Source organism: Enterococcus sp. AAFC-DPL-6103 (genome assembly GCF_058216595.1).
Map to the genome: position 1 here is coordinate 1,983,258 of NZ_CM177102.1, position 115,343 is coordinate 2,098,600.

Here is a 115,343-nt window from a genome sequence, read left to right on the forward strand (position 1 = left end):
TAAAAAATCGATCAAAACCGATTAACATAAAAAATCCAATAACTACTGGCGCAAGCATCCCAAATTGAAACGGACGTATCAGTCGCCAGAAACGTTTATTTTTCCATAACGAAAAAACAAACAAGCTACTTGGTATCAACGTGACTAGTAACACAGCATAATCAATGAAAAAAAGAGCACGTACTTCACGAAAATGATGTGCGCCACTGGCCGAAACAGGAAAATCTGGCAAACTCAGTACAGATTGAAATGGATTATTCAAATATTTCATCAATTCATCGAAATTTTGAAGTAACGTTTGCTGATCAAGAGACGTGTACCGCAAAATATGCAAATAATCGATATCAAATACATAGAGCGGTCGAAAGTTGATAGTCAAGGCAATCGCTAAACTGATCAAGGTCAAAAATAAGCTAGTCAACCCTAAAAATTCAAGCCATTGTCCTTTACGCTTGCCCATTTAGAACTGCCACTCATCTAAAGAATTTTTGATAAACGTAGGTGGAGCTGGTAAATGAGGTACATCTTCAGCTTTGGTAAACCCTGATAGAACTAACAATGTATCAATACCATTTTGGATACCTGCTTGGATATCTGTTTCATAGTTATCACCAACCATGATTACTTCCTCTTTTTGGAGTCCCAAGATTTTTACTGCTTTATCCATGATGATTGCTTCTGGCTTACCAATATAAATTGGCGTTGTTTGCGTAGCTGTTTCGACGAAGGAGACCACTGAACCTGCCCCTGGCAGCAATCCACGTTCTGTAGGAATATTTTTGTCTGGGTTTGTTCCAATAAAAGTTGCCCCTTTTTGAATTGCAAGGGTTGCTGTCACCACTTTTTCGTAAGTCAAATAATTATCTAACCCCACAACAACATAATCTGGGGTTTCTTCTTCCCATTCAAATCCAGCTTCCAATATCAAGTCAATCAATCCTGATTCTCCGATAACGAAAACCTTCTTACCCTTTCCATCGGTTAACATAAAATCAATCGTCGCTAAGCTTGCTGTATATACAGTTTCAGCTGCGACATGAATATCGAATTCATCTGCTAGCCGTTTGGCAACTGTAGCAGGGGTTTTCGTTGTATTATTCGTAACGAATAAAAAGGGTAACTCACGTTGCTGTAATTCCTCGACAAAACGTTTTCCTGCCGGAATTGGTTCTGTTCCGCGATAAATCGTTCCGTCTAAATCAATCAAATATCCTTTATAACTCATACTCACGACTCTTTTCTTTTTCTTATCGTAAAGTTCGCTTTTTCATTTGCTGGTTGCTGGACTGATTCTTTCGCAGCAGTCGCTTTTTTTGGTGCTTCTTTACGTTTTTTAATGACAGGTTTCTTATGACTAGAAGATACTGGACCTTTCTTTTCATCAATATACGCTGTCTGATTGTAATTTTTTTTCTTTTTACGACGTTGTGTTGGCTTTTCCTTTTTGTCTCCCCCACCTATGCGTTCGATAACAAAATAGGCACAACCAAAATTGCAGTATTCATAAAGATAATCCTCTAATGAATCAATCCGTTGATCCGGATGGGCACGTCGATTGTCTGCACGGAAAAATCCTTTCAGGCGAAGCTGTTCATAGCCCCAGTCCCCAACGATATAATCATAACGAGATAACACATCACTGTATCGCTCGCCAAGTTTTTGTGCGTCAAATCCTTCACGGTGATTGGCTACTAGACGAAATTGTCGATCACCAACTAAAAAATTACTATCATCTAAAGGTGTCACAAGCTCCCCTTTGATTTTTTCTGCTTTAGGCTTTTCTTCAACGATTTCTTCTAAAGCATTCGTTAGTTCATCTGTGACAAGATTTGTTGCTTCACTTTCAGCTGTTGCTACAGGTGTTTCTTTCATTTCTTTACTTGCAACTGGCTGCTGTTTCTTTTCTTTTGATTTTGCAGACATACTTTCACCACCTATTCCTAGTCATTATACCTTGTTTTTATTTGATTGGGTAGTGAGCTTTCAAGTAATCACTCACGACACTACGAATAAATTCTGGAAACAGAAATTCATTTTCGCCGGCAATTTCAATCGTTGGGAAAAACGGCACAAACATGAAATGGTCAACGGTTGTAAACGTATAGCGCTCTTTTTCATTGATTGGTTGATTTTGAAACAGCACCTGGTGATTTACTTCATCGTAGGTAATGCCATTATAAACGATTTGTCCAAATATTTTGCCTCGAAAACCCATCCCATTCATAGGAAAGTTACGTAAAAAATTGCGATTTTTTTCCATTTCCAAAATTAATCGAATCAAATCTGATCCTTTAACTGTTACATTTAATAAGTGCATTGGATGTGGCAACGCAGTGTGCAGCTCATCTTGGTCGACAATTCCAGCTGGTATATCCGTTAAAAACAAGCCACTATTCAAAATTGCCGCCTTCGTCTTTCCACGTTCTTTGATTGCTTCTAATGCTAATTGAATAAAGGGTTCTTCACCAAAAACTTCCATCGTTAGGGGAAATGGTAGATCAGCGACTTTTTTAGCTTTCAAAAGAGCATGCCCTTCTGCCAAATAACTAGCAATTTCTTGCGCATCTTCAGGAAAAACTGTCAACGACTCAGTTGGAATTGCTTGTGCAGAATGCTTCACAATTTTTTTATTCTCATCTAACGTCAATTGGACTTCTCCTACATACTGACCATAACGACCAGCCGCGGCTAATTGAACGCCGTTGACCACTTTCCCATTAGGAAAGAGATGATGTGTATGGGAACCTAAGATAACATCTATTGCTGGTAACTCTCTTGCAATTTGGCTATCATCTTGAATACCCAGATGACTCATCAACACTAAAACATCGACTTTTGGTCGTAATTCTTCCACCATTTCAGGTAAAATATCATAGGGGTTTCGGATATCCCAGCCGTTTGGACTATATGTTAAAGGAAAAGGTGCTGTGAATGCCATCAGACCGATTTTTGTCTGTTGCTTCGTTTCAATAATCTTGTATGGCTTCGCCCATGCTGGCGGTTGCAATGTTTGTTTGTCAAATAAATTTGCTAATAAAACATCAAAATTAGCTTCATCATATAGATGATTCAACTCCTGTTTTGAATGACCAACACCTTCATTATTGCCAATCGTTGCGGCATCGTAACCAATTTCATTCATCAGCAAAACATTGGCTTGACCGTTCGTTGCTTCCGATAACGGATGCCACCGATCAACAAAATCTCCTAAATCCACGGTAATAGTCGTTGTCTGTACTTTCTTTTCACTTTCTCGTTTCCGTTGCTCTAAAAAGCGTCTGATTCTGGGCCAGTTTTCCAGATGTGAATGGAGATCATTCGTGTGTAATAACATTATTTTTTCCATCTTCTCGCCTCTCTTCCCGATCATCATACCACAGAGCTATTTTTTTCTTCCAATAAGTACTATTTACTTCAGAAAAATGGAATAAAAAAGCGTTTATGGTTTCTTTAAGCTAACCTAGTTATTATTAAGTCATTCCCAAAACATTCATTTTTTCATTCTTTACCTCCAACCTTGCCAGCCTCATTCTTTCTATTGAGGCTGGTCTTTTTTGATAAAAAAATAAAAAAGCGTGCCTTTGACTTCAAAAGAAGCAGTTGGCACACGTTTATCTCTATCATTTAGTTGGTCCACTTATTTTTTGGACAAAAAAAAACAGGCATCGCATCCCTGTTCATCAATCAGCTATTTTTATTCAGACACATGGTGGAGCCTACTTAGTGCTGCTTCCTTCCGGATCTGACACGCTTCATAAGCCCACCATTGTCCTAGCCTTTCGGCAAGAAATAGTATACCGCATTTTTTTCATTCTGACTAGCTTTTTTTCAATTTCTTTTTTTTCTCACGCAACTGACGGAAGAATGTTGACAAAACTTCTCCACATTCCTCTTCCATAATACCGCCTTCTACTACTGCTTGATGATTGAAGCGTTCATCCGTCAATAAATTCATCAACGTTCCGGCCGTTCCACCCTTTGGATCATAAGCCCCAAAATAAACTTCCTTGACACGTGATAAGATCATTGCACCACTACACATTGGACAAGGCTCCAGTGTTACAAATAGCTGTGCTTTTTCCAAACGCCAACTACCCACAGTTGCGCACGCTTCTTTGATTGCAAGCATCTCTGCATGAGTTGTGGCGTCTTGCGTTGTTTCTCGTAAATTATGCCCGCGACCAATTACTTGATTATCTAAAACCACCACTGCACCGATTGGAACCTCCGCTAACTGTTCCGCTTTCTTGGCTTCTTCAAGGGCGAGGCGCATCCATTTTTCTTTTTCTTGTTGTGATAGCTGTTCTTCGTTCAACGAATTCCCTCACTTTTTCTTTCATTATTTTCTTCAGCATAACTTTACCATATTAAAAAAAACTTGTAACTAGTTGCTCCCTTTCGTCAACGTTTTTTATGGTAAAATAGCGATGAGGTGAAGTAAATGAACCAAGCACAATTATTAGAGTTATATCCAACTGCCCAACTAAAAGAATTTCCTTCCGCATCACCAAGCATTCTTTCTTTGGCTACTGGAGATGCCTTTCTTTGGTTTGAAAAAAAATCGTTATCTCCATCTGAAATCAGTCTTTTGAAAGCGTTATTCCCGATGGCAACTAATCCAAAAAATCATCCTTGGTACCATTATTTATTTGAACAACAAGTGCTCACACTGGATCGTTCCTATCGAATCATCCAATTACATGTTTCAGCAAATGATGATTTTTTGCAACAAGAATGGCAAGAAACACTATTAGCCATGTTTTATGAACCTGCAGATTTCTTTTTTTATAGCGAGCAAGACGCACTACTGATTGAGCCTAAAGGAAAAAATTTTCTCCCTGCCTCTGAGCTCAATGGTATTTTTCAAACATTAGATATTGACTTTGAGATTACAACAAATGTTTTTGTCGGCGCTTTTCATGAGCCTTCACAAGATTTTAGAACATTATTTGCCGAAGAAAGGAAAATTTTTCTTACAGAAAAACGTTCCCCACAAAATAGCCAAGCGGTGTTTTCCTTACAAGATGTTGCTCTTCATTACTTTACAACAGAAGGAATCAAAGATCACTTACTTGTCCAAACTTATCAGCGTTTGCTTGAGGAAATGGATATGGAAGAAATTATCCTCGCATTGTGGAACCATTTAGGAAATATTAGTTCTGCTGCTAAAAATCTTTTTCTTCACCGCAATACGTTGAAATATCGGATAGAAAAATTTCAAGAAGCAACTGGCTTCAATTTAAAGCAAGCAAATGATCTCCTTTTTTGTTATCTTCTAATCATTCAAAAACGTCCTATACAGAAAAAAAATTAAAAAAAGTGAGCATTGTAACTGACCAAATCAGCCCAATGCTCACTTTTTTATTATACTTTTTTAACGCAAAAAATTACATAATCTTGTCAACTAAAGTCATCAAACGTTCGCGTAGATCATCTGTTGAATCTTTCAGTGTATCGCCATAAACAGAGATTTTTTTACGACCTTTTTTGATTTTTTCTAAAACACCCATCAAAGAGTCCAAATCACTATCAGATAAGTCGTCAACTAAACCTAACAGTTTTTCGTTTCCGTCAAACTTATCATTAACAAATTTTTTGACTTTGCAACGATTAGACATATGACGAATTTTTTCCACCACTTTACCTGACACAACTGCTGTAGTTGCTACGCCGGCAGCTGCCATAATACCTAAACCAATTGTTACTTTTGTTGATGTTTTCATAAGTCTTCAGCTCCTTTTTATCTACTTCTATCATAGCATAGACAAAAAAATAAACGAACTATTACACTCGACTCATGAATCACCATTACTTAGCTGCAACTAAACGAATATCCGTTAAAACTTCTGGTAAATCATCATCTAGTTCGGCTAACTTACTCCAGATGGTTGTCATTGTTTCATAAAACTCACGAGAATTTTCGTCAGAATTTAAACTTCCTAAAATATTCAACCATAAAAGCTCAACTAAATAAACCTCATTAACCCTAGTATGCTCCTTGAGATGGTTTTTAAAACTTGTTTTGAATAAAGCAGCTAAGTCTAAATCAGATTGGAAAACGATTCCACGAACACTTTCGTTCACTGCAAAAAATTCTTTCAACAAGTGAACAATACTAAAAAAATCAGTCATCTGATAAGTGTCTAAATATTTTTCAAAGCTTTTCTTGATCTCGTCGATAATCGTTTCTTTTAATACGCCAATAGAATCAAAATGTGCATAAATCGGATATGTTGAACAGCCACAATACGCAGCTAATTTTCTAGCAGTAATCGAATGCAAACCAAATTCTTCTGCATAGACCATACTTTTAAATAGCAAATATTCTTTACTAAAATTGGTTACTCTACCCATTTCTTTCACCCTTTTCATTTGATTTTATTCTTCACAGTAATATTTTCTCTAACGATTCTTTGTCAATATCCTGCGTAACTTTATGTAGGGGGAAAGCGTATAGAAAAAGTCGCTATCTTTTATGATAAATATAACATCAATCATCCAATAAAATAGTAGCTGTCATCTCACGTAATAGACCTGTGACTAGGATGATTCGGTAGAACATAGCCAATAAACCATTCATATCAAGCTTGACTATAGTGTTATATTTCATACGTCTAAAAGAAATTTCATTACTTTTTTCTAACTTGACAAAACGCGCTTGGACATAAACAATAGAATAAACAACTAAACAATAACCTTAAAATAACAAGTTATATTATCACGGTCTAATACCCTGTGAGAATAACATAGTATAAAAACACTTACCACTCACACTTTATGGCCTATCCTGTACATATTTAGGAGAAAGGAGTTTCTAATGTTAGTTGATGCAAAAAAAAAGGAGCTACTCGTTCTTTATGAAATTATCCAAAGTGATACATGTTCCTTACAAGATCTTTCAAATAAACTCGTGATCCCCAAACGCACAGTGAAAGATTTGATACGAAAACTTAACCAAGCAATTAGTCAGTTATTTGAATTTCATACGTTTATTTACTCGAATCATAAAGGAGAGATTCAAATCAGTGAAGACTACGAAGAAACAAAAATGGAAGTATTTTATCGCTTGAAATTAGTCTTTTTACGTGAATCACAACGATTTAATTACTTATTACTTTTGATGGACAGCCCTGATGTTTCCGTCGCCAAGGAAGAGTTGAGCCAAAAATTATATATTTCTTCTTCTTACTTAGAAAAATTAACTACTCGAATCAATAAGGACTTAAAAAAATTTCACCTACAAATTATTTCCTCAAATAATTGTTACACTTTATCTGGGGATGAACAATTGATCCGAATCTACCTATACATATTTCTATCTGATGCTTTTCAAGGAACTGAATGGCCGTTTACGACGATTGATTTAGCCGCTATGAAGCAGGAAATCACTTTGTCAGATGCGTTCCAGCTTTCCACTCATTCTGAAACGGAGCAAAAAAATATTTATTTGCTCTATGCGGTGTTCAAACTTAGAATCAAGCAAGCTTCTTTCTTAGAAGCCCCCACAAGCGATATTCAAAAGTTACTGAGGCTACTCTTTCACACATATGATTTTTCTGGTTCGTTTAAAAACATGACAATGGAACAATCTGAAAAACATGCTGAGAACGAATTACTCGTGTTCAATTTCATGGTTCTTTGTTTCTTCCCCAGCTGGATACCTGTGCAACAAAAACTACTCATCGGTAAATATTTCAGACAAGTGGACCATCCTTTTTGTCAATTCGCACAAAAATTAACTATTCGATTAACTAAGTATTTCCCGACAATTGAGACGACTGAAAAACTCGCCTTCTATCACTATTTCATCACCCTTGCGCTTACACTTGTTTCATTATTAGGAGAATCAATCATTGAATTTCACACACTTTATTTCCCTGTTGTGACAGAACCGATATCAGAAGATGATGTCCAATTCCAATCGATTCTCAAAGAAATCAGCGCTCTTTGTCCAACGAGGTTGCGTTCAGCTCACGTTATTCATTACTTGAGTTCGCTGATTTATCAATTGGTTTGCTCTGAGACAGATACACAACTTTTGATCTATTTAAAAATGACGAAGACTCTAACTGGCAACTATCATCTAAAAAATCGTTTGGAAAAATTGTTCAATCATGAAACAATTCTTCTCACCTTTTCGCCAGAAAACGCGGACTTGATCGTTACTGATTGGTTTGAAGCAGCACAGCAAACCACGCCTTCTTTTTACTGGGATCTAACAAATGAAGAAATCAGCTGGCAAAAACTTGTCCTATTTATCCAGACACTCTATGACAAAAAAACACAACGCAATTCAAAGCAAACATTGCTACCTGTGGCACATAAGCAAAAAGAAGCACCGGCTTTTATCCATTGACAAAAGCGGTGCTTCTTTTTTATTTTTATCTATTGCTTTGCTAGTTAGCCTTTAGTCTCGACGGTTATTTCCGCCAAACAACAGAATCAAGCGGAGTAATTGTAAGAAGGTTGCCAGCGCTGCAGCGACATAAGTCAATGCTGCCGCAAACAAAACGTGACGCGCCATTGGCACTTCGTCTTCAGTCAATAAGCCACCCTCACTTAATATCTGTAACGCACGTCTTGACGCATTGAATTCAACTGGCAAGGTCACTAATTGGAATAACAACGCCAATGAAAAAGCGAAAATCCCGATATTGATTAACGTATAATTCCAACTAAACAAAACGCCAACCATAATCAATGGCAACGAAATTGCAGAGCCAAAATTAGCTACTGGAACCAATGCTGCACGAATTTTTAACGGTGCATACCCAACAGCATCTTGGACTGCGTGACCGCATTCATGGGCAGCTACACCAATTGCAGCAACTGAAGTCGATTGCGCTGTTGCTTGTGATAAGCTTAGCATTTTATTCCCTGAATTATAATTATCTGTTAAATTCCCAGCGATTGGTTGAACGCCAACGTTTTGGATGTTTTGACTGCTCAAAATGTATTGTGCAGCTTGTGTTCCTGTTACATTATTTTTGCTACGGATTTTATCATATTTCTTGAATGTGCTGTTGACATATGCCGAAGCGATTCCTGAAATGGCTAACCCGATGATGACTAAGATAAACGTTGGATCAAAAAAATTGTAGAACCCATACATTTAAGCTCACTCCTTTTCATTTTCTTTATTCTACCATGAGAAGAGAGAAAAAAATGTGAAGAGACTTTGAAGCTTTTAGTTTTTCTTAACGAACTCAGACTTTAACTTCATTGGACCAAAGCCATCAACTTTGCAATCAATATTATGGTCGCCTTCAACTAAACGAATATTTTTGACTTTTGTTCCTTGCTTAATTGCGCCAGAAGCACCTTTGACTTTTAAATCTTTGATGACTGTGACACTGTCACCTTCTGTCAAAGGATTTCCGTTTGCGTCAAGCACAACAAGTCCTTCTTCCACGTTTTCTATTTGTTCGGCGCTCCATTCATGGCCACATTCTGGACAAATAAATAATCCTCTGTCTTCATAAGTATACTCAGACCCACAAGTTGGGCAATTTGGTAATGTCATCTTCTTTCTCCTTTAAAATCTATTATTGAGCATCATTGTAACGAAAAAAAGAGCCTTTGAAAAGAGTGCTTGTGAATTTTGTACAAAAAAAGAGTAAAGAAAGTGACTGATGTGCTGTTCTTCTTCCAAAAGTCGCTTTTCTTTACTCCCTTAATGTCTTTTTCGATTATTTTTGTTGGTACTCTCGACACAAAGATTGGATTTCTTGATAGATTTCTTCTACCTCACGTAGATCTTTTGCATTTGCACCACTTGCTAATGGATGTCCGCCCCCGTGATGACGCTTTGCTAGCTCATTGATTACTGGCCCTTTTGAACGCAAACGAACACGGTAATGTCCTTCCGGTTGTTGAACAAAGATTCCCCAAGCCAATACTTCATCGACAACACCGGGCAAAGCAACGATTGCTGCAGTTTCAGAATCATCGATTCCATAGTCAGTCAACAATTCCTTCGACAAAAGTACTCGACCAGCACCGTTATGATCGACCTCAAGATGTTGGTATAAATACCCTGAAAGTTTAGCAACTTTCATTGGCATTTGTTCTAATTCACGATTTAATTGCCCTGCATCAAATGGATAGCTCATTAAGACAGCTGCAATTTCTAATGTTCGTGGCGTTGTTGCTGGGTATAAAAATCTTCCGGTGTCACCTACAATCCCTCCATAGAGTAAACGGGCTGCAGTTGCATTGATCGTTAGTTCATCTGGAAACATCAAAGCAAATGAAGCAATCATTTCACTACAACTGCTTGCCGTCGTATCTACCCAAACGAGATCTCCGTAAGGCTCATCATTGGGATGGTGGTCGATCTTGATCAACTGATCACCTAGTGGATAACGGTCATCACTGATTCGTGGTGAATTCGCTGTGTCCGTCACGATAACTAATGCGCCTTGATACAATGCATCATCAATTGTTTGCATCTCTGCTAAAAAACGAAGTCCCTCAACAGTTTCGCCTACTTGATAAATTTCTTTTGTTGGAAAGCTTTCCCGTAAAATTTCTGCTAAACCAACCTGCGAACCGATTGCATCTGGGTCAGGACGTTGGTGACGATGAATGATGATTCGTTCTGCTGCCTGAATCGCTGTTAAAATTTCTTGTTGAATCGTTGGTTCTGCTGTGTTTCTCATGTCTTCCCTGCTTTCTAAGAACGTTCCATTACTTGGCAAACAACAATTGCTTTTGCCACAATAATATTTTCAATATACACTTCAATATCTAGTTTTGCTGAACGGCGCCCAATTTCTAGCACACGTGGTTGGATATCTAATTCACTCTCTAATTGAATTAAACGTAAATAATGGAGGTTCATTTGTTCAATCAAGATATTCCGTCGTTGGTTCAGTAACATCGTTTTTTGAGCAACATCTGAAATAATCTCACTCAATACCCCAAATGAAATCGTTCCTACGCCGTTAACCATTTGTGGTGTTACCGTAAATTTGAATTTAGGATTTTCTAGACGATTTCCTTCACGATCTGTTTCAATCGTTTGGATATCACCTGAAATTTGATCAGAAATCGTATCGGCAATTTGTGGTTGTCGCTGAACAAGCTGCATAGCTTTCATCACATCTTGACGCGTAATTACGCCTTCCAACGTCAAATCATCCGAGACCACAGGCATCACTTCAAGTCCATCCCAAATCATTTGATGACTTACTGAAGCAACACTCATCGTTTTCTTGACACTAATTGGTTCTTTCGTCATTACCCGTTCAATGAGTTGACTTTCAGATTTTCCCAAAATGTCCTTGGCTGTCACGATGCCCATCAACCGTTGGTGGCGATTGACAACTGGGAAACGTGAATGTTGCGTTTCTTCTGACAATCGTTGAAAATCAGCGACGGTTTCCGTCGGCAAAAGATGGTACGTTTTTTCTGCCGGCATATAAATATCACTAACTAACATAATATCTTTTTTGATCAATTGATCGCTCAATGCACGATTGATCATGGTCGCAACCGTAAATGTATCATAAGTTGTTCGTAAAATGGGCATTGCTAATTCATCTGCCAATTGAGAGATTTCTGGCGTTGTTTCAAATCCCCCAGTAATCAAGACAGCTGCACCATCTTCTAATGCGAGCTTTTGGACATCCGTTCGATTCCCCACAATCATTAGCGAACCGGGAGTGATATAGCGTTCCATCGCATGCTTCGTCATTGCACCAATCACAAACTTATTGAGATCTTTGTCTAGACCTGCTGCGCCTCCTAATACATCCCCTTCAATGATTCGGACAACTTCACCAAAGGTCAAACGTTCAATATGTTTCTTTAATTTCCGCTCGATCCGAATCGTTCCGACACGTTGGATAGTTGATACTAAACCAATGTTTTCGGCATCTTTGATTGCTCGGTAAGCTGTCCCCTCACTGACATTCAGTTCTTTTGCAATGCTCCGAACAGAAATTCGATTGCCTACTGGTAAACTTTCGATATATTCTAAAATCAAATCATGTTTTGTCGCCATTTTTCCCCTACACTTCCAGCGTATCTGATACGCTCATTATTTTTCCGACATTTGCTGGTAATAAGTCAAGAAACGCTTGTGGATCTTGCTCGATTACCGGAAAAGTATTGTAATGGATCGGTACAACTTGCTTTGCACCAATTCGTTTGGCTGCGCGCGCTGCATCTTCTGGTCCCATCGTGTAGTTATCGCCAATCGGTAAGAAAGCAACATCAATCGCAAATTGTTCTGCCAGTAAAGCTAAGTCACTAAAATCTGCTGTATCTCCCGCATGGTAAATCGTTTTTCCTTCTGCTTGAAGAATGATCCCACTGGCTTCTCCCATATATTGAACGATTCCATTGACCTCATAACTTGAACTATGCAGTGCGGGAACAAGTTTTACTTCACCAAATGGAAACGCATGTTTACCGCCAAGATTCATCCCAAATGCGTTCACACCTCTTGTTTGGGCATAGTCGGCAATTTCAACGATACTAATAATTGTTGCTTGGTTCTTTTGTGCAATTGGAATCATATCTCCAATATGGTCGCTATGACCGTGAGTTACTAAAATCCAATCTGTTTGGACTTCATCGACTGTTAAATCCGTTAATTTGTTTCCAGTAATAAAAGGATCAATCAACAAGCGTTGCTTGTTTTTCATCTCAATTGAAAGACAAGAATGACCATGATAAGTAATTTTCATTTCTTCACTCCTCACAGATTTTTGGTTTGTGTACCTAAAATAAATAAAACGATTTCAATCTCATTGTTTCAATGAAACAAACCGCTTCCTCCACTTGTTTTTTTTTGAAATTTTAGTACAGTATGTTCCTTTTTATTGTAACAGATAACACAGAATTCACCAAGCAGACCTCTTCTTATTTTTTCAGATAAAAATAGAATTTATCGAATCAAATCTTAAGAATCCCTCCTGCTTTTTCTCACATAAATAGCGTTTCATTCCGATAAACACTCATAGTGAAAAAGAAGGAGGAATGACAAATAGCTTGTCATTCCTCCTGTTTCCGTATAGCCAATATTTTCCAAGCAGCGCCTTCGATAATAAAATTTTTTTCATAAAACGATGATTAACTATTTTTGTGCATTCTTGAAGTTTACGAGTCTTTGATCAGATCGGCGTAGATTGGTTGGACAATTGCCTCTAAGTCTGTTCGTGATAATAAGATACCGCGTCCTAATTCTCCACTAGAAATCAAAAGTTTTGATTGTTTTTTTAGAGAATGATCAAATACAAAAAGATCTTCAGGGTGCTGGCGTTTGATTCCCACTGGGGTATTTGCACCGTGTACATACCCTGTGTGCGCAAAAACAACATCCATATCAGGTAGTCCAACTTTATGATTTTTTGTTACTTCTCGCGTTTTTTTATAATCAAGACGTGCAGTCAGTGGTATTAAGGCAATAATAAAACCTGTTTTATCTCCTTTTAATACTAGATTTTTACAAACAAGATCAGCAGATAAGCCTTTTGCTGCTAACGCAGATAAAAAGTCTACTTCCTCGACACCTACTAGGTCAATAATTTCAAAAGAAATTGCTTTTTCTTCTAAATATTGTTCTACTTTAGTTTTAGTCATCCATCATCAATCCCTTCCTTGATTCTCTATGCGTACAGATTCATTCTCCTACATAATAAAAAAGTAGAAGACCACCAAACAGGGGAAATCTTCTACCTTTTTTGATTTTTTAGAACAAAAATCTCTAGTAATTACTTTTTGCCACGTCGTTGTGTTGCTTCCATAATGACTGGTAAAATCACTGGACGACGTTTTGTTTGTTCAAATAAGTAACGACCCAATTGATCGCGGATATCTTGTTTTAATTTACTCCACTCAAAGTCATCACTTTCTAAATGTTTATTGACGATCTCTTCAATCATTCCTGTGCATTCTTTCATCAAATCACGACTGGCTTTGACATAAACAAATCCACGTGAAGTGATTTGTGGTTTTGAAACGATTTTCTTTTCTCGACGACTGATTGTAACGACTGCCACAAAAATCCCATCTTCCGATAAAATTTTGCGGTCGCGTAACACGATATTCCCAATGTCACCAACACCAAGTCCATCGATCATCACGTTTTCGGCACTAGTTGTACCAGCAACGCTCATTCGTTTATTCTTATATTCTAAAATATCTCCACGACCGGTGATGTAGATATTTTTGTATGGCATTCCAACGGCATGTGCCAAATCCGCATGTGCTGCTAATTCACGATATTCTCCTTGAACAGGAATAAAGTAAGTTGGACGCATGAAGTTTAACATTAGTTGCAAGTCGTTCGGATTTGCATGACCCGAAACACGCATGTTTTCTGAAATCAATTTCACTGTTCCGCCCGCACGATAAATCATATCTTCCGTTTTAGCAACCATTGTCTCCATTGCTGTGCTTGGCGTAGTTGTGATATAGACTAAGTCACCGTCTTCGATTTTCAGATTGCGGTGTGTGCCATTTGCCATTTTTTGTAATGACTTAATTGGTTCACCCATTCGACCTGTCTCAAGAATAATTAATTCTTCTGGTTCATAATTTTTCATTTCTTTTAAGGTAACCAATAAGTCTTCACTTGGTAATTGAACCTTTTCTAAACGCATTGCCGTCCGAATAATTCGTTCAAAATCTTGTCCTGTTAAGACCACTTTACGGTTAGCTTTTGCTGCAGCATCTAGCACTTGCTGTACTCGTTGTAAATTACTTGCCACGCAAGCAACAATGATACGACCTTCCCAATATTCGATTGTATCAAAAACTTCATCAGCAATTTGCAATTCAGAAGCAACGGGTGCTGGATTCTCAGCGTTCGCAGACTCACTGAGAAGTGCTAGTACGCCTTCTTTACCAATTTCTGTCAAACGTGCATAATCTGTTTGATACATTGGAATCGCTGTTTGATCAAATTTAAAATCGCCTGTATAAACAATATTTCCTTCTGGTGTTTTTAAATTGATTCCCACAGAATCTGGAATCGAATGTGTTGTGCGGAAGAAACTGACGATTGTTTCACCAAAATCAATCTCAGTATGTTCATCCACAACATGGAAATCTTTGAATCCTTTTGAATCTTCATTGCGACTAACACTTATTTTAGCTAATTCGATCGTTAACTCCGTTCCAAAAACTGGAACAGCTAATTTAGATAAGAAATAAGGCAAAGCGCCAATTGCATCTGCATGTCCGTGTGTTAAAAACACGCCAGCCACTCGATCTATATTTTCTTCTAAATATGTGAAGTCAGGAATGACAACATCGATTCCCAAAAGTTCATTTTCTGGATATTTCAATCCACAGTCTAATACAAAAATATCTTCTCCAACTTCTGCGACATACATATTTTTTCCATTTTCGCGGACACCGCCTAATGGAATGATTTTAATGGTACTCACAAATTTCACCTCTTCTATGGCATCACTTTCAAATGATGTCCATTCTCTACTTATATTGATTACTAATCTATTTAACTACTAATTGATTAACGAATTACTTTATTGCCAACTACTCCATTGTAGTAAATAACTAAAAAATTGTTTTTTGGTTGCTTATACAAAAGTCAACGAGACTCTAAAGGCAATCCTTACATAGAACTGGTGCTTTCCTATCTATTCTTTTGCCATTGTTCATCTTGTCGTTTTTGGATAAGTGTTTCTCGCTCTACAATGAATCTTCTTTACGCAATAACTGATTGCATCCAAGCCAAATAATTTAGCTGTCGCTATCATTATACAACAAAATCAGCAAATCGCTAGCATCTACAATCGTTTCCTACGGCCTTCTTAAAAAAGTACCAGACCTTTTCTTTTCATTGCACATAACCAAAGACAGGAAAGACTTCACTAGACCTATAACCACATTTTTCTTACACTTCTTGCTTTTACTGATTTTTTGCCACTTGCTCGAAACATACTTGTTACATTCTAGCACATTTCGAACGATAACTATAGCTTGTTTTTATTCCTATTCGTTGATTTCCTTTGGTGCTCTTCATCATTAAGGTTCATTTAAGTTAGACCTTTTACAATTTGGCAATGCAACACTATAGGAGGGATTGAAAACAATGAACTTTATCAAACGCGCACTAAAAAGTACCAAAGTGAAATGGGGCCGCTCGCTCCTCTTATTCGCTGTTTTTACAGCGATTTTAGTCTTTGTTCTCGCGGGTCTAACTATTCGTAGTGCAGCCGAGCAAGCTGCCAGCGAAGCACAAAAAGAAGTTGGCGCAACCGTTACGTTAAGCGCTAATCGCGAGGCAAGTTTCCAAAAACCAGATGAAACAGCAACTAGCGGAACAGATTCAGATGACACAACCCAAGAAAGAATTGACCCGGGAAGCTTTTCATTAACACCAGTTTCATTAGAAGATGCACAAAAGATTGCTGATTTAGCAGATGTTAAGAGCTACTCTTTTGAAAGTTCCGCTTCTGCATTAGCAAGCGATGGAATCACAGCTATTTCAAGTTCTGATTCAACAGATAGTTCTACTGAAACAACCGATGCAAATCAGCCAATGGGAGGCGGAATGCCTGGTGGTGGTCAAATGACACAAGCCGACTTTCAAGTTACTGGTGTGTTAGCCTCCGCGCAAAATAGTACTTTTTCAAGTGGAACAGCAACAATTACTGATGGTGAAGGAATTGATGAAAGCGACAAAGATACGAACCATGTTCTTATTGAAGAAACATTAGCAACTGCCAATGATTTAGCAGTTGGAGATACATTTACGATTACTAGTTCTGAGGACGAAGAAACAACTTATGAACTGACTGTGAAAGGCATTTATAAATCTAGCGAAAGTAGTAATAGTATGGGAATGCAATTCAGTATGATGAACCCTTCCAATACTTTGTACACTTCCTACACATTAGCCAATGAATTAAATGGAACAGCCGAGGACAATACCGTTGATTCTGCCATCTATACACTCGCAGACCCAGAAAACATGGATGAATTTGTAGCAGAAGCTGAGAAACTTATTGACACAGATACTTTCAGCTTACAATCAAATGATGCAGCTTATCAATCAATGCTCGAACCTTTGAACAATGTAGCCAGTTTTTCCAAAAATGTCGTCTTGTTAGTTGCCGTTGCTGGCATTATTATCTTGACATTGATCATCATGATCACTATTCGTGAACGTCGCCATGAACTTGGTGTCTTACTTTCATTAGGCGAATCTCGAATCAAAATTATTTTACAATTATTTACTGAAGTAGCTTTATGTATGATTTTAGCACTAGGCGTGGCAGCAGTTAGCGGAAACGTAGTGGCAAATGTGGTGGGACAACAGCTGATAGAGCAACAAACAAGCACTGATCAAAACACACAAACAAACGATGAAGGAACCCAACGACCAAACGGAGAAAATCCTGGTGGACGTGGTCAAATGGGCACACCGGGTGGCAACAATAATCCGTTCACCGTTTCTAATGAAGTCAGCGAACTTTCAATCAATGTAACACCAACGCAAATCGGTTTTCTTGCCTTGGTTGCTTTAGGAATCAGTTTGCTTTCTGTTTGCTTAGCTTCCATTGGCATCTTGCGTTTGAATCCACGAAAAATTTTATTAAATTAAAGGAGGTACACATATGTTACGAACAGAAAACTTAGGATTTTGGTATCAAAATCCAGAAGATGCACTTTACCAAGAAGTCTCTTTAACTTTTGAAACAGGCAAAATATACGCGATTTTAGGTGCCAGTGGTTCTGGTAAAACGACCTTTCTCTCACTGATCTCTGGTTTGGATAATCCTAGAGAAGGAACCGTGTATTATGAAGATCGTCCCTTAGCAAAAATCGGTCTGAGAAATTATCGTAAGAATAGCGTTTCGATTATTTTCCAAGCATATAACTTACTTCCTTATCTTTCTGCAGTTGACAATGTCGTTGCAGCCATGGAAATTTCTCAAACCAAACAAAAAAATCGACGTCAAATCGCACTTGAACACTTAGCACGGGTCGGCATTGATGAACAAATGGCCCAAAAGAAAGTAACATTACTTTCCGGTGGTCAACAACAACGAGTAGCTATCGTTCGTGCAATCTGTTGTGATCACCAATTGATTGTCGCGGATGAGCCAACTGGAAATCTGGATGAAACAACGTCTCAAGAAATTGTTCAGTTATTCCAAGAAATCGCACATGAACAAGATCGTTGTATCATCCTTGTTACTCATGAACTAGACGTTGCCAAAAAATGTGATGAAGTTTATGAGTTAAAAAACAAAGAATTCACTCGTAAAATGCTCGCTTTACCCAACGATGACTAAAAGAAAGAAGGCTGTGACAAAAGTATTGTCGCGGCCTTCTTTGCTGAATAAATGGTCTACACTATTTTGCGTTATAACCATAGCCACGGTGCTCACCAAGCTGCTTCGCAAAATAATTTACAACTGTCGAAAAATATGAAAAGCTATTTTCAGAAAAAAACTCCTTATTACTTGAAGCTAAGGACTTGGAGTCACAACCTTTTTTTAAATTTCCCTAAATCCGCCTCTAGTCCCAAGTTTTCTCAAGTACCTTGTAGTAAACTAAGTAAAATCATTGAATTAATTATTCAAATAATTTTCTACAACTTTTGGAGGTCAACATGAAAAAAAATCAACCAAAAACATGGACACTACTTGCTACGACTTTAATCGCAAGCCAAGTTCTATTAAGTACACCCTTAGCATTTGCTCAAGATTCAGCAACAAGTGAAACCGTTGCGACCACTTCAACAACGAACCAAGAAACAAGTCAGTCTACAAACCAAGCAGAAAAAATTCAAGTTAATGCTGTTGCACTCGGTAACGCACTAACTAAAGAACAACAAGACTATACGTTAAACAAATTAGGAATCAAAGGCGAAACACCGATTTATACAACAAATGGAACAGACCTAATGAACTATATTCCTGATGGTGGCTTCAACCAAGAATGGGCAGTCTACAGTTCCGTCCGTATGCAAACTTTGGCAGAAGGAAAAGGAATCAACGTTGATATCGCTACACCCGAAAATATTACGAAAATTACCGCAGCGCAATATCAAAACGCTGCTTTGACTGCTGGGATCACGGATGCCCAATTAACGATTGCTTCTGCCGTTCCAATTGATGGCTCTGGTGCACTAGCAGGTGTTTACAAAATCGTTGAAGAATCTGGCGGAATCATCAATAAAGACCGCGTAGAAGTCGCGCAAGATGAGATGAACGTCCTTTCTTCAATCACAGAAGAAAACAAAGACAAAGAAGGTTACTCTGATGAGGCTTTGAATGCCGCACAAGAGCAAGCAAAAGCTGAACTAGCAACCAAAACGAAAGACGGTCAGAAATTAACTAAAGAAGAAATCCAACAAACTGTCGAAACAGCTTTAAAAGATCACGGACTTGCTGATATCATGACGACGGATCAAGTCAGTGAACTAACTTCACTCATGAGCGATATGAAAGATAAAAATATCTTTGAAGACTTCGTGAATGAACTAGACTTAACAGAAACTAAAAAACAAATTGAAGAAAAATCTAAAGGACTATGGGCGCAAATCAAAAACTTTTTCAGTGGTCTTTGGGATTCAATTACAAGTATGTTTGAATGATCAACAGCAAAAAGGGTGGAACAAAACGTCATTTCGTTTTGTTCCACCCTTTATTTTTTAGTCCAGGTAAGTAAAAATTATTTATCTTTTTTTGAAAATTTATCTTTGATATCTTCAAAGCCTTCTTTGATGTCATCACCAAGATCACGCGCTTTTTCTTTGATGTCTGCGCCTAAAGATTGTGCTTTTCCTTCAACCTCTTTTGATTTATCATCAGTTGCTTTACCATAAGCTTCTTTACCTTCACCGACTACTTTGTCCTTCAAGTCTTCTGAACGTCCTTTTAAATCTGCCATGATTCTTCCTCCTTGATAAATAATGATTATTTTTAATCTACTTATAGAGTAACATCAACCAATTATTCAGACAAATAGAACACCTCAGACGCTTATTTTTTCATTAACGCAATTGTTCAAATGTCCCCCAAACCTTGACTTCTTTTCCTTGAACCATCACTTTCCCTTTGGCAATCACTGTATCAATTGCCAGTGTATCTGCATCCAATAAACACAAATCAGCATCATTTCCGACTTTTATTTGGCCCTTTTTAGCTAGTTTCAATACACGTGCTGGATTAGATGTGATTGCTCTTAGTGCGATTTCCAATGGAATATTTTCTCTTTCAACAGCTTCTTTGATTCCAACTAATAATGCTTTAGCACTTCCGATACCCATTCCTAAGAAATGATTATTTTCATCAAAATAAGGTAAACTCCCCTGCCCATCAGAAGTCATTGTAAAGTTGTCTAGAGAAACGCCTTCTTCAATCACTCGTTTTAGCGCTTGGCTGAAACGAATTTCACCATCAGTTTTTTCCCAAAAATCGGGATCTTCACTTGCGGTAAAATCAATGGTTCCCCCTTCTTTAGCAAAGGCTAAACAAGATTCAAATAAATCGGCTGTTCGATTCGCATGGGTTGGCCAAAATTGGGTAATGGGAATTTCAGTTTCTTCCACAACACGTGTTAACAATTCTAATTTTCTTGCCCCACCACCTAAATGAACATTCGTGATTCCTGCCTTGCCAGATAACATACCGCCAACTCGAGCGTCTGCAACTGCTCGAGAAAATTCTTCAAATGTTGGTTGGGAAGAACGATGATCAGAAACCGCAATTTCTCCAATCCCAATTACTTTATCAATCACTAAGAAATCTTTGATCAATGAATCTGTCACTGTTTTGACTGGTAAACGATAGGAACCTTCATACACGTAAGTCGTGATTCCCTCTGCTTCTAGTCCACGTGCTTTACTAATGAGTGCAGTCATATCTCGCCCTTGTCCATCTGTTCCTAAACACCCAACGACTGTCGTCACACCCGCACTGGTCAACTGACTAAGCGTCACTTCCGGAGTTCGGTTTTGGAAGCCACCCTCACCTCCACCACCTAAAATATGAAAGTGACCATCAATAAAACCTGGAGTCAAGATTTTCCCTCGTCCATCGATTTCTTCCAATGTCACTTCCGCAAAATCACTAGTCAATTGTTCTTCCATGGCAATGATTTCGTTTCCTGAAAGTAAAACATCCATCACACCTAAATAATCTGGTGCATAAACTTGTGCTTGTCGAATGATCTTCATGAATTTCCCTCATTTCTTTTCAAAAAAGGATGAACGAAGATCAGTTCACTGACCTGTCCATCCTCCGCTTTATTTTCTATTGTAACCCAATTGCAATCGCAATCATAATAAAAATCGTTCCCAAAATAAATAAGAATCCTTGCATCTTGATTTGGAATTTCGCCCATTTTGCCCATTCGATCCGAGCAACACCTAGTACACCAATCAAACTAGCCGAAACTGGCGTGAAAGCATCCATAAATCCAGAACCAAGCTGATAAGCCAAGACAGCAACTTGTCTTGAAACACCTACCAAGTCAGCAAGTGGTGCCATGATTGGCATCGTTAATGCTGCTTGACCGGAGTTCGATGTGACCACTAAATTGAACAAACTTTGGAACAAGTACATTGCCCATGCACCAATCACAGCCGGTACACCTGTTAAGACTGTTCCAATACTGTGTAATATCGTATTCAGCGCGGAAGGAACGGAAGCATCTGAACCACCCAATACAAGTAAGATCCCTTTTGCCATACCAACAACAATCGCTGTTCCAGCTAAATCAGCTGCACCTGATTGGAAAGAAGAAGCAACATCATTGATCTTCATATCATTTAGATTAAAGATTACTGCAATGATCCCTGCAGCTAATCCCATGACAAAGAATTGCGAAGCAATTTCTGGAATATAATATCCTTTTTGTGTGACTCCCCAAATAATCCAGACTAAAACAATCAACATTTCGGCTAGAATCAATTTATGTCCAAGTGTGAAAGCTTTTTTCTCGTCTGTTGTTTTTTCAAGATGATCACGGAAGTAAGCATCTGACTTGTAGGTCACAGAACTTGCTGGATTTTTACGAATTCGTTCTGCATAAATCATTAAGTAAATCGCTGATAAACCAGTCACAATCACCCACATGATCAAACGGAAAGTTGCCCCAGACAACACTGGGATTCCAGCAATTCCCTGCGCGACAGCAACACTAAACGGACTCATCCAAGATGTCGCATTCCCAATCTGCGAAGCAACATAAGTGACCGTCACTGCGACAATCGAGTCATACCCTAGCGCAATAACGAAAGGTACCATCACCATTGAGAATGGAATAACTTCTTCAGCCATTCCAAACGTCGCACCTCCAAAAGAAAAAGCAAAAAATAATAGCGGCAAGGCTAAACGTTCAAGTCCTTTTGTTCTACTAATAATCGCATAGATTCCTGCATCAATTGCGCCCGTACGCATAATAATCCCAAAAGCACCACCGACAACCAAAATCAGTGCCGCAATCCCAACTGCAGAACCATATTTGTCACCAGAAACTAACCCTTCAAACACGAAGTTCAGGAAGCCAAATCCACCAAAATCGTCTGTTCCCCAAACTTTTGCTGTTTTGTGTAGTTTTTTCGACGTGTCATAGATATTATCTCCATACTCGTCATAAAGTACATCATCTGTTAAAGCAATCTCATCTAGTTTTTCTTGTGTTAACTGTTTTTCACCAGCGGCAAGCACGTCTTCTAGCCCGGCTTCTGGAACATCCAATTTCTCACGTTCCGCTGGATTATCTTGTAATTTCTCTAATTGATCAAAAACATACCCTTTATCAAGTGCATAGGCATAACGGAAAGAGTCTTGGCGAAGTACTGTTCGTGTACTTGTTTCTCCGTTTGCGTCTTGATATTCGATTTCCTGTGTACTAAAGCGACCAGCTGGTACCAAAAACGTTAAGATCCAAGCAAAGATTACTACACCAAAAATAATCACGTACGTGTGTGGCGTCGTTAGCTTGGTGAGGTCTCGCTTGTTTTTTTCCGAAGAAGGATTTTTCTTCAAGTAATTTCTTCCTTTCTGTTCACAATGATATTGTGATGAATAAAAAATGGATAATCAAAAAGATTATACAGGAAAACCCCTTCACTCACATGAATAATTTATTAGAAAACAATAAGTGAATCTTACAACATAAATCGTTGATTTTATTACATTAATCTAATGATTCATTAGAAAATATTTTATGACCAAGTAGATTTAAGTCAAAATTCCCACACATTTCTCATACCGTTTCATTAAAAATAAACGAATATTCTTAACATTTCTTTTTTATAACCAATAAAAATAACGATCATTATCTATAAAGCCTTGAGCTATAAACTTTTTCATTACAAAAGGTAAACTTCGTTGCATAATTGATAACAAATGTATTATAATCATGGTGTAAAGAGTTTTGGGGAAGACTCTTTCATCAACGTGTATAAAGAGAGAAGAAAGAATTGTTAACAATTCTTTCTTCTCTCTTTTCCTTTTATTTTTCGCTAAAACAAGATTGTTTCGATTGTTTCAATATACTTTGCACCTAATGGATGCGCGTACAGTGTCACACCCTCTTTGACTGAAAGATCCAACTCACTTAAGCGATGCATCATTTCCTGAACTTCTTCTGCTGTCAATGAATTGGACGCAATTACAGGATTGACTCTTTGATTTTTCCCTTCACTATCTGAAAAGATCAACTGTAGTTTTTTCATTTTCTCTTCTCCTTTAACTCTTTCGATAACTCGTTGCTTCCGTTTTCAAAACAGACGCAACTTGTACTTCTTTTGGTGCCAATAATTGAAAAACGTCACCTAATGCCAATACTTTTTCATCTTCTGGATTAGGAATAATCGATCCAATCGTTTGTCGATATTCTTCTTCTGTTTCCAAATTGGCAAAATAAATCGTTAATTTTGTACTTTCTAATTTTTTCTCCATAAGTTTCTCCCTTCTTGATTTATAAGTAAATGAAACCACGCCTGCACCGGTTCATTCGTCATTCACTTACTCACACTACTAGTAACGTGTTCAGAACACTCAATGTCAAAATTTTAATTGATTTTTTCATCCTGCCATCGTTTTTTTAGTTTCTTTCGCCAATTCGCTATTGTTTGTCTACTTGCTGGTGCTAGGTAATCACTACTTCGAGCTTTTTCCAAACGATACGCTAAAAAACATTGTTCCTTCGCCGATAATTTGTGCCAAAGAAAGCAGAGCATCAGTCTCTGATCAGCGTATTCATGCGAAACATCAGACGATCCAGTAATAAGACTACTCATTGATTGTCGTTCTTGTTCCTCATTTACCGCTACTAAAATGTCTCGTTGACGCCAGATTTTTCGTTGGTATGTTTTTATTTTCCAGACAATTTTTTGAAATAAATAGCCTATAGGATAAGCTTCTTCAAATTTTTTTGACGTTGCAAAATCCCTTGCCACTTCAAAGAAAGCAATCCGCGCTAATTGAACATATTCCTCGTATTCCTGATTGTTTTGATAAACTCCACATTTCTTTACCACTTTGTGATACAGCTTTTCATATTTCTGACATAAATCTTCTAATTCTTTTTGTTCCATCCTTTTCTGCCTTTTTCTTTTTTCCGGCCGGTACTTGTAGCTTAAGGAAAAATATAGCCACTGTAAAAAAGAAAAAGAGTTTTTTTGGGTCAAAAAAAGTTCCATGCCCATATGCTAAACTTTAGCTACACGAGGAATTATGACATTATTCTTGGAGGTAGTTTATGATTGAAACCAGCAAAAATCGTTTTACCATCAATGATTTAACGACTATTTATTGTGAATCGTCATTTGTTTCTTCTATAAAAAAAGAATCCCTTTTTAAATCTGAACAGCTTTATTTTTTATACCAAATTCCTTTAGATATCGAAATTTATGCACTGCTTCCAGACACAACCACAGAATTCACTCGTTGTTGGATCGTTTTTCAGCATGAGTGTATGTTGGTCGCAAGCTCGGCGCAAGAGATCATTACTTATCTACTAGACAGCCATCACCAGTTAAAATTAAGCTGGTATCTCAAAACAATGCGTACACTTCTTCCTGTCAACCACTACAAATTACCAGCAGCGATTCGAACACAGAGTTTACTACCGCTGGAATCTGCAAAAAAGGTAACTACCATTTGGTTCAATCCATTACAGGTGCAGTTGGTTGAAGAACACTCCTTTCAAACAACGATCCAGTTAACAAATCAGCTTCGTTTTCTTTCTCCAATCAAGAAACGAAATTTAACAAAAAGAATTCGCCTCGCGTTTTCTTGTCATTTAATGATCCACACAGATTTTTCACCACTTTATAGTCCAATCTTTTTTCCATTCTTTCCACAAGCAAAATGGTTGGCTCGTCCTTTTCAACAAGTTTTGGCACATCAGCAGCATTATCACCGTGGCACTTTTTTTCGTCAGTATCAACAAATTATTTTTCAGGAAGGGCAACAAGATTTTGAACAGGGGCCATGTTAAATCATTTACGAATTTTGTTATAAATTTATTTAAGAAATTGCCAGTAACTCGTAACTTCTATGTCAACATGCTATACTATTGCTAAGAACTTGAAGGAGTGAGAGTTATGTTATTACTATTACTAATTACTGTTTTATTGATTATTGTAAGTTCTTATATTCTAAGTTCTGAAGCATTTATTGATGCCAAAACGATCGTACGAGATCCACGGAAAATCATGTCTTTTACAAAAGCATTTTTCTTGGCTGCTTTTGCTTTATTTTTTGGTCTAATCTAACAGTAAATAAAATTTTAGGATTCGGTAAAAGAAGACAGTCTTTCAACCAATCCTTATTTTTTTCTTTATCAGCGTATCAGTGTATCGCTAAAAAAACTCAGAGCAACCATTTGCACGGTTGCTCTGAGTTTTTTGTTAGGTATTTTTTCTTTGCACTATTTTAATTGTTCTTTTAGTTCTTTTTGGATTCGAGCGAGTTCGTCACTACTTGCTCGTTGATAAGAAATGCCATTTTCTCCAGTTGTACCGTCACCAGTAAATGAATCTCCTGCTAGTTGTTCTGAACGAATCGTTGAAAAGGCATCACGGTAATTAGTTGCTAAAACTTTGATTGTATCCCATGAAACATCCGTTGCTGCATTGTTGCCCAAAGCGTCCAATAAATTTGTATAGTTCGTCAATGTATCCACTGACTTTGTTTTGTTGATAATTCCAGAAATCACCTGACGTTGACGATCTTGACGTCCATAATCTCCTTTTGGATCATCGTATCGCATCCGTGCATATTTCACGGCCTCTGAACCATTTAACGTTTGTTTGCCGATTGGGAAATCAGTTCCATCGTAGCTAAATGTCAATTTATTATTTACATCAACACCACCAACTGCGTCAACCAACTCTTGCATTCCTTTCATATTGATTTCCGCGTAGTGGTCAATGGGAATATCTAACATGTTTTCAACTGTCGCAATAGACATTGCCACACCTCCAAACGCATAGGCGTGATTGATCTTATCACTCGTTCCATGCCCAACAATCTCTGTGTAGGTATCACGAGGAATACTTACTAAAGTCGTTTTCTTCTTTTGTGGATTAACCGTTGCAACCATAATTGAATCTGAGCGACCTTGATCTGTGCGACCAAAATCTCCTGTATCCACACCTAGTAGTAAAATTGACAATGGATCGCCAGCATCATAATTGATTGCTTTGTCCCGTTTTGATTCAGTGATCCGATCGACCGTTGCATAAGTCTTGTCTGCTGTGGACTTCACATCAAAATAAATTTTTCCTGCATAAACAGCAATCCCCGCAATAATAATCAACAAAATACTTAAAATCCATAAAAAAACTTTTCGTCCCGTGCTCATTCGTTTTTTCTCAGCTCTTCTCATCTTTTTTTCCCACTTATCCTTTAATTTTTCTCAACAGTTATTAAGATAACAAGTTGATCTCGTTTATCTTTCTTAGATAACGATACCAAAATGATTCTAACTTTTCAATGAGATTTCAAACAATTAAAGGTTTGCTTTAAAGTCTGTAAAAATGAGTTAATTTTTTATTGATATTTCTTTCACCTAATCATTTCTCTCCATCAATAATTGGGGCGACTGTTATCCACATTTCTCTGTGAAACACCTATATAAATAACTAACAAAATAGAAACAAATATTATTATGAAAAACTATTAAATCATAAAAAATAACTATCAAACCATTCTTCATCAATAATTATCGACTAAGAAAATCGTTTTCTTTTCATAAAACTGTTTCTGTAGCTGTGGAACACAAGCTTTTTTTCTTTTATACAGTTGATTACTGTGGAAAACTCTCTGAATAGTGGGCTTTAATCAGAAGACACTTCTTTTTTAAGTAAAAACTGAGCAATAAAATAGAGCATTTGCTGAAGTAAAAACATGGTAGAAACAGAGGCTGTTCCACAAATTGATGGATCCAATTCAGGTATAGTCAATACCGCGTCATGCAATTTTGCATGATTATCTAAAACCAAATCTGCAATTTCAAATAACCGTAAGCCACTACTATGCTGCGATTTTATACTTCTAGATAAATCAAAACCCGTCACGATGATTACTGGATACTCATGCTCTTTGATCCACTGCGCGAGTTCAATAATAGCCGGGTTACGTCCTTCATTTGATAACAGTAAAAAAATATCTTGAGGGTTTGTCTCTATCTGTTCAATAATTGCTTGACCGGTTCCCTCTAATCTCTCATAAATACCATCAGCTGGATTTTTGATCAATTTCCCAGGGACGATATCTGGAAGCTGTTCCCAAAATTCAAAAGCCACACCGCTTAACGTTCGGCTAGCGAAAATCTGTAACCGACCTCCGGCAGCTATTCGTTGAGCAATCCAAGTTCCTGCTTGAATCATTAATGGTTCTTCTACACGTAGTTTTTCTTCCAGCTGTTGATAATAATCAAAATAACGTAAACTCATAAGTCTCCCCCACGAATCAAAATCAATAGAAACAGCTGCCTAATAAAGCGAAAACAACAAAACGGCAGTTGCCAACTTACTTTGTACTCGTCGTTATTTTTCCCCAACAAAAAGAGGTATTGAGCGTCTAGCCCAATACCTTAACATAGCAAATAAACAAGCGGGCAACCTTCATAAAAATCTACATAGGGGTAGAAATTTCACCTTAGATTAGGTACAATAAAAAGGTCGATGCACTGCATTGACTATGGCAAAATGATTGGTCAGCGCGTACTGACAAGTCATTCCCTGTTTCTTAGCGCCAACTAAGAAACAGGGAGCCTTTTTTTATTCAGCTGTTTCTATCTGTTCTCATTGTAAGGAAACTATTTGCTGAGTGCAAGAGGTGAATCATCAAAAAACAAGAGTACGACATCTTTTCATAATTATAATCTTGTTATTATATTCTAACTTTCCCCACTTCTTAGCTATTCTAAACAACTTATCATAACGTTTTTTCAAATAACAAGCAGTCAAAATTTAATTAAATAAATTTTGTACACATATATTCTCAAATAAAATTCTAAGAAAAAGGCTGGATAGCTGTAGTCAACCAAAAATCCTGATTTTTGGTTGACTACAGCTATCCAGCCTCTTTTTTATTCTTTTACTGAACGATACGGAGCCGCATGCTTTCCTTTTTTGATCAAGTGCATTCGATGACCCAAATAGCGAATATAAATCACCACATACAACCCTATCAATACAGCTGCAAAAATTAATGCGGTTTGTGCATCAACTGCAATTTGTAACATCAAACTGCCAATCGCAATCGTTGCTAAATACCAAATTAAAATCAATCCTTTTTCTTTGCGCTTTACCATCTGATACATGACATAAAAACTGACACAAATGAAAGGTAATAAGATTAACCAATTGCTTCCTTCCAGTAACCACTTCAATCCATCAAGCAATGATTGAGCAATTGCTATTAGTTTTTCCATGAAATCCACACCTTCTATTTAAATTCCGTTTGACAAAAACTCTTCATCATTTTACTACTAATTCAAAAAAAATGTTGATTTTTCTTCTTTTATCTTATGCTATTTTTGTACACTTAAGTAAAAATTAAAGCTTCTTTTAGGTATACAATCGGTGCAAGACTTAAACGAATCGATTCTTTTTTTCTAATATTAGCTGCTTTTGGACGCGAGAGAAATCAGTAATAGTATCTAGCACTTCATAAAAACCTAAAATTTCATCGATTTCTTGTTCACTCAAACCATCCACAGCTTTATGCCCAGCTTGAACCAATGCCCTTTGTTCTCGCCAAAAATCGCTGATAGTCTGTACCGAGTCTTCTATGAGATCATATATACGCCATTGGTCAGCCAAAGTCTGAATCAATAGCTGTTTCTTTTTCACGATGGCTGAACTCCTTAATTTATCATATCCATATTCCTCTTTCCACAAAATATAACTTTGTTTCGTTGGAAATAATATCTCTTGTACTTCTTTATTGTTAAAACCCAAAAAATGAAGTAATAAAAAATAGCGAGGATTGATTACCGTCTCTTTTTTTGTACTATGTTTTGGTATTTTCTGCTTATCTACTAAAAGTGTGGCTAACTGTTTCACTCTTTGAGGTGTTTCTTTTTGAGAATGATACCAGTCAGGATTTTCATTCAAGAGTTCAAGCAACTGTATTCTAGCAGCTTTTTTTAAATCTTTATCTTGTTTAGTCATCTCAATCGGCCATTGAAATTCTAAGCCGCTGACACTTCCCTCCACTTGTTTTTAGCAACAAAATTATGCACTCTATTTATTTTATAGTAAACCACGCAAGTGTCAAATAGAAAGAGGATGTCAACGACATGTTGACATCCAATAAATAAGGATAAATTATCAGAAAGCACTTAAGCAATTCATCTAAACACAAAAAAGTAGAGCCCAAAATGACTTAGTCTCTACTTCAAATCATTACAAGATCAATTAATTTAATTTTTTTCCTAGTTCAATCAGATATTCTCTTAATGTTTCACCAATTTCTGGATGTTGCAATCCATACTCGATACTCGTCTTCATGTAACCAAACTTATCGCCAACATCATAGCGTGTTCCTTTAAATTCATGTGCAAACACACGTTGACTTTTATTCAGTTCATCAATCGCATCAGTTAGCTGAATTTCATTTCCCGCACCAGGTTTTTGTGTTTCCAAAATAGTAAAGATTTCTGGATTTAACAAATAACGGCCAATAATAGCCAGATCACTTGGTGCGTCAGTTGGATCTGGTTTCTCTACAAAATTTTTCACACTATAAACGTCATCTGAAACTAATTCACCAGGATTGATAATGCCATATTTCGACGTATCTTCATGCGGAACACTCATAACAGCAATTGTCGAAGAGGTTGTTTGCTCGTAATCGTTCATCAATTGTTTTGTCAAAGGAATGTCATCCACCATCAAATCATCACCCAGCATCACAATAAAAGGTTCATCTCCTACGAAAGCTTTTGCCTGTAACACGGCATGCCCTAACCCTTTTGGATGAGATTGACGAATAAAGTGTAAATTGACGTTAGTCGTTTCTTCCACTAATTTCAATAATTCATTTTTTTCTTTTTCACGTAAGTTTGTTTCCAATTCAACATTTGAATCAAAATGGTCTTCAATTGGTCGTTTTGCTTTTCCTGTAACAATTAAAATATCTTCGATTCCTGAAGCCAAAGCCTCTTCAACAATAAATTGAATCGTTGGCTTGTCAACAATTGGTAACATTTCCTTTGCCATTGCTTTTGTTGCAGGTAAAAAACGTGTTCCCAATCCTGCTGCTGGAATCACAGCTTTTCTAACTTTTGTCATGATCTGTTCGTTCCTTTCTCACAATCATTCATTTAAAATAATATTACTCATTGAACTATTATAGCAGAGGTAAAATAGGAAACCTACTTTCTTTCTGTTTTATGCTCCACAAAAAAGTAGAACAAAACGATTATCGTTTTGTTCTACTTTTTAATATTTACATAAATTCATTTTCCGTCTTGCCATCACGCAACATGATATCTTTTGCAGCTTGCTTGATATCTTTATCTTCATATAACACACTATAGATGGTCTCTGTGATTGGCATCTCCACATTTAATTGCTTAGCTAGTTCAACAGCGGCTTTTGTCGTTGAAACACCTTCAACAACCATCCCCATATTTTCTAGAACCTCAGCCAATTTATGTCCTTGACCCAATAAGTTTCCTGCACGCCAATTACGAGAATGAACACTCGTACACGTAACAATCAAATCGCCCACACCGCTTAATCCAATAAATGTCAGTGGGTTAGCCCCCATAGCCACTCCTAGACGACTGATTTCAGCTAAACCTCGAGTCATGATAGCCGCTTTTGCGTCATCACCAAATCCTAGTCCATGAATAGCGCCAGCGCCGATTGCAATAATATTTTTTAATGCAGCACCTGTTTCCACGCCAATTACATCGTTATTTGTATAGATTCGGAAATAATCATTCATAAATAAATCTTGAACAAATTCTGCTGCATTTTGATCAATACTTGCAGCCGTAATCGTCGTGATGTCGTGAACGGCAACTTCCTCTGCATGACTTGGACCAGAAAGAACAACGATTGCTTGGCGTTTTTCTTCTGGAAGTTCTTCTGCAATCACTTCTGAAATGCGTTTGTGTGTGCCTTGTTCTAATCCCTTACTTGCATGAATGATGATTGGTTTTGTATTCATTTTTTCTAACAATTCTTGCGCAACTGAACGAATAGCTTTTGCTGGGACAACGAATAATACAGCATCAACACCATCAACAGCCTCCGCTAATTCTTTATATCCTACAATTGATTCAGGAATTTGCAAATCTGGCAAAAAATGTTTATTGGTATGATATTCATTGATCTCATCAATTTGTTCAGGAACATTTCCCCAAATTCGAACATCATGCCCATTTTCTGCTAAGGTTTGTGCTAAGGCAGTCCCCCAAGAACCTGGACCTAAAACTGCGATTTTTTTCATTAAATTTCTTCCTTTCAATTGTGAATCTGAAAATTACTTAATCCAAAATATTAACATTTTACCTTACTGTTGCTCATATTTCATGTAATAGTAAGAATCATTGTCAGGAGCATTCTCACGAATCAATTCCTTACCTTTCAGGTAGAATTTATAACTCTTGATTTCCGAATTAATATGGAATGTTTTTGAAATATAATAAGTATCTTTGCTGTTGACCAAATCCGGAATATTTTTATTATCTAATTTTTCAAAAGAGGCTTGGTCTTCTTTTTTCAGCTTTGAATTATAATACTCATCAGAAACAATGAAGCTTTCTTGTTTCAAACCTAGATAATTATCTTTTTGCTTAATTGTAGCCAAGATACTTCCTGTATTTACTTTATTCTTTTCATAGACACCAATAAAAATACGAGATTTATCAATTGGTGAAAAGCTCAATTTCTTTTCTGGATTTTCCCATTTTACATCATCGAATGATGTTAATTCTTCACCACGATATTTTCCATCAGACAAATAAAACTTTCCACTTACAGTTGAAAAATCAGCCACTGGTGATAGTTTAGAATGAATATTTTGGTAATACCATAAACCACCACCACCAACTAGTACTATCAATATTAACACAATACCAGCAATGATCCACCCTTTGGATTTTTCTTTTTTAGTTCTTTTAGTCATAACTATGCCCCTTTTTTAATATGATTTTTTATTGTTCAGTCATAAGTCGTAATATTTCTGCTTTTGTTTCAGAAAAATTATTTCTTGGAAGATCCAATTTTGTTAATCTCTTCCCACCAACTTTAAATAACTCTCCTACTTCTCGCGTAACTCCAGTAAACGTTAGATTCGTATCTATGGACTTTTTTAACTGATTAAATTTTTTGACTAACGAAATGGGGTTCTTTTTTTCCAGAATTTTTTGCTTATATAAGCGTATCACGTGCTCTTGTCTTGAAAAAACAGTAAAACGTTCAGAACTATCCGGATAACATGAAAAAAATATTTCTAACTCTTCAAATGTTACTTTCTGCTTACCACGTTTAAAATCAACTCCCTCTTGACTAAATTCAGAAGGATTTGAGATAGTAATTACTCCATTTTGCGATAATTCTTCCATAATGATTTTTAACAGGTTTTCTTTAGTAACAACAATATAATTTTTCACTGGTAAATTGAACTCTTTCGCAAACCATAGCATGAACTCTGATTTATCAAGTAAAGTAAACTGTTCACTCAAGTATACTTTATTTTCTGTGACTGTTTCTGGAAGAAATCGCATTAAAATATATTTTTTACCAGTCGAACAATAATAATAAAAAGTACTATTTTGATTATCATCAATAATCAGTAAAGTTCCCATTTAAATTTCCTCCTAAATATAGTCAACAAATTTTGCTCGGAATTTCAAATGGATGTGCGATCCAATAATCAAAAAGATAAGTGTGATACACCAGAATATTAAACCATATGTCCCTTTATTCCAAAACCACTCTCTTGATAAGAATGTATCTCTAAAACCGTCAATTAAATAATATAACGGATTGATTTCTAAAATATTTACTAGTCCTTTTGGCAAATTTCTTGTTTGAAAATTCCAAATAGCTCCAGAAATATAAAACAATAAACGGAAAATTGACTGAAGCATAACGTGATAATCACGAACCAATGTTGTGATCGTCGCATTAAAGATACCAAATGCGTACAGAAATACAATCATAGAAAAAAAATAATAGATGTACTGTAACCAATACAATGTTGGATAAACTCCGTTAAATAATAATGCAACGATAACAATCATCATATACCAAAAATAATTCGTAAGCTGACCTGCTATAGAAATTGAAGGTAATACACTAACCGGAAACTTCATTTTAGAAACTAAACCAACTTGTTTATAGATACTATTTGATGCTTGCATAATCGATGGTGATATAAAAAACCAAGCAGAAATTCCTATAATCATCCAAAGAATATACGGAATCCCGTTAATCGTTCTTCCACCATGAACACCTAGTCCAAAAACCATATAATAAATCCCTACTTGAATTAATGGATTTAGTATTTGCCATAGCAGTCCTAGATAGTTATTCTGGTAAGTCGCTTTTTCTTCATATTTTGACATTCTAAAAATAATTCCTAGGTTTGATAGTTGCTCTTTAATAATAATCGCCACTTCATTCATTACTCACTCACACCTCCAATTGAGCTATCTTGTTGGATTTGTGAAGTAGGAATAGTGATTTCTACGCCTGCATTGATGACTTCATTATCCAGATTATTAATTTTCATTAATTCTTCTACCGAAACACCATATTGTTGTGCAATTCCTAGAAGTGTTTCCCCAGGAACAACGGTGTGCATGATCCTATCGTTTGATTCGCTCGAAATAGTACTATTTGATTCTTCACTGCTTGTTGCAGACGTAGACGTTTGACTGCTTTCTTTTGAAGATTTACTTGAAGTATTTTTCTCAGATGTTTTTTCATTACCTAACCAGTGAGTTCTTACAAATTCCACTGGGTTATTAAAAAAATAGGTTAATGAACGACCACTGAAACTAATAGTTGATAAAGTAATCATTATAAAGAACAGGCTAATAATCAAAATCTTAGTTGATAGTTTCATTTGAGTTCCGATTTGATTTCTTTCCATTTGTTTCTTTAACTGTTTTAGTTCTACCCGCGTCATTAGATGATCCCTTTGTAATTTTTTCATTGTACTTTGATACATATTATCTAACGAAAAATCTTGCTGTGCTTTTTTTTGTGACTTCTGATAATTGTTTTGTTTTTCTTTGGGTAAATCTTTAAACCACTTGGTAAACTTTTTATATTCGTTAATTATTTCTTTAGTAGGTCCAAATCCAGCTACTTCACCGTAATGCAACCATAAAGTTTTATCACACATTTTTTTTACCTGCCCTAATGAATGGCTAACAAAAAAAATAGTTTTTCCTTCTTTTTTAAATCCATTAATCTTATCAATACATTTTTGTGCAAATGTATCATCCCCAACAGATAATGCTTCATCAATAATTAAAATATCTGGATTTTGATGGATTGCCACAGAAAATCCTAATCTTGATTTCATTCCACTAGAGTAATTTTTAACTGGTTGATCAATAAATTCTCCTAAATCAGCAAAATTGATTATGTCATCAAGTTTTTCATCAATTTCTTTATTACTCATTCCTGACATTGAACATTTTAATTTGATGTTTTCTCTACCTGTTAAGGCAGTTTTTAAGCCCGCACCAATTGCAACAATTGAGGTCTCCCCATTAATTTCTAGTTCTCCAGAAGTTGGAGGAATAATTCCACCTAGAATTTTTGAAAGGGTTGATTTTCCAGAGCCATTAATTCCAATTATTCCAATAGTTTCTCCAGACATTACTTCAAATGAAACACCTCGAAGTGCCCAAAAATTTGGAATACCAGTAGCAGTTGCCTTAAATAACGATTTTAGTTTATCAGATTTCTTTTTTAATAGTTCATATTCTTTAGTTAAATACTTAGCTCTTACCTTTACTGTTTTTTCAATCATATCTATTGCCCATTCCAATCCTTTTTCAAAGACTATTTTTTTATTAGCTATTTTTTTACGTTTATCAAAGATTTATCTTATATTAAAAATGATTGAATCTTTTCTTTAATTATTGGTAAATCAAATATTTGATAGTGCTTTTTGTTTTGTATCCCTAATAAAAAAGGATCTAGTGATGATTTCAAAATAATAGATAACATTTCTAATGGCAGTGTAACCTCAAATAAAAATTTTCCATTTTCATATATTCCCTTATACACTAGCGGAATCATTTTTTCTGGAGTATTTACATGAATATAGCATATTGGAATAGTTTTTGTAGTTGTTAATTTTAGTTGTACCACAAGATTTATTTGAAGTTCAGTATCAGTTTTTATAATAGAATGAACTGATTGATTTAGTGACTGAACAACTACTGGAAGTTCATCTTGATAGTCATCAAGATAGTCAAATACACCTAATAATTTCTCACGAATCTTATTTTTAGAATATTGTTCAACAACTTTCCCAGTATTTTGAGATAATTCAATCAGGTAATCCGGTTTTTTTATTAGCTCAACAATTGCTCTGCTTAATGCAGAAACATTTCCATTGGGAACAATTCGTCCATTTAGACCGTCCTTGATTAAATCTTTGGGTCCGTAATTGTAGTCAAAAGCAACAACTGGAGTATTTACACTAAGACTTTCTAAAATCGAAATACCGAATCCTTCCGATTTTGAAGTCATTAAACTAAAACCACTACGCTGAAACTCTCCAATTGCATCTTGTGTATAGCCATGAACATGTATATTTTTTTCTACACCTAATTTTTTTATAAGTAGTTCGTAACTCCTTTTCTCATCACCTTGTCCAAAAATATCTAATTGTGCATCAGGAACTTCCTTTATCGCTTCGGCAAATGCTTCAATAGCTAAATTAATTCTTTTTCCTTTATTAAATTTTGAAATGATTACACCACGACTCAAATTCTTAGATTCCGTCGTTTTTGTTTTATTTATAAGAAATGGATGTCCAATGACAAACAAATTATCTCTTTCCCCAAATTGGCTTATAATATGTTTTTTCATTTCATCAGTAAGAAGAATCACTGCACCAAATTTATCTAAATTTTCCAATGTTCCTTTTGTATATGCCCTTAATGGACTACCGAATGAACCATCTTTACCATAAATATTTCCATGGATAGTTGCAACTGAATTTATTTTATTTGTGAAGCTATTTTCTATGACACAGGTATCCAAGCGATGATCTTCCACAAAAAAATAGGGTTTATTGGACATTTCATTCAATTGAAATATCCAATAATCTTTCAATTGTTTTTCATTATCAAATTGATTTATCTTACCATTCTTTGGAAAATGTAAAATATATGACATTTGTGCTTCTTCATTATACTTACTTGTTAGATATTTTCTCCCCTCGCTAGAAAAAAAATCACTTTGAGCCAGGAGTCCCTCACTGTTAAAATAATTTGTCCTTAACAAGACACCATCACTTCTGAAGATATCTCTTTTTGTTCTTGTTTTATTTTCAAAATAATCAATCATAGCAATCGATTGATCTGGATTCAATTTTATTCTTTTTAATAATTCTTTATTTTCTTTATACTCAAATACTTGTTCGTTTTTTGCATTCTGCACAAACTTTTTTTTTGCTTCATATTCATCAAAAGTTACCACGTTATCACTATAAAAAAGAGTTTCATCCTCTGCAAAAAATTCGTAAATATTCATAAAAAAAACATTATCGGGTAGTTTCTTTACCTCATGGATATTATTAAAAATGTTTCTATATTGCGGGCGAAAATTAAATGTACAAATGTGTGTAGCAAGAACATCGTCTTTCCATGTTTTACTTCTCAAAAACATAGACTGTACACGTCCACCTGAATCTACGCTAACAGAATCATTGAGAAAAAATATTTCTCTTTGCTCTCGATTGGCATTCATTAATCAATCACTCCTATTTTCCTATTTTTTTTAACAAGTTTTTTTTAGTTATAGGCTTAATACCACCATTTTTTTTCGATTGAACATTAGAATCAATGATTGCATCATAAATCCGCTTCGAATTGTCATGATCCATCAATGAGAAATAATCCTTACGCATATTCGCATAAACTTCTTTTTCTACAAAACCATTTTCTATCGTTTCTTGGATAAGCATGATCAACTTATCTGATGTGTAAGCTACATCCCCAAATAAATCTTTTTTCGGATCCATGTAGAGTCCTTCATATTGTAAATATTTTTCTATATCAAATTGGAAAAAGACACAAGGTTTCCTTAAGTAATACATTTCCCAGATCACACTTGAATAATCTGAAATCATCATCGAACTCTTCATAATTAACTCGTCCATTGGAACCTCTAAAAATTCATATTTATCGATTATTTCTGGGTCAATTTCAAATAGATCAATATATTCTTTGAACTTTGGATGTAAGAAAAAAGCGATTCTTACATTATTCGCTACAAGTAATTCTTTTAATTCCTTCGAAGCTAAAAATTGACTATATTCTTTAAAATAATCCGTTTGAATAAATTTTTCTTTAGGTAGACCGTCCATCCAAGTCCGCCAAGTTGGCATTACAAAAATTTGACGATACGGAATTTCACTTGTCCTATCCCGCATGACATCCCAACGAGCCAATCCAGTTACAGCTACTTCTTCTTCCTCATATCCCCACTCATTGATTACTAAGCGTTTTTCATATTCTGAAGGTACAATTACTAAGTCAAATACATTTCTATTTTTATAGAAGTCAGGAACTTTCTTCAACCCATTCACACCATGTTGTAAGTAAGCTAACGGTTTTTCTGTTAAAACACGTCCCATATAGGTTTCTTTTTGCTTCAAATTATAAACATTACGCTTAGTGTCAGAAGAAATCAGTAAAGTTGAAGAAAACAAATACAAGAAATACTTAAATGACATAAAGTTCAATGTACGATCTTTCTTATCATCCAAGAATTTTGCTTCGGTTGCATGTTTATCAATCACATAATAAAACTGATCATGTTTTTTGTTTTCATAGCAATAATAAAAAAAGTGATAACCACTGTCGTGAGCTGAGGAAGCTAGTTTTTCAAAACCTATCCAAATATCTTTTTTAGCAAAATACGGTTTCATCAATCGAGCTAAATAGTAAGCAGATTGTTCCTTAAAGTTATTCCATTTGGTTTCATAGCTTTCTCTTTTTCGATAAGTAAAAGAAATATCCTCACTAATTGTAATATACGGGTACATTAAAAAATCGTCTTGCGTATGGTATTGATATTTAAGTGTGTTACTTCTAATATTTCGTTTAGCAGCTTTACTTGCTTTATTTATACGTACAAAATAGCGTTGTTCATTTACATTTATCTCAACATACAGATCCCAATATAATGGCTCAAAATCATACATTGACAAATCAATTGTTGTTTTGATTAAAAGATGATTTTTCTTTTGATCAATAGTAAAATCAGTTATTTTTATTCGTTCTAGCATATCCTTGTTGCGTTTCACCAGTAAAACACTTTGAACAGATATGTCCTCTTTATTTTTTGTTTCTAGCTTACAAGTTAACCTTACTTCGGGTTTTTTATAAACAAAATCGGCTACTTGCGTTTTTATTTCATAGCGCTCTTTAGCTAAGTTAGATAAGTTATTTTTTACAAGTGACAAGGTATTGCTGTTAGTCAAATACAATTCAAAATGTTGAGAATACGCTGTTTTATGCTGACCATAAGTTATTACTCCAAAAAAACGATTCTTTTTATCTTTAGGTAATTTTTCTTTATTTGCTAAACGCATCAATTTATATTGACCTTCACTAAAAACATATAGGTAAAAATCGAAACGAGCTTTTTTTAATTCAGCTACCTCATCCTCCATGAAACTACGTAAATTACTGTGATAATAATCATCCTCATTATTCAAAGGAAGAGTATAATTTAATCCCTGTCCTCTTTTATTGATGATTAATTGTGCATTTTTAAACTGCCTTTCTAATTTGAAACTAAGCTGATAATCTACCAATTTCAAATTAGAAAACTTGATTTTACCATGTTTTTTTAATTCTTGATTTGTGAAATTAGTTGGAATTTCCGTTTTCTTCAACAAATACAGTTGATTATTTTCTATAAGTAGATCTTCGGCAAAATTATCTCCTTCTAGAAAGATTTTTTTGACTGAAGTAAGTAGTTGTTGATTTCCAAGATATAATTTTACTCTCCCACATAATTCAGGAAATAAGCTTCGATTAAAGGTGATTTGTCCATCTCTCACTTTACCAAATAGCCATCGTTTCCCTATTAAGAGAGAAGCTTCAACCATTGAGTGAGTAGCTGGTGCAGTCAGAACGATGGATTCATTCACTACATCTATATTAGTTACTTTCAGCTCTAAATTGTGATATTCTGTATGTTTCATTTTAGTATTTGCTAAAAATTTAACACCGTCAAATACAATTAATCGTCCACTGATGTGAGCAACATAATGTTGTGCAATAGATACCTCATAATTACGATCAACTAAAAAATCAATTGCACTGATATCTTCACCCAAACAGAAAAATATTTGAGGATTTTCATCAGTTCTATTTAGATTAATAGTCGCTAGTTCATTATCCTTTCTCCCAATTATAAGAGGCTCAGCCATTACTCCATTGAAATTTTTATTTCGATATGGCACAGTCTGAACACAAAATCCTACTTTCGTCTGTGAAATAACTCTATAGCTGTTGTTTTGTTCATCCGTTAAAAACAGTTTGCTGCCACCCTCTACAAGAAGAATTTCATTACCCACGTTATCGATAATTTTGAATTCACCTGTAATAAAATGTTCAATATTTAAACTATACGTATCCGTATTTTCTTTTCTAAAAGGAAATTTTTCCCCAGAGACTGAAATTAGTTCACAAGGGTTTTCCCATGTGATATAGAGTCTATCCTCAAAAATCCGCACACTATTCATTATTGATCCACTCTTTCTTTGACTATTGTTTCATAAATTCTTTGACTATTTCCACGGTCATGATAATTAAAATATTTTTCACGCAACACTTGATAAGGCTCTTCTAAAATAAAATTTTGAGAAATTGTTTGTTCAATTGTACTGATTAGTTGATCAACTGTTGTGGCACGTTTACCGAATAATTCCGTTTCCATGTCAATATAGCTTCCTTCATATTCATTATATTTTTCATAATCAAATTGGAAAAAGATAACTGGTTTTCCCATATAAAACATATCCCATGTAACAGATGAATAGTCACTAATCATTAATGAAGATGCCATAATCATTTCGTTTACCTTAATATCGCCAAAAGCATAAAGCTTGATTCGCTCACTCGGTGCACTAAATTCTGAAATGTAATTTTTGAATTTAGGATGTAAGAAAAAGATAATCTCTAAGTCATTCTCTTTTAGCATTGTCTCTAACTTACTTGAAGCTAAAAAGCCCATGTAGTTATTATAGTAATCTGTTTTGATAAACTCTTCTTTAGGCATATCTTCCATCCACGAACGCCAAGTTGGCATAACAAATATTTTTTTACGTTCTTGTTGACTCGAACGATCTTCCAATAAATCCCAACGAGAAAAACCAGTAACTGCAATCTCATCTTCATCGTACAGCCAATTTTCATGTAAAATTTCTTTCTCAAAGTCGGATGTTGCAACTACCATATCAAAATTGCCTCGTCCTTTGCTTTTCTTAAATACATCTGAACGTTTTAATGCGGTAACACCATGCTGTAAAAATACACTTTTCTTTTCTTGAATTGCTTTCGCAGCACGTCCAGATCTCACTCGAATATTATGCACATGTCGCGGTGTTTCAGACGCAATCAATAATTTAGAAGCATATAACATAACAAAGTAGCGATACGACATATGGGTAAGAATATTTTTATGTTCTTTTTTGGCATTTAAATAGTCTTTTGAATCTTTCGATAATACATAGTAATACTGCTGTTTGAGATTATTTTTCTGTACATAATCAAACATTGCATAACCGTTATCTTGCGCCGTTTGAGAAAATTTTTCAAACCCTAACCAAATACGTTTTTTATCTAAATATCCTTTGAATAAACGATAAGTTAAGTAACCTGCTTTATCTTTAAAACTTGTCCACTTGTTTTCGTAATTTTCTTTTTCTCTGATCATAAATGCGATATCGTTAGAGAATGTAACATATGGGTAGATGATTTTAGATTTATCGTCACTCAACAAACTATTATTCAAATAATTGGCTTCCACTTGATCCAATATTTCTTTTTGCGTCCCTTTTATTTTAATTGGATAAACCACTCCATTGAATTTCATTCCAACGAATAAATCCCAATACAGTGGGAAAAACTTATTCCAATCCATTTCAAAAGAAAATTCAACTTCATTTTTTGTTTGGTTGATCATTTTACAATTGATTTGCATGTTATATTCTTTACTTCGTAGTTGCAAATAAGCATTTTCCACTTCAAAATGTTCTTGACTGTTTAGTACTATTTTGAATACATAGCCGTTTCCAGCTTTTTTCATACCTTTTAATTTTGTTTGTACTTGAAAATACTCTCTCGCACCAGCAGTATAGGTAGAAAACACACCACAAATAATATTACTTTTTGTTGTGTAAATTAAAAATGATTGCTCTTCAGTTAGTCGAGTTAGACTCAACCCTTCTTTACGCTTTTTGCTCTTTTTCATACGTAACTTGCATTCCTCATATTTTGAGTAGGTCGTCTCAAGAGAAAGACGAAAATCAAGACGTGGAAATGCTCCTACTGAGTTTTCAATAAGTGGGGACAAGTCAAACCCAATAGCTGAATCATCTTCTGTTCGAACCTTACTTTCTAAAATAATTTCTTCCTTCGTTGCACGTTTGATAACTTTTAACTGGATAGGAGATTTGATGCCATCCAGCTCAGGAATAGTTAAGTTTAGAAATTGCTTCTCAATCGTTAGTTCTGTTACATCTAAGTCTTTCGTAATCACTTTTTTCATGAATCTTAAGTATGCTGGATAAACATCTTGCAATAAACTGATTCCTTTGTCCTTATTGACATACAAACCAACATTATATTTCTCAGGTTGCTCATTATGATGTGCAAACTCCATCAGTAATTTACCGGGAAGTTTTTCAACTACACTATCCTTGATTTTTAATGGCGAACGTTTGATTGCTTCAGATGCGATTTCTTGAAGATAAAAATCACCATAAAGTTTTGTATCTTGTTCCAATTCGTTCTTTATATCCGAAAGATCAGCAAAATAGCTACCGTCTTCCATCAGGGATAAATGAATTAAAATCAAGTCAGTTTTTCCACGACGTTTCATTATTAAATTTTGTTTTAAAGAGAATCTTTTTTCTGGTACTAAAAATAGTTTTTCCCCTTCAGACCAGATATTCTTGATTCCTACAGGTTTCGTAACTTTGACTGGATAATTCTTAGCTATAAAAGTTTCATAATCATAAGTTATCAACATGGTTTGCTTGTGGTGTTGAATGAGTGAATAGCTTAATACATTCTGTGGCTGAACTTTTAAGTCCAAATAAATTTTTTGCTTTGTGATACCATTGATCCCTATAATTTTATATTCTTGATTTTGAGAAAGTGGTATCTTCAATAGATCTAATGTGAATCGCTCACCCGATTTTTGCCAAGGAATGTAACGTTCTTTTGTTTTGCCTTCCAAAGCGATTTCTTCTAGATTATTTATTCTGATTTCTAAGCTACTAAAATTATTTTTTAAAACCGGTTGTGAGTTTGTGAGTGGTTCGATCCAAATAGAATTACCTTTAATAAAAAATTTCACTTGGTTCCCGAGTATCTCGGGATAGTTTTTTAAAACATGTAATTCCTTTTTGGAGAACTTATAAGGTACGAACGCTTGATTCTCTTTTTTAAACAGCTGGATTTGTTGACTTGGTAGCAAAGTAAGACCTTCTTTTGTCAACTGAGAATAATCTGTTTGTTGCGTTTTAATATATACATTTTTTAAATTTTGAATATCCTGTACAGAGGTTACAAATGCTTTGTTTCGAATAAGCATTGTTTGTTGTACATTCTCTAGTAGAAAGAATGATTCTGATAAAGGATAAAATTGAGCATGTTCATTTTCTACTTTTGAAGTAACGATTTTGGTAGCGACGTATTGATCTAATACATATTCAACAAGATAAAAAGAAGAACTACTGAAGCTTTGAATAACTTCTAACTCCTGAATCATTTCGGTTAGATCAACAGAAAGTTTATTGTCTTTTTGATGACCATTGATCCTCAAATAGTAACCAGATTCATTTTTCACAAAGAAATCGACTTGTCGATAGTTTGCGATTTCTTCAATTGTCAAATGATTATTTGTCAATCGAGCTATGATTTGTTCATCATTTTTTATGATTTGATTTGGTGAGATCATGTAGTTAAATATCTTCGATTCAGAAATAAAGAAATATTTTTCTTCTAATAAATGGATAGGTAACGAACTATCTGAGCTATCTGTTAACTCATTGACCCTAATTGTTCCAAAAAGAGTGACTATTTGTAAGGGACGATTAAAAATGTTTAATCCCTGAATAGAAAAGCGATACCCCATTCCTTCTTTACTTGCAAGTATTTCATATGTTTTTCCAGATATACATTCTGTCAAGTACAATTCTTCAATTCTCTCTTCACCAGATAATTCAATATAAATTGATTGATTATCATAAATTAACTTCTTAGCTACTAACGTTGTTTTCAATTTGTTCACCTCATAAGCAATATAGGAATGTTAAAAATTCCTTCTATCTGACTATATCGTTGATACGTATTCTAACCATTTCAACTAGTCGATTCCTTTTAATTCTTTGTTTTAGTCTATTTATTAAATTAGGTTCATATCGTTTGATTTCTTCAAAAATTCTGGCTGAATTTTGATTATCTATATAGGGAAAGACTGTTTTTGCATGTAAGTTTACATCGTTTGAAAGATAACCTCTTTGCTTCATCTCTAAAATCAAAGATTGTACATCAAAACAGCGAGTTTCTTCTAACTCTTTATTAAGATCGAGATAACTTCCTTGCAGTTGTTGATATTTTTCTATGTCAAATTGGAAAAATATTGTTGGTATTCCTTGGTACAAGGCCTCCCAATAAATGCTAGAATAATCTGTTATTAAACATTCACTCTCAGAAAGAAGTTCGTTTAATGGAACATCGCCCATTGGAATAATACGTAGATTTCTATGTGCAGAAACATCAAACAATTGAATATATTCCGCTAATTTGGGATGAATATAAAAAATGATAGTGTAGCTTTCCATCTCCAAGAACTTTAGGAGCTCCTGATTGGAAAGCAGTTGAGAATATTGTTGAAAAAAATCTGATTTGATAAATTCTTCTTGAGTTAAATCTTCTAACCAAGTTCGCCAAGTTGGCATAATCAAAAATTGTTTCTTCTTTATCAATTTACCTTTATTTTTTTGTAACTCATCCCATCTAGCTAGCCCTGTCACTACAATATTTTGAGGAGTATATTCTAAGTATTTCTGAACTATTTTTTTCTCCCACTCTGCTGATGTGATAAAAAGTTCTGCTTGATTATTTGAACGTGTTGCATTAAATGTATTGTCAAGTTTCTTAAGACCTAAAACACCATGTTGAAGAAAGACATATCTTTTTTTATCTAGAATGGGCTTGATTGGTCCTGTTTGTACCCGCCAAGCGTAACCATGACCCTTAGATTCCGAAGCAACCACTCTTCTGGCTATAAGTAGCAAAAAGAGATGTTTCACACTCATAAAATCAACTCGACGTCGTTGATAGTGATCTAACTTGTTGTACTCTGGTGATTCTTTTTTTATTACAAAATATGCACGTTGATTAGTTTTTTCTTGTAAATAATTGAAAAAATAATATGAATTATCTTGTGCTGTATTTGAGTATTTTTCATGAATCAACCAAATATCGTTCCCTAAAAAAAAGAGACCTATCGTATGAGCTAGGACATAAGCAATCCATTCATTTCGTTTGTATTTTTTCGTCTCATACTCGCTAAAGGGACGATAATTAAGACTGATGGCATACTTCATTGTTTGATATGGATACACGATGTTCTCATCTATTTTTGACTGATAACGTCCCGAAAAGTACTGTAATTTTAAGTACAGAAAGAATGACTTATTGATTATTCTACAAGCATATGTTTCTTGCTCACCTTGGCATTCTAAATATAAATCCCAGTAATAATACGCCCAGTCATAGGCAGTTAAATCAATAGAAAAAACAAGTTTCTTTCCGATTCTTTTTATTGGTTCTAATTGATATGCAGCTGTTAGCGTTCCTCTGTGTTGGATTTTCAACAAATAGGTAAAGCCTTCTCTATACTCTATTGGAATCTTAATTTCTATAACCAACGATGTTTTTTTCCTCAAGGCTAACAACTTCGCTTTTTTATGGTAACGAAATTCATTCATTTTAACTGGTGGCTGTATTGTAAATGATAACGATGTTTTTTGAGAGGCATAGATCATTACTTCACGAGTAGCATCCTTATATATAAAATCAAGATACTTATTTTTTTTTGTATGAATCTTAGCTAGTAAAAATTCATAACTCTTCCCTTCAGTTTCAAGGTAAAAATGGTACTGACCTAATTCATTTATCTGGTCAATTAAGTCAAGATTATTTATTGAAATGGTTGTTATTCCAGCTGTTTGACTTCTAAAGTAATGAATTTTTTCGTATAATTTTCCAGACTTTGAGCGAACGTTTATTGTAAAGTCTGTTTGAGACAGATCAAAAAAGGAAAATTTCAATTGCTGATTTTCAATCAAACAATCAAATATAGGTATCTTGTTTTCCTGACTAATCCTCTGTTCAATGAACCAATTATGCGTCCTTAATTCTATTATTGTCGTATTTAAATCAACTAGTTTAACTATTGAGTTGGTTTGAATGTCAGACGGTAATTCTCGATCGACTTCAATTTGAAAAATAAGTTCATCAGCTAGTAGCATTTCCGTTACATTGACGATCTGAAAATTTTCTTGATTGACTTGTAATGAGTAATTCTCCGAGAAAACGCCAAGAAGCGAGGCGTCTTTCAAACTACCTCGCAAGTTGTTATTATTCAATGATATGAACGAACATTCGCACTTCAAAAAAACACCTCTTTCAACTTTGCAGCATCACTTAAATTACACTTTATTCAAGTCTTTCTTGATTTGTGTTGTTGAGATTTCAGGTGTTCTTGGTAAGTAGAAAACTTCAGCAGTTGTTTCTGTTTCCAGAAAATCAAACTTACCTGCCCAATCGTCTCCCATCACAAAAGTATCAATATGATATTCTTTAATGTCAGATGCTTTTTGACTCCAGTCATTTTCTGGAATGACCAAATCAACATAACGCACAGCTTCTAGCAATTGTTTTCTTTTTTCATAAGAAAAATAGCATTTTTTTTGCTTTTGGTTCCAGTTAAATTCATCTGTTGATAGGGCTACAACTAGATAATCACCTTGTTCTTTCGCTCTCTTTAATAAATTGATGTGACCATAATGTAATAAATCAAATGTTCCATAAGTAATTACTCGTTTCATTTTGTTCCTCCTAAAATTTTCGTTAATAATTTTTCAGTCGCATCAATATCATCAATACAAAAACGTTGATAAAATGCATAATACTTACTATTGGATTTAAAAGACGTTGCCTTTACTGCATGGATTTCAGAAATAAGTTCTTCTTTTTTCTGAATGATTGGCCCCGGCAACTTATCCAGTACTCCCTCATAAAAGCCTCTGATTTCTTTTCCGTAAGAGTCTAAATCATACATATAAAAGATCATTGGCTTTTTCGTTAAAGCAAAGTCAAACATGACAGAAGAATAATCAGTAATTAGCAAATCTGCAATCAAATACAAATGACTGATATCTTCATAACTAGAAACATCTATCACACGATTGCCATATTGTTTGGGATCAAAGTGTTCTGCCACTAAGTAATGCAGTCTAGTCAAAATGACCGTATCTGATTCTTGCTCTAAAATTTCAGCGAAAGGAAATTGATTATCAAATTTGTAAGCACCTTTTTTTATAAATTGGTTATCTCGCCAAGTGGGCGCATAGAGGATAACTTTTTGATTGTCAGCAATAGCTAGTTTTTTCTTGATTTGCTTTATTCTTTCATCTTTATCAGGCAACAGAAGAATATCATTTCTTGGATAACCGATTTCTAGTATCTCTCCTTCATATGCAAATGCACTTCGAAAGATTTCCGTACTATAGGCATTCGGTGAAATCAAATAATCCCAACGAGCAGCCTCATTTTTAAAATTTTCCCGATACTTATGTGTATCCGTTCCTGGCATCGTCACATTCTTGATGTCTAATCCTAATCTTTTTAGTGGCGTTCCATGCCATGTTTGAACATAAATATTTTTACCTTTAACCATCCACCCAGGCATCCTAGTATTGAAAAACCAATATTTTGATCTTGGCATTGTCAGCAGCCACTTCAAGCCCATTCGCCTTACATAAGGAACGTCATTTTCAATGAAAGGAGTTTCAAAGCCTTTCTTTACCGCCCAAACACATGTGTACTCCGGATAATTTTCCCGAATATATTCATAAATAGCACGTGGGTTATCACTATATTGTTTGCCGTGAAAACTTTCAAAAAAGATTAGTTTCTCTTTCGGATGTTTGTTAAGTAAAGAAAAAACTTTTTTCACCCATCGATGATAAATTATTTCAAGATTTCTTCGCAATGTACTCACTCATGTCTCCACTCTTTTAACTCTTTTTTGATTTCTACATCTAATTGTTGTGTCTTATTGACCACTTTGACGTCCCTATGCCGCAGAATCGAATATAAATACTTCGGAATCTGCACCAAACGATCATAACGCTTCATCGAAAGTGATCGATAAAGCCATTCAAGATTATTGTCTAAATAAAATTTTGGTGCCCGCTTGACTACTCCCGCAAGGACATCAAAGGTGCCTCCTACGTCTAGAAAAACTTTGGCATTCAATTGATCTACGTTTCTTTCCAAAAAGATTTCTTGCTTAGGTGATCCCAAGGCAACAAAGAGAAAGGTACAGTTTGCTTGATTAATTTTTTTAATTACTTCTTCTGTATTTCTGCTCGTGTAGCCATGAAGTGTGCCCGCCACTTCAATATTCGGATATTTTTCTTGAATATTTCGTGCTGCTTGGTTCACTACATCCTTTTTGGCTCCATATAAAAAAATTCGGTAACCAAATTGATTCGCAAACTGCAAGCTTCTTTCCATCACTTCAATACCAGTTATCCGTTCACGAATATTCCCTCGTAACATTTTAGAAGCCTTGACCACACCAATCCCGTCAGCAATCCGATGTGTCGCCCGCTCCAAATAAGCTTTCACTTCTGGATACTGGTAAGCTTGCAAGGTAATTTGAGGATTAACACTTGTAATCAACATTTTTTTATTTGCAGCTAAATATTTTGGAATATCCTCCACGATTGTTTGATAGGTTAAATCATCGACAGGGACTCCACTTATGTATTCAGTCCTATTTGTTTTTTCCACCAATCTCACCCAGTTCCTTTTTCACTAACGCCATTATCTCTCCAACAGTTTCGCCATTTTCATACTGATTCCATAACAGTTTTGTTTTTTTTACCAATTGTTCATTTGCTTCATATGAATATGATTGAATTGTTTGCCCCAACAATTCCTGGCTCTTCACGACTGGTCCAGGTGCCCATTCAAGAAAATCATCTTGAATTCCTGGATTATTTTTATATTTATCAAAATCAGGACAGAAAAAAATAATTTTTGGCTGTTCCTGTATAGTAAGATACTCAAAGGTACTTGCTGAGTAATCCGTAATCAATAATTTTACATTTGGGTAACTTTCCATGATGTTTTGATTCCACCAATGTACATTTTTAGGTAAGGTCCAATTTTCTTGATTGATCGTTGGATGTAGATGTACGTAAAATTGTTCTCCCGATAGTTTAGAAAACGTAGCTAATGCTTGTGTAAAAATGTGCTCCATATCTTTTTGTTCTGGACGATACGTCGGTGCATATAAAATAAATTTTTTTGTTTGTTTCACCGTTTTTGCTACTTTATGAACTGTTTCTAATCTTAGAGAACCTACCTTTTTAATCACGTTGAAATTTAAATCATAGCTTTTTTGAAAAATGCCTGCCATCTTGTCTGAATTGACTACTACATAGTTGAAAGAGTTATAAACTTTTTGAAACCTCTTTTGGTCTTGTCGACTACGTTGCTTCGTCTGCGGATCATCCCAACCAAATTTTTTGATTGCACCATCAGCATGCCATACTTGAATGACTATCTGGTCGGAAGCCGTCACTGCTAATTCAGGAAAATAGTTATCAACGATAATCACTTTTGCTTGTTTTAATAAAGAAAGGTTTCTTCCTAAAAACAGACTTTTGGGCGTAAATGGGCGAACATCAACCCCTTCACTCCTTAACTTTTCCGCATACTCGCGGCACTTATCTACAAAAAAAACAGTCACCTTTCCTGGATAGTTCAAGTGAAGCTGTTTGATTAAGTCGCCTTCATTAAACGAAAAACTCATGATGTACACAATCGTCGCGGTCAGTTTTCTTTTAGGCCAAAGCATTGCAGCAGTCATATATCCATTTTTCACTATATCCATTGCTGATCTACTCCTTCCCAACCTAACAATTTTGTCACCTGATCACTATTTTTTATCGATTGTTTTATCCACGAAACGCATAAAAAACAATCGATAAAAATCAATTTTCGGTCTTTAAAAAGGCAATATTTGATTTAATTATACAGAACAATATAGATGATTAAAAGGTGATTTGTTATGTGTAACATCTGAGAAACAATCACGTAATATTTTTTTAACATAAAAGACTTATTCGTAAAGAAAAATATTTTGATAATCGTTATTTTTTAGCTGAAAATAATAAAAAATCACAGATATTTCGTTTTTTAATTACCTACCTACAACAAGAAACACTTTTTAACTCTTTTCCACCCAATAAGATGAACGTTATATAACAAAACAAACATCTAACTATGAACTAAAAGAACAGTTGCCTTTTTTGCACTAGTTAGATGTTTGCATAATTTGTTTTTTTAACTTATTTGCTTAACTTTTCCCATAAAGCAGGTGCTTGATCCGGACTCCAAACAGCTATCGATGTGTGTGTCTGCAAGCATTTATATTGATGCCCTTGATGAATTACCACATCCCCCGCATGGTACGTGACCCCAACTTTCCACTCTTGGACTTCACTACTATCAGAAGTTGTTGTGCCTGTTACTTGTTGACTGAAATCAGAGAGACCAACTCGATTCACTGCTTTGATTTGATACATGTATGTTGTTTCTGGTGTCAAATTTTGATCCGTGAATTGGTTGTCAGTTGTCGTTGCCACTTTTTTATTCTCACGATAAATCTCATAGGTGGTCACTTCTTCTTCTAAAGCGTTGTTGTCCCATGTTAAAGTTAAACTATTTGCTGTAGCTTTGCTAATTTTTACATTCGTAGGTGCAGAAGGCTTGCTTAACTCGGATGCCTCTTTTGTAACCACATCTAACTTAGTTGAGTGCGCAGATTGATTATTTGACGTGTCTACTGCTACGACTGTATAGCTATAGTTTGTTGCTGCTGATAAACCAGTATGCACAAAATCTGTTGTTTTACTTGTGCCAACTAACTGATCTTTTTCATAAATATTGTAATGATCTACTTTGACATTATCAGTAGAAGCTTTCCAAGACAACGAAACACTGTTTGAGGTTGCAGATGCTGTTAAATTTGTTGGAACAGTTGGTTTCTCTGTATCAGGTACCTGTTCTTCAAATAATCCTTGATAAGTACGTGCAAATGATTCATTGTAACCAATCCCCGCTGAATTTTTTCCTTCATCCCAGTTCACACTCCACGTCATGATCCCTTTTAAAGGAGTCCCTTTTTTCGCTAGCGTTTCAAACACTTGATAGACAACATTCGGATCTTTGACATAACCATTTGCTGCTGCATCTTGGTTGGCTGGAAGTCCTAAAGCTAATTTACTTGCTGGGATATGAATAAAGCCATTATCCCCTTTATCAAAGGCATCTGAGATTCCATATAAGAATTCAAACTTTTTACTATCGTTGTTTTGAGCAATCCATTCTGAGCCAACACTAATACCATCTCCAGCTTGATTATAAAGCTGTGGCGCAATAAAATCATAGTCGTTTTCTAAAGCAGTGATATAAGGTACATATTTCCCTGCTGTTCTCAAATACGGAAATTCTGGCGCCATTGAAATAATAAAGTGTTTATTTTGTTGTTCATAATGGTTACGCACAATTTTTAACGCTGCTGGGATGACTTTTGCATTATCTCCTGCTGCTACAGCCGTTTGTTCTAAATCAATATCTAAGCCATCAAAGCCATATGTATCGACCAAGCGAATAATTTCATTTGCAAAAGCCTGTTCTTGTCCAGTTGAAAGTTCAATATGTGAATCTGCGCCACCTAGTGATAAAAGAACCGCACGATTTTGCGCATTTAAAGTTGCCACTTGGTTTCTGAATGCTTGATCACTCATATTATACGGTTTGAAAGTAGGTATTCCTTCCCCTTTCATAAAGGCAACAGAAATGACATTGTAAAAGGGATTGATCTGGTCTAATTGGACATCAGCGGGAGCTCCGCCCATATAACCTGCCCCCATTTCTCCAGGCCAATTATGATAATAACCAACCGAGATTTGCTTGTTTGCAATACTTGGCATTTCATCTGCTGTATCCGCAGCGACACCATTTGCACAACCAAATATTCCTCCAATGATACTAATTGAAAATAACAATAATTTTTTTTGCATTCTTTTCCCTCCAACATTTATTTTATTTTAAAATCCTCCTCAATTATAAATTACCTCTTATAAAAAAGACTTTTTTGTACGCTATTGCAACAAAATATTCCTTAAAACAAAAGGAATTTTACACTTTTTAATAAAAAAGCAACATAAAAGAAGAATTTCTTTATTCGAATCGGAGTGTGTTATCTTAAACTAGAAATAAAATAACAAAGGGAGTGTTTGGTATGCCAAAACATGCTTTTTTGATTCGGAAGTTAAGGAAAGAACGTGGTTTTACTCAGGAACAGTTGACCATGGGAATTTCCCAACGAGGAACACTCGCTGCTTTCGAATCTCGTGGTACAAAAATCAGTTTTGAGCTTTTGATTAGTTATCTAGAAAAAATGAATGTGACTTTAGAGGAATACGAATTTTTACTAAACGATGGTTCTCTGTCACCAAAACAAAAATTAACCAATTATTTTCTTACAACTCCTGCACTCACTTCTGCACAAGAAGACGAATTACTAAAAGAATATGAAAAAACTGGAAATATTTTTTATCGTTTGCTTTACGCCCAACGGAAAATCATTCTTAATCATTTAGACAACGAAGCAATTACTCCTGAGGTCAAAAAAGAAGCTCAACTAATTATGAATTATTTAGAACATATCGATACTTGGGGGCATTTTGAGCTTTCAGTATTTTCAAGATGTCTTTTTGTTTTTAAAACGGACTATATCGTACGTTCCTTCTATCATAGTGTTACTAAAATGGGAATTTATCAAGATACTGCTGTTCAACAAAACTTATTAGCCAATTTTATTTTAAATGGCGTTAGACTGTCTTTCACTCGCTCATCAAACACTTTAAGAACACTTTTTCTTGCTGAACTTAAAAAACTAGCAGAATTACATACGAATAGCTTAAATATGGCTTATTATAAAATCTTTTCTGCCTTGGATCGTTTATCTCAAGGGGATCAAAGCGTGATTCCCGAAATCGATCAAGGAATTCATTTTTTCAATTGGTTAGGTCTAACGACAATGACGGACTTCATCCTTCGATTAAAGAGCACTTATAGTTGATCACATAATTTTTTTGTTGCAATAACATACAAAATAATTTTTTAAAACTGTTCCATTTTATACTACTTGTTGTTGAGAGATTTGAGTTTTATCTCTCAAATAGAATATTTATTTTGGAGGGTTTCAAGATGAAAAAGAGTACATTGTTAGGATTAAGTTTCATTTTAGTTACAACTGGATTTACTGCATTAACGACTGTTTCTGTTGATGCACATGGCTATGTTAAGGAACCAGCAAGTCGTGGTTATCAAGGCTTTTTAGACAAAAGCAATCTAGGTTGGAGCGGCGCTCATGATAAATATGGTGCAGTTATTGATGATCCTCAATCATTGGAAGCAAAAAAAGGCTTTCCGCAAGCTGGACCTGCAGACGGTCACATTGCTTCAGCTGATGGCGTATTAGGAGATTATACTTTAGACAAACAAACCGCTGATCGTTGGACAAAACATACTGTATTCACTGGAAAAAATAATTTTTCTTGGACATTTACTGCTGATCATGCAACAACAAAATGGCATTACTATATTACAAAAAATGGTTGGGATCAAAACAAACCATTAACTCGAGATGAATTACAATTGATTGATACAATCGATCATGGGGGAGAAGTTGCTTCAACAGATGCAACTCACAAAGTAACGATCCCTGCTGACCATCTAGGCTATCATGTTGTTTTAGCTGTTTGGGATATTGATGACACACCAAATGCGTTTTATAACGTCATTGATGTAAATGTCAAACAAGGAAATCGCTTGACTAATTTAGCACAATAATAAAAAAGGGCTAAGGCAAACGCTTGTACGTTTTGCCTTAGCCCTTTTTATTAACTCATTACAGTTACTTTTACTTGTCGACGTCCCCAAGCAACACATTCTGCAACCGTTGTAAAGTGAACATCAATAATGTTTCCTTTGATTGCGCCTCCTGTGTCAGCAGCGATCGCCACACCATAACCTTCAACATTCACGATTGAATTTAGTGGAATCACACTAGGGTCAACGGCAATTGCTTGCGGATTATCATATAAATCTAACCCACTGGCAGTGATATGTCCTGAACCCGGTTCTGAATAAGAATATGCTGTAGATTCCATCATACGGGTAGCACCTGATGTTGGTACTTCCTCTTTTGGCGTCTCTTCTTTTGGCTTTTCTTTTGATTCTTCCTTAGCTAGTTCAGTCTCTTGTTTTGCTTTTTCAGTCGCCAATTTTTCTGCTTCTGCTTTTTGAGCAGCTTCTTGCTCTTTTACTTCAGCTTGCCTTTTCACTTCTTGTTCTTTTGCTCGTTTTTTTGCTTCCTGTTCAGCCGCTTCTTGTTTTGCTTTTTCGGTAGCGATTCGCGTTGTTTCGGCCTCTTTGTTCTTAGCAATTTCGCTAAGTATCACTTGATTGTCTGCTAGCTTTTGTTTTAAAGAATCAACTTTTTCATTCAAAGCCTTCGCTTCAACTTCTAAAGAAGCTCGATTCTCTTTTAGTGAGGTCTGTGTGTCCTCCAACTTTTGATTAAGATCAACTAATTTTTGTCTTTGACTATCCAAACTAGCGATTTTATCTTTTTCTGCTTGGTGAAGAACACGAACGGCATATGCACGGTTGATAAATTCAGCAACTGTATCAGCTTCTAAAAGTGCTTGTAGATTTCGCTCGTTCGAACCATTGATTTGCACATCTTTTAGTCGTTGCGCAACCGCTTCTTTGCGCTTATCAATCGTTGCTTCTGTTTCCTTGATTTCTTGTTTTGATTTATCAATCGTTTGCTTATTTTGATCAATTTCTTGTTTTATTTTCTCAACTTCTTGATACTTTTCATTGACATCATTTAATGTCATTTGTACTTCAACACTGATTTCTTCACCCCGACGTTTTGCAACTTGTTCTTTTTCATTTAAAGAATCAAGCGATTCTGCTTGAGCCACTAAGGGTAGTGCTAAATTTGCTGACAATAAGACAGCAAGCATAACTAAGGCTTTTTTTGCCTTCACGAACTCCAACACCTTTCTCCTAAAATACCAACTCTTACATTATACAAATGATTATTACAATTTATATGTCAAAAATATTACAATTTATTACAAATACAATTCGTGACCAATGAACTATTGGACAAAATAAAAAAGCAATTGAACTTTTTCGTTCAACTGCTTTTTTGAGCAATGATATAAGTTATTTTTTCTTACGCAATTCTTTTACTAATTGACGAATTTCATTCACATCTTTGCCTTCTTTCAACGATAGTTGTGGGAAATTCTTCAAGAAGCGACGTTGCGTATAGTTCAAACGTGGCAAATAATCATTCGTTTTTGCTGACTCTTTAAATGCCTGTAACCAATCAGTAGCAGCTTTTTTCTCTGGTTTTGAGATAATACCCTTACCGAAAACTGTACCTGAAGTTTTTTGACGTTCTTCCCATTCGTCTTTGGTTTTTTCAAAGGCTTCTTGCAAGTTTGCTTTTTGTTCATTGATTGCTTTTTGCAAATCTGTGACTGCTTTTTGGAAACTTTGCAAGTTTGCCAATGTGTAACCAAGATCCATCATGGTTACCCCAATCAAGATAACTGGTAAATAAAAACCAAAGTGTTCCGCCAACAATTGTTCTAAAACTAAAATATGTGGATGGATTACTTTCACGATCAAGACACAGCCAACGCCCCAAAAAAGTGAGACCGGTACAGCAACTCTCCCATTGATATTCAACGGAACATCATGATAATCCCACCAAGTAGCATGAAACAATTTTTCCAAGCCAAAGCTCGTCAAGTACTCCAAAATCGTGACCAGAACTGTTGATAAAACATACAATAAAATAAGGTTCGATTGGAAGGGCTCAATAAAATACAAGACGCCCAAAATTCCAAATCCATAGATTGGCGTAATTGGCCCAACCAAAAATCCTCGATAGACGAAATGCTTGGCCTTAATGGAACAATAAATGGTTTCCCATAACCAACCGACAAATGAGTAAATAAAAAATAGCAATACTACACGAATAAACTCGTTCATAAGTACCTCCTTTTTTCTTTTCATTGTATCAATAAGCTGAAAAAATGAAAAGAAACTCTAATGAAAGAGCTTGCTGGCTTTTCATTCCAAATTTCATAAGCTACAATGTGTAATGTACTTATCACTTTTCTTCTACTATAAATATAGAAAAAATTTTACTACTCAGGAGGAATCATATGATTCAATTATTGCGTTATGCAAAAGACTATCGTAAGCAAATCATTTTAGGACCCTTTTTCAAATTTCTTGAAGCAGTTTTTGAATTAGTTCTTCCCTTATTGATGGCTTCGTTGATTGATAACGGACTTAAAAAAAATGATACAGGTGTGGTCATTCAAATGGGCGTTTGGATGGTTGTCATGTCAATTATCGGACTGATTTGTGCCATCATTTGTCAATACTATTCTTCGATCGCTTCGCAAGGTTTTGGTACAGAATTGCGTAATCAACTCATGAAAAAAATCAATACACTTTCTCACAGTGAGCTAAATCATTTTGGAACAGACACCTTGATTACTCGAATGACCAACGATATCAATCAATTGCAATTAGCGTTGGCAATGGTTATCCGATTATTGATCCGTGCACCATTTTTAAGCATCGGTTCTGTCGTGATGGCCTTTATCATTGATTGGCAAATTGGTTTGTTCTTCTTACTTTTTTTACCTATTTTTGCGGTTATCTTGTATTTTATTATTAAAAAGACAATTCCTCTTTACCAAAAAGTTCAAGAAAAATTAGATTATTTAAACGAAATCGTTAGTCAAAATCTGAGTGGTGTTCGCGTGATTCGGGCCTTTGGTCGAACAAAAACGGAAGTCAAAAGTTTTGACGAGAGTACCGATGATCTAGCCAAGAATTATTTACTGGTTTCCAATATTTCCGCACTTTTGACCCCTGCCACCACTTTGATTATGAATATAGGAATTATTTGTCTATTGACAGTTGGCGGCATCAAAGTCAATATTGGTGGACTACAACAAGGACAAGTTTTAGCGTTGATCAACTATATGAACCAAATGTTGTTAGCTTTGATCGTTGTTTCTAACTTAGTCGTGATTTTTACCCGAGCTGAAGCTTCAGGAAAACGCGTCAAAGAAGTCTTAGCCATGGAAAATTCGATTCAAGAAGCATCAGATGCAAGTACGCCTGAACTTGATAGTAAGATAATCGTTGAATTCAAACATGTAGATTTCCGCTATACACCAGCTTCTGGTTTGTCTTTAGAAAATATCAATTTTCAAATGAAGAAAAATACTGTCGTTGGAGTCATTGGACCCACTGGTAGTGGTAAAACCACTCTGACTCAACTAATTCCTCGCTTTTATGATGTCAGTAGTGGCGAAGTGCTCGTTGACGAATTAGATGTCCGACAGTGGGAAACGGAAAAATTACGAGAGCAAATTGCTATGGTTCCTCAAACAGCTGTGCTCTTCACTGGCTCTATCCGCGACAACTTACATTGGGGCAAAGCAAACGCCACAGATGAGGAATGCTGGGAAGCTTTAGCAATTGCACAAGCTGATGAGTTTGTTCGTCAACTTCCTGATGGTCTGGATACCAGAGTGATGGAAAATGGAAAAAACTTTTCTGGTGGGCAAAAACAAAGACTGACTATCGCACGCGCCTTGATTGCGAAACCATCCTTACTGATTCTTGATGATTCATTAAGCGCACTTGACTATCAAACAGATTTGAATTTACGCAAAGCATTGAAGACTTCTCTTGATTGTACCGTATTGATTATTTCTCAACGAGTTCGTTCGATTCAAGAAGCAGAAACTATTTTAGTCATGGATCAAGGACAGATTGTTGCTCAGGGAACAAATGATGAACTATTACGCACATCAAAAGAGTACCAAGAAATCGTGGCATCACAGGAGGAGGAATAAAATGAAACAAAAAAAATTCTCAATGCAGTTATTCAAGCGATTTATCCCCTACTTGATGGCTTATCCTAAAGAAATTGCTTTAGCAATTTTCTTTGGTTTATTGAATGGGATTGCGACAGTAGTCATGACGTTACAAATTGGTCAAAGTATTGATTTGATGATTGGTATCGGCCGCGTTCAGTTTCAAGAACTCTTTCACTTATTGTTACTCTTTGGTAGCGTAGTACTTGTTAATGTCCTTAGTCAGTGGTTGATCCAAGTCTTAAGTAATCGCCTTGCTTATCTCTCCGTAGCGGCGCTAAGAAAAGATGCTTTTGAACGATTGAACCGTTTGCCTCTTCGTTATTATGACCAGACTGCTCATGGAAATATCGTCAGCCGTTTTACCAATGATATGGATAATATTTCGATTGCCATTGCAGCAGCGTTCAATCAATTATTTTCTGGTGTTGCAATCATTGTTTTATCTTTTATCTTTATGATTCATTTGAGTCCGTTGTTAACTGTTGTCGTCTTGTGTGCCACCCCAATTATCTTTTTAGTCAGCTTTCTGGTTGCACGTTCTTCTCAAAACGACTTTAATCAACAGCAAAAAATTATTGGGGATATTTCTGGATTTGTTACTGAACGGATTGGCAATCAAAAAATCGTGAAAGCTTTTCAACAAGAGTCAGCTAGTCAACAGGCATTTGAAACATTGAATCAGGAACTTTACGTCAAAGGACAACGTGCTCAATTTTCTTCTTCTTTGACAAATCCTTCTTCGCGATTTGTTGATCATTTAGCTTATCTCTCAATTGGTTTAGTTGGCGGATTACTCGCTTTACGAAGCGGTTCAGCAATTACCGTTGGTGTTATCTCAAGTTTCACTATCTATTCGAGTCAATTCTCAAAACCTTTTATCGAATTATCTGGTATCACTACGCAAATTCAAACTGCCTTTGCTGGATTAGATCGAGCGTTTGAGTTGATCGATCAACCAGAAGAGACACCTGATGCCTCTGATGCATTTGCTTTAGATCCCCAAACGATCAAAGGAGAAGTCGTTTTCGAACACGTTTCCTTTTCATATGACCCAGATCAACGTTTGATTGAAGACTTCAATTTTAGAGCAAAACCCGGGCAAACAATTGCGATTGTTGGAAAAACAGGAGCTGGAAAATCGACACTAGTCAATCTTTTAATGCGTTTTTATGATACGAATAGTGGAAAAATCCTGATTGATGGTCACGATATTCGTGATATCAAGCGAACGACTTTGCGTAAAAGCTTTGGGATGGTTTTACAAGACACTTGGTTATTTGATAGTTCCTTACGGGCAAACCTACGCTACGGCAATCCAAATGCTAGTGATGAAGAAATCAACGAAGCGTTAAAAGCTGCCTATATGTATGAATTTGTCGAGCGGTTACCTGAAAAGCTTTCCACCAAAATTGGCGGTCAAGGACTAAAAATTTCTGATGGTCAGCGACAACTATTGACTATTGCACGAACAATGATCAGTAATCCACCTATGTTGATCTTAGACGAGGCAACTAGTTCTGTTGATACACTAACTGAAAAGAAGATTCAACAAGCATTCTTGACAATGATGGAAGGTAAAACTAGTTTTGTGATTGCACATCGGCTTTCTACCATTAAAAATGCTGATCAGATTTTAGTCATGGATCAAGGACACATCGTCGAAATGGGAACGCATGATGAATTAGTGAAAAAAGCAGGCTATTACAATCAGCTTTATCAAGCACAATTTACACATCAATAAAAAACAGGCAATCTTCTGGGATGGGAAGATTGCCTGTTTTTTATTTTTATTTCGTACGAACTGTTAGACTTTGTAAAATCTTTTTATAAGGGATACTCCGTCCAACATAGTAAATTGCAATTGATTGAAGTGGGATCCAAATGACTGTTTTCAATAATCTTGGTGCCCAAACGACCCAACTGAATAAAGGAACGTGATACATCAAAGCTAGCCAAAGCGGTGTCAAAATCAAATTGATAATCAACGTGACACTCAGCGTTGCTAAGATAGCATTCTTCCAAGTGATTTCCTTTCGATAGAAAAAGAAACCATAAATCGCCCCTTCGATGAAAGCATTCAAAGTAAATCCAATAAAGAAAGCTGATTTTGAGAATAATGCCATTCCAACAAGGTCAGCTAACACAGCTCCTATACCAGACCAAAAAGGACCAAATAAAATCCCCATGATGACCTGTGGAATAAATGTTACACTGATTTTGATAAAAGGTGTTTCGATAGATATTAGTCGTGATAAAGTAACCATTAAGGCAATCAATAGCCCCATGATCGCAATCATCCGTGCGTCTAATCGATTTTTTTTCATTTTTAGCATCTCCTTTAAGAGCTGCTACACAATAATATGCAGCGAATGCGAAAATAAAACCGCGAACAAGTTACCTTGTCCTTCGTCCAGGTGGCAACATCCCATCCTCCTAGCACTTAACGCTTTATTTCCTACTCTGATTTTATTTTGGGAAACAATTCCCTCACAAAATATAACATAATTACCAACGACTAGCAAATAGGAAAACTGAATATTACTATGCTTTTTTTCTTTTATGTTCGCTATTCAATAAATTATATTAGTATTTATTCACATTATTGGATAAAATACCGAAAATTCATTCATGTTCTGTTGAAATCGCTTCTTTTTCCATTTCATGAACGACCGTCCGAAAATCTAAATACCCCGCTGCTAACCCCCGCAATAAAACTTCAGCTGTGCCAATATTGGTTGCCAAAGGAATTTCGTACACATCTGATAAACGAATCAATGCTGTTACATCTGGCTCATGTGGCTGTGCTGCAAGCGGATCACGCAAGAAAATGACTAAATCAATTTCATCTTCGGAAATCATTGCCCCAATTTGTTGGTCGCCTCCCAACGGACCTGATTTAAAACGATGAACTGGTAAATTAGTTGCCTCTTGAATTCGTAAACCGGTCGTCCCAGTAGCATAAAGCTCGTGTTTTGCTAAAATCATTTGATAAGCTGTCGCTAATTTAATCATTAATGGTTTCTTTCGATCATGTGCAATCAAAGCAATTTTCATCAGTCACACTTCCCTTCTTTTCTTTAGTGTAACAAACTTAGGAAAACGTTTAAATTTTTTGTTACCATTTTTTTGATTTTCTTTGTCACTCTGACCAAAAAACAGACAAATTCTTGTTCATTCTGCCATTGTATAAGGTTAGCGCTTTCATTTATACTTTAGTCAAATAAAACTTATAGAAAGTGTGGAATTTACTATGGTAGAAATGGCGTTGACACATGTTTATAAAAAATACGATAATGCAGAAAATTATTCAGTTACTGATTTTAATTTAAATATCCAAGATCGTGAATTTATTGTTTTTGTTGGACCATCTGGATGTGGGAAATCAACTACTTTACGTATGATTGCTGGTTTGGAAGACATTACTGAAGGTGAATTAAAAATTGGCGAAAAAGTCATGAATGATGTTGCTCCAAAAGATCGTGATATCGCAATGGTTTTCCAAAACTACGCACTTTATCCTCATATGACTGTTTTTGATAATATGGCATTTGGTTTGAAATTAAGAAAATACGATAAAGCTGAAATCAAAAATCGAGTTGAAAATGCGGCAGAAATTTTAGGTCTAACTGAATATCTAACTCGTAAACCAGCTGCATTATCTGGTGGACAACGTCAACGTGTGGCTTTAGGTCGTGCAATCGTTCGTGATGCAAAAGTCTTCTTGATGGATGAACCTTTATCAAACTTAGATGCTAAATTGCGTGTAGCGATGCGTGCAGAAATTGCTAAATTACACCAACGTTTGGAAACAACAACCATCTACGTGACCCATGACCAAACAGAGGCTATGACAATGGCAGATCGAATCGTTATTATGAAGGACGGATTTATTCAACAAATTGGTTCACCAAAAGAGGTTTATGACACACCAGTGAATGTTTTTGTTGCTGGATTTATTGGCTCACCTGCAATGAATTTCTTCAGTGTAACGCTAAATGACGGCGTGATTACTGACGGTCATGGTCTAAGACTTCGTATTCCAGAAGGAAAAAATAAAATCTTAGTGGAAAAAGGCTATAATGGCAAAGAAGTCATCTTTGGTATTCGTCCTGAAGACATTCACAGCGAACAAATTGCTTTAGATGCTTCACCAGAAGCAGTTGTTCATTCTGAAGTTGTGGTTTCAGAATTATTAGGTGCAGAAACAATGCTTTACACAAAAACTGGCTCAACTGAATTTATTTCAAAAGTCGATGCACGTGACTTCCACAAACCAGGTGAGATGATTGATCTTGCTTTCAATATCAATAAAGGACATTTTTTCGATAAAGAAACAGAAAATGTGATCACTTTACCTTAATTTTAATTGATGCCCCCTTTTTAAGAGCTGTACCGAAATCAACGGTGCAGTTCTTTTTTTGACATAACTGGGGACTTGGTAGGTTACATAAAGATAAAGGTGCTTGAGATAAACGCATTTAGCTCTAAAAAAAAACATTCTGGAAATAACTCCAACTGATTTTGCGACGATTTTTACTTACTAGCCAGATAGGTAAAAAAAAGATAGGTAACTTAAAACAGCATCTGTATTAAGTCACCTATTTTTACTAATGGTATCAAAAATGTTCAACAGGAAGTGGATCTAAGCCATTTTTTAATCCAATTATTTTTAGCCAAGCTTATCCATGTTCCTCGCTTGTTCTTTTGCCGCAGTAAATACAGGAATATCAAAGTATTTGCTTAACGTACCTGCAACAAAGTAAGCAATATTATAGTCAACTAAACTGTGAATCAATCCACCAATTCCCATCAAAATAAATACTGTATAGAAATAGCCTTCCGAATAATACGTATCAGGCATATTTCCCATAAAATAAAAAGCACTCACAACCAACATTTCTGCAATCGAATGGATCACCCCAATGAAAAAATTAAATCCTTGAAATTTCCAGTTTGCTAGCGTAAATTTCCCGTCCTTCAAGACGATCCCGGGTTTCTTTTGCAAATACCAAGCACCAACCACTGCAAAAATAATGTGTGATAATGCTCTTAAGGCAATAATGACTGGTGTCGATAAAAAGAACCCAAATGTTGTTCCTAATGCGACAGCAACAGCTACCCCTGGTGAAAAAAACATTGCTAAGAATAATGGCACATGCGACGCTAAGGTAAAAGATGCTGGCGGAATCATGATTTTTGGCATAACTAAAGGAATGATGATCCCCATCCCAATCAGCAATGCGGAAATAGTTAAGTGACGAACAGAATTATTTTTCATTTTTACTCTCCTTATGTGTCTTGACACATTGATGTTGTTTATTGTACTGATATTCTCTTTAACTGTCAAGACACTTAAAGGAGTATTCGACTGTTCTTCGTCAAGTTTCTATTTTTCCACGAACTTAGTTGGAACACACCAATGCTTTTTAAATTTGTTGTGCCTTTCAGCACATGACTTGTCTACTCGAGCAGATAAGCCATCCTTTTTTTCAAGAAAAACAATCGCTTTTCTAAATACTTCTAAATCATTCTTTCGTCACTCAAAAACTGATTTAGAAAATGACTTGTTAGTTGCGTTCCTTTTTATTTCATCCTACTTCTACTATAGATACGCATTTTTTCAAAAATTTTTTCCTAACTAATAAAAAAATCACAGAAAAACGTAAGCACTAGGCTCCGCTTTTCTGTGATAAACCATTTTTCAATTATCTAAATCTTCTTACCCTTGTTTATTCGCCATCATTGCATTGCTTAATGCAGCGAATTCTTCTAATGACAGTGTTTCACCACGACGTTTCGGATCAATTCCTGCGTCAGCTAAACTTTGAGTCAACCATGCTTTCGTTGCTTCATCTTTTCCATATGCATGTTGCAAATTGTTCCATAATGTTTTGCGACGCAATTGGAATGAAGCTTTCGTTAAACGGAAAAATTCTTTTTCATCTGTAACTTCAACAGCTGGTTTGTCTCTGCGTGTCAATTTTAAAATCGCTGAATCAACGTTTGGTTGTGGTACAAAAACGGTTTTAGGCACGATAAATGCCAAAGACGCATCCATATGATATTGCACAGCAATTGAAAGTGAGCCATAAGCTTTCGTACCTGGCTTTGCAGAAATTCGATCAGCAACTTCTTTTTGCATCATCACAACCATTTCATCCACACGTACGTCTGATTCAAGAAAATGCATCATGATTGGCGTTGTAATGTAATAAGGAAGATTTGCGACCACTTTTAATGGTAGCTCTTCTGCAAAATATTCAGCAACAGCAGCAGCCAAGTCCGTTTTTAAAATGTCTTGGTGAACAACCTTGACATTTGGATAACGGCGAAGTGTATCTGCTAATACTGGAATCAAACGATCATCGATTTCAAATGCAACGACTTGATTTCCATTTATGGCTAATTGTTCAGTCAACGCGCCAATTCCTGGCCCTACTTCAATTACATTTGTTTCATGGTTGATTTCAGCTGTTTCGACAATTTTTCGTAGAATGTTAGGTTCTGTTAAAAAATTTTGTCCTAAACTTTTTTTAAATTGAAATCCATGTTCTTTCAAGATTTCTTTTGTTCGAGAGGGTGTTGCGATCTCACGATATTCAGTCATGTTTTGCCTCCACTTTTTTCATTGCTTGTGTTAATTCTTCTGGGGTAATGCGAAACATTTTCAAACGCTTCGCTAATTGTTTGCCATTGGTATAGCCAATTCTTAGCTCATCTCCAAGTCGTTCTCTTTTTTCTTTGGCCTGTGCTCCCGCTATTAAACCATAATCCAAAAGCATCTGTCTAGGGATTTCGTTAAACTCTTCCTCGCTAGGTGTCACAACTTTCTTCAATGCCTCGAGAATTGCTTCATTGCTTGCGTGTTCAACACCTAAGCTCCCCTTTTTCTTTGGTCGAGCTTGCTTCCGAGGCAAAAAGGCGTGTTTTGCTTGGGGCACGACCTCCATAATTGTTTTACGGATTTTTTCGCCTGAAAAATCTGGGTCCGTAAAAACAATCACCCCTCTTGTTTCTTGTGCGTGTTCGATCTGCCTCAAAATAGCTTCATTGATTGCGGAACCAATTGTTTCAATCGTATCTACATTCACGACTTCTTGTAATCGTCTCGTATCGTCTTTTCCCTCAACGACTACAATTTCTTCAATAGTCAATTTACTCATTTTCTGAAATCCCAAATAAACGATGTGCATTATGCCATGTTTGTGTTGCAATTTCTTCAAAAGGTACTTGACGAAGTTCCGCAATTTTTTCGACCGTATAACGAGTATACCCTGGTTCATTTCGTTTACCACGATAAGGGACTGGTGCAAGATAAGGTGCATCCGTTTCTACCAACATACGATCTAAAGGGACATTCATTGCAGCTTCTTGGACATCTAACGCTTTTTTGAATGTCACAACACCACTAAAGGAAATATGCATACCAAGATCAAGAAAACGCTGCGCCCATTCGTAATCTCCACTAAAACTATGCATGATCCCACCAATATCATGAACTTTTTCTTCTTTTAAAATCTGGTACGTGTCTTCTATTGCATCACGCGTATGGATACTAATCGGTAAATTCATTTCTTTTGCAATCGCAATTTGACGACGAAAAATTTTTGCTTGAACTTCCTTTGGATCTTCCATCCAATAATAATCCAAACCAATTTCTCCTAATGCCACAACTTTAGGTAACGTCAATCGTTCTTGTAATTGTTGTTCAACTTCTTTCATATAACTGCCAGCCTCAGTTGGGTGCCAACCAATAATGCTATAAATAGTTTCGTAGTCTTGACTAAGCTGTAAAGATTTTTCAATCGTTGGTTGATCAAAACCAACTACAGCCATTTTTGTTACGCCCAACTCTTTAGCACGCTCAATCGTTTCGGGAATATCTTCATTAAATTGTTCCGCATTTAAGTGAGTATGAGAATCAAATATCATTCAAATCGCTCCTTTTCTTTCCTACTTTAGCACATAAACGGTTAAGACAGAAGTCAGATGAAAAAAAAGATGATAAGAGCTTCGCCACTTCCAATTTTTTCATTCTAGCAAATAAAAATTCTTTCTAAAACTCATACTTTTTTGTTTTTTCAGGTAACTACCTGCCAAACACCATTCCGTTTCAACGCTTTGGATCACAAAAAAAGATGCGAAAAAAGCGAATGTCAAAAGAACCCTGCTTTAGATTTAATCATCCATTAAACAAATGAAAAAGAGATTGAGACTTAGCTCAACCTCTCATACTTATTTTTTATTTTTATAGAAATAAACTGGAATCCCTAATAGCGTTACACCGATTCCAATCATCGCTAGTGCTGTTTGCGTTAAGATCGTCATTCCTAAAATAAAAATCGCACCAATAATCGCAATTAGTGGGATCACCGGATAAAGTGGTACTTTGTATGGGCGATTCATCTCCGGCGCTTTCTTTCGTAAAACGAAAACAGCGATAAATATTAATAAACTAAACAACCACATGACGAAAATCAGCATATCTGTCAAAAAATCAAATGAGCCCATCGTCATCATGATACAAGCAATCACTAACTGAAACATTGCTGGCACGTAAGGAACTGTGAATTTCTTCGATAATTTTGTTAACTGATTACTAAATGGTAATTCATTTTCCAATGCCATCGCGTAAGGAACACGAATTCCAGTCAACGTATACCCATTCAGCGCGCCATAAACAGAAATCAGAATACCAATCGTAACTAACTTTCCTCCAAATGAACCAAAAATCACTGCTGAAGCATCTGATGCTGCGTTCAAGTTACCGGCAATTCCTTCGATGGGTAAAGTCTTCAAGAAAACAAAATTAATCAACAAGTAAACCACTGTTACAAAACTTAATCCTAAAATAATTGCTTTAGGCAAATCTTTTTCTGGCTTTTTCATCTCACCAGCGATTGCTCCGACACCTAACCAACCATCATACGCGAACAAAGTAGCCAACAGCGCACTACTCAATCCTTCCATAAAAGAAACATCTTTTCCTGCTTCAATTGGAAAAAGCTGAACCGTACCGGATCCGGGAACCATTAATCCCCAAACCACAATAACTGCAATCGGGATCAATTTAATAATAAGAGTAGCAGACTGGACAGTCGCACCAACTTTAGTCCCCAATAAATTCAATCCCGTCACTGACAAAGCAGTTACAGCTGCAATCAATATCAGATAATCAGTGGATAGCTGAAAGAGATTTGTCAACTGTGTAGCAAAAATAATTGAAAGAGCTGCAATGTTCGCTGGAAAATAAATCAGACTTTGCGCCCAGCCTAGTAAGAAGCTTGGTAATTTTCCATACGCAGCCTCTATGTATTTGACTGCTCCGCCTGTTTCTGGAATCGCTGTGGCTAATTCTGCAACAGTCAACCCTGCACAAATGGTCAAAAAGCCGCCCAATAACCATACAAAAAGTGTCAAACTCGATGATTGTGTGCTGGCAGTTACTGAAGCAGTCTTGAAGAAAACTCCTGCCCCAATAACAGTTCCCATAACCGTTGCTAATGCACCAAACAAATTAATTTCACGTTTTAATTTATTTCCCATTCCTCATCCTCTTTCCTATTTTATTAATATAATTGCTAGTATAACCGAGTTTTTTCCCCTTGGCTACGCACAAATACAATAAAGGGTTTTCAAAAAAATCCCCCTTAAGTCGGATGATTTTTCTTTTATTTTTGATTACAATTTAGCTAGTTTCTATTTAAAGGGGGGCTTGCTTTTGGACTTTCAGCATTCACATCCAAAATTGGCAAATTTTCTCACAGATCATTTTTCGATTACACGAAAAGAACAGCAACAATCACGTTGGCACTGGGCTACGTTGATTCTTTTTGGTCTTTTGACTATTGCTTCGTTTAGTCAACAACTCCTTCTTATCACGGGTCTAGTGATTTTAGTCGCGTTATTCAAAGGTCCAGGCTTGATTCTCTGGAGCATCGCCTATTCCTTTCTAGTCGGTCTTTTTCCACCATTAGGAATTGCTTTATCCGCAATTTTCTTTTTGCTCAATATTGGGACCTTTACTAAAAATTGGCGCATCACTTTCGTTGGAATCTACTTTTACCTTTATCCGGTTTTAGTCATGAGTTTACGTTATTTCAAATGGGACAATCAATGGTTTCTCGCTGGCTCATTGATTGTTGGATTAAGCTTACTTCACTTGATGTTAATGAACCTCTATCAACGATATGGTATCGGGCGAACGATTTCTTGGTATATCTTTGCGATTCCTTTCGCTGTTGTAAGCGCCCTATTGCCAACTCGCTTGAAAAAGCGATTGAAAAGATATCCTTCAATAAAATGACATCAGGTGTTCTCTGTGTATATAAAAAGGAATCCAACCATGAGGATTGGATTCCTTTTTTATTTATGCGATTTCTGAACCATTTGGCATTCCTTTTGGCGCTTCAACTACTTGCAATGAGCCATCAGGTGCTTCTGCTGAGAGAATCATTCCTTGGCTGATTTGACCACGCATCTTACGTGGTTTTAAGTTCGCCACGATCACAAGTTTTTTGCCGATTAACTCACTTGGATCAGGATAATATTCTGCGATTCCAGATAAAATTTGACGGTCCTGATTATCCCCTGCAGCTAAACGGAATTGCAATAACTTATCTGCACCTTCCACTTTTTGACAGTTGATTACTTCAGCAACTTTCAATTCAACTTTATCGAATACATCAAATTTGATTTGTTTTTCTTTTGAAGAAACAAATTCTGTTTCTTCTGGGTCCCACTTCACTGTATCCTCTGTACTTTGTGTACCTTCAGACATTTTCATTTGGATATAAGCAACTTCTTCATCCATATCTAAACGTGGGAAAATCGGTGTGCCTTTAGTAACAACTTTTGTTCCAGAAGGAAACTCACCAAAGTGTAACCCTTCCAAGTTCATTGATTCAGCATCTAATCCTAATTGTTTAAAGATTTTGACTGGTGTTTCAGTCATGATTGGTTGCAACAAAATAGCGGCAATTCGTAAGGTTTCAGCCAAATGAACCATTACGCTATCCAATTCATTTTTCTTTTCTTCATCTTTTGCTAATACCCAAGGCTCTGTTTCATCGATGTATTTATTCGCGCGAGAAATCAATACCCAGATTTCAGCTAAAGCCGTGTTAAATTCCATTTTTTCCATAGCATCATGGTAACGTCCAACTACGTTTGCAGCAGTCGTTGACAACTCGCTATCAAAAGGTGTCACTAGTGAAGCATAATCAGGAACAATTCCATCACAATATTTGTTGATCATCGCAACAGTACGGTTCAATAGATTCCCTAAGTCATTCGCTAAATCGTAGTTTACGCGAGAAACAAAATCTTCTGGTGTGAAGACACCATCAGACCCAAAAGGAACTGCACGTAATAAGTAATAACGTAATGCATCTAAGCCATAACGTTCAACTAGCATTTCAGGATAAACAACATTTCCTTTTGATTTAGACATTTTACCATCTTTCATCAATAACCAGCCATGTCCAAAAACTTTTTTAGGCAATGGCAAATCTAGTGCCATTAACATAATTGGCCAATAAATTGTGTGGAAACGAACGATTTCTTTTCCAACCATGTGAACGTCTGCAGGCCAGTATTTCTCAAACAAGCTGTCATCATCTGAACCATAGCCTAACGCTGTAATATAGTTTGACAATGCATCGATCCAAACGTATACAACGTGTTTTGGGTCACGTGTCACTGGGATGCCCCAGCTAAATGTCGTTCTTGAAACAGCTAAGTCTTCTAAGCCAGGTTTGATAAAATTGTTGATCATTTCTTTTTTACGTGATTCAGGTTGGATAAATTCAGGATGTGCTTCGTAATACTCAAGCAAACGATCTGCGTACTTACTCATGCGGAAGAAATAAGATTCTTCTTTGACTAATTCCACTTCGTGTCCACTTGGTGCTTTCCCACCAATCACGTTACCTTCATCATCTTTGTAAACTTCAGCAAGTTGGGTTTCTGTAAAGAATTCTTCATCAGAAACTGAATACCATCCTTCGTATTCCCCTAAATAAATATCACCTTGTTCTAGTAAACGATCAAATATTTTTTGAACAGCTGCTTTGTGATAATCATCCGTTGTTCGAATAAATTTATCGTAACTGATATCAAGTGTTTTCCATAATTTTTTCACGTCTGCAGCCATTTTATCCACATACTCTTGTGGTTCAACACCTAGTTCAGCTGCTTTTGTTTCGATTTTTTGACCGTGCTCATCCACCCCAGTAAGATAAAACACATCAAAGCCCATCAACCGTTTGTAACGTGCAACAGCATCACAAGCAATCGTTGTGTACGAGTTACCAATGTGCAGTTTGCCACTTGGATAATAGATTGGCGTAGTAATATAAAAAGTTTCCTTTTCTGCCACGGGGCTCCTCCTCCTTTATCGCATGATGCGAATTCGTTTCCTTGCTAGTATACCACAAAATAATCTTAATGTTAGCGAATTTTTGAAAAGGGAATTCGACAGCAATGCTTGTCTTCCCATCTGGAAAAAAGGGGAAACATTAAGACACTTTATGCGTTTATTCAGTTACGTTTTTTGGAAAATTTTTCCTCGCTATTTTTCTAAAAATGAATCATGTATAATAGAAACTGAAAAACCAACGAACAAAGGTAGGAATGATTATGCAGAAAAAACACACGATTTTTATGATCAGTATCGCAGTACTGACAATTGTTCATTTAATTTTTAGTTATTTTTATATAAGGATGTATGGTTACTTTAATTTAAACGGCAACTTGAGCAGTTTCCTTCTTGTATCCAATCTTTTCCGTATCGCATTAGATTTATTTATTATCATTTGCGGATTTCTTGCTCTTCGCGAAGAAAAAATGAAATTTTTGCCTTTTTATTTACTGTTCTTTTTGGTCAACTTAGTTTTCCCCTTCCTCTTCCATCTTTGATAACCATGAAATTTTTCGGGAAATCCTTGGTTTTTTCCGAGAGTCTGCTACAATAAAGTAAATTGTACTTTTATCGGCAGTGGAGGTGTCAGAATGAAAGAATTTACTTCTAAAGAAGAAGAAAAATTATATTATGAACAAGAAGCCAGTGAAGAAGATTTTTTAACTTGGTATCAAGCACAAGAACGTCCTGAATACGACAAGCCTTCTTTGACTGTCGACATCGTTTTGATGTGTTACAACAAAGAAGAAGATCAGTTGAAAATTCTTTTGATTCAAAGAAAAGGACATCCTTATCGAAACTCTTGGGCATTACCTGGTGGCTTTGTCCAACGAGATGAGTCAACTGGCGAAAGTGTCTTACGCGAAACACAAGAAGAAACGGGAGTCATTATTTCTAAAGAAAACATTGAACAACTTCACACATTTAGCACGCCCGACCGTGATCCACGTGGCTGGGTCGTAACTGTCAGTTATCTTGCCTTTATTGGTGAAGAACCTTTGATTGCAGGAGATGATGCCAAAGAAGTCCGCTGGTTCACTTTAGAACGACAAATGAATCAAATCCACTTGACCAGTGGCGATGTCTCAATCGCGCTTGATTTAACAACTGGCCAATCAACTGGAAAAGATAAGTTGGCATTTGACCATAGTTTTATCGTGTTAAAAGCCTTTAACCGCATCGTTAATAAAATGGAACATGAACCACAAGTCCTCCAAGTATTAGGTAAAGATTTTACAATTACTGAAGCTCGCAAAGTGTTTGCTAAATTTTTGGGAATTGATTTTAAATCCATTGACCACTCAAATTTTAAAAAAGCAATGTTGCAATATTTTGACGAAATTGGTGAACGCCCTGTTGGAATCGGTCGTCCATCAAAAATCTATCAATTAAAGCCCGAACATCATCCAAAAATAGAAGATTAATTTATAAAAACCAAGGACTGTAACAAAAATCATTACTGATTTAAGTTACAGTCCTTGGTTTTTGGTTTCTCATAATTAGTGAGCTTTTCCTTTAGGCGAAAAGAAAATTCCTAGAAACAAAAGTTTAAAAACTTTTTATTAACAAGGCGAACTCTGGCGCTCCTACCAGTTTAGACATCAAAAAGTAATTGTTTTCCAATTCGTTCCAACAGTCTACTCTTTTCTTGCGCAGAATGACTGTGGATATCCTGTGTATTAATCAAGAGAAAGGTTTTCTGATACCATTCTGCTTTATACCTCAATTTGGTCAACAGTTTGTGCCAATCTTGCACTGAAAAATCAGAAGCAAGATTCTCATCTGGCAATGATTCAATAAACAAATAATCAAATTTATTCACCAGAACAGCAGAAAGTTGTTCTAAGTAATCTTCCCGTTGATATTTTTGTTTTTGATACAGATTCAGTACTTTTCTTTTTTGTTTTTGATAATTTTTTGCTCGTTCTAAAGCTTTTTTTCGTTGTTGAGCTGCTTTTGCTCGAATACTCAATTTTCTTTCTGCTACAGCGATTTTTTGATTTGTCACCAAAAGTTTAGGTGTAACAACCTCGATTTTCTGCGAAGTTTCGACTAATCCTTTGGGGCAATACGCGATTCCCACCCATTCATTGGTTTTCTGTCTTTTATTCAGCGGAACTTCACATAAAAAGGAAACGTAAAACTCTTCATTATATCGTGAAGAAATCGTAGCTGAACGAATCGTACCTTCGATTGGTCGGTGGACATGCACGTTGAACAACTTTTTTTGTTTTGGTAATTTCAATTGATTTCCTTCTAAATAAATGGTGTGTCCTTGGTTATTTGTGGTATAAGACTGCCACATACTCTTCTTACTTTTCAATTTTGGAAAGCTCGCTCGTCCTTTAAAATAATTGCGAAACGCACGATCCAAATTCAACTGAGCATTGGCTAATGCCAAACTATCTGCCTCCTTTAAAAACGCATAACGCTTTTTCAAGGTAGCTGGTGTCAACGAATAATCAATCACACCTAATTGCTTATAGGTTTCTTGTCGTGAAAGTAGTAAGTGATTATAAGTGAAACGAACACAACCAAAATTTTGAATCAACCACTTTTTTTGTTCATCGGTGGGATACATCCGGAATTTAAAGGCTTTGAGCATCAGCACTTACCCCCTAGTTTGTTACGAGTAAGTTTTCTTTTTTTCGTTGCAATTTTTTCGCGTAATAAGCAACTTCTTGTTCTGTTGCGTACACAAAATGTTCTGGGGCAATTTCTTTTAATGTACGTACTTGATTATCCTCTGGCTCTGGCTGATATTTGATTCGACGACGTTGTCTCTCATGATCTGGATCTGGTAACGGAATAGCAGATAACAAACTTTCTGTATAAGGATGAACACCAAAGTTATAAATTTCATCACTTGTCCCCATTTCCAACAATAAGCCATTATGCATGACACCAATGCGATCACTAATGTGTTTCACCATCGATAAGTCATGGGCAATAAACAAGTAAGTTAAATTTTGCTCTTCTTGTAAGTCTTGTAATAAATTCACTACCTGAGCCTGAATTGACACATCTAACGCAGAAATAGGCTCGTCACAAATAACAAACCGTGGATTAACTGCTAACGCTCGAGCAATGCCAATCCGTTGACGTTGTCCACCTGAGAATTCATGAGGATAACGTGTTCCGTGACTGGGATTTAACCCAACTGTTTTTAGCAATTCATCAACTTTTTGCGCACGCTCCTGCGGTGATTTTGCTAAGCCGTTCACATCAATGCCTTCAGCAATAATATCACGAACTTTCATTCTCGGATTTAAGGATGCGTAAGGATCTTGAAAAATCATTTGGACTTCATGACGAAATTTCGTCATTTCTTTTTTTCCTTTGATTTTTGTTATATCTTGTCCATCAAATAAAATCTCACCACCAGTTGGTTCATTTAAACGAATGACCGTCCGACCAGTCGTCGACTTTCCACTCCCAGATTCACCAACTAACCCAAACGTTTCTCCTTCATAAATATGGAAACTGATATCGTTCACCGCGTGCACTTCATTTTTTTTGCCAATGTTGAAATATTGTTTTAGACCTTTAACCTCGAGTAGCTTGTTTTTCATCCACTATTCCCCCTTGGCTCCCTTGTTTTTCTTTAAAAATTGCCCAACGGCGTTGAATTTCTTCTGGTGGCAGAACTTTTGGTGCTTGTGGTGCTAACAACCAGGTTGCCGCTTTGTGTGTTGCAGATAATTCAAAAAATGGTGGTTCTTGCTCTGCATCAATTTGCAAAGCATATTCATTACGTGGATAAAAGGCGTCCCCTTTTGGTGGATTCAACAAATCTGGAGGCGAACCAGGAATTGCATAAAGTTGCTTACTTGCGCTTTCCAACGTCGGCATTGAGCCAAGTAAGCCCCAAGTATAAGGATGTTGCGGATTATAAAAAATTTCTTCTGAAGTCCCTACTTCGATGATTTTCCCACCATACATAACAGCTACTCGATCAGCAACATTTGCTACTACACCAAGATCATGGGTAATAAAAATAATCGATGTATCAATTTTTGTTTGAATTTCTTTTAGTAATTCTAAGATTTGCGCTTGGATTGTTACATCTAACGCGGTTGTGGGTTCATCAGCGATTAAAATTTCTGGATAACAAATCAAAGCAATCGCAATCACGATCCGTTGCCGCTGTCCACCTGAAAACTGATGTGGGTAACTTTTGATTCTTTTTTCAGCTTCTGGAATTCCAACTAACTTTAGTAAGTCAAGTGCTGCTTTTTCGCCATCTTTTTTTGATACTTTATTATGTTTGCGTAAAGATTCCGCTACTTGCTTTCCAATTGTCATGGTTGGATCTAATGATGTCATTGGATCTTGGAAGATCATCGCAATTTCTTTCCCGCGAATTTTTTGCATTTCTTTTTCGGATTTGTTCACAATGTCTTCCCCTTTAAACAGGATCTGACCGGCATCAATGTTGGCATTACTTGACAGGAGTCGCATGATACTTCGAGTTGTAACAGATTTTCCACTCCCAGATTCACCAACGATTGCCAAAGTTTCCCCTTTATTCAAGTGAAAATTCACGCCGCGAATTGCTCGAACTTTACCAGCATAAGTGTCAAAAGAAATTTCTAAATCTTTCACTTCTAAAATTTTCGTCATAATTCTCACTCTTTCATTTTAGGATCGAAGGCATCACGTAATCCATCAGCTAATAAGTTAAAGCCAATCATGATAACCGATAAAGTTGCTGCCGGAATCCATAATAGATAAGGCAGATATAAGAATGTTTTGTAGCCATCACTTAGCATTGTTCCTAATGAAGCAGACGGTGGTGTTAAACCTAACCCGATGAAACTTAAGAATGCTTCGAAGAAAATAGCAGATGGGATACTAAACATCATTTGGATAATGATGACACTTGAGATATTCGGTAAGATATGTTTAAACGCGATTTTCAACTTTGATTCACCCAAAGTCAAACCAGCCAAAACGTACTCTTGATCTTTCAATTTCAATGTTTGTGCACGAACGATCCGCGCCATTGGAATCCAGTTTGTGATTGCCATCGCCGCTACGATTGAAAAAATTCCCGGTTCAAATACAACTAACATCAAAATCATTACGACTAGGTTGGGAATCCCAGATAAAATTTCCAAAAAACGTTGCATTGCATTATCTACACGTCCGCCTAAAAGACCAGAAACCAAGCCATAAGCAACGCCAATCGTCACGTCTAAAATGGCTGCAATAAATGCAATCAATAGAGAAATTCTCGTCCCCATGAACAAGCGACTCAACACATCACGACCTAAACCATCTGTTCCCAAAAGAAAATTTACATTTGCTGGGACATTTGCCTGCGCGTATTTATCAACTAACTCGCCACCAACCATTGCTTTCCCATTTAGGCCATCGATACTGATGCCAGGAATACGCGGTGGTAAGTTGATATAATCAACATTTTGCGCAGTTGGATTGTGTGGTGAAACAAAAATCGTCACGATTGAAATCAAAATGATTGTCGTTAGTAAGACCATCGAGATCACTGCGGCTTTATTTTTCTTCAATCGACGCCAAGAATCTTGTAAGAAATTCAACGAAGGAGCAGAAATCTGTTCACGCTCGGCTTCGGTATTCTTTTGTAAAGGAAGAAACTCGTCTGCCGGAATCTCGGCAACTGTTTCATAGCGCTTCGGTACCATTTCCATCTATCCTCGACTCCCTTCAGAAACACGAATTCTTGGATCAACTAACCCGTACAATAAGTCAACGACTAAAATAACAAAAATCAACATAAATGAGTAAAGAATTGTCACAGCCATGATTGTCGGATAATCATTTGTGGTAATTGATTTCACAAATTGTTCCCCGATTCCAGGAATGGCAAAAATATTTTCAACTACTAATGAACCAGTCATCAACGCAACTGCCAGTGGTCCTAATAAAGTCATCAATGGGATCAAACTGTTTCTTAAGCCGTGTTTGAAGGCAATTTCCCAACGACTAAGTCCTTTTGCTCTAGCTAATTCAACATAATCGCTATGAAGAACTTCAACCATTTCGGTCCGAATAAAGCGGGCGGAATCGGCAAGTGGAGACATCGCTAAGGCAATTGTTGGTAAAATGGTATAGACGAAACCATCCCATTTTGCGATTGGTAAAATGTGTAACTTCATTGCAAACACATATTGGAGTAACACTGCAAACACAAAGTTAGGGATCGAACGTCCCAAGATTGCAATTAAGGTCGATGAACTATCCACCCACGTGTTTTGCTTCATTGCAGAAATCGTTCCTAAGATTGTTCCAACAAACGTTCCAACGATAATTGCTTGTAATCCTAATTGTAAAGAGGGGCCAATTCTGCCTGCTAATAAATTAGCCACAGGTTGGTTTTTAAATTGGAAAGAGATGCCAAAGTCACCTTGAAGTAAATTAGAAAGATAAATTCCATATTGAACAAGTACCGGTTTGTCTAAACCTACTTGTTTATTCAACATTTCAATCGTTTCAGGACTCAAACGTTCCTGATTGGTATATGGTGTTCCTGGTAGTAACTGCATTAAGAAAAAAGTGATTGTGGCTATCAACCACAGCGTGATCATCATGAAGAAGACACGTTTTAAAACATATTTGATATAACTATTCACAAATGTTTCCCCCTAGCTTTTGACTTCTGACAAATGTTTCGCTACATTATTAAGTAATGAACCAACTGATAAAGGAGCAAAAAAATGAACAAAAAGTATCTTCCTTATGCCATTTCCATTTTGTTGATGGTCTTCATTTTAATCAAAAATTTCTTAACCAATCAATTAACTTTTCTGCAATTATCAAATGATTTTTTCTTATGCGCGTTGCCGTTTTTGATTATCGGCGGATTTTTATGGGTTTTTTCCTCGGGTTTCTTTGATCATTTTCAACGATCGATTCATCTAGCTAGAACAAGAAACCGGAAGAAAAAACCAGAGTTCTCGCTGCTTTCATCTGCCAGCCATGGTATGTACAGCTTTTGGCTGATTATTGCTGGGATTTTACTTATTTTTTCCATTCTCTTCATGCTTTTCGCTCTTTTATAATTGTTGATGAGAACAGGGTGTGTCGTTGGATCAATGACCTACCCTGTTTTTTCTCATCTTCAATTGTTACCTATATAGAAGTGGTTATTCTTCGATATATGTCCACTTGTAATCCCATGAAGCCCCAGCTGCATGATGCACGATACCTTTGACTTTTTCATTGACTAAATGACCTTCAGCCTTTTGGTAAACTGGTGCAACACCCATATCATCAGCAATGATTTTGTTTGCTTCTTGCAAATCGTCCCAACGCGCTTTTTCGTCGCCGGCATCAGCTGAAGAAGATGCTTTCACTACTTTGTCATATTCTTCATTGCTCCATTGTCCGCGGTTATAAGAGTTTCCTGTTACGAATAGATCTGTAAAACTACTTGGGTCTGCGTAATCAGCACCCCAACCACCTAATACTGTATCGAAATCACCTGATGATGAACGATCCAAACGAACAGAGAATGGTACTGGAACTGGTTTGACTTTCACGCCATCTAAGTTTTCTTGAATTGAATTTTGGATGTATTCAATCACTTTCTTCGTTGAGTCATCATCTGATGCCATCAATTCAAATTCAAGTGAGTCAATACCTAGTTCTTTCTTCGCTTTTTCCCAATGTTCTTTTGCTTTGTCTTTATCATAAGAAACTAAATCGCCAGCTTCTTTTGCAAAGTCTTCGTTTGTATCAGGATTTTTTGTCATATCTGCTGGAATTAGTCCAGTTGATGCAACTGAGCCATCCCCCATCACTTGTTTTACTAACGCATCGCGATTGATAGAATACGAAATTGCTTTTCGCAAATCAGCATTATTGAAAGGAGAGTCTTCTTCACGTTGATTAAACTCGAGATAACTTGTACGAGCTTCTTTCACAGATGTATAAGCTGGATCATTTGCATTTTGTTGTGCTAACTCACCTGATAAAATGACATCATCTGCTTGTCCATCTTTAAAGAGATTCAATGAAGTAGAAGATTCTTTTACTACACTTACTTTGACTTCTGATAGCTTCACTTCATCTTTATCCCAATAGTTATCATTTTTCTTGTATGTCCACTCTGTATCAGTACCAGGGCCGTCAAAATCTTCTAATGTAAATGGACCATTGTAAACTGCTTTGTCACTTGCTGAAGCATAAGCATCACCATTTTCTTCAACAACTGCTTGACTTTGTGGGAAGAAAGATGGGAAAGCTAATAAATATTGGAAATAAGGTGTTTGTTTTGTTAGTGTGATCTCTAATTCGTGATCACCATTTGCTTTGATGCCTAATTCTGATTTATCTTTTTTGCCAGCTGTAATATCTGCCGCATTAGCAACTGGTTCAAATAGATACGCATATTCAGATGCTGTTTTTGGATCAACCGTACGTTGCCAACCATAAACATAATCTGCTGCCGTTACAGGTTCACCATTCGACCATTTTGCATCTTCACGTAATTTGATTTTATAAGTTAAACCATCTTCGCTGACATCTGCCAACTCACTTGCACCTGCAGGCTGTGGTTTACTATCTTTATCAAGACGATAAATTCCTTCATATACATTATTCAACGCTGTGAAACTAATTGTATCTGTCGCAACAGATAAATCAGCTGTTGGCATCTCTTGAGGTACAACTAAATTAAATACGCCGCCTCCACTAGCAGAACCACTGCTTTTTGTATTACTGCTCCCTGTATCTGAACTGCCACCATAACAGCCAGCAAGGACAAGGCCACAAACCGCAACAAAACCAAAAGTTACTTTCTTTTTCATCTTTCGTACCCCTTTTATCGGAATTTTCAGAATAATTAAATATTTCTGAAGTTGTTTAAGAGTTTAATGAATAATTATTAAAAAATCAACTACTTTTTTCTTTTTTTTCTAAAAATAATCTCTTTAATCAGTATTTTTCGTTATATTTTTCAGAAAATTCCCTTTATTTATAAAGAAAATAACAATTTTTCATTTTCAATAAAATAATACGTAAAAAAGAGTTGATTTATTCAAAAAATGCTTTAATGTTCGGGTTTTACTCAAAAAAAGAGTCGAGCAAGGAATTCCTTGCTCGACTCTTTTTCATTTTTTCTTCTTTTTATGTGGTTGGTCTCGGCACAAGACCTTTTGCCATCCAAATATCAGGTCTATTCCAGCCATTTGCATCTGGGATCACACCAACAATTTGATAACCTAATTTCTCATAAAACTCATAGGGGTGACTTTTCAAGTTTTGAATAGCTTGTGCTTTATCAAAAGTATGTTCAAATAAATTGTCATAACTTAATGTTGTTCCATGATCCAGATCATCTGTCCCTAAATACATTGTGATCCCACCTTTTGAGGTCACTTCTTTTTCTATATAGGTCACTAACCTTGTCCCAATTTGATTTCTTCTTCGAGTACTTTCTACTACTAAGGGATGTAATTCCCAGCCTGTGAATCCATATTGAGGAATCGCTCCAACGAAACCAATCAACGTATCTCCATCTAAGGCAGAAACGGCAATGCGATCTGGTTCCATCAACTGGTCAACTTCTTTTGTCGCATTGGTCCCATATTCCTCTGGCCAAGTTAATCTTAATAGATCTGCAAGTTGATCTCGCAAATCGAGATTTTTACGATCGAATTCAGTAATAATCATTTGTTTCCCCCCATTCCAGCTCATTTTAGCAATGATTATGGAAAAATCCAAAGATTTCTTCTTGAAGGTTCAAAAATGATCGCTTATTTCAGATCAAACAAAAGAAGACGTGAACATGTCACGTCTTCTAAAATAAATGTCGTTTCTTACTTACGATCTTTTTTCTTTCTTCATTTGCTTACTACGTAATTGTCCACAAGCCGCATCAATATCTGTCCCGTGTTCTTTACGAACGACACAGTTGATGCCATTTTTCTTCAAGACATCATAAAATTTCAAAACATCCGCTTTAGGACTGCGTGAATATTGATCATGTTCACTTACTGGATTATATGGAATCAAATTGACATACGCTAATTTTTTCTTATCTTGCAATAGATCAGCTAATTGCTGTGCATGTTCTGGTCGATCATTCACGTTGTTCAACATAATGTATTCAAACGTGATTCGACGATTCGTTTTCTCAAGATATTCATCAACTGCTTCCATCAATTTTTCAATTGGAAAGCTTCGGTTGATTCGCATAATTGACGTCCGAACTTCATTATTTGGTGCATGCAAGGAAATTGCTAAGTTTACTTGCAGTCCATTATCAGCAAATTCTTTGATTTTATTTGCTAAACCACTCGTTGACACAGTGATGTGACGTGCCCCGATTGCTAGACCTTTTGCATCATTGATAATATGCAAGAAATCCATCACGTTATCATAGTTATCGAATGGTTCACCAATCCCCATGACAACAACGTGAGAAACTCGTTCGCCTTCTTCACGTTCATCAAAATAATGTTGAACCATCATGATTTGAGCAACAATTTCTCCTGCGGTCAAATCACGATTTTTTTTCAATAATCCACTGGCACAGAAGGTACAGCCAATATTGCAACCAACTTGAGTCGTAACACAAACGGACAAGCCGTATTCCTGACGCATCAAGACTGTTTCGATCATATTCTTATCTGGTAATTCAAATAAATATTTGACTGTCCCGTCAGCTGCTTCTTGTACAACCATTTGTTTTAATGGATTAATCACAAAGTTCTCTGTTAGTTTTGCAATCAAATTTTTTGATAAATTGGTCATTTCTGAAAACTCAGTTACCCGTTTTTGATAAAGCCATTCCCAGACTTGGGCAGCACGGAACTTCTTTTCACCATTGTTGATAAACCAATTTGTTAGTTCTTCATTCGTCAAGCCATAAATGGACGTTTTTTCCAAAATTATTTCCCTCTTTTTCTCAAAGTTTCGCTACATACTATAACTGATTCTATCAGGGAATGCAAGGAAGTTTGCGAGAACCTTCACTTGTTCATTCGTAGTGAAGTTCAACTAAAAAACCAGTCAACACAGGAGTATTCGCTGTGTCGACTGGTTTTTTGTGCACATATGACTTTTTGTTTCTATTAATTATAGATGATCATCTGGCTGGCCTTCTGGTAAATCATTCATAGGCTCTTCCAATTGTTCAATAAAGACTTTTCTTGGCTTACTTCCTTCTGACGGACCTACCACCCCATGCGTTTCTAGTTCATCTACTAGACGCGCTGCACGATTGTAGCCAATTCTGAATCTTCTTTGTAATAAAGAAATGCTTGCTGTTTGCATCTCAACAACTAAAGCTTTGGCATCGTCATATAATTCATCTTGCGGTTGTTCTGGAGTACCGGTTGACTCAACTTCATCTGTTGGCATCATTTTCTCTTCGTAACGTGCTTCTTGTTGAGATGTTACAAAGCTTACAACGCGCTCAACTTCATGATCCGAAATAAAGGCTCCTTGTACGCGGATTGGTTTGTTTTCTCCCATCGGTAAGAAGAGCATATCCCCACGTCCAAGTAATTTTTCTGCCCCATTTGAATCAATGATCGTACGAGAATCAGTTCCACTAGAAACTGCAAAGGCCATTCGCGAAGGAACATTGGCTTTGATAATCCCCGTGATAACATCCACACTTGGTCTTTGTGTTGCTAAAATCATATGAATCCCAGCAGCCCGAGCCATTTGTGCCAAACGAATGATTGCATCTTCCACTTCATTACTGGCAACCATCATCAAGTCTGCTAATTCGTCAACGATGACAACAATAAATGGCAATGTCGGATGCTTCGTGCCATCTTCTACATTCTTTTGTTGAATAAATTCGTTGTACCCAGAAATATTTCTCACCCCTGTAGCGGCAAACTTTTCGTAACGTTCTTCCATTTCTTGAACCACTTTTTGTAAAGCTTGCGCTGCTTTTCGTGGATTTGTCACAACGGGTGTTAAAAGATGTGGAATCCCATTGTACATATTCAATTCAACCATTTTGGGGTCAATCATCATCAATTTGACTTCATGTGGTTTTGCCTGCATCAAGATACTTGTGATAATACCATTGATTGCAACAGACTTCCCGCTCCCAGTAGAACCTGCGACAAGTAAGTGAGGCATTTTGCTTAAATCAGCTGTCTGTACGCGACCAGATACATCACGACCTAATGGTACTTCCAACAGTTTATCTGGATGTTTTGGTTGTGCTTCGATTACTTCTCTAAAGGAAACCATACTGATTTTGCCATTAGGAACCTCGATCCCAATCAAAGATTTACCTGGAATTGGTGCCTCCATCCGAACATCTTTTGCTGCCAAGGCTAAGGCAATATCATCAGTTAAGTTAACGATTTTACTTACCTTTACACCCACAGCAGGCTGTACTTCGAATTTCGTAACAGACGGACCAAGACTCGCTTTTACCACTTTGGCATCCACACCGAAACTTTGGAAAGTTTGTTCCAGCACACCAATGTTTTTTTCGATTTTCTTATATTCATCACTTTGGTCAACTGCTGGAATCGAATCCAGCAAATCAATAGATGGTAATTCATACGCATGATTTTCTTCTTCAGCGGCAATTTCAAATTCTAGAACAGAGCCATCATCTTCAGGCACTTCTTGTTCAAGTCCTTCATGTCCATCGATTGGTAACGTTGTTTGTGTTGGCGTATGTTCAATCGGCGGCTTCGTCTGCATTTGTTCTTGGAAGCTATTGATTGGTACAAAATTGGCTTCGTTGGTTTCTGTCGCCGGTAATTCATCCGGTTCGTCGTATCTTGTTTGTTGATGTTCCCGACTTTTTTCCATTTCGGCTATCTCTGCTTCAGCTGCTTCTTGAGCGGCTAAACGTTTTGCTTCTCTCGCTTGTGCTCGTTGTTCTTTTCTCTCTGCTTTTTCCGCTTGTTTTTTTGCTTGTTTTGCTGGATCGCCTTCCAACAATCCTTGTAGTCTCTCCCCTAATGTTTGGATGCCTTCCAATAATTGATACCCTTCAAGATTGCTAAATAAAAATGCACCGACAATCAATAGTAAAATGGCAACCAGATAACTGCCTGGCTGCGCAATCAAAAAGTAAGTGAAATGATATAAAATAGCTCCGATCATCCCACCACCTACATTACGACTGACTTGACTTTGCTTAATATCGCTTGCTAATAAATCCCAAGTAGTGCCAAGAATATTTGGTTCTCCACTATGGAGTTTTCCAAATAAATGAGCGTGGAAGAAAAGTAAGATTCCTAAATAAAAGAAAATTCCCCCTACCAAACGTCGAGGTTTACCAATCTTTAATTCCGTATTCTTGATAATAATCCAGAATCCTGTGATGGCTAATAACAAACAAAGAATTGGATAAGTGTTCCCCGCAAATATTCGAAAGCCGTTGGCAACTAAAGTTCCTAGAAACCCTAATCGTAAAAAGCCAAACACAGCAAATAAAATCAATGCAAAACCGACAAAGATCGTCAAAAGTTGCTCTTGTTGTTGCTTTTGCTTTTTCGTCTTTTTCTTTTTCTTTGCAGGACGTTTTTTCTGCGCCATTATTTATCCCTCATTTCATTCCCCATTATACAAAAAAAAGGAAGGGAACTAAAGTTTTGTTTCAAAGAACTCGTTTCTTTCTTTTCATTTCGTCATTTTTTCATAAAAATATGAAAAAAAATTATCATAGTGAAGAGGCAAGAGGATATTCTGTTACTGTTTGATTATCAGAACTTAAATTTCCATTCACTAAAAAAAGTTGAAACAACAGCTACGCAGCTATCGTTTCAACTTTTTGATTTCGTTTTTTCTTATTCGATTGATTCGCCATTTTCTTTAATGACTGATTGATACCAATAGTAGCTATCTTTTTTGTAACGTTCAAGCGAACCTTCTTGTGTTTCATCTTGATCCACATAAACAAAGCCATAACGTTTTTGGTAGCCATTCAACCAACTTAATAAATCAGTATAAGACCAGGTACAGTAACCTAAAACCGTTGCGCCATCAGAGATTGCTTCTTTGATAGCTTTCACATGGTTAGCCAAATAATTAATTCGATACTCATCATGGATTTTTTTGTCTTCGGTTAACTGGTCATATTCACCTAATCCATTTTCAGTAATCAAAATAGGTGTTCGGTAACGACTAGTGATTCGACGAAGAGCAATTCTCAACCCTTCCGGATCGATTTCCCAATCCCAGTTTGTTCGTTCAACAAAAGGATTCTCAACTTTTTTGTACATTCCTGGCACACCTGTTTCTTCAGAAGAACCTTTTTTACCACTCGTATTCATTTTACCTGCGCCCACACCGTCTAACGGGTTAAACGCATTTGTTGCTGTCTGATAATAATTGATACCTAAGAAATCAGGTTTTGCTGATTGTAATAGTTCTTCGTCTCCTTCTTCAATCGTTGGTGCCCAACCTTGTTCCTCTAAAAATTTCATTGCAGCAATTGGGTACTTGCCCCACATATAGACATCCATCCAGTAGTTTGCCATTAGATCTTCTGCATTTTCAGCAGCTAAAATATTTTTAGGATCACTATTGATTGGATAATTCGGCGTATATGCAAAACTTGGTCCAATCTTCCCTGGCATATTTAATTCATGGAATTTATTGATTACAGAAGCATTTGCTAAATTTGCGATATGATTCACTGCATACATTCGTTTAGGATCTGTTACACCTGGCGGATGAACAGCCAATAAGTAGCCTAATGAAGTGAAAACATTTTGTTCATTCAAACTAATCCAATAATGAACTTTTCCACGAAAAGCTTCAAATAATGTTTCGGCATAATTGGTAAAATCCTCAATAATTTGACGTGATTCCCAGCCTTTATATTCATCTTGCAATGCTTGTGGCAAATCCCAATGATACAAAGTAACCATTGGTTCAATATCGTTTTTGATCAATTCATCCACTAGCTCTTGATAAAAAGCCAATCCAGCTTGATTGACTTCTCCACGTCCTGTTGGAAAAATTCGAGTCCAAGCAATTGAAAAACGATAAGCTTTCAATCCTTGTTCTTTCATTAAAGCAATATCTTCTTTAAAACGGTGATAATGATCCACCGCTAAGTCACCATTGGTACCTTTAAATGTTTTACCTGGTATCCGAACGAACTGATCCCAGACAGACTCTCCTTTGCCATCTTCTTGCCAAGCACCTTCGACTTGATAAGCAGCTGAGGCAGATCCCCATAAAAAATCTTTTGGAAACGAAGTTAATGTTTGATGTTCCATTGTCTACTTCCTCTCTTCCTTCATTCAATCCTTACAACCTTAGAATAACACGAAACCCCTTTCACTTCAAAGGATTTTTCCTTAAAAGTCTAGACATTAAAAATAATCAACTTCCTATTTCTTTACTACTGACTTAAAAAAGCTTCCGATAGTTGTATATACATGATACAATAGTTCCAAGTAACAATGTTACCGTTTTCTTTTGCTATAAAATAGAATGGAGTGACCATGATGAACCCTAATCCTCATAATATCCAACTAGTTGCTGTTGATATGGACGGAACTTTTGCACGAAGTGACTATACGTATGACATTCCAAGATTTAAAGATATTTTAGCTAGAATGGCTGCTGTAGGTTGTCGATTTGTTGTTGCTAGTGGCAACCAGTATCATCAACTACGTTCACTGTTTCCTGACGATGCTCACGAGTTGAGTTTTGTCGCAGAAAATGGCGCCTTAGTAATGGATCAAGAAGAACTTCTCTTTGCAGCAGATATTAAGGAAGAAGCAATCATGAGAGTGCTCTTCTTCTGTAAAGAGTATCCCGAAATCAAGAACGTGATGTGTGGATTTAACAGTGCGTATTGTGAACGTGGAAAAGTCAGCGAAGATTTTTTCAACTTAACAAATATTTACTACCACAAATTAAAGTGGGTCGATGATTTTTCACAAGTTGATGATCGTATTCTAAAATTTGCACCCACTGTTCCCGTAGAAAAAACTACCTATTACTGTGAATTATTTGGTGAAAACTTACAGGGAATGTTAGTTCCTACCAGTAGTGGTCATGGTTCAATTGATTTGATCATTCCGGGTTGTCATAAAGCGGCTGGTTTGCAAAAATTGGTACAACGTTGGGGGATTACGCCTGAGCAATGTGTCGCTTTTGGCGATGGTGGAAATGATCTTGAAATGTTAAAGTATTGTGGGCTTAGTTACGCGATGGCTAACGCGCCTGATGAAATTAAAAAATCAGCTAGCTACGTCTGTCCTTCAAACGATGAGGATGGTGTCTTAGTCACACTTGATAAACTATTTCCTAAATAAGTTTGAAGAAAGCTTCCTCGATCACTCTCTCTAACCGTCAAAAACTACTACTGAATTAAATTTGCGTTTTCTACGATTTTATTAATGATTCGAGCCAGATTTTATTTGTCCATTTCTTTTTCTAGATCACTGAATTATTTTAGCTAATACTTCCACACCAGTAGCTAAACAATGGGTTAAAAATGGCAATGGTTGGGTTGGTTTTTATTATCAAAAAGGTTATGATACTGGAAGAAAAGTCATAACAACAAAAGCTAAAACAGAAGAACTGGATTGAGGTCTAAAATGTCAATTGCATATAATAAATTCAAAAAACGCCACCTGTATCTCAATCTGATAATCATTTTTATTGTTGCTAGTTTACTAGGTATTTTGATCGAATATATCATCAATGGAGATTTCATTGGTTCGGGATTCTACACAGCTTTATTTTTAATGATTATTTATTTACTAAAAGCATGGCTTGAACAGAACAATAAAAACGGAAAAATTGGCTTAACAAAAGCAAGTAACAAATGAAAAAGAGGAATCCTTATTGAAAGGATTCCTCTTTTTCATTTGTCTTAGATTCCATGAATCGTTTTCCTACCCACCGTATCGAATAAATAAAAGCTATGTCATTTTAGTAATCCTCGATTATGATAACTTGCATCATAATAACTTTCTATATTAAACTCCACTTAACCGGATGATAAAATTCCACATGCCTAATTTCATCATAATTCACTTTGCTAGAACCTACATAGATCCCTAACTCATCATGTCCTAAAACAACACCAACAATATCGTTAGGATAATAGCCTTCAGAATCTCGTTCTTTTATTTGTATAGCAACAGATTCTCGTTTTATGAGTGCCTTATTCAATACTTCTGAGATTGCTTCAGTTGTCATTTGTGTTTTTGCCACATTCACTTGCGCAGTTTCTTTCGTCTTACTAGCAATTTTTTCAGTATGGTCAGATAAATACATGCCTTGCCATTTGATAATCCCTCGATCTTCATAATCAAACATGCTCGATTCCTCCATTTCCTCCAGCGTGCCCACCAACTAAATTACTTCGATCGATACTTCTCGCACCTTCGAGATAAGAAGACGCATGAACAATTGAACTAAATCCATATTTTCCACGAATTTTATCAATGATTCGATCTAAATTTTCTTCTCTCATTTGTTTTTCTGGATCGCTAAATAAATCTAATTGCGTGGAATCGGTATACACTAACTTGCTATAAGCTATGGAAACATGTCGGACTTCTTGACCATCATAAAATTTATGAAATAAATACATACAATACATTTGAAGTTCTTTCGTGTTATTCGTCAAAGGTATTTTCATTTGGCGAGAAAATCCCTCTTTTTCTTCCAAAATAGACGTGCCAATCCCTACATGGATACAGTTGGTTTTACAACCATGTTTTCTAATTCTGATTGCTACTTGTTCAGCCATTTCTTTCACGACAATCTCAATCTCTTCTTTTCTAGTATAATCTCTTGGCAAAACTTGAGAGTTTCCATAACTTTTTTCTTTTGTTTGAGGTGGAACAACTGCGATGTCTGTACGATCAATCCCATTAGCATGGAAATATAATTGTAATCCCAGCACACCAAATTTATTTTTCAGTGAATAAGGTTTCCAATTTGCTAACCCTTCGATCGACATGATCCCCATTTGATTCAGTCGTTTTTTGGTCCGTGAACCAATTCCCCAAAAATCAGTCATTTCTCTGATACGCCAAACTTTTTTAGGAACATCTTGGTATGTCCACTCAGCGATGAATCCTTCATTTCTTTTTGCTTCATTGTCTAATGCTAGTTTTGCAAGTAAAGGATTATCCCCTATTCCTACAGTGGCAATCAATCCCATTTCTCGATAAACATGTCGCTGAATTTTTCGAGCCAATTGCTTCCGTTGGTCGCTACGACTTTTCCCAGCTGTCGTAAATAATTTCATTGAGCTAGTGACTTTCAAAATCGATTCATCAATTGAATAAATCAGTAAATCTTCATCTGCTACATATTTTCTAAAAATATCATTTACTTCCATATTTCTTTTGATGTACAAATTCATTCTAGGTGCAGCAATAATCAAACTGTCAGGAAAAGGCGAAGGCAAATCTCTTGGTCGGCTAACATTAGAGATTCCATACTGTTGCTTAGCCATTGGCGAAGACGCTAGAATCAGACCTGAACCAGTATTATCCGCTTGACTCATAACAACCAGTTCTGTTGTCAAAGGATTCAATCCACGTTCGATACATTCAACCGAAGCATAAAAACTTTTCATATCGATCATGAAGTAATCATTCACAGGCTCATTTGAATAATCTAGCATGTCGTTCCACCTCACTTCATGCTCATTATACAAACGTATGTTCGCTTTGTAAACTAATTATACTAACTTTTTTCGTAAAAAAGTAAAAAACGAAGGCACAAAGTTTAGTCCTTCGTTGTTTTATTTAATTTTTTTATTTCTATCACAGCTATTCCATTTGTTCTGCTGAAACAATCATTTTATATTCGTATGTTCTATTATTTTCTAAGAGTTTCTTTTCATTTTAGTCAATAAATTGGAATTATTTTACTAATCGTTCACTCTTGATTCAATAAAAATTTTTTGATTTGTTCCCAGTAAGTGTTCTTTCCGATAATCAGCGATAATTCCCCCGTCAGACCATAACGATCCACTATTTTTTTATTTGATTTTAATCGCCCTTTGATTAAGTAAAAAATGCCTTCCTCGGTTGTAGTACTCGTTTCAGGTATTTCTGTTATCTCTCCATCAAGCGTTGTTGCCACAGCTTTTCTATCTAATTTGAAGTGAACGAGCATTCCTGTTTTGATATGTGTCATTTCATTTGCTGGTATCCTAGCAGTAAATGGTATTTCATCGTCTTTAAAGGATGGATAAATTTCTGCTAAAAGTGTGCCTTTTGGTAGAAAGGTTTGTTCCTTTACTGCATCATTCAAATGGAGAATACCGTCTTTTTTAGCTCTTACTGTTCCCAAATCAATTTGTTCGTTTATATTCTCTATAAGTACTTTCTTTTTCTTTTCAGACTCATCTAATTCAAGTATCTTTTGCTTCGTTTTCGCTAAAATTTCTTCCTTACTTTGTGCCAATCTTTCACGTTGGGAGTTGATTTCATCCTCTGGTGTAACAGGTTTGACAAGCGTTTCTTGTTCCATTTGTAGTTGTTCAATTTCTTTTTTTAATTGGCTGATTTGCTCATCAATGACTGTCAAAGTAGTTGTTTGAATTTGCTCTTTTTTATCTTCTGAACCATTTTTCAGTTCCATTTGCCATACTTGATATTTAGCTTTGATTGCTTCTGAAACATTTCTAATTGTTTTTTGATCTTTCCATGCTACTCTTACTTTTTCCCACTCAGATTGTTCATTTTTTCGTATACTAATCTCCTGACTATGCTGGTCCATATTTTTTTGATATGTTTCTTGCTCTTTCTGATTTGCTGCCAGCATTTGTTTTGATAAAGATTCACTGGCTTCTTTTTCTGCAAAGAAACTTTTTAATTGGTTACTATAACCAAAAACATCCTCTACTTTAAAAAGATTTCTTTCTTCAGCTAAGCTATCAAGAAAAAGCTGCGCTGCTTCTTTTTGTTTTACAAAGTTCTCAATTTCTGTTTCCAGTTGGGCTTTCTCATTAGTTAATTCCTTCGTGTTAAAAATAACTAGAGATTCTCCACTTTTCACTGTTAAGTTCTCTTGTAATCTATTTTCTTTCATTTCTGCTTCTATCGGTACTTGAATCTTTTCTGTGGATAAAGGAGTTATTTGTCCTTGTGCTCGTACCACGATTTCATGTTTAGCAAATGCTAAGAACAAGCCAGCGAACAGAAAAAAAATCATAATCGGATAGAGGATCCAACAATAAAAAGTTTGATGTTGTTGTCGATATACGTTTGAGTGCTCAAGCCAATCTTTATTTTTCATTACTTCCCCCACCATTGTTAAATCTCCCATAGTTTTTGATACATACCACGATTTGATCTTAGCTCCTCATGCGTCCCTTCTTCAACAAGTTTACCTTCGTGAAGTACAAGAATCTGGTCACAAGCTTTCGCAATTGGCAAATGATGAGCGATAAAGAGGATTGTCTTTTCTTTTAAACCCAGCAGATATTCTAAAATAGCATGCTCTAATAATGTGTCTAGTCCACTGGTTGCTTCATCTAATATTAAAATATCTGAATCTTTCAATAACGCTCGAGCAATTGCTAATCGTTGACGTTGCCCACCTGAAAGATTCGCGCCCCCTTCTTCGATCATCATTTCAAATCGTAAAGGTTGTTGATTAATAAAGTCATTTAGTTGAACAGCCTCACATACTTCTAAAATCCGTTCAAAGTTCGGTATATTTACTAACCCAAATGTCAAATTTTCAAGAATAGTACCACTGAAAAAAAATGACTCTTGTGGAACATAGGTCACATTCTCCCGTAATTGTGCGTAGTCAATATCTAAATGATTGATTTTGCCATAACAAATTGCTCCATCAGAAATCGTGTAAAAATTCACAAGCAGCTTTGCCAACGTGGATTTTCCTGAGCCACTTACGCCTACTAAAGCGACTTTACTGCGTGCAACAATGTGACATGAAATATTTTTTAATACTGGAGTTTTCATAGTATAGGAAAAGGCTACGTTCTCCAAATGAATCCCACTTTGAAATAGTTCTTTAGTGATTGTTTGTTTCGTTGAGCTTTCCTTTTTTTCAGGCTCAATTGCTAGTATTTCGTTCAATCGTTTATTTGCTACCTGAGCCGTCTGCATTTTGACCTGTAAATTAATAATATTCTGCAAAGGATCTGTAAAAAAAATCAATAATGCGTTATAGGTAATTAACTGACCCAAGCTAATTGTTTCATCCATCACATAAAATGAACCTAGCCAGAGAATAAGCGCACTACTAATCAATTGAATGCTATGTTTGATTCCTTGCTGTAGATTGTCCAAAGTCACTGTGCGAAAAGATTTTTTCATCAACTTAACGAATTCATGATCCACTCGATGATAAACTTTTTCTTCACTGTTATATGCCTTGATTGTCTCAATTCCTTTTAGACTCTCGATTATACTTGAATTTAATGTTGCACCTGCCATCATTTCCTCTTGATTTGCGCGTTCATAACTTTTGACAAAAGTAAAAATCGTCAGAACATAAAACGGTAACGTTCCCAAAGTAATCACGAAAAGCATACTATTTTGAATAGCTAGTGTAACGCCAACAAGCAAAACCATTCCGATATCTAAAAAGATTGAAAGTGTCGCACTTGCTAAAGCATCAATAATCTTATTTGCATCAAGAAATCGAGAAATAATTTCCCCTGACTTTCTGGTAGCAAAAAAATTCATTGGTAGTGAAAGAACATGTTTAAAATAGTGTAACATGATAGCTATACTTAAGCGCTGACCCAAAACAACTAACAAGTAGTTCCTACTATACTCAAAAAGAACGCGAAATAAGTAGACAAAAATCAAACCAATGGAAACAATCGTTAATGTCGATCGCGCTTGATTTGGGATGAAATAATCTAAGATTCCTTGAAAATAATAGGAGCTTCCTATTCCAAATAGCGTAATAAATAATGAAGCAAGTATGATATGTGCAACTAAATTTTTTTGTTGCCAAATAATTGGGAAAAAAGAGCTTAGCCCAGCAACTTTTTCTTTACTTGGCCGATAGGAATCCTTTGGTGTTGGTAAAAGTAAAACCCCTGTCCATTCTTTTGAAAATTCTGTTATCGTTTTCTTTATTTTTCCTTTTGCTGGATCGGCAATCAATAAGAAATCATTTTTCACACCATACACAACTACATAATGCATGTAGCTGTTATTAACACAAATGTGTGCAATTAGTGGCGTGGGCAACTCTGTTTCCTTCCAAACTTCACTATCTGCTTGAACAGCTAAGCAATCAAATCCCACTTTTTCCAAAGCCATTTTCAAGCCAAAAGCTGAAGTTCCTTCTAAATCTGTTCCAGAAAATTCACGTAATTTATAAATAGGAACTTCTGATTTATAAAAGTTTAAAATCATTGCCACACAGGCAACCCCACAATCTTTTTCGTCTTGCTGTTGAATCCAAGAAAAATGCCTCATATGACTTTTCCTTTCTCAAAAGTATACATTTTTTATGTAGGTGAATGATTTATCAAAATGAGCACATTCATCGAATCCTACGATAAATCATTTCCCCTTTAACCTAACTAAAACTAGTATGCCATTTGCCTTAAACGGATGATCAATTTTGTCTTGAATCATGGGAAAAATACTCCTGAGTAAAAAACAGCTGATTTCTCTTTTATTCAAGCTAGAAATCATATACTTCAAGACATTTTTTATCGATAGAGAAACTTCTGTGCTATATTTTCAGCGTAGTAAAAATCTCTGTATAAAGGTTGAGATAGAATCATGCAAAAACAACACATCTGCTATTTAAAAGGACAAATGCACATCGTTAACTGCATACAAAATGGAAATTTTCAAATAACCGATCTGATTAATCTGAGGTGTACTCAATGATAGAAAGAATCTGGCAAAAATATCTATGGCTAATCAAAATTCTCTTAAAAAGAATCATTTGAAGCTCTTTCACTTTTGGACATTCGTGAGACAAATTATGAGCAGCTATTTGATAGCGTCACCTGTGATGAATGACGATAAAAGACTGGAACACCTCAAGTAATTTGCAAATTTCCTTGCTGTATCCTCTTTTAAAAAAGAAAGAGGACACAAAAAGAAGAAAGCGACTGGCAAACTGAATCCCCGGTCGCTTTCTTCTTGTTTGATCTACTTATTCTCTCGGCTAAATTGATTAAATCGAAATTTTTTTATGTTCTAAAGGCTTGTGAGTGCCTCTTTGATCTTTTTAGCTTTTCCAATTGCAAACGTTCTGAAAAGGTCTGGACTAAAATAAACAAATCGATTTTTATAGTTCACTTCTTTGACGTTGCTTAAGTTAACTAAACAAGATCGGTTTATCTTAAATAAAGTTGGATACTTATCCGACAATTCACTCAATTTCCCATAAAATTCATATTGACCATCTGCAACATAAAGAATTAAGCGATGGGGAATGTCTGAGGTCTCGATAAACCAAACTTCTTCTAAATCTAAAGTAAACGTTTGGGAACCTATTGAAAAAACAAATGCTCGATTCTGTTCTACTTTTAACGAATCGATTCTTTTTTGAGCAATTGATAACAACTCGATGATCTCCGCTCGATAAGCTTCCAACGGCTGATCTTTTTCAACAAAGCCAAGTGTTTCTACTCTTCTTTTTATGGTCAATGGTAACAGTTCATCATGAGTCGTGATGAATATGATTTTGGCTTGAGGATCGCGTTCTCGTATTTTTTCTGCCAGATCAATTCCATTGATAGGATGATTTAAATCGATATCTAAAAAATAAATCCCTTGTTTAGGCATAAATTTTTTTAAATAGTTTTTTACTTCAACTGGGCTTTGTGTTTTCAACGAAATCTCAAATGGCTCATCATGGAACAAAATATAATTTTGAATGATCGTTTCAAGCTGATGTAACTGAATCAACTGATCTTCACAGATAATTATTGGATAACTCATATTACTCCTTTCATTTAGCCATTAGTATCATTTGAATCGAAAACCTCGTACGATTCTTTTTAAATTGGATAAGGATATTAGGATTTCTTCTTTCAATTTCACGAATATTGCTTAAGCCCAGTCCCTCATGGTCAATTTTTGTTGAAATTCCTTGCTTCATCAACATTTCCACAGGTAAATTGACATCGACACAACTATTTTCAATAAAAATTTCAGTTTGTCGCTTATCTTGATGAAACATGATAGAAACTTTGTGCTCTGTGCTCTCTCTAGCAGCCTCAATCGCATTATCTAACGCTATGCCAACTAAACGGATACAATCAAAAATAGGGATAGGAATCTCTTGAATTGGGGAAAGACATTCAAAGTGACAGTCCACTTTTTGTTCATTCGCTTCAAAGAGTTTTGTAATAACTAAACTTTTCAAATATGGGTTTTCAATATTTTTGCAATAGCGATAGTTTAAATCTTTATCTAAAAAATACTGGTTTGAATAATGCTCCAAACCCTCGATCTGGTGAAGTGCTTCTCGATCACCCGTTTCGGTAAATGCTTCTCTCAAACTTAGTAATAAATTTTTATAATCATGTTTAAATTTTGCCATGCTCATTTGATTCTGTTCTAACTGGTCAGTATATTTCTTTAAACTTTCAAGTTGTTGCTGCTCTAACTCGCGTTCGTATTTTTCTTTTTGTTTTACGTATGCCCTCGTAAATACCAAGAGGACAAATACCGTTTGAACAATGAGAAAGGTCGCAATTCCAACAATAAACTTATCGAATGCTTCGTAGTAATGAGCTGCGTAAGAAACAGTTAGAGTAACTAAAAACAAATAACATAATAAGAGTGCAACAATCCCAGAGTTGTTTTTTTTCAATAAGACACCTAACTTAAACTGTCGATATAAAAAGAGCATGAGAAATAGAATCAGTCCTTGGATAATCAATTCGATCAATATAAAATAGATCCCTTTGATTCCTTCAAAAGTGACAAAATAAAGCATGAGTGATGAGCTTAGTATAGAAGATACATAGTCTATCAGCATACTCAATACCGCTGTGCTCAAAAGAAAGTAGTCTGTTTCATGTTTTCTTTTGAGAAATAGATAGCTACTAAAAACGGGGAGAATATCTGCAAATCCAGTGAATACATTAGCTAAAAATGTACAAGGAAAAAAAATAAAAAATAGAATTAGTTTCTTTTTAATCGTCCCTTCTCGATAAATCGAGAAAAAAGTCACATAATAAAACAATGTGGCGATAGTCATCCTTAGTATATATGCTTTTGTATCAATAATAACCAACAGCCTCTCCCCCTTTGATTAAATTATATCAAAACGGGGAGAATACTAACACTTCTTAAAAAAAGAAAGCAAACATTTTGCAACATCCGTAGCAGGTTTTCCTAAAACAGTTGTTCCTGATCCTCCCATTACTTTTTTTAATTGCTGATCAGTTATTTTTTTGATTTTCATTGTTATATCTCCTTTCATTTTTTTGTTATTCTCAGTATTTCATAACCGTAACTCTAATGGCCAAAAATTTCCTGAACCCTGTCAAAAGTTATCTCAAACCAAAAAATACTTGGTTCTCTTTTGTTCAAGATAACAGAGAAAGTCTCTTAAGATGTTTCAACATATTGAGCAGATAACCATGATACAGTCATGTTGTAATACAAATTCATTCAAAAGGAGTGTGTTGCTACATGCAAACGATCAAAGAATTGAACACGATGGAATTACAAAAAATAATTGGAGGTGAAAATGACCATCGGATGCCTTACGAATTGAACCGTCCAAATAATTTATCCAAAGGTGGAGCTAAGTGCGCTGCTGGAATACTTGGTGCTGGATTAGGCGCAGTAGGCGGTGGACCTGGCGGATTTATTAGTGCCGGAATCAGTGCTGTTCTTGGTTGTATGTAAAGAATCTTTTTCATTTCTCTAGCTTATCATCTAAGAATCTCTAGAAGATAAGATACTACTTTTTAACTACGCACAATGTACAATGCCTACAAGAAAATGTTGATCATTTTCTTGTAGGCATTTTGTTCGTTTCATAAGACTTTTGCTAAAACAGAGTGTTTTTCAAAACATACCTCTTTATTTATTGTGCTGTTAGCTAGCATTTTTTCTTTTTCTATAGCTTCTAATTATCTCAATTAACAAAACCAATAGACTACAGAAAAAAAGTAATCGAAAGAGATTTCCCCCTTCAGTAAACCAAAAAACAATCAAAAGAATGAGAAAGCCAATGACATTTATGATCCAAATTTTATCTTTCGATTTCAACCAATTCCCCTCCTTTTTCTCATTTTGATTCTTATTTATTATGACACAACCAATTGATTTTCTTTCAATCATATCCTCAATGATCTCAAAAACCATCATGAATGGCCGTTTTTTCTATTTCTTTAGGATAACCAATAGTCAAGTTATTCTTGTTCGATTAGTTTATTAGAAATCTAAAAATTCGTATCTTTTTCAAAAATTAGGTATGGTAATCATACATACTGGAGGTGCAAAAATGGAAACTTTGTTAAAAAATGTGCGTATTGAAACAAATTACCTAACAACCGGTGATTATATTTATGGCACGGCAACGAGAACAGTCGATATCTTATTCAATCAAACAGCCATTGTTTCTGTTCTAGATGCTGGAGAAATGTCAGACAGTGATCGACAGGTTATTGACGGTAAAAATGCACTTTTTCTGCCCCAATTAAGAGAAATGCACTGTCATTTTGATAAAAGCAAATTGGGTATTCCTTGGACACCAATCGAGCCGGCAGCAAACATTGTTGAACGCTTTACTCAGGAATACGATTATTTAGAATCCGCACCGCTTTCTTTTGATGAGCGAATGAAAAATCTAATCCATTTGGAATTACTTCATGGTGCCACTCACTTTCGTTCACATATTGATGTTCATCCTTTGGTCGGACAACGTTATTTAGAAGATGCACAAAAAGTTTTAGCTGCGTATACAGACAAGTTGGCTTACGAATTAGTTGCCTTTCCTCAACACGGATTACTTCGCTCAAATGCTTACGAAGAAATGAAAAAAGCTTTGCAAAATGGCGCAACCTTAGTCGGTGGTGTTGATCCAATCAGTCTTGATGGTAACTTGGAGAAATCTTTAACAACCACATTTGATTTGGCTACACAATTTGATGTGCCCATCGATCTTCACCTACATGAACGTGGAGATGATGCCCGACAAACTTTTGCAAAAATCGTCGCGTTGACTGAAGAAAGTGGCTGGAATGGTAAAGTAACCGTCAGTCATGCTTACGGGTTAAAAGATTTATCTGCTAGTGAACGAAAAGAACTATTTCCACGTTTGGCGGAAAACAACATCACAATTATCTCAAGCATTCCACTAAATCCTGTTATTCCACCACTAACAGAACTAAGGACTGCCGGTGTAAAAACATTCATTGGTTGTGACAACATTTACGACTGTTGGTCTCCTTTCGGCAATGGTGATGTGATGGATAAATTAACTCGCTATGCCGAGATTTTTAATCTAACGAGTCAAAAAACGCTTACTGAAAGTCTTGAATTAGTAACGAATCAACCATTAATTGAACCCGATGGCTGGGTCAAAGTCGGTATGCCGGCAAATTTCACATTAGTCGATGCAACTTCTACTGCTGAATTTGTCGCACGAAAAATCCCTATTTCAGCTAGTTATTTTAAAGGAAAGAAAGTAACCATCAACTAACTAAAAAAATATTGCTCCTAAATGAAATGACCCTTAAAAGTTAGACTAAAATTCTAACTTTTAAGGGTCGCTACAATTAATTGATCGTTTTTTATTGTAAACTGACAATTTGATTTAACTTAATTCACATTTCCGCTCAAAAGAGAAATGTAATCTTTTAAAAATATATCCTCTTTTTCCATACTCTTTTTGGAAATATCTGTAAGTATTCTAACATCCAAAAATAAATTGCTAGTTACAGCAAGCTACATTTTTACAACAAACTGACAGTCACAAGATAATTTAATATTCATCTTTGGCCAATCGAAGAATTTTATCTTTAAAGGCTTTACATAATGCTTCTTTCGCTTCGGTTTCTTTATCCACATCAGAAACAATTCCCGGACTACCAAAATAACCAATCAAGCCTAATCTGAATAACGCAAGTATTGGATTATCTGTCAGCGTACTTAACAGTGCCTCTTGTGCGCTTTTCAGCATATTTTCCTCCGTAGCAGCATATCTGGTAGCAATAAAACTAGAATATCTGTAGCCAAATAATTCTGGTTCTTGTAAATAATCCGTAAACGCGTCTGCCAACGAACGTTGGTTTCCTATTACTTGACTAACAATATTCCATGCATCGACATCCGCAATTAAATCTTCTCTACTAAAGAATCCCTTGCTTCCGCCAATCCAGTCAAAACCAAATTGATAAACAGAATCAATCGTATCTTTATTATTCCAGTAGTCAATCAAAAGTGTATCCAAATCTCCTAACCAACCACAGCCATCACCAATATTCGCCTTTTCATAATCTGGCAATCCATGGTTTAAATAACCAGCGATTGCAGCAAAGCAGTGTGCCCCACCAATCGTAGCTCCACTCATCGGATCAATATAATCAAACTGTCTTTCACTTGTAGGGATTGTTTCGTTTACCAAATCAACGAACTTCCAGTCAATAAATCCTGCTACAACTTCCCAAATCGTGTTGCCGTATGCTTTATTTCGGAAGTAATCTGCTACTAATTTAGCTTTACCCGCGGCAGTATTACCAGGGAAATATTTTTCTGCTAACGTTTCTACTCGTTGAACAAACTCGATAAAGCCATTTTTATCTTGCTCGTGGTCTACTACTAATGTATTGACGATAGCAGCATTTCGTCCAGGGATCGGTGCGAAATCTTCAAAATTACGACCATAACCAAGTTTGATTTGTTTTGGAGACTTGATATCTAACATTGCTAAGCTTACCGTTACCTCCACAGCGTTACTTTTTTTGATCATTTTTTTTACATGGCCTATCTCAGTCCAAGTGAAATCATCTCCGGTACCTGCATAGCGACAAACTATATCATTTTGGATCATAAAATTCATTTTCGCATTTGGCCAAGCCCAAATATTTGCACCAGTATCTGCTCCTGTATCTAAATAAAAATTGCTAGAAGTATCAAGATCATAGCCTCTTGCATAAAGATATAAATGATTGTTGTCTTCCGCTGCACTTAAATCAAAGATTTTTCCTGAACCAATTGCCAAAGATTTGATCTTAAGCCATTCCGAATTATCTCCTGTTGAACTGATCGTCGTCTTCAACTTTGTAGTCATCGGTATCGTGTATCTAAATTGCACACTTTGAGACAGTTTTCCATTTGTGATGTAGGCGATTTTAATATTCTGGGATTCCTTAATATGAATTGGTCCCTTATAGATCGTGCCATTTGCAAGTGTTGGTTCTAATCCATTAGTCGTGTAAATCAACTGGTCTGCATTACACGTGAATTCTACATCGAATGGTTGAGTGTAATTTCCAGTCCGCTTACTTGCGTAAATAATTTGTGGTTGTTTCCAATGATCTCTTTTTACTTGAGCATAGGCCCAAATATAAGTTTCGCCCATGCCAACATTTACACCATCCATAATCGCTTGATGAATTCTTTCCCACACAGCAGCATCATTCTTAGGATCTAGAACAAATCCTGTGAAGTAATGGATTTTTTCTGAAGGATACCCTAAATTATTTTGAATAAAATCTAGCACATCTTGATGTTCGCGCATTTGATTTTTAATCAAGTAATCGTAATCTTCTAGCATAAAGAAATCGAGATTTGGATATGCCCATTCTACTTTAGGAAAATTCACCATGCCCATCATCATTGGTGTTCGATTCTTATCCATAACAGAAGGTGGGAAAAATAATACCGTAAATTGTGCATTTGAATAATTCGCCTTGACTGCATCACGAAGCATTAATGTAAAGGAACCAATTTTTGTTTGCAACCATGAAAGCATTGGTTCATGGCCAATGATTGATTCGTTGACCGTATGAAACTCATGCATGTCTAATCCAGTTTCTGCTTTATAAAGATTTCTAGTGGCTTGATCATAAAAACAAGGAGTTAATTCATCTTGGTGCCACCACCATGGTTCACCTAACTGTACGATAGGGGTTAAACCAAATTGATTAGAAATATCAGCTAAGCCAACTGCTAATCGTTGATAAAATGCTTGAACACCTGCATTTGTAAAGCTTAAGAAATGTGGAGTAGGCGTCCAACCACTTGTCCCCGGTGTTCCATCATATGTTCGTTGCCACCAATCCTCTTTCGCATCCACGTTTTCCATTGAAATTGAATGAATAATATCCATTTGATTATCAGCTAAGCGTCTTACATAGTCTTTATACCAAGCTTCAAATGCCTGATTGAATAATTTGTCTTCAAGTAAAATACCAGTACCATCTACGATTTTTTTATCATAGTAATGAGAAGCACCAATGTAAAAGTTTACGATTTTGGCGTAACCTAACTTTAGATAACTATCAATGATCCGCTCAGGTGTTAAATTATAACTATCATCGTAATCATCGCACATTCTGATTACTCCAGCAGAAACAGCTACTGGGTCATCACCAAGATAAGTGTCTCCTGTCACTTTCCAGTTCGTCACGTTCATAGCAAAAGGATAAGAATCATCTAAATATTGAGTAGCTCCTCCGCCATTTCCAGTATAGCCAATTGGTGTGAATGCCCACATGATTGTTTTGATATTCGTTACATCAATTTTTTTCCATTCAGGATTTTTGTTCCATTTTCCATTTGCATCAAAAGTATAAGGACTCCAACCTTCATAAAGATTATTGAAATCCAGTTGGATCGTTCCCAATTTTCCTGTTCCATTTCCCGGAGTTCTTCCTGCTGGAAAAACAATTTCTTCTTGTTTCTCCCATTCGTCTTCTGGTCGATTAGTCACATAATTCCATAGACGAATATAATGAATATCGCCATCAACTGTTTGAATTGTTAAAGCTGAAGCCTTATCAGAATCTAACCCTTCCGTATACCCACTTAAAGCATAATCATAACTTAACGATACATTTTTGAAATTCGGATTTGTTGGATACTTTAAAGATTCATGACTGTGAGTGTCTTCTGTCTCCCAAATAAGTCCAGCTAAATCATCTGTTGTTCGAAAATGCCCTTGTACGGAAAACGAATTTTCATTTTGTGTCACAACTGAAGCCGTCATTTCAAAATTGAAATTAATTGTTAAATATTTTGCTTGTAATTTGTACATACTCAATACCACTTCTTTCTTGTTGAATTATCAACATAAATTTTATTTGATCACTTAAACCTAAAATAACAGCATGAAACTATAAAGCTCTACGTCGTTTTTATAATACTTTATAAACTAAAGTTGTTTCTCTACCTTAAATCACGCATGTATCGCCTCCTCAAAAACCATTATACGAACATGCGTTCTTTTTAGCAAGCATTAATTAAATATTTTCATAATAAACTATAAAAAGAAAACAAAAAAATAACTTAAAAAAATATTTTTATTAGTTATATTGTAAGATAATTGATTAAAATAACATTTTATTTTTTATTACCTGTACAAAAAAAAACTGTAAACAAAAACCCAAAGTCGGTTTGTTTACAGTTTTTTATTTTGTTCAACTTTTTCACTTGTGATTAAATGTTAAAAAAGTTAATTGGCTATTTTTTTTACATTGGTTACAACATATTCTCTGATTTTTTCAGTATCATTCATAAAATACAAATTGTAAGGGATACTGAATCCTTTTTTCTTGGTTTCTTCATCAAGATATTTTTCATCCACATCTGTATAAATAATTAAATCCGCAGTTGGCACCTTAGGATCTCTTAGATCATAGCTGATAAATTCTAAATCAAATTCTGGCATTAATTCAGCCTTGAGTTCCTTTTGAAATTTTATTCCATTCCCAAAAAGATATTGCCCAGCCTTCGTTCCCATGTATCCTAAAGGAGGTACGCCATCCGCATTGACGGAAAAAATCCATATGACTTTTTTCATAATGTTCACCTTGATCGTCTAAAATTTTTTGTTGACCTATTCAGTATGTCCAAACGTTTAATAAAACAGATTGCTAAAAAAATAATGAACTCTTTTTCACTTAAGTGATTCTCTTCTTCTCATCATACTTCTTATCGCACGAATATAAGCGGCCTATTTTTGCTCACTCTTCCTGTTAAAGTCACTAACACAAAAATGAACGATTTAATGCGAATCACCGATCTACTTACTTCAGCAACAGATAAAACCTTATCTTCAACGAAGTAGGAAAATGCATACAAGTATCAGAAGACTTCATCGTAAGCTTACTACAAATGATTATAACATAGCTTTTTTACTAGCTTAAGATATAAGCAAAAACCTCTTTTGCTTGCACAAAAGAGGTCCATTCTTTTCTTAATTAATATTCAAATTGACGATAATAACGACGAATATCTAATGGATGACAATTTAGTTTTTCAACGTGAGCATCTATTCGTTGCGTCACGCAGTGCATCAGCAAGTGAGATAGCACTCTTCCTCGATTTTTTTCACTAATTCCTTCGATAGGATAGTCTTTTGAGTCAATAAACGTATAATTTCCACAAATGCGTGGTAATAGATTTTTTACACGTTCAGCTAGTGGACGTTGCTCATCTTCGCCTAGAAATAAAGTGACCGGTGTTGTTTCATCAACGATTTCTAGTGTACCATGTAAAAATTCAGCTGCATGAATAGACTTGGATCGTAACCAACTTTGTTCTTCCCAATAACACATTGCATATGAATATACACCTCCCCATTGATTTCCGGCGCCGATAAAATAGTGCATTGAATCATGACGGTGCTTTTCTGCGAACGCTTGACCAAAAGTATCTGCCTGCTTTTCTGCTAAAACTAATCCCTTAGGTAAATAAGCTTCTAGTTCCGCATAGTATTCTTCATAATCAGGAAAATCTCCATTATGTTTCATCAGTCGATCAGCAACCATAAAGAATTTGATTTGTTCCGTCCCGGGTGCTGGATAAGTAACTACGTAGTCACAACTTTTCGCAAGTGGGGTATCTTCTGTATCAATAAATCCTATTAATGTTGCCCCAATCTTTTCAATTTCATTCACTGCTTTAACAACTTCCTCTGTCGTACCTGTAACAGATGACAGAATCACAAGCGAATCTTTCGTTAATCTTTGATTTCCAGTTGTATAATATTCCGCAGCATGTTGTACATAAACTGGTAGATTACTATGTCCTTTAATGTAAGTCTCTGCTTGCATTGCAGAAGCATAAGTTCCCCCGATCCCCAGATAGAAAATAGCATCATATCCTCTTTCACAGATTTCATCCACAATTTGCTCCACTTGGGGGCGTAATTCCAATGCCCCTTGAATATCATTGATTTGTTTTTGTTCGTCAAATTTCAACATTTTTAGTTCTCCTCAACTTTCTCTATTTTACTTTTTAATACTGAATCAAAGTCATCAAAAATTCTTCTACTTAAATCTATCCCTTTGGTTGTGGCTATACGGTAAGCTAATAGTTGAAAGGGAATAACTAGTAGCAATGGAGAGAACATCTCTGAAACCATGACATTTAATCCTAAAGTATCACTACTAGAACTTTTATCTGTCGTGATTTTAAAAATTTCCCCAACGTAATTAGCCATATAACTTGCTAATGCCTGTGACCGACTTTGGTTACAACTTGGCGTTTCGACAAAAAACAGCGTATGTTCCCAATTTGCTTCTAAATAAGGACCGTGCATATATGACTCTAGCTCAAATCCTTGACTAGGACGACGAACTGTTTCAGTGAACTTCGTTTCAAATTCTTTTACCGTTCCCCAATTTGGTCCATACCCCAATGCAACGAATCTTCCACCCAGTTTTAATACATTCTCATGCTGTTCAAAAAAAGTATTAGATTTATCGATTACTACTGAGAACTGACCGATTACTTCATACAATTCTTTTTTCAATTCATCCAGTTTATGAGTATCAATCTTTCTTTTAGAAACACCAATTTTAATTGCAAGTAACATCAGTTGTAATACAGTCGCTGAAAATCCTTTTGTTACAAAGCCAACTGTTTCAATCCCCATATTCAAATCAATTACATAGTCGGCCACTTCTGCAATAGGACTTTTCAAATCACTCGTTAGAATAATCCGTTGTATTTCGCTACTTTTCAAAGCTTTTACAGCTTCAATAGTTGAAGTACTCTTGCCACTTTGGGAAACGCCAATAATCGTGTCCATCCCCTTTACTAGCCTTCCATAATGAGTAAAATGATAAGGCTCCTCAATCACAATCGTCACATCAGCCATTGTTTCCATGGCGAACTTAGCCGATAAACAGGCATTATAAGATGATCCTGTAGCTAAAATCGTCACTGTATTCGTATTTTTCAATTTGGAATCTGACGAGAAATCATAATCATCTAAAATTTTAGTCAACGCATTTTGTTCCTCATCGATATAGTGAAGCATTGTCGTTGGTTCCATTTTTTCCCCCATTCTAGAAAAAGCCGACCCATGAACCAAAAATTCCAAAGATAGCTAGTCCTAATAAAATTGTTAATGCTTTTACTTCTTTTTTAAGTAAGTAAAAGACCACACCGAAAGCCCCAAGTGATAGAATTTGAGGAACAATATCGTCAAAAATACTTTGAATAGTCACGGCATTTTCACCTGTTCCGATTTTTAACGGAATATTGATATCAATCATTGAAGCGGTCATTCCACCCACTACCATTAAGCCAATGATTGAGGCACCTAATGTCAAACTTCCCATCATGCCATTTTCTTGAATTTTCTTTAAGAATCCTGTGCCTAATTTATATCCCCAAGATGTTGCAAAATAACGAAATAGTAAATGAGGTATGTTAAAAATGAGTATAAATAAAATCGGTCCTAATATATTTCCTTGCATTGCTAATGAAGTACCCACGCCAGTAGCAATTAAGCGTAGCGTTCCCCAAAAGAAAGAATCACCTATACCTGCTAAAGGCCCCATAAGCGAGGTTTTGATATTATCAATCGTCGAAACATCAAAATTGGGATCATTAGCATTTTCTTCTTCCATCGCCGCATTGATTCCTAAAATCAAGGTCACAATATGTGGTGTCGTATTGAAAAACTCCAAGTGACGACTTAAAGCATTGGCCATTTCATTCTTAGTTTTGTAAAGTTTTTTCAAAATGGGAATCATTGCATAGCAATAAGCAAGATTCATTTGTCGTTCATAATTCCAAGAAAATTCCATCTGAAATGAACGCCAGAACACTTTACTCAAATCTTTTTTAGTGATTTTTAATTCATTGTTCTCATTAGAAGTCATCATCCATTATCTCTCCTGTCGAAGTTTGGGCACTGTTTTCTTGATTGCCACGTACATTCATAATATTAACAACTACTACTGCTACGATAGCGCCAAAAATTGCAATTCCAGTTACTGGAATTTCTAAATAAGCAGCTAAAGCAAAACCTAAGAAAAAATAGGGTGTTACTTCTTTATTGATTAAAAGACGTGCCAGCATTGCAAATCCAAGTGCAGGGATCAATCCTGTAGCTACTGATAACCCATGCTGAATGAACTCAGGAATCATACTTAACAAATTACCTATTGTTTTACTCCCCACCACAAATGAAATCATGACCACTAAACCTAACATCAGTGATAGACCAAATCCAGCTGATAAATGCATGCGCTCGACACCTTTATAGTTTCCTTCTAAGGCATATTTATCTGCTTTTTGGTTCATAATCGGAATCAAAAGGCCAAGATAGATATTCTTTAAAATCAAAGTCAAGGTTGCAATAGGCAAGCCCAATAGCAAAGCTGTTTCTGGTCCCGCATCAGCAGTAATGGCGAAAGCTGTTCCCAACACACCGCCAGTAACGACATCTGGTGGAATCGCTGCACCAACGGAAAAAGAGCCAATAAATGCTAATTCTAAAGTGGCTCCCATAATGATTCCAGTCTTTATATCTCCTAACACCATACCAGTGAATAGGCCAGTCACAATTGGTCGTGACAGTAATGAGGTACCCAATGCATATTCCGACTGAGCAATAAATGCTACGAGTCCGAGTAAAATTGCTTGAATGAACATTTTTCTTCAACCTTTCTTTTAAAGAACTTCAGTAACATTAACTTTTTTATCAGACGGTACTTGTCGTATTTCTACTTCGATCCCTTTATCCACCATTTCTGTTAATAGGTTTTCTTCTTCTGGTAAAACATTAACTGCCTTGCCAAGACTTCGTGTTCCTTCTTTTGCTTTGATTCCACCCAAATTGATTTTTTTTATTTCTGGATAGCCTTCTGCTAATTTCTTAGCATCAGCAATCGACTCCACTACAATAAAAAGTTTGTACTTATCTGTTACACCACTTTGTAATGCCAAAATTGAATCTTCGATATTTTTGATGACCAATTTTACTCCTTGTGGTTTTGCTAATTTGATTGTCGTCTTCCGAATTTCATTTGTTGGTACATCATCATTTGCAATCAAAATACAATCTGCGCCCAACCCTTGTGTCCAAGAAAAAGCCACTTGTCCATGTAACAAACGATGATCCACTCTTGTTAATAAAATCATTATTTTTCCTCCGTTTTCTTAATGAGTTAAAACTCTTCTTCCTCTACTTCATTACTGATTAATGCGTTGCAAAACAGAATCGTTTGTTTCGTTTTCTCTAAAGTTTCTTTTATTAAGTTTGAGAGTGATTCTGTAATTTGAAATTGCATAACTAACTCAATTAAAAAAGGTAAATTCATTCCAGTAACTAAATAAAAATTGTCTCTTTGGATATACGTTAAAAATTCATTGTTCACACTTCCACCAAATAAATCTGTCACAACTACTAACTGATGATCTTGGTAGCGTTCCATTATTTTTTTTACTTCCTCTTCCAGATTAAACTCTTCACTCAAGTAGCAATCCAATATTTCAACTTCTGTTTCTCCACAAATCAAATCCAAAGAAGATTTTATCCCAGATGCTAATTTCCCATGTGATGCCAGAATCAGTTTTCTTTTCAATAATTCTCACCTCTCCATTTCTTTTCAGTTTAATAAAAGCAAGCAGCGTGCCAACTTTAGTGGCGCACTGCTTGCTTTTCTAAAATTCTTCTGTTTTCATTGAAGTGTCTGTGTTTCGATAGATGATATCAAAAATATACGCGACTTCAGAATCCGGAATTGTGACACTATAATCACGTTCAATGACACTAAAAGCTTCCTTGAGGTTTTTCAAACGTTCTTTTTGACACTGATCAAATACCAAGGATCCTTCATAAGTTTCGATTGGAATATTTCGAATCAATCGTTCAATCAGACAACTCACATGGACATATAGAGCTAATTTTTTTGCATTTGATAGCTGGATTAAATTGACTAATTCCAAGTCACGGATAAATAAATCAATTTCGCTCATTACTTTATCCGTATCAAGAATCGTGACTGAATCAATCACTCGTTCTAATGAAAAGTTGCGGATGACGTTTGTATTAAAGATTTGCATTTCTTCTGGAGTCATCACTTGACTTAGCCATTCATTCAGTTTCTGATACTTATCTCCTGAAATCAATTCTTCTAAAGATAAATAGGCTATACCTTCAATTGTTGGATCGTCTGTACCAATAATTCCTAGAACATCATAAACAGAAAAAACGATTTCATCTGCTTTTCTTTCATTTAAAATCCGATATTCTTGTGGCAAGATTTTTAATTTGCAGGAATTAGGTAAACTTTTTTCTAATAAATGACTAATCTTAGTTGCCGTTCCGATGCCTGTTTGACAAGTAGTTAACAAGGCTTTTGGTCGATTTTCCTCTGGATAGATGATTTCCCAATCGAAATGGACTTGATCCACAGACTCACTTGCAATTTCATTTAAAGTTCGTTGGTTCTTAATGTTTTCACCTACTAAAATCGCTAACGGCGTTGTCACGTTGTTCATAATGACAATCGGTACATTGATTTGCTTGGGAAAATACTGATAGATCTCTTTGAGACTCCCCATATCCACTAAAATGACTAATCCATTAGAAATATCATTGTTCTCACTGTATACTAAGATTTCTTCTGCAATTTGCTGTGGCGTTACATCTAGAGGCATATCAAATGATTCAAAAATATTATGTTCTAAAAAACGATTCGCAACGTTTGCAATACTGCTAGCTGTCGCGTAACCATGGGCGACAATAATCGCTTTGGGTATTCCCTGTTTTTTTGTCCAATCTACTTGTTTTAAATATAAAGTCAAAACGATTCGATCCATTACTGATACTTCAATATCGACCTTTGGCTTGCATAATTCAAGAATTCTTTCAACATAATGATAGCTCGCCGGATAAGCTTCCAAAAGCTGCTCTTCCAATTGATAGACTAATGTCATAATTTGACTATCCTCAAGTATCCAACGACTAGCACCACGTTGAAATAAGTAATAACCAACTGCGTATACACTATTTCCATTAAACTTTATTTGATACGCATTTTCCATTTGTTGAAAAGTTTCGCGAACATATTGCGTTAAATATAGTAACGTCTCATGTTTTTGCTGACGGTCTGTTTTGAATAACAAATAGTCAAATAGTCGATCAACTATTTCTTTTAATTTTAAATGGCAATCGGTCAAATGCCCATGAGCTTTTTGATATTCTAAAATGATAGTTGATAAAAAGTCATCCACTTTTATTTGATCGTGCGTATTTGGCATCATTAAATTTCCTACTTTAGATTCGCTATGGATGACTATCTCTTCTGGAAATGATGTTTGTAAATTGTAATTATGCTGCGAAAATAATCTTTCTGGGAGATGATAAATAGTTAATTTGATTGGCTGTTCTTTCATAGAGTCAGAGAATGCTTTAGCTACCATGACTTTAATAATGTTTTTTAATTCTCCGATATTTCCTTTAAATTTTCCATTAGCTAGTAATTCAAGTGTTTGGCCACTAATCAAAAGATCGCGTTTGATTTTTGTTTGTTCATTAATCAAAAAAGAATAAATCAACGCCACTCGTTCATTCTTTTCTCGCTGTTGTAGCGAAGGAATGGTCACTTGGATCGGAATTCGTCGAATAAATGTATTTAAAAAATTACTCGTTAATTCTTCTGTGGTTGCAAAGAATAACCTTGTTTGAACATCAATTGGATTACTTGTATCTCCCATTCGATAAATTAGATGCTGATCTAAGTAAGTAAATAATTTTTCTTGCCCTTCAGCAGTCAAGCGATGCACTTCATCTAAAAATAAAATTCCACCATTTGCTAATTCAAATGCACCTTTGCGATCGTCGTCCGCTCCAGTATAGGCACCTTTTACGTGTCCAAAAAGATTACTAGTTAATAGTTCAGGATTATTCGCATATTGTGCACAATTCAATGTCACAAAAGGGGCATCTTCTGCTATCAGATCATTTTGGATACAGTAATGATGGATCAATTTCACCAAATAACTTTTTCCTGTACCGCTTTCTCCATTGATCAGGACAGGTAATCCACCATCAGGATAGTTAAGTGCTGCCTTGATTTGTTCAATTACTGGATTCAAACTTTTATCGTGCCCGATCATAAGAGAAAATAAATCTTGTTTTTTACCAAACATTGGTTGCTCAGACAAAATAAGTTTAGCGCTTTCATAATAATTCGTACGCAAAGTAAAAAACTGTTTTTCAAATGCTTCTTTGTGAAAATAATAAACTGGACGCGAATTGATCTTTACTAACTCGCCAGTTTCTGTCAGAAGATTTAAATATTGACTGACTGTATTTCGTTTCACTTTAAATATCTCTGCCAACTTTGAAGCAGTAAAAATATCACTTAGATCATTCAAATTAAGAAATGCCGTTTGATTCTTCAAATAATGTAACAGTTCTTCTTTCATATACTCCCCCCTTCTCTTTATAATAGAAAAAAAGCATTCAAAGTCAATCTTTGTTTTTCACCCAGAAAATAATTCTGCTGTCATTGATAGCTACTATAACTTTTAACTTTTTTATTTTCAATCAGGTGACTAGTCTATAAAAAAGATCAGAGAAATCCATTTTCTCTGATCTTTTACTTATTTTACAACTACTGCATATTTTCTTGCATTGTAAATATCCTTAAACGTTGTTCGGTTTAACCAATATGAACCACTGATTGGATCAGAAACATGAACTTGCTTACTCCTTTATGTCAGCTATTCCACGTTATAACCTATTCGAAAAACTGCAGTGTTTACTTTTCTCAATTCAAAGTAATCGAATCATGGTTGGAATATTGTTTAAAATTTATCCAGCCATTTGTCCATCTTCTTGCTAACCTGTGTGTCCATTTGTTGTTGGAGTAAGTCACTAAAAGTATTGGAATCAGGAATCAAGCTGTCAGCAAAAGCTCCTACATCTTCACCTGTAACTTGAAGAACATCTTTCTCTTTATTCGCACTCTCTTCAAAGAGATCGAGTAGCTCATTTAATGGGGTAAAGTCCTCAGATAAATTAATTGGATCAACCTTCATCAGATATTTTTGGATTTCTTTGTATACGATCAAATACTCTTTGGGCAATTTTCCCGCACGTTTTTGTAGATCACGCCAGTCTTTTTTTTCTTCAAAAGTTTCTTTAAATCCCATGATAGTTTTCACCGTCCTACTTTCTTTTTGACGTTTTTGTTTAGCTGATCACGTAGCTTATCTCGATAAGTCTTTGCCCCTTCTATATGAGCGATTTCCGAAATGAAATTTTCAATACGATCGCCAGTGACCGCTTCGATTGATAACCCTTCTGCAGCACTTTCTTCGAAAAGACCAACAATTCCTTCTAATATCGGATAAAGATTACGTCCTGTAAAATCGCTGAATTTCCATATTTCTTGATTCAATGTTCGCCAAGTATTTTGATACTCAGTAGGCAATTTTTCAATACGTAATTGGTATTCTTTTTGTAGTTTATTCATATCATTACCAGTAACCTTGTCATAAAGATTCATCACATATATCCTCCTTATATAGTCATATATTCACAAAAATTTGTTTATAGCGTTTTAATGACAGGAATGAAAAGACCAATACTAATGTAGCTAACCAGACTATTGTGAGCACGCTATTAGTTGATCCAAATGAGAATGTCCCATCAAGAAGACTCTTTGCCGTTTCAATAATTGAGGTCATTGGTTGATTTTCTCCCGGACTTCAGCAGCTTCATTTTGAACAGCTATTCCTAGAATTTTAGCAGTACCAGAGCTAGCTTTGGATAATGTTGTCCAACGTTGATTTACCTGCGCCATTTCCCCTAATAAAACAAAAATCTCTCCTTGTTTGATAGTTAAACTAATCCCTTTTAAAACTTTGTGATTCCCAAAAGATTTAGTTATTCTATCAATAACTATTGATTCCATTATTGTTCCTTCTTTCTGACCCAATTAGCTAATGTTTGATTTTAGCTAGCTGATTACTAAGAAATGCCCACTTATCCCAAAATTCTGCTAAATAAGTTTCACCAGAAGGATTCAGACGATAAAATTTCCTTGCTGGTCCCAATTCTGATTTTCGCTTTTCGACAATAACTAATTCTTTTTTTTCTAATCGAAGTAAAACTGTATAAACAGTTCCTTCAACGATATCTTGAAATCCTAGTTTAATCAGAGTATTTGTAATCTCATATCCATATGTTTCTTGGCTGTTTTTGATTACTTGAAGAACTACTCCTTCAAGTACCCCTTTGAGTAATTCAGTCATTCCTTTCAATTCCTTCATCCTCTCAAAAATCATTTACACATATACTTAGTAATACTTAGTACTGCTACATAATAATACCGAATAGCATAGGTGTCAACTACTTTGTAATAACTAGTAGATAAAAATTTTATTTTTCTAGTGAAACGGATTAATGGAATTTCTCATTGGTTATCCTAAATCTATTTATGTATAAATACCAATCAGAATACTAATGAGCTAAACTAAAATAAAAAAAGCTACCATAAAATGGTAGCTTAAAAAGATAACCCAAACGAAAAGGCTATTAAAACTAATACCACTGTCATTGTGCCCTGGATACACAAAATATTAGCTTTAACAATTATTATTATAACCTATTAAATTACAACTTATCATTGTTTTTATTTATAATTAAATTTACTTTATTTATATTTGATGATCACCTCTAACTATCATAGTTTTTATTCTTTTCTGAATTGCGTATAAAGTCTATGACTACGTTTAAATTCAATATTTGCCTTCTCCATCACTTTTTTCATTGCCTCTTCTGACGATTCAAACTGATAATGACTCTTTTCAAAGCCTTCTTCGCATATGCTGTATCCTTCTTGATTATAAATGATAAGCAAATAACGATCCTTTTTAAACGTTAGTATTTTTAAAGCAAAATAGTTCTTTGACTTAAACGTTCTTTTCAAAAATTGTTTTAACTTTTTTTTATAAATCATGGTCATTTTATCCTATTCATTCCTTCATTGACTTGATAACCAAAGATCCTTACTAAAACGAATGACTAATTTGTTTACTTCTTTATCAAATACTTCTTTTTGTAACGTTCGACTAATATAAAAAACCTGCACCCTCTTATCATCTATTCTAAAAGCAATTCGAAAATATTCCTTTCCCAAATGGATTTTCATTTCATAAACAGGTTGTTTAACAGACAAACGAACAGACTTGATTCGATAAAAATCGTGTGTCAAATGCTCATTCACTTTATACATAATCAATTCCTGATAACTTTTAGATTGATGTTCTGGAAACATCTTCTGGATTGCGGAAGTAACTTCGATTTTATATTCCATGGCTCCCCCTTCTTAATAGTATTTAAAAAGTATTATATTAATCCCCTATCTTCACTAATATTCTACACTGATCGATCCATACTTGTGAAGTAAGTAAAAAATTACGCTTTAATTTAGCAGTTTATCTAAAAAATTATTTTAAATATATATTTCTTAACACATAGCTAATACATTAATCCCCTTTTGGAACAAGACAGTGGTATATTTTTTAACCGATTAACTAATAAAAAAGAACGTCCACTATTCTCTATAAAGAGAAAATAGTGGACGTTCTTTTTAGAAAATAGCTCATTTGAAAAGAAAAGTGATAGTTTACACTCTCACTAACTACTTGATTTTTATTAAAATGTACCTAAATCACAATACGCACCTTAATTCTTGAGTAAGGTAGTTACTTTCAGGTAATGTTTCAGTTGTCATTTGCTCTTTTCCAATATTGGTTTTTGTCTATTTTATCTTTTTTATCAACTCTCCTAGGCCTTCCACAAAAATCGTCAACCCCCACTCAAACGCTTCTTTACTTCCTAATGTATCTAAGACATTGCCTTGCAAAATTTGAAAAATTGGTTCATCAGATGCCATTCCAAACAACGATTGTTCTTCACCTTCGACCCTTTTGTTTTGATTTTCCTTTTGAGCAAGATAATCAATTTCAAAAGAAATGATGTAATTCATAAATGCATTGATACTAGTAAATTTTTGACTATATGTTAATGGTTGACTATCGATGATTTTTAATAATTCATTGTTTAATCTCAATAGCTCTGGATTATTCGGAGTAGTCCGTAAAAGTAAGTAAGCAGAATAAGGATATTTCCGTAATTTCTGAAAAAGTAGCTCACCGTAAAAGATTAATTGCTGTTGCCATTGATCTGCTATTTTGACTTCGTCTAACACTTCTCTTATAACTTGTGAAGCGAGTTTATCAAAAATTTGCTCTTTGCTTTTTACATACCAATACAAAGAAGGCGCTTTGATATTCAATAATTGGGATAACTTTCGCATACTAAAATTATTGAGTCCTTCCGTTGCCAATAATTTCCACGCTGCACCTAAGATTTCGTCTTCATTCATTTTATTTCTCAAAATACCTTCACACTCCTCGTATTCATTATATCAGAAAATCTACCAGTGTTAGTTTGTTCTTGCATTTTTTATTAAGAAGTGATAATCTAACACCGTTAGTTTAACTAACAGTGTTAGATTTATATTGAAAAGAGGTTTTTTAAATGGAACAAATGATGGAAAATTCAAATGAATACTTGTTAAAAGATGCTCCGATAAAAAAGGCAGTATTAAGTTTATCGGTCCCTATGATGATTGGAACTTCGGTCGGTGCAATCTACAGTGTAATAAATGCTTACTTTATTGGTTTGCTTCACAATACGCAGATGATATCAGCGATTACAATCGGAATGCCTGTGTTTATCGCATTGATGGCCATTGGGAATATGTTTGGGGTAGGCACGAGTACATACATTACTCGCTTGATTGCTGTTAAAAACACAGAAAAAGCAAAGAAAGTGGCTGGTTATGGCTTTTATATGAGTTTGATCGTAGCACTTTTATTAGGTGTAATCGGAGTAGTCGCAATCAATCCTTTATTAAAATTATTAGGTGTTGATATGCCAATGTACAATTATGCGATGCAATATGTCGTGACACTTTTAATCACCGGTTTTACTACAACGATCAATTTCACCTTAGAACAAATCATACGTTCAGAAGGGGCTGCGAAAGAATCAATGTATGGCATGATTATCAATGTTGTAGTGAATCTGATTTTTGATCCGCTATTGATTTTAGTTTTGCATTTTCATGTAATTGGGGCTGCTTTGGCGATCGCGGTGGCTAATCTGGCTTCGATGCTTTATTATCTTTATTATTTATCTAACAAAAGCGACCACTTAAAGGGTTTTGCTAGACACATTTTTTTATCTGTAAAAGATCAAATCGAAGTATTGAA

General features: G+C 35.7%; 102 protein-coding genes, 1 other RNA gene, 2 pseudogenes and 1 riboswitch (2 of these 106 cut by a window edge). Of the genes and pseudogenes, 21 read left to right on the forward strand and 84 right to left on the reverse strand.

Annotated elements, in window-relative coordinates; all coding sequences use genetic code 11:
* The 6 genes and pseudogenes from AC4BC3_RS09435 to tadA form a co-directional block, all read right to left on the reverse strand.
* Positions 1 to 460: the 5' portion of a TIGR01906 family membrane protein gene (locus AC4BC3_RS09435; RefSeq protein ID WP_490466352.1), read on the reverse strand. The gene continues 185 nt to the left of window position 1, outside the view; the window shows 460 of its 645 coding nt (coding positions 1–460); its start codon is at positions 458 to 460; the stop codon falls past the left edge of the window.
* On the reverse strand, positions 461 to 1,225 hold the full coding sequence (locus AC4BC3_RS09440; protein WP_206909525.1) for a TIGR01457 family HAD-type hydrolase: 765 nt from the start codon (positions 1,223 to 1,225) through the stop codon (positions 461 to 463).
* A gap of 2 nt (positions 1,226 to 1,227) precedes the next feature.
* On the reverse strand, positions 1,228 to 1,923 hold the full coding sequence (locus tag AC4BC3_RS09445; protein WP_206909523.1) for a YutD family protein: 696 nt from the start codon (positions 1,921 to 1,923) through the stop codon (positions 1,228 to 1,230).
* A 37-nt stretch (positions 1,924 to 1,960) separates the two neighbouring features.
* Positions 1,961 to 3,346, reverse strand: a complete 1,386-nt coding sequence (locus AC4BC3_RS09450; protein ID WP_490466353.1) for a bifunctional metallophosphatase/5'-nucleotidase — start codon at positions 3,344 to 3,346, stop codon at positions 1,961 to 1,963.
* A 346-nt stretch (positions 3,347 to 3,692) separates the two neighbouring features.
* Positions 3,693 to 3,777: signal recognition particle sRNA small type (gene ffs, locus AC4BC3_RS09455), an RNA gene on the reverse strand.
* Positions 3,772 to 4,273: pseudogene (gene tadA / locus AC4BC3_RS09460) on the reverse strand (tRNA adenosine(34) deaminase TadA). The gene ffs and the pseudogene tadA overlap by 6 nt, the downstream one beginning before the upstream one ends.
* Before the next feature lie 168 nt (positions 4,274 to 4,441).
* Here tadA and AC4BC3_RS09465 point away from each other — a divergent pair.
* Positions 4,442 to 5,314 carry a helix-turn-helix domain-containing protein gene (locus AC4BC3_RS09465; RefSeq protein WP_206909520.1) on the forward strand — a complete coding sequence of 291 codons (873 nt, stop codon included), beginning with the start codon at positions 4,442 to 4,444 and terminating at the stop codon, positions 5,312 to 5,314.
* Positions 5,315 to 5,387: 73 nt separating this feature from the next.
* On the opposite strand, the gene AC4BC3_RS09470 is transcribed toward AC4BC3_RS09465, so the two are convergent.
* Together AC4BC3_RS09470 and AC4BC3_RS09475 are read right to left on the reverse strand one after the other, a co-directional pair.
* On the reverse strand, positions 5,388 to 5,723 hold the full coding sequence (locus AC4BC3_RS09470; RefSeq protein WP_067482472.1) for a hypothetical protein: 336 nt from the start codon (positions 5,721 to 5,723) through the stop codon (positions 5,388 to 5,390).
* 85 nt (positions 5,724 to 5,808) lie between these two features.
* Positions 5,809 to 6,354: a TetR/AcrR family transcriptional regulator gene (locus AC4BC3_RS09475; protein ID WP_206909519.1), complete on the reverse strand. Its 546-nt coding sequence runs from the start codon at positions 6,352 to 6,354 to the stop codon at positions 5,809 to 5,811.
* Between the two features lie 463 nt (positions 6,355 to 6,817).
* On the opposite strand from AC4BC3_RS09475, the gene AC4BC3_RS09480 reads away from it, so the two are divergent.
* Complete coding sequence (locus AC4BC3_RS09480; RefSeq protein ID WP_490466354.1) at positions 6,818 to 8,356, forward strand: helix-turn-helix domain-containing protein; 1,539 nt, start codon at positions 6,818 to 6,820, stop codon at positions 8,354 to 8,356.
* Between the two features lie 51 nt (positions 8,357 to 8,407).
* Here AC4BC3_RS09480 and AC4BC3_RS09485 read toward each other — a convergent pair whose 3' ends face one another.
* The 7 genes from AC4BC3_RS09485 to AC4BC3_RS09515 all read right to left on the reverse strand — a co-directional run bounded on the left by AC4BC3_RS09485 (position 8,408) and on the right by AC4BC3_RS09515 (position 15,401).
* On the reverse strand, positions 8,408 to 9,112 hold the full coding sequence (locus AC4BC3_RS09485; protein ID WP_490466355.1) for a zinc metallopeptidase: 705 nt from the start codon (positions 9,110 to 9,112) through the stop codon (positions 8,408 to 8,410).
* Between the two features lie 75 nt (positions 9,113 to 9,187).
* Positions 9,188 to 9,523, reverse strand: a complete 336-nt coding sequence (locus AC4BC3_RS09490) for a zinc ribbon domain-containing protein YjdM (RefSeq protein WP_206909515.1) — start codon at positions 9,521 to 9,523, stop codon at positions 9,188 to 9,190.
* A gap of 166 nt (positions 9,524 to 9,689) precedes the next feature.
* The gene (locus AC4BC3_RS09495) at positions 9,690 to 10,661 is read right to left on the reverse strand and encodes a DHH family phosphoesterase (RefSeq protein WP_206909513.1); all 972 of its coding nucleotides are present in this window, start codon (positions 10,659 to 10,661) and stop codon (positions 9,690 to 9,692) included.
* Between the two features lie 14 nt (positions 10,662 to 10,675).
* Positions 10,676 to 12,007: a DRTGG domain-containing protein gene (locus AC4BC3_RS09500; RefSeq protein ID WP_206909511.1), complete on the reverse strand. Its 1,332-nt coding sequence runs from the start codon at positions 12,005 to 12,007 to the stop codon at positions 10,676 to 10,678.
* 7 nt (positions 12,008 to 12,014) lie between these two features.
* Positions 12,015 to 12,695: a metal-dependent hydrolase gene (locus tag AC4BC3_RS09505; protein WP_490466356.1), complete on the reverse strand. Its 681-nt coding sequence runs from the start codon at positions 12,693 to 12,695 to the stop codon at positions 12,015 to 12,017.
* 412 nt (positions 12,696 to 13,107) lie between these two features.
* A complete protein-coding gene (locus AC4BC3_RS09510; protein ID WP_206909508.1) occupies positions 13,108 to 13,590 on the reverse strand; it encodes a YbaK/EbsC family protein in 483 nt (160 codons plus the stop codon).
* A gap of 131 nt (positions 13,591 to 13,721) precedes the next feature.
* Positions 13,722 to 15,401, reverse strand: coding sequence for an RNase J family beta-CASP ribonuclease (locus AC4BC3_RS09515; RefSeq protein WP_206898279.1), 1,680 nt, complete (start codon positions 15,399 to 15,401; stop codon positions 13,722 to 13,724).
* A 668-nt stretch (positions 15,402 to 16,069) separates the two neighbouring features.
* Here AC4BC3_RS09515 and AC4BC3_RS09520 point away from each other — a divergent pair.
* The 3 genes from AC4BC3_RS09520 to AC4BC3_RS09530 all read left to right on the forward strand — a co-directional run bounded on the left by AC4BC3_RS09520 (position 16,070) and on the right by AC4BC3_RS09530 (position 19,585).
* On the forward strand, positions 16,070 to 17,584 hold the full coding sequence (locus tag AC4BC3_RS09520) for an ABC transporter permease (RefSeq protein WP_490466357.1): 1,515 nt from the start codon (positions 16,070 to 16,072) through the stop codon (positions 17,582 to 17,584).
* Between the two features lie 13 nt (positions 17,585 to 17,597).
* Positions 17,598 to 18,278, forward strand: a complete 681-nt coding sequence (locus tag AC4BC3_RS09525) for an ABC transporter ATP-binding protein (RefSeq protein WP_206909506.1) — start codon at positions 17,598 to 17,600, stop codon at positions 18,276 to 18,278.
* 320 nt (positions 18,279 to 18,598) lie between these two features.
* Positions 18,599 to 19,585, forward strand: coding sequence for a DUF1002 domain-containing protein (locus AC4BC3_RS09530; protein ID WP_206909505.1), 987 nt, complete (start codon positions 18,599 to 18,601; stop codon positions 19,583 to 19,585).
* A gap of 77 nt (positions 19,586 to 19,662) precedes the next feature.
* On the opposite strand, the gene AC4BC3_RS09535 is transcribed toward AC4BC3_RS09530, so the two are convergent.
* The 6 genes from AC4BC3_RS09535 to AC4BC3_RS09560 all read right to left on the reverse strand — a co-directional run bounded on the left by AC4BC3_RS09535 (position 19,663) and on the right by AC4BC3_RS09560 (position 24,541).
* Entirely contained in the window at positions 19,663 to 19,881 is a 219-nt protein-coding gene (locus AC4BC3_RS09535; RefSeq protein ID WP_206898275.1) for a CsbD family protein, read from the reverse strand.
* A 103-nt stretch (positions 19,882 to 19,984) separates the two neighbouring features.
* Positions 19,985 to 21,169, reverse strand: coding sequence for a beta-aspartyl-peptidase (gene iadA, locus AC4BC3_RS09540; protein ID WP_490466358.1), 1,185 nt, complete (start codon positions 21,167 to 21,169; stop codon positions 19,985 to 19,987).
* A gap of 76 nt (positions 21,170 to 21,245) precedes the next feature.
* Complete coding sequence (gene yfcC, locus AC4BC3_RS09545) at positions 21,246 to 22,985, reverse strand: putative basic amino acid antiporter YfcC (protein WP_490466359.1); 1,740 nt, start codon at positions 22,983 to 22,985, stop codon at positions 21,246 to 21,248.
* 479 nt (positions 22,986 to 23,464) lie between these two features.
* Entirely contained in the window at positions 23,465 to 23,677 is a 213-nt protein-coding gene (locus AC4BC3_RS09550; protein ID WP_206909499.1) for a DUF2922 domain-containing protein, read from the reverse strand.
* A gap of 13 nt (positions 23,678 to 23,690) precedes the next feature.
* Entirely contained in the window at positions 23,691 to 23,903 is a 213-nt protein-coding gene (locus tag AC4BC3_RS09555; protein WP_490466360.1) for a hypothetical protein, read from the reverse strand.
* 113 nt (positions 23,904 to 24,016) lie between these two features.
* On the reverse strand, positions 24,017 to 24,541 hold the full coding sequence (locus AC4BC3_RS09560; protein ID WP_490466361.1) for a hypothetical protein: 525 nt from the start codon (positions 24,539 to 24,541) through the stop codon (positions 24,017 to 24,019).
* Positions 24,542 to 24,705: 164 nt separating this feature from the next.
* On the opposite strand from AC4BC3_RS09560, the gene AC4BC3_RS09565 reads away from it, so the two are divergent.
* Both AC4BC3_RS09565 and AC4BC3_RS09570 read left to right on the forward strand, forming a co-directional pair.
* Positions 24,706 to 25,446 carry a hypothetical protein gene (locus tag AC4BC3_RS09565; protein ID WP_490466362.1) on the forward strand — a complete coding sequence of 247 codons (741 nt, stop codon included), beginning with the start codon at positions 24,706 to 24,708 and terminating at the stop codon, positions 25,444 to 25,446.
* Positions 25,447 to 25,552: 106 nt separating this feature from the next.
* The gene (locus AC4BC3_RS09570; RefSeq protein WP_206909492.1) at positions 25,553 to 25,723 is read left to right on the forward strand and encodes a hypothetical protein; all 171 of its coding nucleotides are present in this window, start codon (positions 25,553 to 25,555) and stop codon (positions 25,721 to 25,723) included.
* Positions 25,724 to 25,878: 155 nt separating this feature from the next.
* Here the strand turns inward: AC4BC3_RS09570 and AC4BC3_RS09575 are convergent, their stop codons facing one another.
* The 19 genes from AC4BC3_RS09575 to AC4BC3_RS09665 all read right to left on the reverse strand — a co-directional run bounded on the left by AC4BC3_RS09575 (position 25,879) and on the right by AC4BC3_RS09665 (position 52,304).
* Positions 25,879 to 26,838: an LCP family glycopolymer transferase gene (locus AC4BC3_RS09575; protein WP_490466363.1), complete on the reverse strand. Its 960-nt coding sequence runs from the start codon at positions 26,836 to 26,838 to the stop codon at positions 25,879 to 25,881.
* A 451-nt stretch (positions 26,839 to 27,289) separates the two neighbouring features.
* Positions 27,290 to 27,907 (reverse strand): SIS domain-containing protein, encoded by a 618-nt coding sequence (locus AC4BC3_RS09580; RefSeq protein ID WP_206909490.1) that lies wholly within the window; start codon positions 27,905 to 27,907, stop codon positions 27,290 to 27,292.
* Positions 27,908 to 28,545: 638 nt separating this feature from the next.
* Complete coding sequence (locus AC4BC3_RS09585; protein ID WP_206909489.1) at positions 28,546 to 28,890, reverse strand: hypothetical protein; 345 nt, start codon at positions 28,888 to 28,890, stop codon at positions 28,546 to 28,548.
* Between the two features lie 160 nt (positions 28,891 to 29,050).
* On the reverse strand, positions 29,051 to 29,632 hold the full coding sequence (locus AC4BC3_RS09590; protein ID WP_490466364.1) for a hypothetical protein: 582 nt from the start codon (positions 29,630 to 29,632) through the stop codon (positions 29,051 to 29,053).
* Between the two features lie 246 nt (positions 29,633 to 29,878).
* Complete coding sequence (galU, locus tag AC4BC3_RS09595) at positions 29,879 to 30,754, reverse strand: UTP--glucose-1-phosphate uridylyltransferase GalU (protein ID WP_206909487.1); 876 nt, start codon at positions 30,752 to 30,754, stop codon at positions 29,879 to 29,881.
* Between the two features lie 157 nt (positions 30,755 to 30,911).
* On the reverse strand, positions 30,912 to 31,922 hold the full coding sequence (locus tag AC4BC3_RS09600) for an NAD(P)H-dependent glycerol-3-phosphate dehydrogenase (protein WP_490466365.1): 1,011 nt from the start codon (positions 31,920 to 31,922) through the stop codon (positions 30,912 to 30,914).
* A gap of 63 nt (positions 31,923 to 31,985) precedes the next feature.
* The gene (locus AC4BC3_RS09605; RefSeq protein WP_490466366.1) at positions 31,986 to 32,600 is read right to left on the reverse strand and encodes a hypothetical protein; all 615 of its coding nucleotides are present in this window, start codon (positions 32,598 to 32,600) and stop codon (positions 31,986 to 31,988) included.
* Between the two features lie 28 nt (positions 32,601 to 32,628).
* Entirely contained in the window at positions 32,629 to 33,282 is a 654-nt protein-coding gene (locus AC4BC3_RS09610) for an LCP family glycopolymer transferase (protein ID WP_490466367.1), read from the reverse strand.
* Positions 33,283 to 33,294: 12 nt separating this feature from the next.
* Positions 33,295 to 34,104 carry an ABC transporter permease gene (locus AC4BC3_RS09615; RefSeq protein WP_490466368.1) on the reverse strand — a complete coding sequence of 270 codons (810 nt, stop codon included), beginning with the start codon at positions 34,102 to 34,104 and terminating at the stop codon, positions 33,295 to 33,297.
* Positions 34,104 to 35,465, reverse strand: coding sequence for an ATP-binding cassette domain-containing protein (locus AC4BC3_RS09620; RefSeq protein WP_490466369.1), 1,362 nt, complete (start codon positions 35,463 to 35,465; stop codon positions 34,104 to 34,106). The genes AC4BC3_RS09615 and AC4BC3_RS09620 overlap by 1 nt, the downstream gene beginning before the upstream one ends.
* 77 nt (positions 35,466 to 35,542) lie before the next feature.
* The gene (locus AC4BC3_RS09625) at positions 35,543 to 37,417 is read right to left on the reverse strand and encodes a glycosyltransferase (protein WP_490466370.1); all 1,875 of its coding nucleotides are present in this window, start codon (positions 37,415 to 37,417) and stop codon (positions 35,543 to 35,545) included.
* Positions 37,418 to 37,430: 13 nt separating this feature from the next.
* Entirely contained in the window at positions 37,431 to 40,427 is a 2,997-nt protein-coding gene (locus tag AC4BC3_RS09630) for a CDP-glycerol glycerophosphotransferase family protein (RefSeq protein ID WP_490466371.1), read from the reverse strand.
* The gene (locus AC4BC3_RS09635; RefSeq protein WP_490466372.1) at positions 40,427 to 44,194 is read right to left on the reverse strand and encodes a CDP-glycerol glycerophosphotransferase family protein; all 3,768 of its coding nucleotides are present in this window, start codon (positions 44,192 to 44,194) and stop codon (positions 40,427 to 40,429) included. Before AC4BC3_RS09635 ends, AC4BC3_RS09630 begins: the two co-directional genes overlap by 1 nt.
* A 43-nt stretch (positions 44,195 to 44,237) precedes the next feature.
* Positions 44,238 to 46,541, reverse strand: coding sequence for a CDP-glycerol glycerophosphotransferase family protein (locus AC4BC3_RS09640; protein ID WP_490466373.1), 2,304 nt, complete (start codon positions 46,539 to 46,541; stop codon positions 44,238 to 44,240).
* 90 nt (positions 46,542 to 46,631) lie between these two features.
* Positions 46,632 to 47,030 carry a glycerol-3-phosphate cytidylyltransferase gene (tagD, locus tag AC4BC3_RS09645; protein WP_206909476.1) on the reverse strand — a complete coding sequence of 133 codons (399 nt, stop codon included), beginning with the start codon at positions 47,028 to 47,030 and terminating at the stop codon, positions 46,632 to 46,634.
* On the reverse strand, positions 47,027 to 48,196 hold the full coding sequence (locus AC4BC3_RS09650) for a CDP-glycerol glycerophosphotransferase family protein (protein ID WP_490467310.1): 1,170 nt from the start codon (positions 48,194 to 48,196) through the stop codon (positions 47,027 to 47,029). The genes tagD and AC4BC3_RS09650 overlap by 4 nt, the downstream gene beginning before the upstream one ends.
* Positions 48,197 to 48,201: 5 nt before the next feature.
* The gene (locus AC4BC3_RS09655) at positions 48,202 to 49,002 is read right to left on the reverse strand and encodes a WecB/TagA/CpsF family glycosyltransferase (RefSeq protein WP_206909475.1); all 801 of its coding nucleotides are present in this window, start codon (positions 49,000 to 49,002) and stop codon (positions 48,202 to 48,204) included.
* Complete coding sequence (locus AC4BC3_RS09660) at positions 48,986 to 50,110, reverse strand: CDP-glycerol glycerophosphotransferase family protein (RefSeq protein WP_490466374.1); 1,125 nt, start codon at positions 50,108 to 50,110, stop codon at positions 48,986 to 48,988. The genes AC4BC3_RS09655 and AC4BC3_RS09660 overlap by 17 nt, the downstream gene beginning before the upstream one ends.
* A gap of 457 nt (positions 50,111 to 50,567) precedes the next feature.
* Positions 50,568 to 52,304 (reverse strand): fibronectin type III domain-containing protein, encoded by a 1,737-nt coding sequence (locus AC4BC3_RS09665; protein WP_490466375.1) that lies wholly within the window; start codon positions 52,302 to 52,304, stop codon positions 50,568 to 50,570.
* A 221-nt stretch (positions 52,305 to 52,525) separates the two neighbouring features.
* Between AC4BC3_RS09665 and AC4BC3_RS09670 the strand changes: the two genes are divergently transcribed.
* Both AC4BC3_RS09670 and AC4BC3_RS09675 read left to right on the forward strand, forming a co-directional pair.
* Entirely contained in the window at positions 52,526 to 53,368 is an 843-nt protein-coding gene (locus AC4BC3_RS09670; RefSeq protein WP_206909470.1) for an Rgg family transcriptional regulator, read from the forward strand.
* Positions 53,369 to 53,496: 128 nt separating this feature from the next.
* Positions 53,497 to 54,141: a lytic polysaccharide monooxygenase gene (locus AC4BC3_RS09675; RefSeq protein WP_490466376.1), complete on the forward strand. Its 645-nt coding sequence runs from the start codon at positions 53,497 to 53,499 to the stop codon at positions 54,139 to 54,141.
* Between the two features lie 50 nt (positions 54,142 to 54,191).
* Here AC4BC3_RS09675 and AC4BC3_RS09680 read toward each other — a convergent pair whose 3' ends face one another.
* Together AC4BC3_RS09680 and AC4BC3_RS09685 are read right to left on the reverse strand one after the other, a co-directional pair.
* The gene (locus AC4BC3_RS09680; RefSeq protein ID WP_490467311.1) at positions 54,192 to 55,349 is read right to left on the reverse strand and encodes a 3D domain-containing protein; all 1,158 of its coding nucleotides are present in this window, start codon (positions 55,347 to 55,349) and stop codon (positions 54,192 to 54,194) included.
* 181 nt (positions 55,350 to 55,530) lie between these two features.
* Positions 55,531 to 56,367, reverse strand: a complete 837-nt coding sequence (locus tag AC4BC3_RS09685) for a putative ABC transporter permease (protein ID WP_206909466.1) — start codon at positions 56,365 to 56,367, stop codon at positions 55,531 to 55,533.
* Between the two features lie 176 nt (positions 56,368 to 56,543).
* Here AC4BC3_RS09685 and AC4BC3_RS09690 point away from each other — a divergent pair, with 176 nt between their 5' ends.
* Both AC4BC3_RS09690 and AC4BC3_RS09695 read left to right on the forward strand, forming a co-directional pair.
* A complete protein-coding gene (locus AC4BC3_RS09690; protein WP_490466377.1) occupies positions 56,544 to 58,259 on the forward strand; it encodes an ABC transporter ATP-binding protein in 1,716 nt (571 codons plus the stop codon).
* A gap of 1 nt (position 58,260) precedes the next feature.
* Entirely contained in the window at positions 58,261 to 60,024 is a 1,764-nt protein-coding gene (locus AC4BC3_RS09695) for an ABC transporter ATP-binding protein (protein ID WP_206909463.1), read from the forward strand.
* Positions 60,025 to 60,070: 46 nt separating this feature from the next.
* On the opposite strand, the gene AC4BC3_RS09700 is transcribed toward AC4BC3_RS09695, so the two are convergent.
* Both AC4BC3_RS09700 and AC4BC3_RS09705 read right to left on the reverse strand, forming a co-directional pair.
* The gene (locus AC4BC3_RS09700) at positions 60,071 to 60,607 is read right to left on the reverse strand and encodes a folate family ECF transporter S component (RefSeq protein WP_206898247.1); all 537 of its coding nucleotides are present in this window, start codon (positions 60,605 to 60,607) and stop codon (positions 60,071 to 60,073) included.
* 37 nt (positions 60,608 to 60,644) lie between these two features.
* A riboswitch (THF riboswitch) is annotated at positions 60,645 to 60,748 on the reverse strand.
* Between the two features lie 157 nt (positions 60,749 to 60,905).
* The gene (locus AC4BC3_RS09705; protein ID WP_206910883.1) at positions 60,906 to 61,337 is read right to left on the reverse strand and encodes a methylglyoxal synthase; all 432 of its coding nucleotides are present in this window, start codon (positions 61,335 to 61,337) and stop codon (positions 60,906 to 60,908) included.
* Between the two features lie 196 nt (positions 61,338 to 61,533).
* Here AC4BC3_RS09705 and AC4BC3_RS09710 point away from each other — a divergent pair, with 196 nt between their 5' ends.
* On the forward strand, positions 61,534 to 62,643 hold the full coding sequence (locus AC4BC3_RS09710; RefSeq protein ID WP_206910885.1) for an ABC transporter ATP-binding protein: 1,110 nt from the start codon (positions 61,534 to 61,536) through the stop codon (positions 62,641 to 62,643).
* Positions 62,644 to 62,952: 309 nt separating this feature from the next.
* Here the strand turns inward: AC4BC3_RS09710 and AC4BC3_RS09715 are convergent, their stop codons facing one another.
* The 5 genes from AC4BC3_RS09715 to AC4BC3_RS09735 all read right to left on the reverse strand — a co-directional run bounded on the left by AC4BC3_RS09715 (position 62,953) and on the right by AC4BC3_RS09735 (position 67,829).
* Complete coding sequence (locus AC4BC3_RS09715) at positions 62,953 to 63,561, reverse strand: hypothetical protein (protein WP_490466378.1); 609 nt, start codon at positions 63,559 to 63,561, stop codon at positions 62,953 to 62,955.
* Between the two features lie 441 nt (positions 63,562 to 64,002).
* Positions 64,003 to 64,890, reverse strand: coding sequence for a 16S rRNA (adenine(1518)-N(6)/adenine(1519)-N(6))-dimethyltransferase RsmA (gene rsmA / locus AC4BC3_RS09720; RefSeq protein ID WP_206910889.1), 888 nt, complete (start codon positions 64,888 to 64,890; stop codon positions 64,003 to 64,005).
* Complete coding sequence (gene rnmV, locus AC4BC3_RS09725) at positions 64,883 to 65,446, reverse strand: ribonuclease M5 (protein ID WP_490466379.1); 564 nt, start codon at positions 65,444 to 65,446, stop codon at positions 64,883 to 64,885. The genes rsmA and rnmV overlap by 8 nt, the downstream gene beginning before the upstream one ends.
* The gene (locus AC4BC3_RS09730; protein ID WP_490466380.1) at positions 65,439 to 66,215 is read right to left on the reverse strand and encodes a TatD family hydrolase; all 777 of its coding nucleotides are present in this window, start codon (positions 66,213 to 66,215) and stop codon (positions 65,439 to 65,441) included. The genes rnmV and AC4BC3_RS09730 overlap by 8 nt, the downstream gene beginning before the upstream one ends.
* A 303-nt stretch (positions 66,216 to 66,518) precedes the next feature.
* Positions 66,519 to 67,829, reverse strand: a complete 1,311-nt coding sequence (locus AC4BC3_RS09735) for an APC family permease (RefSeq protein WP_490466381.1) — start codon at positions 67,827 to 67,829, stop codon at positions 66,519 to 66,521.
* 175 nt (positions 67,830 to 68,004) lie between these two features.
* Between AC4BC3_RS09735 and AC4BC3_RS09740 the strand changes: the two genes are divergently transcribed.
* A complete protein-coding gene (locus AC4BC3_RS09740; protein ID WP_206910897.1) occupies positions 68,005 to 68,589 on the forward strand; it encodes a hypothetical protein in 585 nt (194 codons plus the stop codon).
* Between the two features lie 63 nt (positions 68,590 to 68,652).
* Here AC4BC3_RS09740 and metG read toward each other — a convergent pair whose 3' ends face one another.
* Positions 68,653 to 70,662, reverse strand: a complete 2,010-nt coding sequence (gene metG, locus AC4BC3_RS09745; protein WP_206910899.1) for a methionine--tRNA ligase — start codon at positions 70,660 to 70,662, stop codon at positions 68,653 to 68,655.
* 260 nt (positions 70,663 to 70,922) lie between these two features.
* Here metG and AC4BC3_RS09750 point away from each other — a divergent pair, with 260 nt between their 5' ends.
* Together AC4BC3_RS09750 and AC4BC3_RS09755 are read left to right on the forward strand one after the other, a co-directional pair.
* The gene (locus AC4BC3_RS09750; protein WP_347401447.1) at positions 70,923 to 71,201 is read left to right on the forward strand and encodes a hypothetical protein; all 279 of its coding nucleotides are present in this window, start codon (positions 70,923 to 70,925) and stop codon (positions 71,199 to 71,201) included.
* Positions 71,202 to 71,294: 93 nt separating this feature from the next.
* The gene (locus AC4BC3_RS09755) at positions 71,295 to 72,128 is read left to right on the forward strand and encodes an NUDIX domain-containing protein (protein ID WP_206910901.1); all 834 of its coding nucleotides are present in this window, start codon (positions 71,295 to 71,297) and stop codon (positions 72,126 to 72,128) included.
* 170 nt (positions 72,129 to 72,298) lie between these two features.
* Here AC4BC3_RS09755 and AC4BC3_RS09760 read toward each other — a convergent pair whose 3' ends face one another.
* From AC4BC3_RS09760 to opp3b, 5 genes are read right to left on the reverse strand one after another with little or no spacing between them, the layout of a single operon-like run.
* Positions 72,299 to 73,309 carry an RNA-guided endonuclease TnpB family protein gene (locus tag AC4BC3_RS09760; protein ID WP_206910904.1) on the reverse strand — a complete coding sequence of 337 codons (1,011 nt, stop codon included), beginning with the start codon at positions 73,307 to 73,309 and terminating at the stop codon, positions 72,299 to 72,301.
* Positions 73,310 to 73,322: 13 nt separating this feature from the next.
* Positions 73,323 to 74,276 (reverse strand): ABC transporter ATP-binding protein, encoded by a 954-nt coding sequence (locus tag AC4BC3_RS09765; RefSeq protein WP_206910906.1) that lies wholly within the window; start codon positions 74,274 to 74,276, stop codon positions 73,323 to 73,325.
* Positions 74,251 to 75,327 (reverse strand): ABC transporter ATP-binding protein, encoded by a 1,077-nt coding sequence (locus AC4BC3_RS09770; RefSeq protein ID WP_490466382.1) that lies wholly within the window; start codon positions 75,325 to 75,327, stop codon positions 74,251 to 74,253. Before AC4BC3_RS09770 ends, AC4BC3_RS09765 begins: the two co-directional genes overlap by 26 nt.
* A gap of 5 nt (positions 75,328 to 75,332) precedes the next feature.
* Entirely contained in the window at positions 75,333 to 76,376 is a 1,044-nt protein-coding gene (locus AC4BC3_RS09775; RefSeq protein ID WP_206898229.1) for an ABC transporter permease, read from the reverse strand.
* Positions 76,377 to 77,318, reverse strand: coding sequence for an oligopeptide ABC transporter permease (opp3b, locus tag AC4BC3_RS09780; protein ID WP_206898228.1), 942 nt, complete (start codon positions 77,316 to 77,318; stop codon positions 76,377 to 76,379).
* An 84-nt stretch (positions 77,319 to 77,402) separates the two neighbouring features.
* Here opp3b and AC4BC3_RS09785 point away from each other — a divergent pair, with 84 nt between their 5' ends.
* Positions 77,403 to 77,747, forward strand: a complete 345-nt coding sequence (locus tag AC4BC3_RS09785) for a DUF3899 domain-containing protein (RefSeq protein ID WP_206910910.1) — start codon at positions 77,403 to 77,405, stop codon at positions 77,745 to 77,747.
* A gap of 84 nt (positions 77,748 to 77,831) precedes the next feature.
* On the opposite strand, the gene AC4BC3_RS09790 is transcribed toward AC4BC3_RS09785, so the two are convergent.
* The 5 genes from AC4BC3_RS09790 to AC4BC3_RS09810 all read right to left on the reverse strand — a co-directional run bounded on the left by AC4BC3_RS09790 (position 77,832) and on the right by AC4BC3_RS09810 (position 85,904).
* The gene (locus tag AC4BC3_RS09790) at positions 77,832 to 79,496 is read right to left on the reverse strand and encodes a peptide ABC transporter substrate-binding protein (RefSeq protein WP_206910911.1); all 1,665 of its coding nucleotides are present in this window, start codon (positions 79,494 to 79,496) and stop codon (positions 77,832 to 77,834) included.
* Positions 79,497 to 79,815: 319 nt separating this feature from the next.
* Positions 79,816 to 80,361 carry an aminoglycoside N-acetyltransferase AAC(6')-Ii gene (gene aac(6'), locus AC4BC3_RS09795; protein ID WP_206910912.1) on the reverse strand — a complete coding sequence of 182 codons (546 nt, stop codon included), beginning with the start codon at positions 80,359 to 80,361 and terminating at the stop codon, positions 79,816 to 79,818.
* A 150-nt stretch (positions 80,362 to 80,511) separates the two neighbouring features.
* Complete coding sequence (gene rlmN / locus AC4BC3_RS09800; RefSeq protein WP_206910913.1) at positions 80,512 to 81,579, reverse strand: dual-specificity RNA methyltransferase RlmN; 1,068 nt, start codon at positions 81,577 to 81,579, stop codon at positions 80,512 to 80,514.
* A 189-nt stretch (positions 81,580 to 81,768) separates the two neighbouring features.
* Complete coding sequence (locus tag AC4BC3_RS09805) at positions 81,769 to 84,213, reverse strand: DNA translocase FtsK (protein WP_490466383.1); 2,445 nt, start codon at positions 84,211 to 84,213, stop codon at positions 81,769 to 81,771.
* Between the two features lie 251 nt (positions 84,214 to 84,464).
* Positions 84,465 to 85,904 carry a glycoside hydrolase family 1 protein gene (locus AC4BC3_RS09810; protein WP_206910916.1) on the reverse strand — a complete coding sequence of 480 codons (1,440 nt, stop codon included), beginning with the start codon at positions 85,902 to 85,904 and terminating at the stop codon, positions 84,465 to 84,467.
* A gap of 231 nt (positions 85,905 to 86,135) precedes the next feature.
* On the opposite strand from AC4BC3_RS09810, the gene AC4BC3_RS09815 reads away from it, so the two are divergent.
* Positions 86,136 to 86,951: a Cof-type HAD-IIB family hydrolase gene (locus tag AC4BC3_RS09815; RefSeq protein ID WP_490466384.1), complete on the forward strand. Its 816-nt coding sequence runs from the start codon at positions 86,136 to 86,138 to the stop codon at positions 86,949 to 86,951.
* 285 nt (positions 86,952 to 87,236) lie between these two features.
* Complete coding sequence (locus tag AC4BC3_RS09820) at positions 87,237 to 87,470, forward strand: hypothetical protein (protein ID WP_490466385.1); 234 nt, start codon at positions 87,237 to 87,239, stop codon at positions 87,468 to 87,470.
* Positions 87,471 to 87,615: 145 nt separating this feature from the next.
* Here AC4BC3_RS09820 and AC4BC3_RS09825 read toward each other — a convergent pair whose 3' ends face one another.
* The 7 genes from AC4BC3_RS09825 to AC4BC3_RS09855 all read right to left on the reverse strand — a co-directional run bounded on the left by AC4BC3_RS09825 (position 87,616) and on the right by AC4BC3_RS09855 (position 96,033).
* On the reverse strand, positions 87,616 to 87,963 hold the full coding sequence (locus tag AC4BC3_RS09825) for a hypothetical protein (protein WP_490466386.1): 348 nt from the start codon (positions 87,961 to 87,963) through the stop codon (positions 87,616 to 87,618).
* Positions 87,956 to 89,284 carry a Y-family DNA polymerase gene (locus tag AC4BC3_RS09830; RefSeq protein WP_490466387.1) on the reverse strand — a complete coding sequence of 443 codons (1,329 nt, stop codon included), beginning with the start codon at positions 89,282 to 89,284 and terminating at the stop codon, positions 87,956 to 87,958. Before AC4BC3_RS09830 ends, AC4BC3_RS09825 begins: the two co-directional genes overlap by 8 nt.
* Positions 89,285 to 89,541: 257 nt before the next feature.
* Positions 89,542 to 90,921, reverse strand: a complete 1,380-nt coding sequence (locus AC4BC3_RS09835; RefSeq protein ID WP_490466388.1) for a bacteriocin secretion accessory protein — start codon at positions 90,919 to 90,921, stop codon at positions 89,542 to 89,544.
* 2 nt (positions 90,922 to 90,923) lie between these two features.
* The gene (locus AC4BC3_RS09840) at positions 90,924 to 93,074 is read right to left on the reverse strand and encodes a peptide cleavage/export ABC transporter (protein WP_490466389.1); all 2,151 of its coding nucleotides are present in this window, start codon (positions 93,072 to 93,074) and stop codon (positions 90,924 to 90,926) included.
* 738 nt (positions 93,075 to 93,812) lie between these two features.
* Positions 93,813 to 94,559: a response regulator transcription factor gene (locus AC4BC3_RS09845; protein ID WP_490466390.1), complete on the reverse strand. Its 747-nt coding sequence runs from the start codon at positions 94,557 to 94,559 to the stop codon at positions 93,813 to 93,815.
* Between the two features lie 10 nt (positions 94,560 to 94,569).
* A complete protein-coding gene (locus tag AC4BC3_RS09850; protein WP_206910439.1) occupies positions 94,570 to 95,862 on the reverse strand; it encodes a sensor histidine kinase in 1,293 nt (430 codons plus the stop codon).
* Positions 95,863 to 95,907: 45 nt separating this feature from the next.
* Complete coding sequence (locus tag AC4BC3_RS09855) at positions 95,908 to 96,033, reverse strand: EntF family bacteriocin induction factor (RefSeq protein ID WP_242589985.1); 126 nt, start codon at positions 96,031 to 96,033, stop codon at positions 95,908 to 95,910.
* A 230-nt stretch (positions 96,034 to 96,263) separates the two neighbouring features.
* On the opposite strand from AC4BC3_RS09855, the gene AC4BC3_RS09860 reads away from it, so the two are divergent.
* Together AC4BC3_RS09860 and AC4BC3_RS09865 are read left to right on the forward strand one after the other, a co-directional pair.
* A complete protein-coding gene (locus tag AC4BC3_RS09860; RefSeq protein ID WP_206910443.1) occupies positions 96,264 to 96,482 on the forward strand; it encodes a bacteriocin in 219 nt (72 codons plus the stop codon).
* 601 nt (positions 96,483 to 97,083) lie between these two features.
* Positions 97,084 to 98,283 carry an amidohydrolase family protein gene (locus tag AC4BC3_RS09865; protein WP_490466391.1) on the forward strand — a complete coding sequence of 400 codons (1,200 nt, stop codon included), beginning with the start codon at positions 97,084 to 97,086 and terminating at the stop codon, positions 98,281 to 98,283.
* 282 nt (positions 98,284 to 98,565) lie between these two features.
* Here the strand turns inward: AC4BC3_RS09865 and AC4BC3_RS09870 are convergent, their stop codons facing one another.
* The 17 genes and pseudogenes from AC4BC3_RS09870 to AC4BC3_RS09950 all read right to left on the reverse strand — a co-directional run bounded on the left by AC4BC3_RS09870 (position 98,566) and on the right by AC4BC3_RS09950 (position 114,463).
* Entirely contained in the window at positions 98,566 to 101,841 is a 3,276-nt protein-coding gene (locus AC4BC3_RS09870) for a non-contractile tail sheath protein (RefSeq protein ID WP_490466392.1), read from the reverse strand.
* 417 nt (positions 101,842 to 102,258) lie between these two features.
* Complete coding sequence (locus AC4BC3_RS09875) at positions 102,259 to 102,606, reverse strand: hypothetical protein (protein ID WP_490466393.1); 348 nt, start codon at positions 102,604 to 102,606, stop codon at positions 102,259 to 102,261.
* A gap of 400 nt (positions 102,607 to 103,006) precedes the next feature.
* Positions 103,007 to 104,011, reverse strand: coding sequence for an SIS domain-containing protein (locus AC4BC3_RS09880; protein WP_206910447.1), 1,005 nt, complete (start codon positions 104,009 to 104,011; stop codon positions 103,007 to 103,009).
* 2 nt (positions 104,012 to 104,013) lie between these two features.
* Positions 104,014 to 105,087, reverse strand: a complete 1,074-nt coding sequence (locus AC4BC3_RS09885) for an SIS domain-containing protein (protein WP_490466394.1) — start codon at positions 105,085 to 105,087, stop codon at positions 104,014 to 104,016.
* Positions 105,088 to 105,100: 13 nt separating this feature from the next.
* A complete protein-coding gene (locus AC4BC3_RS09890) occupies positions 105,101 to 105,925 on the reverse strand; it encodes a PTS system mannose/fructose/sorbose family transporter subunit IID (protein ID WP_490466395.1) in 825 nt (274 codons plus the stop codon).
* Positions 105,912 to 106,697, reverse strand: a complete 786-nt coding sequence (locus AC4BC3_RS09895; RefSeq protein ID WP_490466396.1) for a PTS mannose/fructose/sorbose/N-acetylgalactosamine transporter subunit IIC — start codon at positions 106,695 to 106,697, stop codon at positions 105,912 to 105,914. Before AC4BC3_RS09895 ends, AC4BC3_RS09890 begins: the two co-directional genes overlap by 14 nt.
* A gap of 18 nt (positions 106,698 to 106,715) precedes the next feature.
* A complete protein-coding gene (locus tag AC4BC3_RS09900; RefSeq protein ID WP_206910456.1) occupies positions 106,716 to 107,186 on the reverse strand; it encodes a PTS sugar transporter subunit IIB in 471 nt (156 codons plus the stop codon).
* 26 nt (positions 107,187 to 107,212) lie between these two features.
* Positions 107,213 to 107,629 (reverse strand): PTS sugar transporter subunit IIA, encoded by a 417-nt coding sequence (locus AC4BC3_RS09905; protein WP_490466397.1) that lies wholly within the window; start codon positions 107,627 to 107,629, stop codon positions 107,213 to 107,215.
* A 79-nt stretch (positions 107,630 to 107,708) separates the two neighbouring features.
* A complete protein-coding gene (locus AC4BC3_RS09910; protein WP_490466398.1) occupies positions 107,709 to 110,480 on the reverse strand; it encodes a sigma-54-dependent transcriptional regulator in 2,772 nt (923 codons plus the stop codon).
* A 177-nt stretch (positions 110,481 to 110,657) separates the two neighbouring features.
* Positions 110,658 to 110,759: pseudogene (locus AC4BC3_RS09915) on the reverse strand (C39 family peptidase); the annotation flags it as partial.
* 102 nt (positions 110,760 to 110,861) lie between these two features.
* Entirely contained in the window at positions 110,862 to 111,209 is a 348-nt protein-coding gene (locus AC4BC3_RS09920) for a DUF1048 domain-containing protein (protein ID WP_490466399.1), read from the reverse strand.
* Between the two features lie 8 nt (positions 111,210 to 111,217).
* The gene (locus AC4BC3_RS09925; RefSeq protein ID WP_490466400.1) at positions 111,218 to 111,565 is read right to left on the reverse strand and encodes a DUF1048 domain-containing protein; all 348 of its coding nucleotides are present in this window, start codon (positions 111,563 to 111,565) and stop codon (positions 111,218 to 111,220) included.
* A 177-nt stretch (positions 111,566 to 111,742) separates the two neighbouring features.
* Complete coding sequence (locus AC4BC3_RS09930) at positions 111,743 to 111,973, reverse strand: ATP-binding cassette domain-containing protein (RefSeq protein WP_206910468.1); 231 nt, start codon at positions 111,971 to 111,973, stop codon at positions 111,743 to 111,745.
* Between the two features lie 28 nt (positions 111,974 to 112,001).
* Positions 112,002 to 112,322: a PadR family transcriptional regulator gene (locus AC4BC3_RS09935; RefSeq protein WP_206910485.1), complete on the reverse strand. Its 321-nt coding sequence runs from the start codon at positions 112,320 to 112,322 to the stop codon at positions 112,002 to 112,004.
* Positions 112,323 to 112,753: 431 nt separating this feature from the next.
* Positions 112,754 to 113,020, reverse strand: a complete 267-nt coding sequence (locus AC4BC3_RS09940) for a hypothetical protein (protein WP_490466401.1) — start codon at positions 113,018 to 113,020, stop codon at positions 112,754 to 112,756.
* A gap of 24 nt (positions 113,021 to 113,044) precedes the next feature.
* A complete protein-coding gene (locus tag AC4BC3_RS09945) occupies positions 113,045 to 113,377 on the reverse strand; it encodes a hypothetical protein (RefSeq protein ID WP_206910473.1) in 333 nt (110 codons plus the stop codon).
* Positions 113,378 to 113,824: 447 nt separating this feature from the next.
* The gene (locus tag AC4BC3_RS09950) at positions 113,825 to 114,463 is read right to left on the reverse strand and encodes a TetR/AcrR family transcriptional regulator (protein ID WP_206907211.1); all 639 of its coding nucleotides are present in this window, start codon (positions 114,461 to 114,463) and stop codon (positions 113,825 to 113,827) included.
* A gap of 143 nt (positions 114,464 to 114,606) precedes the next feature.
* Between AC4BC3_RS09950 and AC4BC3_RS09955 the strand changes: the two genes are divergently transcribed.
* A protein-coding gene (locus AC4BC3_RS09955; protein ID WP_206907213.1) for an MATE family efflux transporter crosses the window boundary here: on the forward strand, positions 114,607 to 115,343 show its 5' portion. Its footprint extends 613 nt past the window's final position; the window shows 737 of its 1,350 coding nt (coding positions 1–737); the start codon lies at positions 114,607 to 114,609; its stop codon lies beyond the right edge, outside the window.

Coding starts and splice junctions, on each gene's coding strand:
- AC4BC3_RS09590 (WP_490466364.1), bottom strand. CDS start 29,632: ATGACTAAACAAGATAAAGATTTAAAAAAAGCTGCTAGAATACAGTTG.
- AC4BC3_RS09710 (WP_206910885.1), top strand. CDS start 61,534: ATGGTAGAAATGGCGTTGACACATGTTTATAAAAAATACGATAATGCA.
- AC4BC3_RS09760 (WP_206910904.1), bottom strand. CDS start 73,309: ATGCTCAAAGCCTTTAAATTCCGGATGTATCCCACCGATGAACAAAAA.
- AC4BC3_RS09600 (WP_490466365.1), bottom strand. CDS start 31,922: ATGAAAAAAATCGCAGTTTTAGGTCCAGGTTCTTGGGGGACTGCCTTA.
- AC4BC3_RS09835 (WP_490466388.1), bottom strand. CDS start 90,921: ATGGTGGGGGAAGTAATGAAAAATAAAGATTGGCTTGAGCACTCAAAC.
- AC4BC3_RS09755 (WP_206910901.1), top strand. CDS start 71,295: ATGAAAGAATTTACTTCTAAAGAAGAAGAAAAATTATATTATGAACAA.
- AC4BC3_RS09930 (WP_206910468.1), bottom strand. CDS start 111,973: ATGGAATCAATAGTTATTGATAGAATAACTAAATCTTTTGGGAATCAC.
- AC4BC3_RS09815 (WP_490466384.1), top strand. CDS start 86,136: ATGAACCCTAATCCTCATAATATCCAACTAGTTGCTGTTGATATGGAC.
- AC4BC3_RS09770 (WP_490466382.1), bottom strand. CDS start 75,327: ATGACGAAAATTTTAGAAGTGAAAGATTTAGAAATTTCTTTTGACACT.
- AC4BC3_RS09870 (WP_490466392.1), bottom strand. CDS start 101,841: ATGTACAAATTACAAGCAAAATATTTAACAATTAATTTCAATTTTGAA.
- AC4BC3_RS09705 (WP_206910883.1), bottom strand. CDS start 61,337: ATGAAAATTGCTTTGATTGCACATGATCGAAAGAAACCATTAATGATT.
- AC4BC3_RS09810 (WP_206910916.1), bottom strand. CDS start 85,904: ATGGAACATCAAACATTAACTTCGTTTCCAAAAGATTTTTTATGGGGA.
- AC4BC3_RS09840 (WP_490466389.1), bottom strand. CDS start 93,074: ATGAGGCATTTTTCTTGGATTCAACAGCAAGACGAAAAAGATTGTGGG.
- AC4BC3_RS09480 (WP_490466354.1), top strand. CDS start 6,818: ATGTTAGTTGATGCAAAAAAAAAGGAGCTACTCGTTCTTTATGAAATT.
- AC4BC3_RS09520 (WP_490466357.1), top strand. CDS start 16,070: ATGAACTTTATCAAACGCGCACTAAAAAGTACCAAAGTGAAATGGGGC.
- AC4BC3_RS09615 (WP_490466368.1), bottom strand. CDS start 34,104: ATGAATGAAGTGGCGATTATTATTAAAGAGCAACTATCAAACCTAGGA.
- AC4BC3_RS09500 (WP_206909511.1), bottom strand. CDS start 12,007: ATGGCGACAAAACATGATTTGATTTTAGAATATATCGAAAGTTTACCA.
- AC4BC3_RS09785 (WP_206910910.1), top strand. CDS start 77,403: ATGAACAAAAAGTATCTTCCTTATGCCATTTCCATTTTGTTGATGGTC.
- AC4BC3_RS09630 (WP_490466371.1), bottom strand. CDS start 40,427: ATGAATAGTGTGCGGATTTTTGAGGATAGACTCTATATCACATGGGAA.
- AC4BC3_RS09610 (WP_490466367.1), bottom strand. CDS start 33,282: ATGGGAACTTTACTGATTATTGATGATAATCAAAATAGTACTTTTTAT.
- AC4BC3_RS09925 (WP_490466400.1), bottom strand. CDS start 111,565: ATGAATCTTTATGACAAGGTTACTGGTAATGATATGAATAAACTACAA.
- AC4BC3_RS09685 (WP_206909466.1), bottom strand. CDS start 56,367: ATGAACGAGTTTATTCGTGTAGTATTGCTATTTTTTATTTACTCATTT.
- AC4BC3_RS09820 (WP_490466385.1), top strand. CDS start 87,237: ATGTCAATTGCATATAATAAATTCAAAAAACGCCACCTGTATCTCAAT.
- AC4BC3_RS09875 (WP_490466393.1), bottom strand. CDS start 102,606: ATGAAAAAAGTCATATGGATTTTTTCCGTCAATGCGGATGGCGTACCT.
- AC4BC3_RS09695 (WP_206909463.1), top strand. CDS start 58,261: ATGAAACAAAAAAAATTCTCAATGCAGTTATTCAAGCGATTTATCCCC.
- AC4BC3_RS09830 (WP_490466387.1), bottom strand. CDS start 89,284: ATGCTAGATTATTCAAATGAGCCTGTGAATGATTACTTCATGATCGAT.
- AC4BC3_RS09865 (WP_490466391.1), top strand. CDS start 97,084: ATGGAAACTTTGTTAAAAAATGTGCGTATTGAAACAAATTACCTAACA.
- iadA (WP_490466358.1), bottom strand. CDS start 21,169: ATGAAGATCATTCGACAAGCACAAGTTTATGCACCAGATTATTTAGGT.
- AC4BC3_RS09700 (WP_206898247.1), bottom strand. CDS start 60,607: ATGAAAAAAAATCGATTAGACGCACGGATGATTGCGATCATGGGGCTA.
- AC4BC3_RS09465 (WP_206909520.1), top strand. CDS start 4,442: ATGAACCAAGCACAATTATTAGAGTTATATCCAACTGCCCAACTAAAA.
- rnmV (WP_490466379.1), bottom strand. CDS start 65,446: ATGAGTAAATTGACTATTGAAGAAATTGTAGTCGTTGAGGGAAAAGAC.
- AC4BC3_RS09900 (WP_206910456.1), bottom strand. CDS start 107,186: ATGATTTTATTAACAAGAGTGGATCATCGTTTGTTACATGGACAAGTG.
- AC4BC3_RS09910 (WP_490466398.1), bottom strand. CDS start 110,480: ATGAAAGAAGAACTGTTACATTATTTGAAGAATCAAACGGCATTTCTT.
- AC4BC3_RS09625 (WP_490466370.1), bottom strand. CDS start 37,417: ATGAATGCCAATCGAGAGCAAAGAGAAATATTTTTTCTCAATGATTCT.
- AC4BC3_RS09860 (WP_206910443.1), top strand. CDS start 96,264: ATGCAAACGATCAAAGAATTGAACACGATGGAATTACAAAAAATAATT.
- AC4BC3_RS09715 (WP_490466378.1), bottom strand. CDS start 63,561: ATGAAAAATAATTCTGTTCGTCACTTAACTATTTCCGCATTGCTGATT.
- AC4BC3_RS09560 (WP_490466361.1), bottom strand. CDS start 24,541: ATGGAACAAAAAGAATTAGAAGATTTATGTCAGAAATATGAAAAGCTG.
- AC4BC3_RS09450 (WP_490466353.1), bottom strand. CDS start 3,346: ATGGAAAAAATAATGTTATTACACACGAATGATCTCCATTCACATCTG.
- AC4BC3_RS09670 (WP_206909470.1), top strand. CDS start 52,526: ATGCCAAAACATGCTTTTTTGATTCGGAAGTTAAGGAAAGAACGTGGT.
- AC4BC3_RS09675 (WP_490466376.1), top strand. CDS start 53,497: ATGAAAAAGAGTACATTGTTAGGATTAAGTTTCATTTTAGTTACAACT.
- AC4BC3_RS09750 (WP_347401447.1), top strand. CDS start 70,923: ATGCAGAAAAAACACACGATTTTTATGATCAGTATCGCAGTACTGACA.
- AC4BC3_RS09445 (WP_206909523.1), bottom strand. CDS start 1,923: ATGTCTGCAAAATCAAAAGAAAAGAAACAGCAGCCAGTTGCAAGTAAA.
- AC4BC3_RS09565 (WP_490466362.1), top strand. CDS start 24,706: ATGATTGAAACCAGCAAAAATCGTTTTACCATCAATGATTTAACGACT.
- AC4BC3_RS09505 (WP_490466356.1), bottom strand. CDS start 12,695: ATGAAAATTACTTATCATGGTCATTCTTGTCTTTCAATTGAGATGAAA.
- AC4BC3_RS09660 (WP_490466374.1), bottom strand. CDS start 50,110: ATGGATATAGTGAAAAATGGATATATGACTGCTGCAATGCTTTGGCCT.
- AC4BC3_RS09470 (WP_067482472.1), bottom strand. CDS start 5,723: ATGAAAACATCAACAAAAGTAACAATTGGTTTAGGTATTATGGCAGCT.
- AC4BC3_RS09485 (WP_490466355.1), bottom strand. CDS start 9,112: ATGTATGGGTTCTACAATTTTTTTGATCCAACGTTTATCTTAGTCATC.
- AC4BC3_RS09730 (WP_490466380.1), bottom strand. CDS start 66,215: ATGATATTTGATTCTCATACTCACTTAAATGCGGAACAATTTAATGAA.
- AC4BC3_RS09895 (WP_490466396.1), bottom strand. CDS start 106,697: ATGTTCATTCAAGCAATTTTACTCGGACTCGTAGCATTTATTGCTCAG.
- AC4BC3_RS09845 (WP_490466390.1), bottom strand. CDS start 94,559: ATGAGTTATCCAATAATTATCTGTGAAGATCAGTTGATTCAGTTACAT.
- AC4BC3_RS09440 (WP_206909525.1), bottom strand. CDS start 1,225: ATGAGTTATAAAGGATATTTGATTGATTTAGACGGAACGATTTATCGC.
- AC4BC3_RS09580 (WP_206909490.1), bottom strand. CDS start 27,907: ATGAGTTTACGTTATTTTGATTATTATCAACAGCTGGAAGAAAAACTA.
- galU (WP_206909487.1), bottom strand. CDS start 30,754: ATGACAAAAGTTAGAAAAGCTGTGATTCCAGCAGCAGGATTGGGAACA.
- AC4BC3_RS09510 (WP_206909508.1), bottom strand. CDS start 13,590: ATGACTAAAACTAAAGTAGAACAATATTTAGAAGAAAAAGCAATTTCT.
- AC4BC3_RS09920 (WP_490466399.1), bottom strand. CDS start 111,209: ATGGGATTTAAAGAAACTTTTGAAGAAAAAAAAGACTGGCGTGATCTA.
- AC4BC3_RS09690 (WP_490466377.1), top strand. CDS start 56,544: ATGATTCAATTATTGCGTTATGCAAAAGACTATCGTAAGCAAATCATT.
- AC4BC3_RS09890 (WP_490466395.1), bottom strand. CDS start 105,925: ATGATGACTTCTAATGAGAACAATGAATTAAAAATCACTAAAAAAGAT.
- AC4BC3_RS09940 (WP_490466401.1), bottom strand. CDS start 113,020: ATGATTTATAAAAAAAAGTTAAAACAATTTTTGAAAAGAACGTTTAAG.
- AC4BC3_RS09790 (WP_206910911.1), bottom strand. CDS start 79,496: ATGAAAAAGAAAGTAACTTTTGGTTTTGTTGCGGTTTGTGGCCTTGTC.
- AC4BC3_RS09555 (WP_490466360.1), bottom strand. CDS start 23,903: ATGGAGAAAAAATTAGAAAGTACAAAATTAACGATTTATTTTGCCAAT.
- AC4BC3_RS09945 (WP_206910473.1), bottom strand. CDS start 113,377: ATGGAATATAAAATCGAAGTTACTTCCGCAATCCAGAAGATGTTTCCA.
- AC4BC3_RS09550 (WP_206909499.1), bottom strand. CDS start 23,677: ATGAAAAAACTACAGTTGATCTTTTCAGATAGTGAAGGGAAAAATCAA.
- AC4BC3_RS09585 (WP_206909489.1), bottom strand. CDS start 28,890: ATGGAAAAACTAATAGCAATTGCTCAATCATTGCTTGATGGATTGAAG.
- AC4BC3_RS09620 (WP_490466369.1), bottom strand. CDS start 35,465: ATGATTGAAAAAACAGTAAAGGTAAGAGCTAAGTATTTAACTAAAGAA.
- AC4BC3_RS09495 (WP_206909513.1), bottom strand. CDS start 10,661: ATGAGAAACACAGCAGAACCAACGATTCAACAAGAAATTTTAACAGCG.
- AC4BC3_RS09570 (WP_206909492.1), top strand. CDS start 25,553: ATGTTATTACTATTACTAATTACTGTTTTATTGATTATTGTAAGTTCT.
- AC4BC3_RS09855 (WP_242589985.1), bottom strand. CDS start 96,033: ATGAAAATCAAAAAAATAACTGATCAGCAATTAAAAAAAGTAATGGGA.
- AC4BC3_RS09885 (WP_490466394.1), bottom strand. CDS start 105,087: ATGGAACCAACGACAATGCTTCACTATATCGATGAGGAACAAAATGCG.
- rsmA (WP_206910889.1), bottom strand. CDS start 64,890: ATGACTGAATATCGTGAGATCGCAACACCCTCTCGAACAAAAGAAATC.
- AC4BC3_RS09525 (WP_206909506.1), top strand. CDS start 17,598: ATGTTACGAACAGAAAACTTAGGATTTTGGTATCAAAATCCAGAAGAT.
- AC4BC3_RS09775 (WP_206898229.1), bottom strand. CDS start 76,376: ATGGAAATGGTACCGAAGCGCTATGAAACAGTTGCCGAGATTCCGGCA.
- AC4BC3_RS09530 (WP_206909505.1), top strand. CDS start 18,599: ATGAAAAAAAATCAACCAAAAACATGGACACTACTTGCTACGACTTTA.
- AC4BC3_RS09490 (WP_206909515.1), bottom strand. CDS start 9,523: ATGACATTACCAAATTGCCCAACTTGTGGGTCTGAGTATACTTATGAA.
- AC4BC3_RS09605 (WP_490466366.1), bottom strand. CDS start 32,600: ATGACTAAAAGAACTAAAAAAGAAAAATCCAAAGGGTGGATCATTGCT.
- AC4BC3_RS09575 (WP_490466363.1), bottom strand. CDS start 26,838: ATGAGAAGAGCTGAGAAAAAACGAATGAGCACGGGACGAAAAGTTTTT.
- AC4BC3_RS09825 (WP_490466386.1), bottom strand. CDS start 87,963: ATGTTTGATTATGAAGATCGAGGGATTATCAAATGGCAAGGCATGTAT.
- AC4BC3_RS09880 (WP_206910447.1), bottom strand. CDS start 104,011: ATGTTGAAATTTGACGAACAAAAACAAATCAATGATATTCAAGGGGCA.
- AC4BC3_RS09805 (WP_490466383.1), bottom strand. CDS start 84,213: ATGGCGCAGAAAAAACGTCCTGCAAAGAAAAAGAAAAAGACGAAAAAG.
- tagD (WP_206909476.1), bottom strand. CDS start 47,030: ATGAAACGAGTAATTACTTATGGAACATTTGATTTATTACATTATGGT.
- AC4BC3_RS09475 (WP_206909519.1), bottom strand. CDS start 6,354: ATGGGTAGAGTAACCAATTTTAGTAAAGAATATTTGCTATTTAAAAGT.
- AC4BC3_RS09735 (WP_490466381.1), bottom strand. CDS start 67,829: ATGGGAAATAAATTAAAACGTGAAATTAATTTGTTTGGTGCATTAGCA.
- AC4BC3_RS09665 (WP_490466375.1), bottom strand. CDS start 52,304: ATGCAAAAAAAATTATTGTTATTTTCAATTAGTATCATTGGAGGAATA.
- AC4BC3_RS09535 (WP_206898275.1), bottom strand. CDS start 19,881: ATGGCAGATTTAAAAGGACGTTCAGAAGACTTGAAGGACAAAGTAGTC.
- AC4BC3_RS09765 (WP_206910906.1), bottom strand. CDS start 74,276: ATGAAAAACAAGCTACTCGAGGTTAAAGGTCTAAAACAATATTTCAAC.